At 66.5% G+C, this 113410-nt stretch carries 99 protein-coding genes, 2 tRNA genes, 1 pseudogene and 2 riboswitches; of the genes and pseudogenes, 38 read left to right on the forward strand and 64 right to left on the reverse strand.

The window, feature by feature from the left end:
- A partial coding sequence (locus C7401_RS21545) for an aromatic amino acid lyase (RefSeq protein WP_181565649.1) occupies positions 1 to 720 on the reverse strand: 720 nt, incomplete at its 3' end.
- A gap of 270 nt (positions 721 to 990) precedes the next feature.
- Between C7401_RS21545 and C7401_RS21550 the strand changes: the two genes are divergently transcribed.
- The 7 genes from C7401_RS21550 (at position 991) to C7401_RS21580 (ending at position 6814) form a co-directional block, all read left to right on the forward strand.
- Entirely contained in the window at positions 991 to 1749 is a 759-nt protein-coding gene (locus C7401_RS21550; RefSeq protein ID WP_112173434.1) for an ABC transporter substrate-binding protein, read from the forward strand.
- Between the two features lie 39 nt (positions 1750 to 1788).
- Positions 1789 to 2478 carry an ABC transporter permease gene (locus tag C7401_RS21555; RefSeq protein ID WP_112173435.1) on the forward strand — a complete coding sequence of 230 codons (690 nt, stop codon included), beginning with the start codon at positions 1789 to 1791 and terminating at the stop codon, positions 2476 to 2478.
- Positions 2475 to 3188 carry an ABC transporter permease gene (locus tag C7401_RS21560; protein ID WP_112173436.1) on the forward strand — a complete coding sequence of 238 codons (714 nt, stop codon included), beginning with the start codon at positions 2475 to 2477 and terminating at the stop codon, positions 3186 to 3188. Before C7401_RS21555 ends, C7401_RS21560 begins: the two co-directional genes overlap by 4 nt.
- A gap of 32 nt (positions 3189 to 3220) precedes the next feature.
- Positions 3221 to 3988 (forward strand): ABC transporter ATP-binding protein, encoded by a 768-nt coding sequence (locus tag C7401_RS21565; RefSeq protein WP_112173437.1) that lies wholly within the window; start codon positions 3221 to 3223, stop codon positions 3986 to 3988.
- Between the two features lie 202 nt (positions 3989 to 4190).
- Positions 4191 to 5774: a methyl-accepting chemotaxis protein gene (locus tag C7401_RS21570; RefSeq protein ID WP_112173438.1), complete on the forward strand. Its 1584-nt coding sequence runs from the start codon at positions 4191 to 4193 to the stop codon at positions 5772 to 5774.
- Between the two features lie 204 nt (positions 5775 to 5978).
- Complete coding sequence (locus C7401_RS21575) at positions 5979 to 6404, forward strand: helix-turn-helix transcriptional regulator (protein ID WP_258397193.1); 426 nt, start codon at positions 5979 to 5981, stop codon at positions 6402 to 6404.
- A complete protein-coding gene (locus C7401_RS21580; protein WP_112173440.1) occupies positions 6401 to 6814 on the forward strand; it encodes a VOC family protein in 414 nt (137 codons plus the stop codon). The genes C7401_RS21575 and C7401_RS21580 overlap by 4 nt, the downstream gene beginning before the upstream one ends.
- Positions 6815 to 6906: 92 nt before the next feature.
- Here C7401_RS21580 and C7401_RS21585 read toward each other — a convergent pair whose 3' ends face one another.
- Positions 6907 to 10287 (reverse strand): ESPR-type extended signal peptide-containing protein, encoded by a 3381-nt coding sequence (locus C7401_RS21585; RefSeq protein ID WP_112173441.1) that lies wholly within the window; start codon positions 10285 to 10287, stop codon positions 6907 to 6909.
- A 269-nt stretch (positions 10288 to 10556) separates the two neighbouring features.
- Between C7401_RS21585 and C7401_RS21590 the strand changes: the two genes are divergently transcribed.
- Positions 10557 to 12311, forward strand: a complete 1755-nt coding sequence (locus tag C7401_RS21590; RefSeq protein ID WP_181565646.1) for a response regulator — start codon at positions 10557 to 10559, stop codon at positions 12309 to 12311.
- A 47-nt stretch (positions 12312 to 12358) separates the two neighbouring features.
- On the opposite strand, the gene C7401_RS44440 is transcribed toward C7401_RS21590, so the two are convergent.
- Entirely contained in the window at positions 12359 to 12544 is a 186-nt protein-coding gene (locus C7401_RS44440) for a hypothetical protein (RefSeq protein ID WP_146757966.1), read from the reverse strand.
- A 301-nt stretch (positions 12545 to 12845) separates the two neighbouring features.
- The gene (locus C7401_RS21600; protein ID WP_112173444.1) at positions 12846 to 13301 is read right to left on the reverse strand and encodes a MarR family winged helix-turn-helix transcriptional regulator; all 456 of its coding nucleotides are present in this window, start codon (positions 13299 to 13301) and stop codon (positions 12846 to 12848) included.
- Positions 13302 to 13482: 181 nt separating this feature from the next.
- Here C7401_RS21600 and C7401_RS21605 point away from each other — a divergent pair.
- Positions 13483 to 13914 (forward strand): annotated as a pseudogene (locus C7401_RS21605) (SET domain-containing protein); the annotation flags it as partial.
- A gap of 154 nt (positions 13915 to 14068) precedes the next feature.
- On the opposite strand, the gene C7401_RS21610 reads toward C7401_RS21605, so the two are convergent.
- Complete coding sequence (locus C7401_RS21610; RefSeq protein ID WP_112173445.1) at positions 14069 to 15421, reverse strand: polyhydroxyalkanoate depolymerase; 1353 nt, start codon at positions 15419 to 15421, stop codon at positions 14069 to 14071.
- Between the two features lie 387 nt (positions 15422 to 15808).
- Between C7401_RS21610 and C7401_RS21620 the strand changes: the two genes are divergently transcribed.
- The gene (locus tag C7401_RS21620; RefSeq protein ID WP_112173447.1) at positions 15809 to 16480 is read left to right on the forward strand and encodes a glutathione S-transferase family protein; all 672 of its coding nucleotides are present in this window, start codon (positions 15809 to 15811) and stop codon (positions 16478 to 16480) included.
- Positions 16481 to 16505: 25 nt separating this feature from the next.
- Here C7401_RS21620 and C7401_RS21625 read toward each other — a convergent pair whose 3' ends face one another.
- From C7401_RS21625 to C7401_RS21640, 4 genes are all read right to left on the reverse strand, one after another.
- Positions 16506 to 17645 (reverse strand): porin, encoded by a 1140-nt coding sequence (locus C7401_RS21625; RefSeq protein ID WP_112173448.1) that lies wholly within the window; start codon positions 17643 to 17645, stop codon positions 16506 to 16508.
- Positions 17646 to 17762: 117 nt separating this feature from the next.
- Positions 17763 to 18578 carry an ABC transporter ATP-binding protein gene (locus C7401_RS21630; protein ID WP_112173449.1) on the reverse strand — a complete coding sequence of 272 codons (816 nt, stop codon included), beginning with the start codon at positions 18576 to 18578 and terminating at the stop codon, positions 17763 to 17765.
- A complete protein-coding gene (locus C7401_RS21635) occupies positions 18575 to 19603 on the reverse strand; it encodes a FecCD family ABC transporter permease (RefSeq protein WP_244314978.1) in 1029 nt (342 codons plus the stop codon). The genes C7401_RS21630 and C7401_RS21635 overlap by 4 nt, the downstream gene beginning before the upstream one ends.
- Positions 19604 to 19677: 74 nt before the next feature.
- The gene (locus tag C7401_RS21640; protein ID WP_373864452.1) at positions 19678 to 20853 is read right to left on the reverse strand and encodes an ABC transporter substrate-binding protein; all 1176 of its coding nucleotides are present in this window, start codon (positions 20851 to 20853) and stop codon (positions 19678 to 19680) included.
- 227 nt (positions 20854 to 21080) lie between these two features.
- On the opposite strand from C7401_RS21640, the gene C7401_RS21645 reads away from it, so the two are divergent.
- Positions 21081 to 21794 (forward strand): response regulator, encoded by a 714-nt coding sequence (locus C7401_RS21645; RefSeq protein ID WP_112173628.1) that lies wholly within the window; start codon positions 21081 to 21083, stop codon positions 21792 to 21794.
- Positions 21791 to 23230 (forward strand): ATP-binding protein, encoded by a 1440-nt coding sequence (locus tag C7401_RS21650; RefSeq protein ID WP_258397181.1) that lies wholly within the window; start codon positions 21791 to 21793, stop codon positions 23228 to 23230. The genes C7401_RS21645 and C7401_RS21650 overlap by 4 nt, the downstream gene beginning before the upstream one ends.
- A 15-nt stretch (positions 23231 to 23245) precedes the next feature.
- Here C7401_RS21650 and C7401_RS21655 read toward each other — a convergent pair whose 3' ends face one another.
- The 3 genes from C7401_RS21655 to C7401_RS21665 form a co-directional block, all read right to left on the reverse strand.
- Positions 23246 to 23962 carry an SDR family oxidoreductase gene (locus tag C7401_RS21655; protein ID WP_112173451.1) on the reverse strand — a complete coding sequence of 239 codons (717 nt, stop codon included), beginning with the start codon at positions 23960 to 23962 and terminating at the stop codon, positions 23246 to 23248.
- 41 nt (positions 23963 to 24003) lie between these two features.
- On the reverse strand, positions 24004 to 24885 hold the full coding sequence (locus C7401_RS21660) for an NmrA family NAD(P)-binding protein (RefSeq protein WP_112173452.1): 882 nt from the start codon (positions 24883 to 24885) through the stop codon (positions 24004 to 24006).
- Between the two features lie 95 nt (positions 24886 to 24980).
- Positions 24981 to 25571, reverse strand: a complete 591-nt coding sequence (locus tag C7401_RS21665) for a TetR/AcrR family transcriptional regulator (RefSeq protein WP_112173453.1) — start codon at positions 25569 to 25571, stop codon at positions 24981 to 24983.
- 334 nt (positions 25572 to 25905) lie between these two features.
- On the opposite strand from C7401_RS21665, the gene C7401_RS21670 reads away from it, so the two are divergent.
- From C7401_RS21670 to C7401_RS21680, 3 genes are read left to right on the forward strand one after another with little or no spacing between them, the layout of a single operon-like run.
- Complete coding sequence (locus C7401_RS21670) at positions 25906 to 26361, forward strand: (2Fe-2S)-binding protein (RefSeq protein WP_112173454.1); 456 nt, start codon at positions 25906 to 25908, stop codon at positions 26359 to 26361.
- 1 nt (position 26362) lies between these two features.
- The gene (locus C7401_RS21675) at positions 26363 to 28624 is read left to right on the forward strand and encodes a xanthine dehydrogenase family protein molybdopterin-binding subunit (RefSeq protein WP_112173455.1); all 2262 of its coding nucleotides are present in this window, start codon (positions 26363 to 26365) and stop codon (positions 28622 to 28624) included.
- 14 nt (positions 28625 to 28638) lie between these two features.
- Positions 28639 to 29973, forward strand: a complete 1335-nt coding sequence (locus tag C7401_RS21680) for a cytochrome c (protein WP_112173456.1) — start codon at positions 28639 to 28641, stop codon at positions 29971 to 29973.
- A gap of 53 nt (positions 29974 to 30026) precedes the next feature.
- Here the strand turns inward: C7401_RS21680 and C7401_RS21685 are convergent, their stop codons facing one another.
- Entirely contained in the window at positions 30027 to 31892 is a 1866-nt protein-coding gene (locus C7401_RS21685; protein ID WP_112173457.1) for a hypothetical protein, read from the reverse strand.
- A gap of 234 nt (positions 31893 to 32126) precedes the next feature.
- Positions 32127 to 32930 carry a transporter substrate-binding domain-containing protein gene (locus tag C7401_RS21690; RefSeq protein ID WP_112173458.1) on the reverse strand — a complete coding sequence of 268 codons (804 nt, stop codon included), beginning with the start codon at positions 32928 to 32930 and terminating at the stop codon, positions 32127 to 32129.
- 354 nt (positions 32931 to 33284) lie between these two features.
- On the opposite strand from C7401_RS21690, the gene C7401_RS21695 reads away from it, so the two are divergent.
- Positions 33285 to 35246, forward strand: coding sequence for an acid phosphatase (locus tag C7401_RS21695; protein WP_112173459.1), 1962 nt, complete (start codon positions 33285 to 33287; stop codon positions 35244 to 35246).
- Between the two features lie 36 nt (positions 35247 to 35282).
- Here the strand turns inward: C7401_RS21695 and C7401_RS21700 are convergent, their stop codons facing one another.
- Both C7401_RS21700 and C7401_RS21705 read right to left on the reverse strand, forming a co-directional pair.
- Complete coding sequence (locus C7401_RS21700; protein ID WP_146757967.1) at positions 35283 to 35594, reverse strand: hypothetical protein; 312 nt, start codon at positions 35592 to 35594, stop codon at positions 35283 to 35285.
- Positions 35595 to 35655: 61 nt separating this feature from the next.
- Entirely contained in the window at positions 35656 to 36759 is a 1104-nt protein-coding gene (locus C7401_RS21705) for a porin (protein WP_112173461.1), read from the reverse strand.
- Between the two features lie 251 nt (positions 36760 to 37010).
- Positions 37011 to 37103: riboswitch (adenosylcobalamin (AdoCbl) riboswitch) on the reverse strand.
- 146 nt (positions 37104 to 37249) lie between these two features.
- Positions 37250 to 37430: riboswitch (cobalamin riboswitch) on the forward strand.
- A gap of 107 nt (positions 37431 to 37537) precedes the next feature.
- Between C7401_RS21705 and C7401_RS21710 the strand changes: the two genes are divergently transcribed.
- Entirely contained in the window at positions 37538 to 39466 is a 1929-nt protein-coding gene (locus C7401_RS21710) for a TonB-dependent receptor domain-containing protein (protein ID WP_112173462.1), read from the forward strand.
- Between the two features lie 51 nt (positions 39467 to 39517).
- Here the strand turns inward: C7401_RS21710 and C7401_RS21715 are convergent, their stop codons facing one another.
- Together C7401_RS21715 and C7401_RS21720 are read right to left on the reverse strand one after the other, a co-directional pair.
- The gene (locus C7401_RS21715; protein WP_112173463.1) at positions 39518 to 40159 is read right to left on the reverse strand and encodes a Vgb family protein; all 642 of its coding nucleotides are present in this window, start codon (positions 40157 to 40159) and stop codon (positions 39518 to 39520) included.
- A gap of 51 nt (positions 40160 to 40210) precedes the next feature.
- Complete coding sequence (locus C7401_RS21720) at positions 40211 to 41431, reverse strand: helix-turn-helix domain-containing protein (RefSeq protein ID WP_112173630.1); 1221 nt, start codon at positions 41429 to 41431, stop codon at positions 40211 to 40213.
- A gap of 148 nt (positions 41432 to 41579) precedes the next feature.
- On the opposite strand from C7401_RS21720, the gene C7401_RS21725 reads away from it, so the two are divergent.
- Positions 41580 to 42344: a DUF899 domain-containing protein gene (locus tag C7401_RS21725; protein WP_112173464.1), complete on the forward strand. Its 765-nt coding sequence runs from the start codon at positions 41580 to 41582 to the stop codon at positions 42342 to 42344.
- A 38-nt stretch (positions 42345 to 42382) separates the two neighbouring features.
- Positions 42383 to 43159, forward strand: a complete 777-nt coding sequence (locus tag C7401_RS21730) for a DUF2182 domain-containing protein (RefSeq protein WP_258397182.1) — start codon at positions 42383 to 42385, stop codon at positions 43157 to 43159.
- A 230-nt stretch (positions 43160 to 43389) separates the two neighbouring features.
- On the opposite strand, the gene C7401_RS21735 is transcribed toward C7401_RS21730, so the two are convergent.
- The 10 genes from C7401_RS21735 to C7401_RS21780 all read right to left on the reverse strand — a co-directional run bounded on the left by C7401_RS21735 (position 43390) and on the right by C7401_RS21780 (position 52831).
- Positions 43390 to 43776, reverse strand: a complete 387-nt coding sequence (locus tag C7401_RS21735; protein ID WP_112173466.1) for a BON domain-containing protein — start codon at positions 43774 to 43776, stop codon at positions 43390 to 43392.
- Positions 43777 to 43809: 33 nt separating this feature from the next.
- Positions 43810 to 44961: a porin gene (locus tag C7401_RS21740; protein WP_112173467.1), complete on the reverse strand. Its 1152-nt coding sequence runs from the start codon at positions 44959 to 44961 to the stop codon at positions 43810 to 43812.
- Between the two features lie 107 nt (positions 44962 to 45068).
- Positions 45069 to 46700, reverse strand: a complete 1632-nt coding sequence (locus C7401_RS21745) for a 3-(methylthio)propionyl-CoA ligase (protein WP_112173468.1) — start codon at positions 46698 to 46700, stop codon at positions 45069 to 45071.
- Between the two features lie 55 nt (positions 46701 to 46755).
- Entirely contained in the window at positions 46756 to 47085 is a 330-nt protein-coding gene (locus C7401_RS21750; protein WP_112173469.1) for a Rieske (2Fe-2S) protein, read from the reverse strand.
- Between the two features lie 20 nt (positions 47086 to 47105).
- On the reverse strand, positions 47106 to 47816 hold the full coding sequence (locus C7401_RS21755; protein ID WP_112173470.1) for a DsbA family oxidoreductase: 711 nt from the start codon (positions 47814 to 47816) through the stop codon (positions 47106 to 47108).
- Positions 47803 to 48363: an RBBP9/YdeN family alpha/beta hydrolase gene (locus C7401_RS21760; RefSeq protein WP_112173471.1), complete on the reverse strand. Its 561-nt coding sequence runs from the start codon at positions 48361 to 48363 to the stop codon at positions 47803 to 47805. Before C7401_RS21760 ends, C7401_RS21755 begins: the two co-directional genes overlap by 14 nt.
- Positions 48364 to 48385: 22 nt before the next feature.
- Positions 48386 to 49234 (reverse strand): TauD/TfdA dioxygenase family protein, encoded by an 849-nt coding sequence (locus C7401_RS21765; RefSeq protein WP_112173472.1) that lies wholly within the window; start codon positions 49232 to 49234, stop codon positions 48386 to 48388.
- A 10-nt stretch (positions 49235 to 49244) separates the two neighbouring features.
- Positions 49245 to 50225, reverse strand: coding sequence for a quinone oxidoreductase family protein (locus tag C7401_RS21770; RefSeq protein ID WP_112173631.1), 981 nt, complete (start codon positions 50223 to 50225; stop codon positions 49245 to 49247).
- A gap of 104 nt (positions 50226 to 50329) precedes the next feature.
- Positions 50330 to 51649, reverse strand: a complete 1320-nt coding sequence (locus C7401_RS21775; RefSeq protein ID WP_112173473.1) for an MFS transporter — start codon at positions 51647 to 51649, stop codon at positions 50330 to 50332.
- Positions 51650 to 51775: 126 nt separating this feature from the next.
- On the reverse strand, positions 51776 to 52831 hold the full coding sequence (locus C7401_RS21780) for a beta-keto acid cleavage family enzyme (RefSeq protein WP_112173474.1): 1056 nt from the start codon (positions 52829 to 52831) through the stop codon (positions 51776 to 51778).
- Positions 52832 to 53022: 191 nt separating this feature from the next.
- Here C7401_RS21780 and C7401_RS21785 point away from each other — a divergent pair, with 191 nt between their 5' ends.
- Positions 53023 to 54024 carry an AraC family transcriptional regulator gene (locus C7401_RS21785; RefSeq protein WP_112173475.1) on the forward strand — a complete coding sequence of 334 codons (1002 nt, stop codon included), beginning with the start codon at positions 53023 to 53025 and terminating at the stop codon, positions 54022 to 54024.
- Between the two features lie 46 nt (positions 54025 to 54070).
- On the opposite strand, the gene C7401_RS21790 is transcribed toward C7401_RS21785, so the two are convergent.
- The 4 genes from C7401_RS21790 to C7401_RS21805 all read right to left on the reverse strand — a co-directional run bounded on the left by C7401_RS21790 (position 54071) and on the right by C7401_RS21805 (position 57431).
- Complete coding sequence (locus tag C7401_RS21790; protein WP_112173476.1) at positions 54071 to 54610, reverse strand: hypothetical protein; 540 nt, start codon at positions 54608 to 54610, stop codon at positions 54071 to 54073.
- A gap of 34 nt (positions 54611 to 54644) precedes the next feature.
- The gene (locus C7401_RS21795) at positions 54645 to 55322 is read right to left on the reverse strand and encodes a response regulator transcription factor (RefSeq protein WP_112173477.1); all 678 of its coding nucleotides are present in this window, start codon (positions 55320 to 55322) and stop codon (positions 54645 to 54647) included.
- Positions 55319 to 56626 (reverse strand): two-component system sensor histidine kinase NtrB, encoded by a 1308-nt coding sequence (locus C7401_RS21800; RefSeq protein ID WP_146757968.1) that lies wholly within the window; start codon positions 56624 to 56626, stop codon positions 55319 to 55321. The genes C7401_RS21795 and C7401_RS21800 overlap by 4 nt, the downstream gene beginning before the upstream one ends.
- A 559-nt stretch (positions 56627 to 57185) precedes the next feature.
- On the reverse strand, positions 57186 to 57431 hold the full coding sequence (locus C7401_RS21805; RefSeq protein ID WP_133254586.1) for a hypothetical protein: 246 nt from the start codon (positions 57429 to 57431) through the stop codon (positions 57186 to 57188).
- Between the two features lie 351 nt (positions 57432 to 57782).
- Here C7401_RS21805 and C7401_RS21810 point away from each other — a divergent pair, with 351 nt between their 5' ends.
- Together C7401_RS21810 and C7401_RS21815 are read left to right on the forward strand one after the other, a co-directional pair.
- Positions 57783 to 59333: a DUF3300 domain-containing protein gene (locus tag C7401_RS21810; protein ID WP_112173632.1), complete on the forward strand. Its 1551-nt coding sequence runs from the start codon at positions 57783 to 57785 to the stop codon at positions 59331 to 59333.
- An 11-nt stretch (positions 59334 to 59344) separates the two neighbouring features.
- Positions 59345 to 60262, forward strand: coding sequence for a DUF2950 domain-containing protein (locus tag C7401_RS21815; RefSeq protein WP_112173480.1), 918 nt, complete (start codon positions 59345 to 59347; stop codon positions 60260 to 60262).
- 30 nt (positions 60263 to 60292) lie between these two features.
- Here the strand turns inward: C7401_RS21815 and C7401_RS45040 are convergent, their stop codons facing one another.
- Complete coding sequence (locus C7401_RS45040; RefSeq protein WP_181565652.1) at positions 60293 to 61111, reverse strand: hypothetical protein; 819 nt, start codon at positions 61109 to 61111, stop codon at positions 60293 to 60295.
- Between the two features lie 129 nt (positions 61112 to 61240).
- Here C7401_RS45040 and C7401_RS45045 point away from each other — a divergent pair, with 129 nt between their 5' ends.
- Entirely contained in the window at positions 61241 to 62116 is an 876-nt protein-coding gene (locus C7401_RS45045; RefSeq protein ID WP_244314971.1) for a transporter, read from the forward strand.
- A gap of 11 nt (positions 62117 to 62127) precedes the next feature.
- Here C7401_RS45045 and C7401_RS21830 read toward each other — a convergent pair whose 3' ends face one another.
- From C7401_RS21830 to C7401_RS21860, 7 genes are all read right to left on the reverse strand, one after another.
- The gene (locus C7401_RS21830) at positions 62128 to 62751 is read right to left on the reverse strand and encodes a PqiC family protein (RefSeq protein WP_224044686.1); all 624 of its coding nucleotides are present in this window, start codon (positions 62749 to 62751) and stop codon (positions 62128 to 62130) included.
- Positions 62752 to 62759: 8 nt separating this feature from the next.
- The gene (locus C7401_RS21835; RefSeq protein WP_112173484.1) at positions 62760 to 64388 is read right to left on the reverse strand and encodes a PqiB family protein; all 1629 of its coding nucleotides are present in this window, start codon (positions 64386 to 64388) and stop codon (positions 62760 to 62762) included.
- Entirely contained in the window at positions 64381 to 65679 is a 1299-nt protein-coding gene (locus C7401_RS21840) for a paraquat-inducible protein A (protein ID WP_112173485.1), read from the reverse strand. The genes C7401_RS21835 and C7401_RS21840 overlap by 8 nt, the downstream gene beginning before the upstream one ends.
- Positions 65680 to 65950: 271 nt before the next feature.
- The gene (locus C7401_RS21845; RefSeq protein WP_112173486.1) at positions 65951 to 66337 is read right to left on the reverse strand and encodes a response regulator transcription factor; all 387 of its coding nucleotides are present in this window, start codon (positions 66335 to 66337) and stop codon (positions 65951 to 65953) included.
- 100 nt (positions 66338 to 66437) lie between these two features.
- Positions 66438 to 67028, reverse strand: a complete 591-nt coding sequence (locus C7401_RS21850; RefSeq protein WP_112173487.1) for a DUF1344 domain-containing protein — start codon at positions 67026 to 67028, stop codon at positions 66438 to 66440.
- Positions 67029 to 67146: 118 nt separating this feature from the next.
- Positions 67147 to 67725 (reverse strand): BPSL1445 family SYLF domain-containing lipoprotein, encoded by a 579-nt coding sequence (locus C7401_RS21855; protein ID WP_112173488.1) that lies wholly within the window; start codon positions 67723 to 67725, stop codon positions 67147 to 67149.
- Between the two features lie 185 nt (positions 67726 to 67910).
- A complete protein-coding gene (locus C7401_RS21860) occupies positions 67911 to 68384 on the reverse strand; it encodes a glycine zipper family protein (protein WP_112173489.1) in 474 nt (157 codons plus the stop codon).
- A gap of 386 nt (positions 68385 to 68770) precedes the next feature.
- Here C7401_RS21860 and C7401_RS21865 point away from each other — a divergent pair, with 386 nt between their 5' ends.
- Entirely contained in the window at positions 68771 to 70363 is a 1593-nt protein-coding gene (locus tag C7401_RS21865; RefSeq protein ID WP_112173490.1) for an EAL domain-containing protein, read from the forward strand.
- Between the two features lie 22 nt (positions 70364 to 70385).
- Here the strand turns inward: C7401_RS21865 and C7401_RS21870 are convergent, their stop codons facing one another.
- From C7401_RS21870 to C7401_RS21895, 6 genes are all read right to left on the reverse strand, one after another.
- Entirely contained in the window at positions 70386 to 70667 is a 282-nt protein-coding gene (locus C7401_RS21870) for a DUF3325 domain-containing protein (protein ID WP_112173491.1), read from the reverse strand.
- Positions 70667 to 72283 carry a PepSY-associated TM helix domain-containing protein gene (locus C7401_RS21875; RefSeq protein WP_220092833.1) on the reverse strand — a complete coding sequence of 539 codons (1617 nt, stop codon included), beginning with the start codon at positions 72281 to 72283 and terminating at the stop codon, positions 70667 to 70669. Before C7401_RS21875 ends, C7401_RS21870 begins: the two co-directional genes overlap by 1 nt.
- Positions 72280 to 72651: a DUF3649 domain-containing protein gene (locus C7401_RS21880; protein ID WP_112173492.1), complete on the reverse strand. Its 372-nt coding sequence runs from the start codon at positions 72649 to 72651 to the stop codon at positions 72280 to 72282. Before C7401_RS21880 ends, C7401_RS21875 begins: the two co-directional genes overlap by 4 nt.
- A gap of 331 nt (positions 72652 to 72982) precedes the next feature.
- Positions 72983 to 73753: an SDR family oxidoreductase gene (locus C7401_RS21885; protein ID WP_112173493.1), complete on the reverse strand. Its 771-nt coding sequence runs from the start codon at positions 73751 to 73753 to the stop codon at positions 72983 to 72985.
- Positions 73754 to 73788: 35 nt separating this feature from the next.
- Complete coding sequence (locus C7401_RS21890) at positions 73789 to 74640, reverse strand: alpha/beta fold hydrolase (protein WP_112173494.1); 852 nt, start codon at positions 74638 to 74640, stop codon at positions 73789 to 73791.
- A 42-nt stretch (positions 74641 to 74682) separates the two neighbouring features.
- A complete protein-coding gene (locus C7401_RS21895) occupies positions 74683 to 75378 on the reverse strand; it encodes an alpha/beta hydrolase (protein ID WP_112173495.1) in 696 nt (231 codons plus the stop codon).
- Positions 75379 to 75505: 127 nt separating this feature from the next.
- Between C7401_RS21895 and C7401_RS21900 the strand changes: the two genes are divergently transcribed.
- Positions 75506 to 76144: a CGNR zinc finger domain-containing protein gene (locus C7401_RS21900; protein WP_112173496.1), complete on the forward strand. Its 639-nt coding sequence runs from the start codon at positions 75506 to 75508 to the stop codon at positions 76142 to 76144.
- Positions 76145 to 76274: 130 nt separating this feature from the next.
- On the forward strand, positions 76275 to 77543 hold the full coding sequence (locus tag C7401_RS21905; RefSeq protein WP_258397183.1) for an eCIS core domain-containing protein: 1269 nt from the start codon (positions 76275 to 76277) through the stop codon (positions 77541 to 77543).
- Positions 77544 to 77584: 41 nt separating this feature from the next.
- Here the strand turns inward: C7401_RS21905 and C7401_RS21910 are convergent, their stop codons facing one another.
- Both C7401_RS21910 and C7401_RS21915 read right to left on the reverse strand, forming a co-directional pair.
- Entirely contained in the window at positions 77585 to 78244 is a 660-nt protein-coding gene (locus tag C7401_RS21910; RefSeq protein WP_112173498.1) for a glutathione S-transferase family protein, read from the reverse strand.
- Positions 78245 to 78555: 311 nt separating this feature from the next.
- Positions 78556 to 79572 carry a 1-aminocyclopropane-1-carboxylate deaminase gene (locus C7401_RS21915; protein WP_112173499.1) on the reverse strand — a complete coding sequence of 339 codons (1017 nt, stop codon included), beginning with the start codon at positions 79570 to 79572 and terminating at the stop codon, positions 78556 to 78558.
- A 197-nt stretch (positions 79573 to 79769) separates the two neighbouring features.
- On the opposite strand from C7401_RS21915, the gene C7401_RS21920 reads away from it, so the two are divergent.
- The gene (locus tag C7401_RS21920) at positions 79770 to 80270 is read left to right on the forward strand and encodes an Lrp/AsnC family transcriptional regulator (RefSeq protein ID WP_112173500.1); all 501 of its coding nucleotides are present in this window, start codon (positions 79770 to 79772) and stop codon (positions 80268 to 80270) included.
- 105 nt (positions 80271 to 80375) lie between these two features.
- Here C7401_RS21920 and C7401_RS21925 read toward each other — a convergent pair.
- Positions 80376 to 80451: transfer RNA gene (locus C7401_RS21925), tRNA-Ala, on the reverse strand.
- 471 nt (positions 80452 to 80922) lie between these two features.
- Here C7401_RS21925 and C7401_RS21930 point away from each other — a divergent pair.
- A complete protein-coding gene (locus tag C7401_RS21930; RefSeq protein ID WP_112173501.1) occupies positions 80923 to 84411 on the forward strand; it encodes a DUF4214 domain-containing protein in 3489 nt (1162 codons plus the stop codon).
- 214 nt (positions 84412 to 84625) lie between these two features.
- Here C7401_RS21930 and C7401_RS21935 read toward each other — a convergent pair whose 3' ends face one another.
- On the reverse strand, positions 84626 to 91198 hold the full coding sequence (locus C7401_RS21935; RefSeq protein ID WP_112173502.1) for a hypothetical protein: 6573 nt from the start codon (positions 91196 to 91198) through the stop codon (positions 84626 to 84628).
- A gap of 476 nt (positions 91199 to 91674) precedes the next feature.
- Between C7401_RS21935 and C7401_RS21940 the strand changes: the two genes are divergently transcribed.
- Together C7401_RS21940 and C7401_RS45335 are read left to right on the forward strand one after the other, a co-directional pair.
- A complete protein-coding gene (locus C7401_RS21940) occupies positions 91675 to 92133 on the forward strand; it encodes a hypothetical protein (protein ID WP_220092834.1) in 459 nt (152 codons plus the stop codon).
- Between the two features lie 114 nt (positions 92134 to 92247).
- Positions 92248 to 92568: a hypothetical protein gene (locus C7401_RS45335; RefSeq protein ID WP_220092835.1), complete on the forward strand. Its 321-nt coding sequence runs from the start codon at positions 92248 to 92250 to the stop codon at positions 92566 to 92568.
- A gap of 25 nt (positions 92569 to 92593) precedes the next feature.
- On the opposite strand, the gene C7401_RS21945 is transcribed toward C7401_RS45335, so the two are convergent.
- The 3 genes from C7401_RS21945 to C7401_RS21955 all read right to left on the reverse strand — a co-directional run bounded on the left by C7401_RS21945 (position 92594) and on the right by C7401_RS21955 (position 94206).
- Positions 92594 to 92678: transfer RNA gene (locus C7401_RS21945), tRNA-Leu, on the reverse strand.
- Between the two features lie 165 nt (positions 92679 to 92843).
- Positions 92844 to 93218: a TonB-dependent receptor domain-containing protein gene (locus C7401_RS21950; protein ID WP_258397184.1), complete on the reverse strand. Its 375-nt coding sequence runs from the start codon at positions 93216 to 93218 to the stop codon at positions 92844 to 92846.
- A gap of 7 nt (positions 93219 to 93225) precedes the next feature.
- Positions 93226 to 94206: a LysR family transcriptional regulator gene (locus C7401_RS21955; RefSeq protein ID WP_112173504.1), complete on the reverse strand. Its 981-nt coding sequence runs from the start codon at positions 94204 to 94206 to the stop codon at positions 93226 to 93228.
- Positions 94207 to 94305: 99 nt separating this feature from the next.
- Between C7401_RS21955 and C7401_RS21960 the strand changes: the two genes are divergently transcribed.
- Positions 94306 to 95727 carry an aldehyde dehydrogenase family protein gene (locus C7401_RS21960; RefSeq protein ID WP_112173505.1) on the forward strand — a complete coding sequence of 474 codons (1422 nt, stop codon included), beginning with the start codon at positions 94306 to 94308 and terminating at the stop codon, positions 95725 to 95727.
- A 72-nt stretch (positions 95728 to 95799) separates the two neighbouring features.
- Here the strand turns inward: C7401_RS21960 and C7401_RS21965 are convergent, their stop codons facing one another.
- Positions 95800 to 97545, reverse strand: coding sequence for a methyl-accepting chemotaxis protein (locus C7401_RS21965; RefSeq protein WP_112173506.1), 1746 nt, complete (start codon positions 97543 to 97545; stop codon positions 95800 to 95802).
- Between the two features lie 216 nt (positions 97546 to 97761).
- A complete protein-coding gene (gene bla / locus C7401_RS21970) occupies positions 97762 to 98646 on the reverse strand; it encodes a class A beta-lactamase (protein ID WP_112173507.1) in 885 nt (294 codons plus the stop codon).
- Between the two features lie 97 nt (positions 98647 to 98743).
- Between bla and C7401_RS21975 the strand changes: the two genes are divergently transcribed.
- Positions 98744 to 99622, forward strand: coding sequence for a LysR family transcriptional regulator (locus tag C7401_RS21975; protein ID WP_112173508.1), 879 nt, complete (start codon positions 98744 to 98746; stop codon positions 99620 to 99622).
- Between the two features lie 96 nt (positions 99623 to 99718).
- Entirely contained in the window at positions 99719 to 100426 is a 708-nt protein-coding gene (locus tag C7401_RS21980) for a carboxymuconolactone decarboxylase family protein (RefSeq protein WP_112173509.1), read from the forward strand.
- Here the strand turns inward: C7401_RS21980 and C7401_RS21985 are convergent.
- Both C7401_RS21985 and C7401_RS21990 read right to left on the reverse strand, forming a co-directional pair.
- The gene (locus tag C7401_RS21985) at positions 100389 to 100913 is read right to left on the reverse strand and encodes a 2-thiouracil desulfurase family protein (RefSeq protein WP_112173510.1); all 525 of its coding nucleotides are present in this window, start codon (positions 100911 to 100913) and stop codon (positions 100389 to 100391) included. The genes C7401_RS21980 and C7401_RS21985 overlap by 38 nt on opposite strands.
- A 62-nt stretch (positions 100914 to 100975) precedes the next feature.
- Positions 100976 to 102997 (reverse strand): FAD-dependent oxidoreductase, encoded by a 2022-nt coding sequence (locus C7401_RS21990; RefSeq protein WP_112173511.1) that lies wholly within the window; start codon positions 102995 to 102997, stop codon positions 100976 to 100978.
- A 212-nt stretch (positions 102998 to 103209) separates the two neighbouring features.
- On the opposite strand from C7401_RS21990, the gene C7401_RS21995 reads away from it, so the two are divergent.
- Entirely contained in the window at positions 103210 to 103701 is a 492-nt protein-coding gene (locus tag C7401_RS21995) for a MarR family winged helix-turn-helix transcriptional regulator (RefSeq protein ID WP_112173512.1), read from the forward strand.
- Positions 103702 to 103714: 13 nt separating this feature from the next.
- On the opposite strand, the gene C7401_RS22000 is transcribed toward C7401_RS21995, so the two are convergent.
- From C7401_RS22000 to C7401_RS22020, 5 genes are all read right to left on the reverse strand, one after another.
- A complete protein-coding gene (locus tag C7401_RS22000; RefSeq protein WP_112173513.1) occupies positions 103715 to 104002 on the reverse strand; it encodes a putative quinol monooxygenase in 288 nt (95 codons plus the stop codon).
- Positions 104003 to 104114: 112 nt separating this feature from the next.
- On the reverse strand, positions 104115 to 104429 hold the full coding sequence (locus tag C7401_RS22005; protein ID WP_181565647.1) for an antibiotic biosynthesis monooxygenase family protein: 315 nt from the start codon (positions 104427 to 104429) through the stop codon (positions 104115 to 104117).
- Positions 104430 to 104581: 152 nt separating this feature from the next.
- Entirely contained in the window at positions 104582 to 105481 is a 900-nt protein-coding gene (locus C7401_RS22010; RefSeq protein WP_112173515.1) for a LysR family transcriptional regulator, read from the reverse strand.
- Between the two features lie 141 nt (positions 105482 to 105622).
- Entirely contained in the window at positions 105623 to 106387 is a 765-nt protein-coding gene (gene loiP, locus C7401_RS22015) for a metalloprotease LoiP (protein ID WP_112173516.1), read from the reverse strand.
- Positions 106388 to 106886: 499 nt separating this feature from the next.
- Positions 106887 to 107324: a PRC-barrel domain-containing protein gene (locus C7401_RS22020; RefSeq protein ID WP_112173517.1), complete on the reverse strand. Its 438-nt coding sequence runs from the start codon at positions 107322 to 107324 to the stop codon at positions 106887 to 106889.
- A gap of 284 nt (positions 107325 to 107608) precedes the next feature.
- Here C7401_RS22020 and C7401_RS22025 point away from each other — a divergent pair, with 284 nt between their 5' ends.
- The gene (locus C7401_RS22025; RefSeq protein ID WP_112173518.1) at positions 107609 to 108418 is read left to right on the forward strand and encodes an HpcH/HpaI aldolase family protein; all 810 of its coding nucleotides are present in this window, start codon (positions 107609 to 107611) and stop codon (positions 108416 to 108418) included.
- A 43-nt stretch (positions 108419 to 108461) separates the two neighbouring features.
- Here the strand turns inward: C7401_RS22025 and C7401_RS22030 are convergent, their stop codons facing one another.
- Complete coding sequence (locus C7401_RS22030; protein ID WP_112173519.1) at positions 108462 to 109244, reverse strand: IclR family transcriptional regulator; 783 nt, start codon at positions 109242 to 109244, stop codon at positions 108462 to 108464.
- A gap of 241 nt (positions 109245 to 109485) precedes the next feature.
- Here C7401_RS22030 and C7401_RS22035 point away from each other — a divergent pair, with 241 nt between their 5' ends.
- Entirely contained in the window at positions 109486 to 110853 is a 1368-nt protein-coding gene (locus C7401_RS22035; RefSeq protein WP_112173520.1) for an MFS transporter, read from the forward strand.
- A gap of 24 nt (positions 110854 to 110877) precedes the next feature.
- The gene (locus C7401_RS22040) at positions 110878 to 111327 is read left to right on the forward strand and encodes a type II 3-dehydroquinate dehydratase (protein WP_112173521.1); all 450 of its coding nucleotides are present in this window, start codon (positions 110878 to 110880) and stop codon (positions 111325 to 111327) included.
- Positions 111328 to 111342: 15 nt separating this feature from the next.
- Here C7401_RS22040 and C7401_RS22045 read toward each other — a convergent pair whose 3' ends face one another.
- Complete coding sequence (locus C7401_RS22045) at positions 111343 to 111765, reverse strand: Fur family transcriptional regulator (RefSeq protein ID WP_112173634.1); 423 nt, start codon at positions 111763 to 111765, stop codon at positions 111343 to 111345.
- 248 nt (positions 111766 to 112013) lie between these two features.
- Here C7401_RS22045 and C7401_RS22050 point away from each other — a divergent pair, with 248 nt between their 5' ends.
- Positions 112014 to 113222, forward strand: a complete 1209-nt coding sequence (locus tag C7401_RS22050) for a polysaccharide pyruvyl transferase family protein (protein ID WP_112173522.1) — start codon at positions 112014 to 112016, stop codon at positions 113220 to 113222.
- The last annotated feature ends 188 nt before the right edge of the window (positions 113223 to 113410 follow it).

Genomic DNA, 113410 nt, shown 5'->3' on the forward strand with positions numbered 1-113410 from the left:
ATCGAACGGCTTCACGGAACCGGCCGCCGCGTCGACGCTCAGCGCGCCGGACACGAGCGCCGTGCGGTACAGGTCTTCGATCGCGAAGAGGTTGTTGATGGCAAGCGCCGTGGAGGCCTGCGTGCCGTTGAGCAGCGCGAGACCTTCCTTCGCTTGCAGCGCGAGCGGCTTGAGGCCGACGAGCCGCAGCCCTTCTTGCGCGCTCATGCGCTCGCCCTTCGCGAACACGTCGCCCACGCCGAGCAACACACACGACATATGCGCGAGCGGCGCGAGGTCGCCCGAAGCGCCCACCGAGCCCTTCACCGGAATCACCGGCAGCACGTCGGCGTTAAAGAGCGTGATGAGCGTGTCCATCACCTCACGGCGAATGCCCGAGTGGCCGCGACCGAGGCTGGAGAGCTTCAGCGCCATCAGGAGGCGCACGACCGGACGTTCCATCGGTTCGCCCACGCCCACGGCGTGCGAGAGCACGAGATTGCGCTGGAGCAGTTCGAGCTGGTCACGCGGAATATGCGTGCTGGCCAGACGCCCGAAGCCCGTATTGATGCCGTAGGCGGGTTCGCCCTTCGCCGTGATCTCGGCAACGGCGCGCGCGCCTGCGTCGATGGCGGCAAAGCTGGCCGGATCGAGTTCGAGCTTCACGCCGCCGTTTTCGGTGGAACGCGCGATCTGGCGCAGTTGGGGCAGGGTCAGATGGCCGGGGGTCAGTTTGATGATCATCGCAGTGTCAAAGTTGTCTGGACAAGGTGGAGTCAGATTACCGAAGCGAGCTTGTCTATACAAGTTCAATCTGCTCCACGTATACCCTCATCATCGCTTCCTGACGCCTGAATTACGCTGTCTTTCGTTTACGGCACAGTGAAATCCCCAGGTGATAACACCGATTGCCCGACTTTTCGACACATCGATAATTGTATAGACAACTTGCCGGACCGGACTCCGCTGCACGACCGGCCACAGGCGTCCTCTATTCCTATCGGAGACTTCATGAAGAAACTTGCCTTGTGTGTCGCCCTCGCCCTTGCCGCCGGTGGCGCGTATGCGAAAGACTGGACCACCATCCGTTTCGGCACCGACGCGAGCTATGCGCCGTTCGAGTCGAAGGCGCCCGACGGCAAGCTGGTCGGCTTCGACATCGACCTGGGCAACGAGATCTGCAAGCGGCTGAACGCGAAGTGCGTATGGGTCGAGCAGGACTTCGACGGCATGATTCCCGGCCTCAAGGCCAAGAAGTTCGACGGCGCGCTCTCCGCGCTCACGATCACCCCGCAGCGCGAGCAGCAGATCGCCTTCTCCGCGAAACTCTTCAACACGCCCACGCGTCTCGTCGCGAAGAAGGGCTCGCCGTTGCAGCCGACCATCGCGTCGCTGCAAGGCAAGACGGTGGGCGTCGAGCAGGGCTCGATTCAGGAAACCTACGCAAAAGAGAACTGGGCGCCCAAGGGCATCAACGTGATTCCCTACCAGAACCAGGACCAGGTGTATCTGGACCTCCAGTCGGGCCGCCTCGACGCGGCGCTGCAAGACGAAGTGCAGGCCAATCTGGGCTTCCTGAAAACGCCGCGCGGCGCGGGCTTCGCGTTCGCCGGCCAGGAGATTCCCACGGGCGCGGCCGCCATCGGCCTGCGCAAGGAAGACGCGGACCTCAAGGCGAAGATCGACAAGACGATCGCCGACATGATCCAGGACGGCACGTACAAGAAGATCGAGTCGAAGTATTTCGACTTCGACGTGTACGGCGGTTGAGCCGCGGTCTTTCCCCGCATCGATAGAGGACTTCCTGCCATGTTATTTCAAGGCTTCGGCCCGCTGCTGCTCGCGGGCACGTGGGAAACCATCAAGCTCGCGCTGCTCTCGCTCGCCGCGGCGTTTGTGCTGGGGCTCGCGGGCGCGGCCGCGAAGCTCTCGCCCAACCGCGTGCTCGCGCGCGTGGGCACCGCTTACACCACACTCATTCGCGCGGTGCCCGACCTCGTGCTCATGCTGCTGCTGTTCTACAGCATCCAGATCTGGCTCAACGACGCAACCGACATGCTGGGCATGGACCAGATCGACATCGACCCGTTCGTGGCCGGCGTCATCACGCTCGGCTTCATTTACGGCGCGTACTTCACCGAAACGTTTCGCGGCGCATTTCTCGCAGTGCCGCGCGGGCAGATCGAAGCCGGCTTCGCGTATGGCATGAGCTCCACACGCGTGTTCACGCGCATCCTGTTCCCGCAGATGATGCGCTTCGCCCTGCCAGGCATCGGCAATAACTGGCAGGTGCTCGTGAAAGCCACGGCGCTCGTGTCGATCATCGGTCTCGCCGACGTGGTGAAGGCCGCGCAGGACGCGGGCAAGGCCACCCAGGGGTTCTTCTTTTTCACGCTCGTGACCGGCGCGATCTATCTCGCCATCACCACGGTTTCCAATCTGGCATTGCACCGACTCGAAAAGCGCTATTCGACCGGTGTGCGGAGGGCAGCGCTGTGATCGAACTGATTCGTCAATACTGGCCGAACTATCTGTACAGCGACGGCTTCAATTCGAGCGGCCTCGTCATCACGCTCTGGCTGCTGGTCGTTTCGATCGTCGCGGGCTTCCTGCTTGCCGTGCCGCTCGCCATTGCGCGCGCTTCGCGCAATCCGTGGATCTCGCGGCCGGTCTGGGTCTATACCTATGTGTTTCGCGGCACGCCGCTCTATGTGCAACTGCTGCTCTGCTATACCGGCATCTACAGCCTGCACTTCGTGCATTCGAACGCGGTGCTGGGCGACTTCTTTCGCAGCGCCATGAACTGCACGCTGCTGGCGTTCGCGCTGAACGAGTGCGCCTACGCCACCGAGATTTTCGCGGGCGCGATTCGCGAGACTTCGTACGGCGAGATCGAGGCGGCCCAGGCCTATGGCATGTCGAAGACCAAGGTCTACACGCGCATCATCCTGCCCTCCGCATTGCGGCGCGCCTTGCCCTCGTACAGCAACGAAGTGATCCTCATGCTGCACGCCACGACGCTCGCGTTCACGGCCACCGTGCCCGACATCCTGAAGGTCGCGCGCGACGCGAACTCCGCCACTTACATGACGTTCCAGGCGTATGGCATTGCGGCGGCGCTCTACGCGTCGATCGTATTCGGCCTGATCTGGGCGTTCCGCCGCATGGAAACCCGCATGCTGGCTTACCTCAAGCCGCAAGGCCACTGAATTGCACGCAGTCCTGATGGAGTGTATCGAGAATGTACAAGCTGATTGTCGACGACCTGCACAAGAAGTTCGGCGAGAACGAAGTTTTGAAGGGCGTATCGCTCAAGGCAAAGGCTGGCGACGTGATCAGCCTGATTGGCTCAAGCGGCTCGGGAAAGAGCACGTTCCTGCGCTGCATTAACTTCCTCGAATCGCCCTGCTCGGGGCGCATCACGCTCAACGGCGAGGAAATCCGCACGAGCGCCGATCGCGGCGGCGCGCTGCGCGTGAGCGACCCGAAGCAGTTGCAGTCCATGCGCACGCGCCTTTCGATGGTCTTTCAGCATTTCAATCTCTGGGCGCACATGACCGTGCTCGAGAACATCGTCGAAGCGCCCGTGAGCGTGCTCGGCTTGAGCCGCAGCGAGGCCGAAGCGCGCGCGCGCAAGTACCTCGACAAGGTGGGGCTCGCGACCGGTGTCGAACACAAGTATCCGTCGCACCTCTCCGGCGGCCAGCAGCAGCGCGTGGCGATTGCCCGCGCGCTCGCCATGGAGCCCGAAGTGATGCTGTTCGACGAGCCCACGTCCGCGCTCGACCCCGAACTCGTGGGCGAAGTGCTCAAGGTCATGCAGAAGCTCGCGGAAGAAGGCCGCACGATGATCGTCGTCACGCATGAAATGGGCTTCGCGCGCAACGTGTCGAATCACGTGGTGTTTCTGCACAAGGGGAAGATCGAGGAGCAAGGCGATCCCAGGGAAGTGCTCAACGCGCCGCGCAGCGAGCGGCTTCAGCAATTCCTGGCAGGACGATTGAAGTAGGACGCCCGGCAAGATTACCCCGCGTGTGCCGGTGAAACATCGCTAAACGTTTGCGATTGCGGCGTATGGTCGCAATTGCATGCGCGCCGATGAGATCGGTATTGTCGCAGCGGATTTCTGAAATATCCTCGCGCTACGGTCACTATTGAGCCGGGCTTTCAGTGCGCTTTTCGCCACTGAGCCCGGACCCGAAAGGTACAACGTGCGCGAGAATCTACCCGTTACCCAGCAAGAATACGAAATAGCGGCGGACGCCACGCTCCTGTCCATGACGGACACGGCGGGCAAGATCATCTACGCCAACGCCGCGTTCAACAAGGCGTGCGGATTCTCCATCGACGAACTGCTCGGGCAGCCGCACAACCTCGTGCGTCACCCCGATATGCCGCCGCAAGCGTTTGCGGATTTGTGGGCCACGCTCAAAGCCGGTTTATCGTGGACCGCACTGGTCAAGAACCGCCGCAAGAATGGCGATCACTACTGGGTGCGCGCCAACGCGACGCCCGTGTTTCGCGACGGGCGGCTGGCGGGCTACCTCTCGGTGCGCACCCAACCCGGCCGCGAGGAAGTCGCCGCCACGGAAAAACTCTACCGCGACTTTCGCGAGAACCAGGCGGGCAGCCGCGCGTTCCACCAGGGACTCGTGGTGCGCAACGGCGCCTTCGCGTGGATGTCGCTCTTGCAGTTCATGCCGCTCAGGTGGCGCATTCGTTCCGCCATGCTGGCCTCGTTCGCGCTCATCGCCGCAAGCGGCCTGCTGTTCGGCTTGCGCGGCGCGATGATCGAAGGCTTCGCCGGCACGGTCGCGGCCGTCTCCCTGGTCGCGGCGCTCTGGCTCGAAGCGCAGATCGCCCGGCCGCTCTCGCGCGTGCTTGCGCAGTCGCTGGCCGTCGCGTCGGGCCAGTCGGCCGGCAATGCCCACGTGAATCGCGCGGACGAGATCGGCATGCTCCAGCGCGCCGTGTGTCAGGCGGGCCTGAACCTGCGCTCGCTCGCCGACGACGTGAGCGAGCAGCTTGGCGGCCTGCGCGACGCCAGCGCCGACATCGCCACGCGCAACAAGGAAGTGTCGCGGCGCAGCGAAGAAGCCGCCGCGAGCCTGGAGCAAACCGCGGCGTCGATGGAGCAGATGACGGCGACTGTCAAGAACAACGCCGGGACGGCCGCGCTCGCCAGTGAGCTTGCGGGCGCGACCCGCCACGCGGCGGCGGCGGGCAGCGAAGTCGTCGGCCAGGTCGTCGCGACGATGGGCGAAATCGCGGGGGCGAGCAAGCGCATCAGCGAGATCATCGGCATCATCGACGGCATCGCGTTCCAGACCAACATTCTCGCGCTCAATGCGGCCGTGGAGGCCGCGCGCGCCGGCCACCAGGGGCGGGGCTTCGCCGTGGTGGCCGCCGAAGTGCGCACGCTCGCGCAGCGCAGCGCCAACGCCGCCAAGGAAATCGCCACGCTCATCAACGACAGCGTGCGCAAGACGACGGCGGGCAGCGACCTCGCCAGCAAAGCCGGCGACGCGATGAAGGACATCATGGGCCAGGTCACGCGCGCGGCCGACCTGATCCACGAAATCAGCCTCGCGACGAAGGAGCAGTCGGAGGGCATCGGCCAGGTGAATCTCGCCATCGCGCACCTCGACCAGGTGACGCAGCAGAACGCCCGCATGGTGCACGAGTCCGCCGCCGCAGCCGGGGCGCTCGGCGCGCGCACGCAGCGGCTGGAGGACGCGGTGGCCGTGTTCGAGGGCAGCGGCACGTTGCCTCGACCGGTGGCGCGGCCCGTTTGAGCGACACGGCCGACGCTGCGGGGCGCGCTGCGCGGCAGGGCGTAAACTACCGGCATACCGCTCACTTCAGCCGAACGTATGCCCGCCCGCGCCGCCCGACATGCACAACACGCCCCGCCGACCGCCTTGCCGCCGGGGAAAGCCGATACCGAACCCTTGCAGGACCCGGCCCTGCTGCGCCGCCTGCTGCGCGCGAAAGACCGCATGGACGCCGCCTCGCACGAAGCCTGGCCCGTCAAGCGTCTCGCCGAGGTGAGCGGCGTTTCCGAGGCGCATTTCGCGCGCTCCTTCAAGCGCGCCTTCGGCCTGCCGCCGCATCGCTACCTGCTCACGCGGCGCATCGAGCAGGCCACCACGCTGCTGCGCGACACCGACCTGAGCATCACCGAAATCGCCTTCGCCACGGGCTGGGAGAGTCTCGGCACGTTCGGCCGCACGTTTCGCGACGTTACCGGCCTGTGCCCGAGCGCCGCGCGCAGCGCCGCCCAGGCGTCCCTGCCCGAGCTGGACCGCGTGCCCGCCTGCGTGCTGAAGGCCGCGCAACGCCCCGACCTCACCACAGCAGTTTTGGAGAAGCGCCGCCGCGCGGGCAACGCTACAGTGCGTCCATCTATCAAGGAGGTGACATGAACCAGGGAATCAATGTGGTGGGCCTGTATGTGGACGACCAGGACGAAGCGCTCAAGTTTTACGTCGACAAACTCGGATTCCGCGTGCATACCGACGTGCGCAACGGCGCGTACCGCTGGCTCACGGTGCAGCACCCGGAGCAGCCTTCGTTTCAGCTCGGGCTCTTTCTGCCGGGGCCGCCCGTTCACGACGAGGCCACCGCGCAAACCCTGCGCGCCATGGTGGCCAAAGGCGCCATGCCGCCCCTCGTTCTTGCCGTGGCCGACTGCCGCGCGAGCTACGAGCGCTACAAGGTGCTTGGCGTGGAGTTCACGCAGGAGCCCGTGGACCGCTACGGCAGCGTGGACGCCGGTTTTCGCGATCCGGCCGGCAACGGCTGGAAGATGATTCAGGCGCCGAAAAGCGTGTAACGCACCAGCCCTGGCCGTGAGCGCCCACCGGCGCTCATTGCGGTGCTCATTGCGGTGCTCGTTGTGGTGCTCATTGTGGTACTCACGGGCCCTCACCAATGCCGCCCCGCGCCGACCGAGAATCCGTAATAGCCGCGCGTGTTGGTCGAAGCCGATCCCTTGATCACCCACTTGCCCGTGCCCGACATGCGCGAGACACCCAGCGCGAGCGCGGCCTGGCCGTCGTAGGTCGAGCCCGCGAGCGCGGTCATGCCCCGGCCTTGCTGCGTGGCCTGCGGCAGTCCGGCCATCGCCATGGCGGCCGCCGTGCCCGCGCTCGCATCGCGCCGCACGCTGGCGATGCGGCGGTCCGTATAGCCATATGAATTCTGCAATGCCGAATTCACCTGCTGGTCCGTGTAGGCATTCGCTTGCGAGAGCGTGTCGCCAATGCTCTGCTGATGCAGCGAGACCGTGTCGTTCACCGTGCCGATCTGCTGCGCGAGCGCGTAGAGTTGAGCGCCGTTGATCGCATCCACGCTACCCGACGCAATTTCGCCGTCAGCGACACCCGTGACCGTGCGTACGCCTTGCGTGCCGCTCACGTCCACCGTGCTGCCCGCCGTGTTCGCGCCAACCGTGATCGCCCCCGTGGAGGCATCCTGTTGCACGAGGCCCGGCTCGCCCTTGCCGATCTGCGTGCTGATGTTGTTGACGGTGCTCTCGATGGTCGTGACGCGCCCGTCGATATTCTCGATCGCGCCGCCCACCGATTGATACGTATTGCCGCCCACCCGGTATGTGGGCGCAAAGAGCGTGCCGTCGTTCTTCACGTACGAGCCGCCGCCCAGCGCGTTGGCGACGGATTCGCTCACGCCGTGCAACTGGCTGCCGTTGATCGCCTGGAGGCTGGCCGCCGAAACAAGGCCGTCCGCCACGCCCGAGAGTTGCCGCGCGTCGCCGCCGCTCGCCGAAAAGTCCATCCGCGTCCCGCCGGTGTCCTTGCCCACCGTGATCGGTGCGCCGGCATCCGACTGTTGCACGAGCCCGAGCGTGCCATACGTGATGTTCTTCGTGAGGTTGGCGATCTCCGTCGTGTTCGTGGTTGTCCGCGCATCGACGTTTTCTATCGCGTCCGTCACGTTGTGATAGGTTGTGTTGTTGACGCGAATGGTCGGCGCGGTAACCGCGCCATTGCTGTCCACGCCGGAGCCGCCGCCAATGGCGTTCGCCACCGATTCGCTCGCGCCATACAACTGGCTGCCGTTGATCGCGTCGGTGCTGTCACGGGTCACGCGGCCGTCGCGCACGTTCGCCAAACGGACCGGGCCGGTTCGCCCCGCGCCTAGCGTCACCGAGTCGTGCTCCGGCGTGTCGTACAACACGGCGTCCTGCCCGGTCTTCTTCAGGTGGTCGATGTCCTGGCGGTTTTCGTCCACCTGCTCGCGCGTGCGATTCAACTGCGCGACGTTCACGGCGTCGGTTGCAGCCGTGCCCGCCGCAACGCCCGTAATCTGACGGCTGCCCGCCTGGCCTGCGGCGTCGACACTGCCAATGTTCAGTTCTCCGACGGAGTTCTGACCATGCAACTGCCCGGTTCCGTCGACATAGCCGGTCATCGCGCCGCGCGTGGCGCTCGCATGGTCGCCGAGCGCCACGCTGTTCTGCGCGGCCTGCGCATATGAGCCCAGCGCGACGCCGTTTTGCGCCGCCGATGCCGCGCGGCCTACCGCTACGGCGTCGTCTTTCGTGGCGTCCGCATCGGCGCCGAGCGCGACCGAGCGCTGCCCCGTTGCGCGCGCATGCGTGCCGATGGCGGTGCCCCAATTGCCCGAGGCGGCGCTTTCACCGAGCGCGATGCTGCCCGTGCCCGTGGCCGATGCGCCCGAGCCCACCGCCGTCGCCCAGTAGCCGCTCGCAACAGCGCCGCGGCCAAGCGCGACCGCGTCGGCCGAACCGGCGAGCGCCTGCGAGCCGAGCGCAACGGAACCCGCGCCCTGCGCCACCGAGCGTTCGCCCGCGGCGACGCTGTTCTCTCCCGCTGCCGTGGCGTCGTCCTGCTGACCGTTGCCGCGCGCCTTGAAGTAGCGCGTGCCGCTCGTATCGATCTGGTTCACGGTGTCGCCAAGCGTCGTCACCTGATTGGCGGTGGCCTGCAACTGCGCCACGTTCACCGCGTCGGTGGCCTTTGAGCCTGCGGCTACGCCGGTGATCTGCCGGTAAAGGCCATTCGACTCGTCGCCCACGCTCAGCGCGCCGGAGGTCGATCGCGTGGCCGCCACGGCGGTCTGATCCGCGCCGCCCGCGCCCGGCTGCACGTAGCCCGCGACGCCCGCGACGCGCGAAGCCTGGGAGCCCGCCCCGAGCGCCACGCCGCCTTTCACGGCGCTCGTTGCGCGCGAACCCACTGCGGTCGCCTCGGCGACATTGGCGGCGACCTGCGCGCCCGAGCCGATGGCGACGCCATATGACGCGCCCGTGCCCACCTGCGCGGCGGCGCGCTCGCTGTCGGCAATGCCGGTTGCGGACGTCATGCCGCCGCCCACGGCGACCGAATACGCGGCCCCTTCAGCAACACCGGCGTTCGCGCCGAGCGCCGTGCCGTATTTCGACCGGGCTTCCACTTTCGCGCCGTAGCCAAGCGCGCTCGATTTCACCGAAGCCGACGACGAGGCCGAGCCGAGCGCGAGCACACCGCTTTGCGCGGCGCTCGCCTGGTAGCCCACGGCAACCGAAACATCGGCGTCGGCAGTCGCGTTCGCGCCACGGCCAAGCGCAATGCTGTTCGCGGCGGCCGCATTCGAACCGTTGCCGATCGCCATGGCGTTATCGGCGGTCGCCGTGCTCTTGCCGCCAAACGCGATGGAGGCCGTATTCATGGCGCGCGCCTCGCTGCCGATCGCCAGCGCATAGTCCTTGTTCGCCACGCTCGTGGGACCGAGCGCGACCGCGTAGTTGTCGTACGTCTTCGCGTCGTAGCCGAGCGAGAGCGACTTGATCCCGTAAGCCAGCGCCGATTCGCCAAGCGCAACCGACTGGTCTCCGGCGGCCTGCGTGAAAGCGCCGAGCGCGAGCGCACCCACGGCGTTGGCCTTCGCGGACTGCCCGATCGCGATCGAGCGATCCCTGAGCGCCTGGCTAAACGCGCCGAGCGCAATCGCACTGTCACCCGTCGCCGTAGTCTTGCAGCCGATCGCGATCGGCGAATTGGTGCCGCTCGCATAGGTCGAACCCGTGCCCGACACGCACGTCGTCGTGCTGGAGTCCGAACCGTCTATGGCAATGCCCGTTTGCGTCGCGACGGTGCCGCCGCCCGCGGCAAAGCCGTTGGCCGCGTGCGCGGCGTCCAACGCGCCCACGCTCGACAGCACGAGCGCCGCGAGCACGACCGCGCCTTGCTTCGTTGCGCCTTTACCCCTGCCCCTCGCGGTTTCCGCAGCGGCAACCCAGGTGCCGGTGATCGCGTTCCAGACGTTGCGGTAGATCTTGTTCATGGCCTCGACTCCCAATCGTGTCCTGATTGAGGTCCATTATCGAAACCGCAGGGGCAGCCTTAAATCACCGGGGCGGGCAAACCGCTGTAGTGCGCGCACTACACAGGCAAGAGCCGGCCAGGCGTCGCGATTCGCGTGGCGACGCTATGATCGGAGCGCGTGCGGAGCGCGTCAGTCATGGGCTCCGGCATCGCACCGTAGGGGTCCCACGACAAGCGGGCATCCGGCCGACGCGGGCAAGCGCGCGGCGGCGCCCGGGGAGCGAGCCGATGCGCCGTATCATCATTGCCGACGAACAAGCCGTCACCCGGCATGCCGTCCGCATGCTGCTGGAAAAGGAAGGTTTCGAAGTCCTGCTCGAGAGCGGCGACGGTCTCGACACGCTGCGCGCCGCGCACGAACTGCACCCCGACCTGATCGTGGCCGGGCTCGGGCTTGCGCGGCTCGGCGGTCTGGAAGTCGTGCGGCGGCTGCACCAGCGCGAACCCGACCTCAAGACGCTCGTGCTGGCGTCGCAAGATAGCGAACATTTCGTTGGACTATGCATCGAGGCGGGAGCCTCGGGATTCGTGAGCAAGCGCGGCGACCTGGGCGAGTTGACGCTTGCCGTGCGCAGCCTGCTCCAGAACCGCACGTTCTTTCCGGCGCGCGCACCGGCTGCGGGCCCGGCCAACGCCGGTGATCTTGCGGAAGCCGACCGCTTGCGCAGCCTCTCCGCGCGCGAAATGAGCGTGCTCTACTATCTCGCGAGCGGCTACACCAACCGCGCGATCGCCGACGAACTGCTGCTAAGCGACCGCACGGTCAGCACCTACAAGCTGCGGCTCTTTCGCAAGCTCAAGCTCGACAACATGATGGAACTGGCCGAGCTGGCATGGCGCAACAACATCCTGGGGCCCGGGCACGTTGCGGGGGGCGAGCCGCCCAAGCCGTGGAAAACCGATGCCCAGGGGCGCGAGCTGCTGCGCACGATACTCGACGCCATACCCACCGGCATTTCCATCAACGATGTCGAAAGCCGCCTGCTCTTTGCCAACCAGTTCCTGCTCGGCCGTTTCGAACGCCGGCTCGACGACGTGATCGGCAAGCGCCTGAGCGAGCTGAACGTGTTGAGCGCCGACGAGGCGGTGGCGCTCGAAGACGTGTTCATCGACGCCGTGAGACAGGCAACTTCGTTTTCGCGCGAAGTGGTGCTGACCTACAAGGGCGAGTCGCTGGCCGGGCTGGTTTGGGGCGCGCCGATACGCAACCGGCAAGGTCTGACCGTGGCGATGATCTGCGGCGTGCAGAACATGGCCGAGCAGGAGCAGGCCTTTCTTTCGTTGCGCGAAGCGAAGGAGCGCGCGCAGAGCGCAAGCCGGGCGCGCAGCCGCCTGCTGGTCGAGGCCGTGGAGGCGTTGCGCCGGGAACTGGCCGGTCTCGAAGTCGCCTCGACGGTGACGGCAACGGTCACGACAACGCTCGCGAACGGAAACGGCGCCGACACCGCCGCGCAAGCGATCGCCGCCATCGAAGCGCGGCTCGACAATATCCAGGCGCTGATCGAGGCCGACGCGGCCAATGCCGGCATCGCGCCGGTACGTTGCGACATTGCGCAGATCACCGGGGAGGCGCTGCGCGCGGCGGCCCGCACCCACCCGCAAGCGCTGTTCACATTCGACGCGCCTGCGGGCGGCCCGCTCGACGTGTGGATCGACAAGCAGCGGTATCAGTTGCTCGTGCGCGGCCTCCTCGCGCGCGCAAGCGATGCCGTCCACCACGCGCCGCTCGATATCGCACTGCGCACGCGCGCCCAGAGCCGGGCGTTGGTCGAGATCGAGCTGGAGATGCGCGACACGCCGCGCGCCGGGTCAGGCGGCGCGGCGACGCGACGCCCGCCGCCACAAGCGCCCGCGCTGCTAGTGGACGCGGCGCTCGCCGCGAGTCTCGGCGCGGAACTCATCGCGAGCGGTGCCGACGACACGCTCAGCGTGCTGCTTCGCCTGACGGTCGCGAAGGCCGCGCCCTCGGGCGCGCCTTCGTGAACGGCCATACTGGTGGCCGTCGAGCAAACGTCATTTTATATGACATATCAACCAATGGACGGCTGATCGAGCGACGCGAACGGCGCGTGGCCGTCCATCCAGTCGTACTGGCTTGTCGGCGTCGCCCATGCCCAGTTGGATGACGAACGCGTTGCAGTGCCAAGGCTTGCGCGGTTCGCGCCGCTGCCCGGTTCGGTGCCCGTCTCGTGGCTTTCCGTGGTGATGTCGTTCATTTCGTCTCGCTCCAGATAGAAATTGACTCCGCACGCGGTTGCCGGCGATTCGCGCGGCGCGTGCGGCAGGCTAATCAATGTGAGCGAACGATACGGGAATTGCGCGCCGCGCATTTTGCTTCAAATGCCATTCTTTTATGCGTTGGCGCCACAGCGCGTGAGCCAGCCCGCCGTGGCGAAACGGCGCGGCGTTCCACACGGCATGTAGATGACAATTCAATGACTGAGCGCGCACCTGGAAGCCATGCGCGGAAAGTCACGCGGGGCACGCCGGTTCACGCGGCATGCCGCAACGAGGCAATCAGGGCGTGGCGTCCCAGCCGTGGGATGCGAGCACCTTGTCGAGCAGGAAGCGCAGCGCCAGGCGTTCCGCGTCATTGAGGCTCTGATAAAGGTCGCTATCGCGCTTGTCGAGCGTCGGGCCGATCTTCTTGAAGATCTTCCGCCCTTCGGCGCTGAGCGAAATGATCACGCTGCGCCCGTCCTTGTCGTTGCCCGCGCGCGTGAGAATCGCCTTCGCGAGCATGGCCTCGACCGTGCGGCTCGCCTGGCTTTTGTCGAGATTCGCGCGGCGCGAAATGTCCATGACCGTTTGCGGCCCGAACGTGCCGATCGCCGCGATAATGCTCGCCTCGGGATACGGCACGCCGAGCTTTTCGCGCGAGAGCTCGCTGCTCATGCGATCGGCAATCTTGGTCAATGCCTTCAGCCGGTAAGTCAACGAGGCGTCTGCGCCTGGCTCATTCGTACTCGCCATAGTCCCCACTCAAAGAAAATGTAACCGGAACGTCGCCAAATAAACCCAACTATGGTGCACTGAGCCGGGTCGCGAGGTCAACTGCCGGGTGTCGGGCGCGCCGCGCGCAGTGCGCGCAAATTTCCTGTTCGCTTTCACATTGGCCGCTTATACTGCACGCGTTCAACGCGTGAACATGGCCATGAGCAAACGAATGACTGTCCGGCGTTCGCCGGTGCACGGAAGAGGCGTCTATGCATTGCGCCCGCTGCGGGCCGGTGAACGCATCTTCGAATACAAAGGCAAGATCATGAGCTGGCGCAACGCCGCGCGGCGTTACCGCACGCGCGAAGACGACGCGCATACGTTCCTCTTCGGCCTTTCGGACGGGCGCGTGATCGACGGCGGCCAGGGCGGCAACTGGGCGCGCTGGCTCAATCACGCGTGCCAGGCGAACTGCGAGACGGTCGAGATCGACGGTCACGTGTTCATCGACGCGTGCCGCGACATTCTGCCGGGCGAGGAGCTGTTCATCGACTACGCGCTCGAATTGCCCGACGACGCGGACGAAGAAACCCAGCGCGACTATGTTTGCCGCTGCGGCTCGCCGGCATGCCGCGGCACGATGCTCGCGGGCGTCGTGGCCGCCGCGCTGAACGATGTAGGCGAAATTGCGGTTGAATGTGCAATCGAAAGCGCGCTTGACGACGCAATGGACGACACCATAAGCACCACGAATCCCGCGCCCCTCCCCGCCATCGGCCCCGGCGCGGGTGCCCCCCTCATCGCTATCTAGACGGTGCTTCCGCGGCCTTCGAAATCGCCGCGGCGGCATGCGTTTGCGCGTCGAGCAGCGCGCGCAGCGTGACCTGGTCCGCGCCACCCGCTGCCGCCGTGGAGGCAAAGCGCCGCGCGCGCGGCTCGTGATCGTGAATCGTGGCGCGCACGAGCGGGTAGATCTGCGTGTCCCAGCGCCGCCCATTGAATACGCCGTAATGCCCCACGCCCGTCTGCACGTGGTGGGTCTTCATGTAAGGACGCAACCCCGAGCATAGCGCCTGCGCGGCCACCGTCTGCCCTACCGCGCAAATATCGTCCTTTTCGCCTTCGATCGTGAGCAACGCCGTGCGGCGGATCGCGTGCGGCTCGACGAGCCGTTCGCCCACCTTGAGCTTGCCGAGCGGCAGCGCGTACTCCTGAAACACCGAGCGCACCGTTTCCAGATAGAACTCCGCCGTGAGATCGGTGGTGGCGAAATACTCGCGGTAGAACGCGCGGATCGAATCGGCTTTGGCGGGGTCGCCCTTCGCGCGCTCGCGGCGCATATCGGAAAACGACGCAAGATGGCGCTGGAGATTCATCTGCATGAACGCGCCCAGTTGCACGAACCCCGGATACACGCGCCGGTGCGCGCCCGCGAAGCCGCCCGGCACGGCGCTGATGAGATTGCGCTCGAACCACTCGATCGGCTTGCTGTTGGCCAGCGCGTTCACGGCCGTGGGATTCACGCGGCAATCGATCGGGCCGGCCATGAGCGTCATGCTCGCCGGCTGGGCCGGATCGTTGTCGGCGGCCATGAGCGAAACGGCCGCGAGCGAGGCGACCGTGGGCTGGCAGATCGCCATGAGGTGCGAGTCGGGGCCCACCGCGCGGATAAACGCCATGACGTGCTCGACATATTCGTCGAAGCCGAAGCGCCCCGCCATCAGCGGCACGTCGCGCGGATTGTGCCAGTCGGTGATGTAGACGTCGTGATCGGCGAGCATCGTGCGCACGGTGCCGCGCAGGAGCGTCGCGAAGTGCCCCGACATGGGCGCGACGAGCAGCACGCGCGGCTGCGGCGCCGCCGTGTCCTTGCGAAAGCGCAGGAGCGTGGCGAACGGCGTGCGCTTCACCACTTCCTCCGTCACGCGTACGCTCGCGCCGTTCACCTGCACGGCGTCGATGCCGAATGGCGGGCGCGCGTGCGTGAGGCCCGCCATCTCGATTAGTTCCCAGCCCGCGTCGATGGTGCGCGCGTCGAGACCGGCCGCGAGCGCGGGCCACGCGGCGAGGGTGTTGCGTGCGAGCGTGGCCGTGGCGCGCCAGGGTAGCGTCAGGTCAGCCATCGCCTGGTAGGCCGAATAGGCAAGCAGGTTCATGGGCGCGGGCTCTCGAATGGTGTGAACGCTCAAGAGGCAATACATATGCCAGCACATCGGCAAACGGCGGCTTGCGGCTCATTTCACTGGCACGGTGTTTGCACCCTTCGATTGCACGTCTTGCCGGTGGCCCGCGCGCGCGATGCCGTGTGCGCAGGCGCGCGGCGCGCCGGGCACGGGCGCGCTCGCCTCGCGGGCCCGTGCTTCCCCGTGCTTCGTTACGCCCGCGCATGCCGCAAAACAGTGCGCCGCCACGGCGTTCGTGGTGCAGCGCGCCCGTGCGGCGTGCGCGCCGCCGTCACGCGCGAAGACGCGAAGACACCATGGCGCGATGCCGCGACGACGAACGCACGCGCCACCCTGAATCTCACGCACCGGAGATGCCGCATGAGTCAGACGAATACGAGCATGCCCACGACCTTGACGATCAGCAGCCGCAACTATTCGTCGTGGTCCATGCGCGGCTGGTTGCTCGCGAAACTCGCGGGACTCGAATTCGAAACGCTCGCCGTCCCCATCGACGACGCCGCGGCGCGCGCCGAACTGCTGCTGCTCTCGCCCTCGATCCTCGTGCCCTGCCTGCGGCACGACGGCATCGAGATCTGGGACACGCTCGCGATCTGCGAATACCTCAACGAGATCCGCCCGCAGGCGCGGCTGCTCCCCGCGCAGCGCAACGCGCGCGCGCACTGCCGCTCCGTCTGCGGGGAAATGCACTCGGGCTTCAGCGCCCTGCGCTCCGCGCTGCCGATGAACCTGCGCGGCCACTTTCCGAACTTTCGCATCTGGTCGCGCGCGCAGGACGACATCGAGCGCATTCTCACGATCTGGCGCGATTGCCTCGCGCGCTACGGCGGCCCCTGGCTGTTCGGCGAGATCGGCGCGGCCGACGCGATGTATGCACCCGTCGTCACGCGCTTTCTGACCTACGAGGTGCCGCTCGACGCCGATATCGGCGAGTACTGCATGCGCGTGCTCAAGCAACCCTATGTGGCCGAATGGATCGCGGCCGCGCAATCGGAAACCGAGGATATCGACGAGCTCGACATGGAATTTTGAGCGAGCCCGCCGGCGCCACGGTTCGTTAGAACCGGTGCCGCATGCCGATCGCGACCACCGTCTGCTGATCGGTGGAGGAAGGCGACTGGCCGCTGATGTCGGCGCCGAGGCCCGAGCCGTCCGCGCCGATGTGCTGGTAGCTCGCTTGCGCGTACACGTCGGTGCGCTTCGACAGGAAGTAGTCGGCCTGAACCGAAACCTCGTGCCAGCGCGGATGATGCTCGCCGCCCTCCGTGGAAAGCGCACCCTGCGTGAAGGTGTACTCGCCGGTCACGGTGAATTGCGGCGTGAAGTCATAGCTCGCGTTCACTTCGTAGTTGCTGAAGCTCGCGCCCTGGCCGTTTTGCGTGAGGCCAAGGCTGTTCGCGCCGTTGATGGTGTCGAGGCCGCCCAGTTGCGTGCGGGTCCAGACGAAGCCCACGCGCGCGTGGCGCATGAGGTAGTTCACGCCTGCGCCATAGGTGCGCTGCTGGCTGGCGACGAAGGTGCGGTCGGTGAGCGTGAGCGCGCCGTTCGTGTTGGCGCTGCCGCCGTTGTTCGCTTGCAGGTAGCCCGCGCCGAACACGAGCGAGCCGAAGTCGTACGACGCGCCGAAGCTGTAAAGGCGGTTGTCGTCGAAGCCGCCCGCTTCGTTGGAGAAGCCATACAGCGCGCCGAATTTCACGCCGCCGTAGTTCGCGCTCGCGTACTTCACCGCGTTGTTCACGCGAAACGAATTGTTGAGGTTGTCGTTGTCGTACGGGTGCGCCGCGAGATTGTTGCCGCCCGGATGACGGCCCGTGAAGCTGAGCGGCGCGAGATAGTCCACCACGGAGTCGTACTGGCGGCCCAACGTGAGCGCGCCGTAGCGTGCGTTGTCGAGGCCCGCGTAAGCCTGGTAGCCGAACAGGCGGCCGCCCTGGCGCATCGAGCCGTTCGTCACGCTAAAGCCGCTCTCCAGCCGGAACACGGCGTGCGTGCCGCCGCCCAGGTCCTCGCTGCCGGTCACGCCCCAGTGGCTGCCCGTCACGTTGCCGCTGCCCGCGGCCCACAAGCTATGGCCGCCCGCGTTGCTGTTGTACGAGAGGCCGGCGTCGATCACGCCGTAGAGCGTCACACTGTTTTGCGCGTGGGCGCTGCAAGCATAGGCTGCGGCAAAAGCGGCGGCGATGAGGGTCTTTTTCATTGTTGTCCTTCGAGTTTTCATTGGGCGAGCGCCGCGCAGCGCACGACCCGGCCCCGCATGCGCCCATGCGGGGCCGGTGTGCTGAAGCGGCGGATTGAACGGGCTGGCTGGGCCGTGCTAGAGACGGCTGGCGATGCCCTGCTGACCGGCGAGACCGTCGATCAGAACCTGAAGCTGTCCGCGCGAGCATGGCTCGATGCGCGCGCGGACGCTGAACACTTCGGCGAGGCTATCGGCCGTGACCACGTCGGCCGGCGCGCCGAAGCGTGCGATGCGTCCCTGATGCAGCAGCATCGCGCGGTCGCAGCCGCGCACGGCGGCGTTGATGTCGTGCAGCACGACGACGGTGACGATCGCGCGCTCGCGCGTCACCTCGCGCACCACCTGCATCACCTGAAACTGGTGATTGAGGTCGAGCGCCGAGCACGGCTCGTCGAGCAGCAGTACCTGCGGATCGCGCACCAGCGCCTGGGCGATGCCCACGAGCTGACGCTGGCCGCCCGAAAGCGCGTCGAGCGAGCGGCCCGCGAGCGCGCCAATGCCGAGCCGCTCCAGCACCGCGTGGGCCTGTGCGATCTGCGTGGACGACGTGCCACGTTGCAGCACGGGCTCGCGCCCCGCGCGCGCCGCCACCACCACCGACTCCAGCACGCCGAGCCGCACGCCCGCGGGCAACGCCTGCGGCAGATACACCACGCTGTGCGAGCGCGCACCCGCGACCGACAGCTTGAGCGGCGCGCCATCGAGCGTGAGTGAACCGCCGCTCGGCGCGCTCAAGCCCGCCAGCGTGCGCAGCAAGGTGGATTTGCCGCTGCCGTTCGGCCCGAGCAGCGCCGTGATTTCGCCGCGCGCGAGCGGCCCGGCGCTCAACTCGCGCAACACCTCGCGCTTGCCGTAGCGCACCGAAAGCGCATGAATCGCGAGCCCCTTCATTGCGCGGCCCCCTGCGAGCGCACGACGATGCCGAGAAACAGCGGAATGCCCACGAGCGCCGTGACAATGCCGACGGGAATCAGCACGCCCGGCACGAGCAGCTTCGAGGCGATCGAAGCGAGCGAGAGCATCAGCGCGCCGAGCAGGAGACTGCCCGGCAGATAGAAGCGATGATCCTCGCCGAACAGCGTGCGCGCGATATGCGGCGCGATCAGCCCGACAAAGCCGATGGTCCCCACGAACGACACCGCCAGCGCCGAGAGCGCGGACACGCGCAACAGCGTGCCCAGGCGCAGCCGGCGCACGTCGATGCCGAAGCTCGCCGCGCGCTCCTCGCCCAGTCGCAGCGCGGTGAGCGTCCACGCGTTGCGCATCGAGAACGGCATGGCGAGCGCGAGCGCCGCGCCAAGCACGCCGATCTTCGGCCAGTCGGCGCGGGCGAGCGAGCCGAGCGTCCAGAACACGAGCCCTTGCAGCGCGTCGGCGGAGGCGATGAACTGCATCAGTTCGACGAGCGCATGAAACGAGAACACGAGCGCGATGCCCATCAGCACCACGCCGGAGGTGCTCATGCCGCGCCAGCGCGCGACGAAATCGAGCAGCAACGCCGAGGCAAAGGCGAACACGAACGCGTTGGCGGACACGATCCACGTTTGCGCGACGCCGGGAATCGCCACGTCGAGCACGATGGCAAGCGATGCGCCAAAGGCCGCCGCCGCCGACACGCCCAGCGTATAGGGGCTCGCGAGCGGATTGTTGAGGATGGTCTGCATCTCCGCGCCCGAAAGGCCGAGCGAGGCGCCCACGGCGAGCGCCATCACGGCATAAGGCAGGCGGATCTGCCAGACGATCACGCTGTTGGCCGGATCGGCGCCGGCGGGCAGGAAGATCGTGCGCAGCAACGTGGCGACGGGCAGGCCCGAGGGGCCGGAACTCAGATCGAACAGCAGCGACGCGACGATCAGCACCGCCACGCCCGCGAGACACAGCGCGCGACGGCGCGTGAGGCGCGCGTAGGCGCGCATCTGCGCATGGGCGTCGCTTGCGGCGTCCACGGGCTGTGCGGCGTCGGCGGCCTCGGCGGTGAAACGCACGCTGCTCATCGCGCGGCCTGTTGCGCCTGCGGCAACGGTGCGTCGACCCATTCCGTGCCCGTATCGGGAATCGCGAGGAAACGCTGGTACAACGCGTGTTCCGTTGCGTGCACATCGAGCGTGCGGAACTGCTGCGGATAGAACCACTTCGCGAACGCCTCGATCGCAACGATGTTGTACGGCGAGTCGTAATAGTTGTGCGAAATGCCGTGCACGCGGCCGTCGTGAATCGCCTTGATCGCGTCAAAGCCGGGGCGCGCGGCCAGTTGCGCGAGGCTCGCTTCGGCGTCGTGCGCGCTCGTGAGCGCGCCCACGCGCAGCGAGGCGAGACCCGGCTTCGTGCGGCTGCCCGTGGCGATATAGACGTCGGGGCGCGCCGCGATCACCTGCTCCATGCTGATGTCGCCAAGCACGCCGGGCAACAGGGCCGCCGCGATATTGTGCCCGCCCGCGGCGTCCACGAACTCGCCGAAGTTGCCCTTGCCCGCCGTGTGGCAGCAGCCCGCGTCCCAGACGCCCGCCAGCATGTCGACGAAGACCTTCGGCCGCTGCGACTCGGGAATCGCGTTCACCACGCGCTGCACGGCGGCGAGATGCTGCTGATAGAACGCGATATACGCATCGGCCTCCTTCTCGCGATGCAGGACCTCGCCAAGCAGCTTGATGCTCGGCAGCGTGTTCTGCATCGGGTGCACGCGGAAGTCGACGAACACCACAGTCGTGCCCGTGGCCTCCAGTTGCTTGACGAGCGCGTTGTAGCGGCTCGGCCCGTGCCCCGCAATGCTGAAGATCGCGACATCGGGCTTGAGCGCGAGCGCCTTCTCGTCGCTGATGCTGTCCTCCGTCGCTCGGCCGATGAGCGGAATCTGGCGGATCTCGGGGAAGCGCTGCGCGTAGGCGTCGTAGGTTTGCGGGTCCATCGCAGGCAGATCGCCCTGCCAGCCCACCACGCGCGCCAGCGGCTTCTGCCCTTCGAGCAACGCGAGCGCCGAGAGCAGGCGGCTTTCGCCAAGCAGAATGCGATGCGGCTCGGCGGGCACCTTGATCGTGCGGCCCGCGAGATCGGTCACCACGAGCGGCGCGCTTGTGGCGTTCGTGGCGCTCACAGCATTCGCGGCGCTCACGGCCTGCGCCGCCGCGGGCGTGGCGGCCTGTGCGGCATCGGTGGTCACGCCAATCATGAGCGCGGCGGTCGCCATCGCGGTTGCCGCCGCGCTCGCCACTGCCGCGGCCCGCTGCGCCCGTTGGATCAAACGAAAGGTCGTCATGATATATTCAGTAAATGCGAACGATTGCTATTTGCGAACGAAACTTTAACGGCCGTTTGTAATGGCGATGTGTTGAAACCGGCCGTTTTGTAATGGAATGTGTTGGCGCGGCTTGCGAGGCGCGCCGGCAAGAGAAAAAGATGGATCACATCCTGGTCGTCGACGACGACGCCAATATCCGCCACCTGTTGCGCGACTACCTGCGCGAGATGGGCTACCAGGCGAGCGCCGCCACCAACGGCGCGCAGATGAAGCAGATACTCGGCACCGCCCAGGTCGACCTGATCGTGCTCGACCTCATGCTCGACGGCGAGGACGGCCTCGACCTCACGCGCGAGCTGCGCCGGGCCCACGACATCCCCGTCATCATCCTGTCGGCGCGCGGCGGCTTGCTCGACCGCATCCTCGGCCTCGAAATGGGCGCGGACGACTATCTGCCCAAGCCGTTCGATCCGCGCGAGCTGGTCGCCAAGATCAAGGTGGTCCTGCGCCGCACGCGCGCCGTGCCGGGCGCGCGCGCGGCCGACGCGAACGCGTTCATCACCTTCGCGGGCTGGCGTCTCGACACGCGCATGAAGCAGATGCGCTCGCCCGAGGGCGTGGTCGTCTCGCTCGGCGGCTCCGACTACCGCACGCTGCGCACCCTGCTCGATCATCCGAACCGGCCGCTCTCGCGTGAGTTTCTGCTCGACCAGGTGTTCAGCAAGAGCCTCACGCCGCTCGACCGCGCCATCGACGTGTGCGTGAGCCGCCTGCGCCAGCACCTGGGGGACTCGGCGCGCGAGGCCATGCTCATCCGCACCGTGCGCAACGAGGGCTACATGCTCGTGGCGGACGTCGGGTACGAAACGTGAGGCGGCTCGCGCAAGACGCTTCGAGGCTGCGGCTGTGGCCCGACACCCTCTACGGCCGCCTCGTGCTGATTCTCGCGGCGGGCATGTTCGCAGGTCAGTTGCTGACCAGCACGATCTGGTTCGAGACGCACGACAACCGCACGCTGGAAATTCCGGCGCGCCTGTTCGGCAGCCGGCTTGCCGATACGGTGCGCCTCGTCGAACACGCGCCCGATGCCGCCACGCGCGAGGCGATCGTCGCCACGCTCGGCGACGACCGCTATCGCCTGCAATGGATCGAGGGCGCGCCGCAACCGGTTACGGCCACGCTGTCGCTCGCGCAGCGCGCCACCGCCGAACTGATCGCGGGCGTGATCCGCAAGCGCCTTGGCGAGCCCATCGGCGTGCATCTCATCAGCGCCCAGGTGCGCGACGACGAGCAGCGCCGCACCGGCGTGCTGAGCCTGTTCGATTCGCGCATGCCCACCGGCGTCTTCCACGTGCAGGTGGAAGTGCCCGGCCAGGGATGGCTCGACATCCGCGCGAACGAAGGGCAAGCAGGCATGCACACCGAGCGCGGCGCGCTCGTGCTCGACTACCTGCTGCGCATCTATCTGATTCGCTTCGCGGCGATCTGCCTGATCGCCTTCGTCGCGGTGCGTTTCGCGCTGGCGCCGCTGCGCCGTTTCGCGGCGGCCGCCGAATCGCTCGGGCGCAACATCTACCGCGCGCCCTTGCCGCAGGCGGGGCCGCGCGAAGTGCGCAACGCGGCGCAGTCGTTCAACGCCATGCAGCAGCAGTTGATCGAGAGCTTCGCCGCGCGCACGCGCTTTCTGAGCGCGGTTTCGCACGACTTGCGCTCGCCGCTCACGCGCCTGCGTTTGCGCACGGAAATGCTGCCGGACCCCGCATGGCGCGAGCGCCTGCGCGGCGACCTGGAAGAGATGGAGGGCATGGTGCGCGCCACGCTCGACGCCGTGCAGGGCGTAGAGATCACCGAGCCGCGCCAGCGCATCGACCTCGCCTCCATGCTCGAAGGACTCGCCGCGGACGCCTGCGAACAGGGCCATCGCGCGAGCGTCACCGGCAGCGTGCGCGCGCCCGTGCCGGGCTTCGCGCGCAACCTCAAGCGCTGCCTGCAAAACCTGTTCGACAACGCGATACGCTACGGCGGCGAAGCGGCGGTGAGCGTGAGCGACGAGGGGCGCGGCGTGCGCGTGGTGATCGGCGACCGCGGCCCCGGCATTGCCGATGACGCGATGCGGGAGCGCGTATTCGAGCCGTATTTCCGCATGGCGCCACGCGCAGCCGACGCGCCCGGCGGCACCGGCCTCGGCCTCACGATCGCGCGCAGCGTGGCGGCCGCGCACGGCGGCACGCTCGTGCTGCGCAATCGCGTGGTGGACGGGCGCATCGCCGGGCTCGACGCCGAGTTGTATCTGCCGAGGGACGACTAGCGCCTGTTCACGCGCCTATGCCCGCAGAACGTCGGGATCGATATAGCCCGCCACCGTCGCCGAAAGCGACGCCTTCAATTCGCGGCTGCCCGCATCGGCAAGCACTTCGCTCTCGCCCGCTTCGAGCGCGTCATACGCCTGACGAACGACATCCACGGGGTCGGCTTTCGGCACGTCGAAGTCTTTGGTCAGGTCGGTATCCACGAAGCCCACGTGCACGCCGACCACGCCGATCTGTCTCGCCTTCAAATGAAGCCGAAGATTGTTGGTGTAGCTCCACGCCGCCGCCTTCGAAGCCGAGTACGGCGCGAGGAACGGCACAGAGCGCCACGTCACGTCGGAAAGCACGTTGATGACGCCGCCGTTGCCATCGCCGGGAAGCTGCGCGGCGAAAGCGGCGCTCGTGCGCATCACGCCATAGAAGTTCGTCTCGAAGATGCGCCGCGCCTGTTCCTCCACGTTTTGCGCGAGGGGCGACTCGCTGACTTCCGCAATGCCGGCGTTGTTCACGAGCAGCGTGACATCGGAGGCGATTTGCGCGGCGGCGGCGACGGAAGCCGGGTCCGTCACGTCGAGCTTCACCGCAACGATGCCGGGCTCATGAAAGCCATCCGGGTTGCGCACGCCCGCATACACTTTCGCCGCGCCGCGCGCGAGCGCTTCACGCGCGAAAGCAAGGCCAAGGCCGCGGCTCGCGCCGGTCACGAACACAACGGAATTCCTGATCTTCATTTTGAATCTCCTGAACGAGTGGAGTGAAAGGCTGGACGGCTTCAAGCCTGAAAGAGATCGCGATTGGCGCGCACGAACGCTTCGACCGTTTGCGGCGCTTTTCCGGTAACGGATTCGATGATGGAGTCGGTGCCCTTGAATACGCCGTTCTGGTAATCGACGGCGACTTCGATGAAATGCTGGATCGCGAACTCCGGGAGATCGTATTGCTGCAAGTGCTCGCGATACGCTTCGAGCGTGGACGGGCGATACACGATCTTGCGGCCGATCACTTTGCCGATTTCGTCGGCAATGCCCTGGTGGTCGAGTTCGACCGGCCCGCAAAGCGTGTAGGTCTTGCCGATATGCGCGGACGGTTGCATGAGAACCGCCGCGATGAAGCGCGCCTGGTCCTCGGCGGCAATCGGCGCATGGCGGCCCGCGCCGTAAGGCAGCGTGATGGCGCCTTCCTTCACGATGGTGTCGAGCACCCACGGGAAAACGAGCCATTCGGAAAAGAACGTCGGGCGGATATGAACGGTCGGCACGCCCGACCAGTCGAGCACGCGTTCCGCGATCCAGTGATCGCGCGCCGCGTGGCTCTTCGCGTCTTCGCGGGCGGAAATCTGCGACATTTCCACGACGACTTCGAGACCGGCGCGGCGCGCGGCGTCGGCGAAATACGCCGTGCCCTGAATGAAGCCGGGACGCACCGGATAGCAGAGATACGCGCCGTCCATGCCCGACGTGGCGCGGATCAGGTCGTCGTGATCGAGCAGGTCGCCCACCACCACCTCGGCGCCGGCCGCGCGCAGCGCCGCGCTGCGCTCGTCTTCCTTGTGGACCATCGCGCGCACCGCATGGCCGGCTTCGAGAAGGATGTTGACCGTATGCACGCCGGTCTTGCCGGTGGCGCCGGTGATCAGAAACTTACGCTGTTGCATGATGAATCCCTCCAGTCGGGTTAGATGAACACTCACAAGTGCATATGCACATTTCTAGGTAAAGCGAATCGCCAGGTGTTGGCGACTTTCGTCAATCAAATCGTTTCGATGTGCTGCTTCACGTCCGCAAGCAACGACGCAGACGCTTCGGGGTCCGCAATGATGCGCGACATCGTGAGCGCGCCGACCATGGCCGCCACGGCGAACGCCGCGCGTGAGCGGTCCAGCGGCACTTCCGATGCATCTGATGCATCCGGTGCGGCCGTACGCTTCGCCAGCATCTCGACCAGTTCGTCGAACCCGCGCGACGCCACCGCCCGCGTGGCGTCGTCCGAGCGCGCCAGTTCGCTGCCCATGCTCGCAAACGGGCAACCGTTCGCCGGTGCATCGCGATGGGCCGTGGACAGATAGGCGTCAACCAGGGCGTTGAAGCCCTCCTCGCCCTCACGGCCATGCGCGGCCGCTTCGAGCAACTCGACAATACCCGCCAGCCCCGCTTCGCAAGCTTCGGCCACCAGTTGCTCCTTCGACTCGAAGTGCCGGTAGAAGCCGCCATGCGAAAGACCGGCGGCGGCCATCACGTCGGCGAGCCCCGTGGCGTGGATGCCGTTGGCCCGGAATGCATCGGCTGCGACTTCCACGATGCGGCGGCGCGTTTCGGCGGTTTCGGCCCTCGATTTCCTCATGATGTGCAGCGCTCCGTGTAGTGCGTGTTGCCCGTGTTGCGATTGATTTAGATGCTAGTCATCATCTAAATGGAAGTCAAGGCGAATTTTCAGGAACAGCCAGCGGCGCATGTCGTTAGCAAACCGGCGCGCGTCGAGGCGCGGAGTCAGGCGAGCGCACCCGCGCACGGCCGGTCTTCTGCACGTATTTAAAGGCGGCGCTACACTCAGCCGGTTATTGCAGGACGGCGCGCACACGGCGATTTCCATTAGCTTTCATGGCGGAACAGCCGGCGCGCGCGGCCTGCGATTAGCCACTCAAAACGACAAATCCCCACTTTCGGAGAGCCGTTCCATGACAACGCTAACCATCAACGGCGAAACGCATACAGTCGATGCGCCGCCCGACATGCCGCTGCTCTGGGTCCTGCGCGACATCGTCGGTCTGACCGGCACGAAGTTCGGCTGCGGCATCGCGCAGTGCGGCGCGTGCACGGTGCACCTGGACGGCGAGGCGGCGCGCTCGTGCGTGTTGCCCGTCGCAGCCGTCGCGGGCCGTAAGATCACGACCATCGAGGCCGTGGGCGCGACCCCGGCCGGGCAGAAGGTGCAGAAGGCCTGGCGCGAGGTCGACGTGGTGCAGTGCGGCTACTGCCAGTCGGGGCAGGTGATGTCGGCGGCGGCGCTCATTGCCGCGAACCCGAACCCGAGCGATGCCGACATCGACGCGGCCATGGCCGGCAACATCTGCCGCTGTGGCACCTACACCCGCATTCGCGCGGCCATCAAGCAAGCCGCGAAGGAGGCGTGAGATGTCACAAGGCCTCCTCGATGCACAGAATGGCGCGCCCCGGCGCAACGCACCCGGCGCGAGCGCAGCGCTCTCGCGCCGCGCCTTCATCAAGCTCGGCGCGGCGGCGGGCGGCGGCCTGCTGCTCGGCATCAGCTTCTCGGCCGGCGCGCAGGGCGATGCTCAGACGCGTCGATCCGTCGTCGGCGGCGACGGCAACGAAGCGCCCCAGGACGGCGTGTTCGAGCCGAACGCGTTCATCCAGATCGACCGTGCGGGCAAGGTCACGCTGATCGTCTCGAAGGTGGAGATGGGGCAAGGCGTGTACACGTCGATCCCCATGCTGATCGCGGAAGAACTGGAAGTGCCGCTCGACAGCGTGACCATCGATCACGCGCCGCCCAACGCGAAGCTCTTCACCGACCCGCTGCTCGGCGGCCAGCTCACGGGCGGCTCGACCTCGATCCGCTACGCCTGGCAGCCCATGCGCGAAGCGGGCGCGGCGGCGCGCACCGTGCTGATCCAGGCGGCCGCGCAGCAATGGCAGGTCGATCCGGCCACCTGCCACGCCAGGGCAGGCGAGGTGCTGCACGATGCGAGCGGCCGCCGCGCGGCCTATGGTCAGCTCGTGGATGCGGCCGCGCATCTGCCCGTGCCGCAGAAGGTCGCGCTCAAGGACCCGAAAAACTTCACGCTGGTCGGCAAGCCAACGGGGCGGCTCGACTCGCCCGAGAAGGTGGACGGCACGGCGCTGTTCGGTCTCGACGTGCGCCTGCCCGGCATGGTCTACGCGGCCATCGTGAACTGCCCCGTGTTCGGCGGCACGCTCGCGAAGGTCGACGACACGCATGCGAAGCAGATTCCCGGCGTCACGCGCATCGTGAAGATCGACAACGCCGTGGCCGTGATCGGAGCGCACACGTGGGCCGCCAAACGCGGCGCGGCGGCGCTCGTCGTGGAGTGGAACGAAGGCGCGGGCGCGAACGTGTCGATGCAGCAGATCGTGGGCGATCTCGCGAGCGCCTCGCAGCGCGAAGGCGCGGTTGCGCGCAAGGAAGGCGACGTGCAACAGGCTTTGGGCACGGCGAAGACGCACATCGAAGCCGTCTACCAGCAGCCGTTCCTTGCGCACGCAACGATGGAGCCGATCAACTGCACGGTTCACGTGCGCCCCGACGCCTGCGAAATCTGGGTGGGCACCCAGGTGCCCACGCGCGCCGTGGATGCGGCCGTGGCCGTCACGGGCCTCAAGCCCGAGCAGGTCACGCTGCACAACCATCTGCTCGGCGGCGGTTTCGGGCGGCGGCTCGAAGTCGATGCGATCACCCAGGCGCTGAAGATCGCCAAACAGCTCGACGTGCCGGTCAAGGTGTTCTACACGCGCGAAGAGGACATTCAGCACGACATGTACCGGCCGTACTACTACGACCGCATTTCGGCCGGGCTCGACGCGAACGGCAAGCCCGTAGCCTGGCAGCACCGCATCGCGGGCTCGTCGATCATGGCGCGCTTCGCGCCGCCCGCCTTCCAGCACGGCGTGGACCCCGACGCCGTGGAGGTCGCGGCGGACCTGCCCTACGACCTGCCGAACCAGTTGATCGAATACGTGCGCCAGGAACCGCGCGCCGTGCCCACGGCGTTCTGGCGCGGCGTGGGGCCGACGCGCGGCACCTTCGTCGTGGAAAGCTTCATCGACGAACTGGCCGTGGCCGCGAAAACCGATCCCGTCACCTACCGGCGCAACCTGCTCGGCAAGTCGCCGCGCGCGCTCAACGTGCTCGACGTGGCCACGCGCGAGGCGAACTGGGGACCGCCGTCACCGAAGGGCCAGGGGCGCGGCGTGGCGGTCATGCATGCGTTCGGCAGCTTCCTCGCGATGGTCGTGGACGTGAGCGTGGACGACGGCGAGGTGCGCGTGAACCGCGTGGTGTGCGCCGTGGATTGCGGCATGACCGTCAACCCCAAAACCATCGAGGCGCAGATCGAAGGCGGCGTCATCTTCGGCATCACGGCAACGCTGTGGGGGGAGATCACGATCGAGCGCGGACGCGTCGCGCAGACCAACTTCACCGACTACCGGATCATGCGTATCGACCAGGCACCGCAAATCGACGTGCATATCGTGAAGAGCGCCGAAGCCCCCGGAGGCATTGGCGAGCCCGGCACCTCGGCGGTCATCCCGGCCGTGGCGAACGCGATTTACGCGGCCACGGGCAAGCGTCTGCGGCATTTGCCCGTGGGCCGGCAACTCATCAACGCGGGCGCGACCGCGAAGTCGGCTTGAGGGAGCGAACCACGATGAAAACGATCAACGCCTCCCAAAGCCGCCCCCAACGCAGCCGCGGCTTGCGCCGCTTGCTCTCGCGCGGCGCAGGCGGTGCGCTCGCCCTCGCGGCGCTCGCCTGCGTGAGCGCACGCCCCGCGCTCGCTGCCGACGCCGCCACGATCCAGCGCGGCGCCTATCTCGCCGCCGTGGGCGACTGCGCGGCCTGCCACACCGCGCCGCACGGCAAGCCGTTCGCGGGCGGCCTGCCGATGACCACGCCGCTTGGCCGCATCTACACGACCAACATCACGCCGGACCCGGACACGGGCATCGGCGGCTACACGCAAGCGGACTTCGCGCGCGCCATGCGCGAAGGCGTGGCGAAGGACGGCCACAATCTCTACCCGGCCATGCCCTATCCCTCGTATGCGAAGGTGCGCGACGAAGACGTGGCCGCGCTCTACGCTTACTTCATGCAGGGCGTGCAGCCGGTCAAGCAGACCAACCGCGACGCCGACATCAAGTGGCCGATGAACATGCGCTGGCCGCTCAAGATCTGGAATGCGTTCTTCCTCGACAAGGCGGTGTATCGCGACAAGCCGGGCAAGGATGTGGCGTGGAATCGCGGCGCGTATCTCGTGCAGGGTCTCGGCCACTGCGGCTCGTGCCATACGCCGCGCGGCGTGGGGTTCAACGAGAAGGCGCTCGACGAAAGCGGCGGCGCGTGGCTCACGGGCGCGCTGCTCGACGGCTGGTACGCCTCGAACCTCACCGGCGAGCACAACACGGGCCTCGGGCGCTGGAGCGAGGCGGATCTCGCGCAGTTCCTCAAGACCGGCGCGAACCAGCACGCCTCGGCATTCGGCGCGATGACCGACGTCATCAACAAGAGCACGCAGGCCATGAACGATACGGACGTCAACGCCATCGCGCTGTACCTGAAGTCGCTGCCGGCGGCGGGCGGCGACGGCGGGCCGGCCTACGCCTACGATGCGCAGACCACCAGGGTCTCGCTCTCGCGCCCGGCCAACGATGCGGGCGCGCGCGTGTACACGGCGTACTGCATGCATTGCCACGGCGCCGACGGGCGCGGCTTCGCACCGATGTTCGCGCCGCTCGCGGGCAATCCGAACGTGCTGGAGAAAGACGCGTCGTCGCTCATCAACGTCACACTCAACGGCACCCGCGACCTCGTGATCCAGGGCGTGCCCGCCCCCTACCCCATGCCCGCCTATGCCGATGTCCTGAGCGACAAGCAGATCGCCGATGTGCTCACGTTCGTGCGCGCGGGCTGGAACAACAAGGCGGGCGCGGTGGGCGTGGCCGAAGTCGCGAAACTGCGCACGCGCACGCAGGCGGCGCGGTAGTCGGGTAGTGAGGTGAGTCGGGGCAAGGCTGTCGCCGCGCGGGCATCACGCCGTCACTGGGCACCGCGCAGCGACAGCCGGCACCACTGGTACACGAGCACGCCCTTGCCGATGCCCGCGCGGTACGGCGCACAGCCTGGCGCGTCGAGCGTGAAGCCGTGGCGCTCGAACATCGCCGCCGCCGCTTCGCGATCGGCGCGATTCTCGGCGTCGGTGTCGCGCACGTCATCGGCGCGCAGGCCCAGCGCGCACTGCTCGCCCGGCTGCGTTCCCGGCACGACCGAGGCGTGCAGCCGCAAGCGCGTCACGGCCCAGCGCATTGCCGCGCACCCGCGCTCGCTGCGCGTGAGCCCGAGATTGCCGGCCGTGGCGTTCAGCCCCGCCAGCGTATCGACGCGCCAGTTGTGCTCGCCGTCGATGAGCGCATAGATCGGGCCGCCGCGCGTGCGCGCCAGTTCGCGCATGCGCGCGTCGAAGGCGGGCGTCGCCGGAAAGCTGCTGTCGATCTGCGTGAACGCCACGTCGGTCGGGAACAGCGCGGCGATCCAGCCCCAGGCGCGCGCACGCGTCGTGGCGATCACCACCGTCGTTTGCGCCGGTTGCGCGATGGCGGGTCGCTCGGCGTGCCATAGCGGGTCCGCCCAGCCTTCGTGGCCCCACGTTCCCGCGCCGCCCGCCACCACCACGACCGTTGCGAGCGCAATCAACCCGCCCGCCACGCGCGAAGCCGCGCGAGCGCTCAGCAACTGATGCAGCAGGATCCACACCACCAGCGGCGTGAGCACCTCGATCGCGACGATATAGCGGTAGATGCTGAACAACTGCATCCACACGAGATAGCCAATCGCGACGAACACGACCACGAAGCGCGCGCGCGTGCGCAGCGGGTTGCCTTCGCGGCGCGGCGCGACCCATCGCACGACGCTCACGATCAGCCACAGCCAGAACAGCACGTACACGATCGGCCAGATGATTTGCCGGATCGACGCTTCGCCCACGCGCTTCGAGTCGTGCGCAAAGACGAACGGCCAGAGCGCGGTTTCGATCCAGTCGTGCGGCCGCCAGCGCGTGTCCGCGATCGCGTCGGCGCGCACGAGCGGGTCCGAAAACAGCGCACCGAACTGCGGATACAGCGGATTGCCGAAGGTCTCCCACATATGGGACATCCAGTAACCGCCCGTCACGGCAAAACCCACCAGCACGCCGACGCCAAACAGGAAAGCGAGCCGGATGCGCAGGAACACGCCGCCCGGATAGAACAGCAGCGCCGCGCACATCGCCACCGCGAAGACGGCATTCGTCAGCTTGAGCCCGACGCCAAAACCCGCGAGCAAGCCGCTGCATGCCACGAGCGCCACGGCGTACACGCTGCGCTGGTGCAGGCTGCCCCAGTTCGCCACGAGCATCGAGAGCGCCGCGAGGACGAACAGCGCGGTCGTATCGTCGCCCATCGAATTGCCGAGCACCGAGAGAAAATTCGCCGTGAGGCAACCGGCCAGCGCGAGCAGCAGCGGCACGCGGTAGCGCTGGTTTTGCGGCAGGTCCGGCAACGCGGCTCGCGCGATGCTCAAGAGGAATACGAAGCTCAGGCCATGCAGCGCGCCCATGGCAAAGCCGACGACACGCGACGGCAGATACAGGTTAGCGAGGTAGTACGTGACGTCGAGCAGCGGATTGAAGTACGACTGCATGCCCGCGGGCGCGAGATCGGTTTGCAGCTTGCCGTTGAGCCAGGCGAACGGGTTATACAGGTGATAGTTGTAGAGGTCCCAGTTCGCATCAGCGCCGAGCCACAGCGAATAGAGCCCGAAGAGGCAGGGCACGAGCACGCGGGCGAGCGCCAGCGCTTGCGGCGTATTGAGGTCGAATGCGCGCGAACGCGGCAAACTGGCGGTGGCGGGCGGGTCGAATCGCGGCATGGAAATGGCGTTGGCAGTCGATGAAGGAGAACCCGCCGGCGAATGCATGCTTTCAGCGCGGCGGCAAGCTCCGGTCTTGCGGTGGCTGAAGTGTAAACCACGGGGATAGCGCCGGGCGCATGCGCATGTCGACCGGCTGCGCGCGAACCACGGAGGGCGTTCGGAAGGGATTGTGCCGAGGCGCGCCGGCCGTCGATGCGGCCGGCGCGCGTGGCGAGAATGCGGATGAAGACGTTAATGTGCGAGCGGTTGCGTCACGTCCTGGCCGAACCACTGCATGGAGATCTTCTTGAGCGTGCCGTCCTGCTTGAGCGAGGTGAGCGCGTCGTTGATCGCCTTCTCGAACTTCGGATTGCCCTTGCGGAACGGAATGGCCATTTCCTGATCGGCGCCCGGCAACACGGCGCCCGGACGCAGCGGCAGGTTCGAGGTCTTGATGATATACGGCAGCATCAGGCGGTCGTCCATCGTCGCGTCGATGCGCTTCGCGGCCAGGTCACGCAGTTTCTCGGGCGCGCCGGGATAGGTTTGCACGTTGATGCCGGGCACGGCGCGCGCCATCTGGTCGTAGTTGGTGCCGAGCGTCACGCCGAGCTTCTTGTCGCCCTTGAACGCGTCGAGCGTCTTGAATTCGCGCTTGTCGTCGGCGCGCTGGATAAGCTGGGCCGCCGAGTACGTATACGGCTGGCTGAAGTCGAGCGCCTGCTGGCGCTGCGGCGTGACGGTCACCTGGTTGACGATCACGTCGAACTTGCCCGCCTGCAACGCCGCGATAATGCCGCTCCACTCGGTGGGAATGAACTCGGGCTTCACACCGAGCTTGGCCGCCACGGCCTTCGCGACATCCACGTCGAAGCCGACGAGTTCGCCCTTGCTGTCACGCGAATCGAATGGAGGATAGGTGCCTTCCAGACCGATCTTGAGCACCCCGGCCTGTTTGACGGAATCCAGCAGATCTTCGGCATGCGCGGCGACCGCGGTGAATCCAAGCGCCGATGCGGCAAGCGCGCTGGTAAGCAGGAGCTTCGACAACTTCATTCAACCTCTCCTCTTTATCGGGGTACTGGATCGCGTGACCCTCCCTGTAGCCCGTCGTACGTGCCGCGGGTCCGCGTCGCTAGAGAATACTACGATCGGCAGGGCGATCGTAGTCCGCGAACCTGAGTACTTTCCCGCGCTTGCGGCACACCTGTTCGGACTCCGCATGATTGCGCGCAGCGGCCATGAGGGTGACAAATCCGGCCATCCCGAAGCAAGGCATGCGCAGGCGCAACCACGGCAATTCAGCCGCCGCTTAACCGTAGCGTAATAAATCAGTAATTAGGGAGTAATCAAACGTAATCATAATCCGCCGCCATCGAAATCGATTCACCACGACGACGGAGCCCCAGCATGTCCGCATCACGCCCCCGTATTCCGCTGCCGCTGCGCCTCGCAGTGCTCTCCAGCATTGCCGCGCTGGCCGCCTGCGGAGGCGGCAACGGCGACCCCGCCGCCAGCGCCGCCATTCCGGCGCCGCCCGCCGACCCCGGCTTCGCCGACAATGCGCCGATTCCCGACGTGCCCGCTTTCGTCGATACCATCGCGACCAACCAGCGCGGCGACGCCCGTTACGCCACGCTCGCGACCAACGGCGGCGTGCGCGTGGTGGCGCGCTTTCTCGACCTCTGGCAGCCGCTCACGCTGCTCGTGGACGCCGGCGTGTCCGCGCCCGCGAACGGTGCGTTCCCCGCGGTCGTGCAATCGACGTGGACCGGCGTGCCAACCGACGGCACGCCCAACGGCACGATCCTCAACAGCACGGTGCTCAACGCGAACGTCCAGTACGTTGTGAGCGCAACGACCCAGCGCACCCAGGCGCAAGCCGACGCGGCCTACTACGACGACCGCCGCGGCAAGGGCTACAGCGTGACCGACGGCATGGGCCCGCTCACCGCCGCCTGGCGCGCCGCCGCGCAGCAAACCACGAGCATCACCTCGATTCCCGCGAACGCGACTTCGGTGCTCTACAACGACTCGGGCAACAACATCGGCGTGGGCAGCACGAGCAACGCGACCTTCGGCAAGGTGGTCGACCTGCTCAACACGATGGGCAACAACGCCTCCACCGAGCCCGCCAAGCGCTTCTACAAGTACGCGCGGCCGTTCCGCTGGAGCACGAGCGTCGTGGTCGATCCCACGCTCGTACCGGCCATTAGCACGACGCCTTCGACGGACGGCGGCTTTATCAGCGGCCACGAGGCCGAAGCCATGCGCGACGCGATGACGATGGCGTATCTCGTGCCCGAGCGTTATCAGGAAATGGCGAGCCGCGGTCTCGAACTCGGCGAGAACCGCATTCTCGCGGGCATGCATTCGCCGCTCGACGTGATCGGCGGGCGCATGTTCGCGCTCGCCGCCACCGCCGCGAATCTCTACGATCCCGCGAACGCCACGCTCAAGAGCGCGGCCTACGCGCAGGCGCACAGCGCGCTCATGCAGGCCACCAGCACGGACGCGACGAGCTTCGCGAGCTACGCGCATTCGGGCACGGCGACGACGGACCGCTTTGCCGACTACGCGACCAACAAGTCGGCGTTTGCGCGCCGCATGACCTTCGGCTTCGGCCAGATCGAATCGACCGAAGCGCCGCCCGTGGTGCCCAAGGGCGCGGAAGTGCTGCTCGAAACGCGCTTTCCCTACCTGAGCGCCGACCAGCGCCGCGTCGTGCTCAAGACCACGGAAATCGCCTCGGGCTACCCGGTGATGGACGACGCCGAAGGCTGGGGCCGCCTGAACATGTTCGGCGCCGCCGACGGCTATGGCGCATTCAACGGCAACGTGGCCGTTTCGATGGATGCCTCGCAGGGCGGTTTCAACGCCGCGGACACCTGGCGCAACGACATCGGCGGCTCGGGCAAGCTCACGCTCGCAGGCAGCGGCACGCTCACGCTCGCGGGCAACAACAGCTATACGGGCGGCTCGCAGGTGGGCGGCGGCGTGCTCGCGGCCACATCGGCCACGGCCTTCGGCAAGGGTGACGTGTACGTGGGCAGCGGCGGCAGCGTGAGCGTGGCGACGAGCGCGCCGTTGACGGTCACGGGCAAATACACGCAGCTCGACAACACGACGCTCGAACTCGACCTCGACGGCAACGGCGGCGGACGCCTGCGCGTGGGCGGCCAGCTTACGGTGGCGGGCGGCACGCTGCACGTGAAGTTCGTCAACGGCTACACGCCGAAGGCCGGCGACACGATCGACGTGATCGACGGCAGCGGCGCGTCGGTGAAGTTCGCAACGGTCACGGTGGACGGCTTCAAGGCGACGCCCGTGTATTCCTCGACCGGCGTTGCCATCAAGCTCTCGACATCGTAAAGCCTTGAGCGACGAGTGACCGGATGGCGCGCCGCCTCAATGCCGCACGGGCGGCGCGCCGAACACCGCGCTCACGATCACCGAGCACAGCACCGCGTCGGCGTCGTTCGCGCGCGCCTCGTTCGTCTCGTAGTCGCGCGAAGCGGGCGGCGTGTCGGCAAGCCGCCCCTGCTCGGCGGCGCTCGCCATCCATGCCTGCGCGATGTCCTGAAGCGCGCGCCAGTCGCTCTCGACGAGCCGCGCCACCACGATGCGCCCCACTTCCTCATACACGTCCCAGCAGTCGTCGCTGCCGGCTTCGAGTTCGCCCAGCAGCCGCGTCACGGCTTCGTTGTCCACGGTTCTCATGTCATGCACCCATGCGGTTCGCGCGGCGGACCGGCGCGGCAGGTTGGCTGATCGCGCCGCATCAGAAGTGGTGCCGCACACCGGCCGCCACGAGCAGCTGGTTGCGCCCGCCCGACGCGTCGCAGGTGTTGATCATCGCGAGCGCCCCTGACGACGCGCGCTGATACACCGCCTCGCTATACACGTCGGTGCGCTTCGAAAGCTGATAGACGGCCTGCACCGCGCCTTGATGCCAGTGCGCCGCATTGGCCGAGGAAGCCCCGGTGTACGCGTACATGCCCGCCAGCGAAAGCGCGGGCGTGGCCTGCCACACAGCGTTGACTTCGTAGTTGCTGAACGCGATGGACGGCAGCGGCGCGCCGCCTTCGGCCTCGCTCATGCCCGAGTGGATCGAGCGCGACCACGCCGCGCCCAGCGTGACATCGCCGAGCACGTAGCTCATGCCCGCGCCGATCATGTCTTCGCGCTGCACCGCGACTTCGGTCGGCACGAGCCCCGCGCCCGGCAGCACCGACGTGTCGTACGCGCCCAGCGACGACTCGCCGCGCCCGTCGAGATGCATCCACGCCACACCCGCATTGAACGGCCCGCCGTCGAAATGGGCGCCGAAGCCGTAGGCGCGGTTTTGCGCAAAGCGCCCCGCCGTGTTCGAGAACGCATACATCGCCCCGGCGCTGAAGCCGCCATAGGTTGCGCTCGCAACCTTCACGGCGTTCGAGGCGAGCCACGAGTTGTTGGCGTTGTCGTTGTCGAACGGATGCGCGAAGGCGGTGCCGCCCGTGCCGCCGGTGAGCACGTAGGGCGCGAAATAGTCGTGCATCGTGTCGTACTGGCGGCCGAGCGTGAGCGCGCCGAAGCGCTCCGACGCGAGGCCCACGTAGAACGGGTGGTCGTCGACGGACTCGCCGCTCGTGACCGAGAAGCCGCGTTCGAGGCGAAAGACCGCGGCATTGCCGCCGCCCAGGTCTTCCTTGCCTTGCAGGCCCCAGAAACTGCCGTCGATCAGGCCCGAGCCCGCGCGATATTGCGCGCGGCCGCCCACGTCGCTCACGTAGGCGACGCTCGCGTCGATCTCGCCATACAGCGTCATTTCCTGCGCCGACGCGCCGGTGCTTGCGAATGCCAGTACCGTCCCGCCGAGGACGGTGAAGGGAGTTTTATTCATGGCGGAGTCCGCTTTTTTTCGTTGTGGGGAGGGGTACGGACGAGCGTTGTCAGCCCTCGCTCTGCGCGGCGAGGTGTCTGAAACGTCGTAATCCGGCTCGCTATGACAGGGCGGACCCGCGCCCCGCAGCGTGCGGTCTTTGGCCGCGTGCGGCGTCAGGCGGTCGCGGCCGGACTGCCCGGTCGCGCGGTGAGATGGGGGTGTGCATGAACGGCTCCTCGGGTTACGCGCCCTGGTTTGCGTCGTGGAAAGAACGTAGCGAGGTCTGACTTCTGGCGCGTTGCCGCTTGCCAGTCACAGTGGCGCGACCGTGCCGGATTCCCACCGGCTTCCCTGCTGCGTTCCGCTCGTATTGCACTTTCCGCGACCGGGACGAGGCCCGCCGCGCGAAAAGCAATTGAAAGCATAGCGGAAGTCGTGGCGCAGGCCAAACCGGGCATTTTCGCCACACCCCGCGCACGAATGGTTGACGCGCCGAATACGCGGCCATTACCCTTGCGCGCTGATGGTTCCCGGCGACGGGATCAAAAGGGAACGCAGTGTGAGACTGCGGCTGCCCCCGCAACTGTGAACGGCGAGTCCATGCCAGAGCAGGCCACTGGGAAACCGGGAAGGCCGGCAGCGGACGTCGACCCGCAAGCCAGGAGACCTGCCATCAACCGAGTCCAGCAGCCGCAGCGGGCGGGGTGCCCCAATGCGCAAGCGCCGCCCATCCAGGTGGGCGGTCGCCCGTTGCACGGACAGCCCGTATTCAGGAGCTGTTTCCAGCCACCGCCTCATGAAGTTCCGCCATCTCGTTCTCACGTCCGCCGTGCTGGCCTGCGCATGGCAAGCCGCGCATGCGGACGGCGCGCCGTCCGCGCCAACCCGGCAGCCCGACGACGACGCCACGCTGCCCAACATTCTCGTGACGGGCGACACGCAGCATTTGCCGCAGTCGTTCGACCAGCGTTACGCGAGCACCCAGGTCCTCACGCGCGAAGACCTGGAGCGCGTCTCCCCCATCGACCCGAGCATCGCGCAGGCGCTCACCGCGCTGCCGGGCGTGAGCGTCTCGCAAAGCGGCGGCCCGGGCGCTTACTCGGCCGTGAGCATTCGCGGCTCGTCGGCAAGCCAGGTGGCCGTGTTCATCGACGGCATCCGCGTGGGCTCCTCCACCACGGGCACGGCCGAGTGGGCCGACCTGCCGACCAGCGCGTTCGACCGCGTGGAAGTGATCTCCGGCCCCGCCGCCGCCTCGTTCGGCGCGGACGCCGTGGGCGGCGTCGTGCAGCTTTTCACGCGCCACGCGTCGAATCAGCCGAACCAGACCACGGTGTCGTTCGGCGGCGGCTCGAACAAGACCTTCGACACGCAGTTGCGCACCTCCGGCACGATCCCCTCCACCGGCCCGCTTGCGGCGCTCAGCGGCCTTACCTACTCGCTAGGCCTGCACGACTACAACACGGCCGGGATCGACGCGACACAGCCGTGGGCCTACGGCCACGAAAACGGCCGCAACCCGTATCACGCGCAGAACCTGGACGCGCGCCTCGGCTACGCGCACGACAACTGGTCGATTTCGACCTTCGCGCTGTACCACCGCTCCGATCTCTCCTACGACAACCTCGGCGGCAACGACCGGCAGCGCGACAACCAGCTCACGACGGGCCTGGCGTTCCACCTCGACATCACGCCGACCACGCAGTTCGACCAGTCCGTGGGCTACGCGACCGATCGTCAGTTCCTCTATTCGAACGACCCGACGATTCCCACCGACGAGATCGACTCGACGCGCTTTTCCACCTCCACGTCGATCACGCACCAGGAAACCGGGCACACGCTGTTCGGCCAGCCGCTCAGCGGCGAGACCAAGCTCGCCTACGACTACACGCGCGAACTGGCGTTCCTGCCCGTGGACATTCCGAACGGCGTGCCCGCGCGCAACGACTCCGCCGTCTCGCTGCATCAGTCGACCACGCTCGGGCCGCTCACGCTGTTTCTCGCGGGCCGCCACGAGGTCGTGCAGGGACAGTCGGTCAACACGGGCAACGTCGCGCTCGCATGGGCGATCACGCCGGTCTACACGGCGCGCGTGTCGTACGGCAACGCGTTCCGCCTGCCGACGTTCAACGACCTGTATTACCCCGGCTACTCGAACCCGAACCTGCAACCCGAGCGCAGCGACTCGGTCGAGGCCGCGCTCGACGCCGCCACGTCGTACGGCACGTTCACGGCGGCCGTGTACGACACGCGCGTGCACGACCTCATCACCTACGACTCGCAGACCTTCCTGCCCGTGAACGTGGGCCGCGCGCATATTCAGGGCATCGACCTCTCGTACAAAGGCACGCTCGGCCAGTACACGCCGGTGAGCCTCTCGGTCGGCATCCTGAATCCGCAGGACGTGAGCGATCAGACCTGGCTCAATCGCCGCCCGCGCCAAACGGCGAGCCTGAGCGTGGACCACACGTGGGACGAGTTCCACCTGCACGCGCTGAGCACCGGCTTTTCGCTGCTGTACAACGGCTCGACCTTCGACGACCAGCAGAACACGATCTATCTGCCGTCGTGGACGACGCTCAGCCTGCGCGCGTCGTACCAGGTCAACGCGCATCTCTCGCTCTCGGCCACGCTCGCCAACGTGTTCAACCGGCAGTATGTGACCGCGTACGGCTATAGCACGCTCGGGCGCACCGCGTTCGGCAAGCTCAGCTATACGTTCTGACGCCTGGCCTGCGAGCGGGTCAAAGGGCCTCGACGGCCCGCCCGCTCGGCTCTAGCCTTCGCGCTTGGGCCGCCGCACCGCGCGAATCTTCCCGGTATTGCCGCCGCCGCAGAAAAACTGCTCGCCGCCATCGGACTCCAGCCCCGAAACGGCCGTGCCGGGCGGCATGTCGAGTTGCTCCAGCACTTCGCCCGTGTCGGGGTCGATGTGCCGCAAGTCGCTTTCGTCGCCCTCCCACGTGCCGTGCCACAACTCGCCGTCCACCCACGTCACGCCCGTGACGAAGCGGCTCGATTCGAGCGTGCGCAGAATCGCGCCCGTCTGCGGATCGATCTGATGGATCTTGCGCTCGCGGTACACGCCGACCCAGAGCGTGCCGTCCGCCCACGCGAGCCCCGAGTCGCCACCGCCGCCGGGCGCGGGAATCGTGGCGAGCACGCGGCCGGTTTCGGGTTCGATCTTGTGGATGCGGTCTTCGGAGATCTGGAACAGATGCCGGCCGTCGAAGGCCGTGCCTGCGTGCGCCGCGATCTCGATCGAGCCCAGTTGCCGCCCGCTCACGGGATTGAGCGAGGCGATCCGCTCGCCCACGGCGAACCACACCTGCTTGCCGTCGTAGGTGACGCCGCCCACCTGCTCGACGCCCGGATAAGGGCCGTACTCGCGAACAATCTCGGCCGTCGTTCGTTTCATGACTTCCTCCTTGCCGTCGGCACTGAAAAGTAGACAGAACAGGCGTTCATGCTAATCGCCCGGCAACGGCGCGGGGAGTAACAAGGTCGTCGCGAATCCGGGGACAGGCGGCGTGGTCCAGCGGCGCGCCCGGCCATAGCCGAACGACTGCACCTTCTGCGCCCCCGCGAGGGAGTCGAGTGCGCGCTGCACCGTGCGCTGGCTCGCGCCGAGCGCGAGCGCGAGCGCCGAGCTGGACCACGATTCGCCGTCGGCGAGAAACGCCAGCACGGCGGCGTGCTTTTCCTCGACCGGGCGCGCCAGCACGACCACCTCGCGCGCGTGGCGCGGCGCCAGCGCGAAGCCGTGTTGCGTCGCGCCGATTTCCGCCACCTCGCGCAGCAGCGTGCGCAAGCGCCCGATTTCGACGCGCAGCCGGGCGCGATGGGTCTCGTCGGCGTGCTTCGTGCGGAAGGCCCGCGCGATGAGCGCGTCGCGCGGCGCGTCGGCGGGCCATGCCTCGGCCAGCGCGCGGGCGAGCACGAACAGCACGGGGCGCCGCGCCAGTTCGATCAACGCGGCGCGCTCGCGTACGACGTAGCGGCACGCATCCACGACGAGCGCTGGCGAGGCGAGCAGCGCCTCGACCTCCTCCAGTAGCAGAACACGCGCCTCGCCTTGCGCGACGAGGCGCGCGGCAGGTGCGCGCAACAGCGTCTCCGCGCTCTCCACCTCCGCGCTCAGCGCCGCGATGCCGGCCTCGCGCGCGGCACGCCCGGCCTCGGCCAGCGCCCGGCGGGCCGGCTGCGTTTGAATGCGCCGCATCGCAATGCCGGCTGCGATCAGTTCATGGGCCGCGCGCAAGGACGGCGGCAAGGGTGCGGGATCGGCTTCGGCGAGCATGCGCGCAGCTTCGTCGAGACGGCCGATCAGGAGCAGGCGGCGAATTTCCAGGTAGCGCGCATGGGCAGCATTGAGGCGGTCGCCATGCGTTTCGAGCGTTTGCCGCGCCGCGGCGAGCGCGAGCGGCGGCCAGCCGAGATCGCGCGAAGCGAGCGCGATCTCGGCCTCGGCGACGATGCAGCGCGCGCGGGCCACGGCCTCGCGCGCACCGAAGGCGCGCGCCGCGCTGCGCAACAGCACCTTGGCGCGCGCGAGGTCGCCGAGCTGCGCCATGGCGATGCCGCGCAGCGCGAGCGCGGGCGCGTCGTCGCGCAACGCGACGCGATTGAGCGCCCCGAGCGGGTCACCGGCCGCGAGCGCGCGCGCCGCCGCCGTGATCAGCGAATCCATGCTCATGCGAATCCCGCCACACTTGTCACTCCCCTCGCGTTCCGGCCCGGACCTAATCTAACACGGCGATCAATCGAACCCTGATCGAACGGCGCGGCGGCGCAGACAACGCGCGGCCGCCACAGTCAATCCATAGGAGGACCAGGCGATGGCAACCCATGCAACAGGAACACGTGAAGAGTGGCTCGCGGCCCGCATCGAACTGCTGGCGACGGAGAAGGAACACACCCGGCGCTCGGACGCGCTCGCGCGGCAACGCCAGGCGCTGCCGTGGGTGCGGGTGGACAAGGCATACGGCTTCGAAACCGAAGACGGCGGCGCCTCGCTCGCCGATCTCTTCAAAGGGCGCTCGCAGTTGCTCGTGTATCACTTCATGTTCGGGCCGGACTACGCGGCGGGCTGCCCGTCGTGCTCCTCGATCGCGGACGGCTTCGACGGCATCGCCGTGCATCTGGCGAATCACGACGTGAGGCTCATGGCGGTGTCGCGCGCGCCGCTCGCAAAACTGCTGGCCTACCGCAAGCGCATGGGCTGGCATTTTCCGTGGGTGTCGTCGAGCGGCAATGACTTCAACTTCGATTTCAACGTGTCGTTTACCGAAGCGCAGCAGCGCGTGGGCGATGTCGAGTACAACTACGCGCGCAGCGGCCATGCGATGGACATGACGCCGCCGCCCGAACCCGTCGTGCAGTTCGCGGCGAGTTGCGGCACGGATGCGGCCACCTACACGCGCGACCGGCCCGGCCTGAGCGCCTTCGTGCTGGAGGACGGCGTGGTCTATCACACGTATTCGACCTACGCGCGCGGTCTGGACGGCATGTGGGGCATGTATCAATGGCTTGACCGTGCACCGAAGGGACGCAACGAGGCCGGCATCTGGTGGCGCCGGCATGATGAGTACTCCGAATCTTGAGGCTCGCCATGAAAAACGTCGGCAAAACGGTACGCAGCGTGGGCACGGCGCGCGCGATCTTCCTCGGCGTCTCGTCGCTGATTTTCGCGGCGAGTGCGGCGGCGACGCTCATCTGGTGCGCGTCGATGGACGCGATGGGCGGCACGCCCATGCCCGGCGGCTGGACGCTCTCGACGCTCTGGGCGCCGATGTGCGGACAGACGTGGCTCGACGCCGTCGTATCGTTTGCCGGCATGTGGAACGTGATGATGGTGGCGATGATGCTGCCATCGCTCGCCCCGGCATTGTGGCGCTATCTCGACGGCGCGGCGGGAAGCAGCGGCGCGCGGGCCGGTGCACTGACGGCGCTGGCGGGCGCGGGCTACTTCTTCGTGTGGCTCGTTGCGGGGCTGCTGGTGTTCGCGGCAGGCACGCAACTCGCGGCGCTCGCCGTCGCCGCGCCCGCACTGGCACATACGGCGCCTGCCGCGGCCGGAATCGTTGTTGCCATCGCGGGAGTGTTGCAGTTCACGGCGTGGAAGGGCCGGTGGATTGCGTGCTGTGCGGCAATGCCTTCGGGCGCGCATGCGCGGTTCGATGCGCGGGGGGCGTGGCGTCATGGCGCGCGGCTCGGACGGCATTGCGTGTGCTGCTGCGGGAATTTGATGGCGGCGCTGCTCGTTGCGGGGGTGATGGACCGACCGGCGATGGCTTTGGTTGCCGCGGCGATCACGGCGGAGAGGTTGATACCGGCGAGAGGAAAGGTTGCGCGCGGGGTTGGGCTGGTGGCTGTCTTGGTGGGGGTGGTGATGGTGGTGCGGGCGGTGGCCGCATAAAAAAATCGCCGCCCCGCACCCGCGAGACGGCGACAAAACGCTCCGACGCAAACGTCGAACTCACGCGTCCAGACTCGCGCCTGCACGCGAGCCCAGTCGGCATTCCGGGCTACGTTAAGCAGTCCGGATAAACAACGGGGAGCAACCCGAAAATCGCTCCATCGCTGCCCTATGAAGCACGGCAGGACTCAAACAAACGCCCTGCCGCGCCGCATTCTCACCTCGGCACGTCACATGCCGCCAAACGACTTCATCACCGTCAGCTTGTTGGTCACCGACGTCACGCCAGGCACGCCGCGCGCGATCTCCTCGACTTTGCCGATCTGCGCCGCATCGGCAACCGAGCCGTTCAACGTCACGGCGCCGCCTTTGGCGATCACGCTGATATTGCCTGCGTTGATCGACTTGTCCTTGCCGATGGCCGCATACACCTTGCGGCGCAGCGCGCGATTGGCCTGCCTGCTGGTGGGCGCCGCGGCGCCCGGCGCAGCCATGGCCGACGCCGCTTGCGCGCCGGCGGAATCGCTCGCGGCGGCTTGGGGCTGCGCCCAGGCGCTCATGGAAGCCATCGCGACCAGCGTCGCGAACACCAACCCAGCTACCCTGGAATTCATCATGGAATACTCCGTTTCTTGTTGAGGTTGTCGGGATCAGAACGCGTGACGAATGCCGACCATGGCCGCCGTCGTGGACTGGCCCGGCGCGACCGGCGAACCGTAAATGATCGTCTGGTTCATGGTCCCCTTGTTGTCGACATAACCGACTTGCGCGTAAGCCTTGGTCGCCTTCGAGATGTTGTATTCGGCGCCCACCGCAACCTCGCTCGAATGATTCGCCGAATTATTGCGATCCTTCAAGTAGTAGTAGCCCGACGTGATCTTGAACGCCGGATTGAACTGGTAGCCAAGGCCACCCGAAATCATTTCGAAGTTATACGAAGTATGGCTGAACGAGTTGTACGAGTTCGACGAGCTGAACGAGGCGGACACCGAGAATCCGCTGATCGTGTACATCGCGCCGACATAGTAGAAGTTGTTATTGTTCAGGCCCGTCGCCGGCACTGCCGGCGTGGTCGGATACGTACCCGGATACGGGTTCGTGTCGTGGCCGCTGTAGTACACGCCGGAAAGGTTCAGGCCGTAGTTCGAGTACTTGAGCACAGCCGACTCGCGCGTGCCGCCCTGGAACTGCCCCGGCACGCCGCCCGGCGCGAATTCGAGCGCGAGCGATGCCCCATAGAATTTCGGCGAGTTATAGACGATCGCGTTGCTGTCATAGAGCGCGCCGATCGGCGCGTTCGTGCTCGTGCCGGGCCAGCCCGCCGCCTGGTTCAGCCCCAGCCACGCCGTGAGAATACTGCCGAAGTACTGCGCGCCGCGCACGTCGGTGTCGGCCATCGCGTAGATCATCGGGATGATCTGGCGGCCGGCGTCGATCGTACCGAACGGGCCCGACGCGCCGATGGTCGTGATCTGGTTGAAAACCGCGGTCACGCCCGGCGTGTCGGACAGGCCCGTCTTGCCGTTATTGGAGGTGAACGACCCTTGCAGCTTGAAGTTGATCTTGTAGCCGCCGCCGATGTCCTCGCTGCCCTTCAAGCCCCAGATGCTCGAATAGATGCCGCCGTCCTTCAACTGCCAGGTGTGTCCCAGATTCTTGGCGGTCCCGGAAAAGTTTGCCGCCGATGTGCTTTGATAAAGCAAGCCACTGTCGAGCACGCCATACAGCGTAACCGACGATTGCGCATGCGCCGCGCTGGCGAACAAGGCCAACGCTGCCAGGCTGCCGAACTTCAATTTCATTGTCTCTCTCCGTGTGGTGCCTTCCGGTTGGCCCGGCGGCTTTTGGGTATTGCCTTGGGTTTTGCTTGGGTTTTGCGTAACTGAAATCGTGTGATTGCAATCTTGCCTTATCGCGCCTGCAAATAGTGATCGCCGTATTGCTCACGCAACTGGTTCTTGAGCACCTTGCCCGTCGCGCCAATCGGCACGGCATCGACGAACAGCACGGCGTCGGGTTTCCACCATTTCGCCACACGGCCGTCGAAGAAATTCAGCAGATCCTCCATACCGAGCGTGCTGCCCGCCCGCTTCACGACCAGCAGCAGCGGGCGCTCGTCCCACTTCGGGTGGCGCGCGGCGATGCAAACCGCCGTCGCGACATCGGGATGCAGGCACGCGACATTCTCGATGTCGGCCGAGCTGATCCATTCGCCGCCGGACTTGATCACGTCCTTGCTCCGGTCGACGATCTGCATGAAGCCGTCGGGGTCGATCTTCGACACATCGCCGGTCGGGAACCAGCCGTCGTGCAGCGGCGTGTCATGCTCGCCTCCAAAGTATTCGCTCGTGACCCAATGGCCGCGCACGTGCAGGTCGCCGCTCGCGTAGCCGTCCCACGGCAGTTCCTTGCCCGCCGCGTCGACGATCTTCATGTCGATGCCGAACACCGAGCGCCCTTGCCTGGCCTGCAACGCATAGCGCTGCGCCTCGGGCAGCGCGACCTGATGCGCCTTGAAGCTGCACACCGTGCCAACGGGGCTCAACTCCGTCATGCCCCATGCGTGCAGCACATCCACCTGATGACCTTTCTGGAATGCCGCCGTCATCGCCGTGGGGCACGGCGCGCCGCCGATGATCGTGCGACGCATCGAGGAGAACGAACTGTTCTGCGACCCGGCGTGCGCAAGCAGGCCCTGCCAGACCGTCGGCACGCCGGCCGAGAGCGTGACCTGTTCCTGCTCGATCAACTCGTAAAGCGACTTGCCGTCGAGCGCCGGTCCCGGAAACACGAGCTTCGCGCCCACCATGCAGGCGATGTACGGCAGCCCCCAGGCGTTCACATGGAACATGGGCACGACGGGCAGAATCGTGTCGCGCGCCGAGCAGTTCAGCGAATCGGGCAGCGCGGCCGCATAGGTGTGCAGGAGCGTCGAACGATGGCTGTAGAGCACGCCCTTCGGGTTGCCGGTCGTGCCGGACGTATAGCACAGCGACGAGGCGCTGTTTTCGTCCAGCAGCGGCCATTCGAAATCGGCGCGATGCCCTTCGATCAAATCTTCATAGCAAAGCAGCCGCGAGCCAAGGCCATGATTGCGCGGCATGTGCGCGCGGTCGGTCATCGCGACATAGAACTTCGGGCTCGTCACGCGCGACGCAACGCTTTCGATCAGCGGCAGGAACGTGAGGTCGAAGAAAATGACACGGTCCTGTGCGTGCTCGATGAGATACACGAGCTGGTCGGCATGCAGCCGCGGGTTGAGCGTATGCAGCACGGCGCCCGAGCCCGACACGGCGAAATACAGCTCCATGTGCCGGTAGCCGTTCCACGCCAGCGTGCCCACGCGCTCGCCAGGCGCGACGGCCAGGCTCGCGAGCGCATTGGCCATGCGGCGCGCGCGCTGCGCAAGATCCACATAGCGATAGCGATGGATGTCGCCTTCCACGCGGCGCGAAACGATTTCCTGCGTACCGTGGTGGCGCTCCGCATGCTTGAGCAGCGAAGCGACCAGCAGCGGCTGCTGCATCATGAGACCTTGCATGGTTTGCTATCCTAATTACCAGATGTTCGATTACGCCGCGATTCCGGATGCCGCGCTATCCGTGGTTCGAAGCGGAAGCTTCGAGGGTCACGACCAGTTTTCCGTCGACGGCGCGCACCGGGAAACACGTGAGGTTCAGCCCGCCCACACCCGGCATCGCGCCCGTGCGGACGTCGAAGCGCAGGCCGTGCGCCGGGCAACGCAGCACGCAACCCTCCAGCTGACCGCTGGCAAGCGATGCGCCGTTGTGCGGGCACGAATTGTCGATCGCGTGTATCGCGCCGTCGATATTGAACAGCACGATGCTGCGGCCATCGACGAAAGCCAGCTTGCGCTGACCCGGCGCGAGTTCGTCGACCTTGGCGACCGGTACTTCACGTGACATTGCGCTTTCCTCGCCTGTCTTCAATGGGGAACGGCCAACGCCATGGCGCTCGCCATCGCCACGGGCGAATACACGCCCGAGAGCGAATACCCCGTGTTGAACACGAAATACGGCACGCCGCTCACCTGCGGGTCGGCGTAGGCCACCCGGCGCCCGGCCGGGTCCGCGAGGCGTTGCGACGCGGCCAGGTGCGCCGCGAGGCTCTCGGGCTCCAGACCGCATTCGAGGCCGATGCGCCGGAGCACGTCGCGCTCGCCGATGTTCTCCCCTTCCAGGAAGTACGCCGTGAGCACGCGGTCGATCAGCGCCGTGGTCTGCGCGCCGTTGCCGCGGCTCGCGGCAAACGTCACGAGGTCGTGCGCGGCGGCGGTGTTCGGCAGCACCTCGATACGCTCGAAGGCGAACTCGATGCCCGCTGCGCGCCCGGCCTCGCGCACCTGCTCGCGCCGTGCGGCCACGGCTTGCGCGCTGCCCAGGCGGTCGCGATAGAACGCCTGGTACGGCATGCCTGCAAGCGGCGTCCACGGCAGCAGTTGATGCGAGCGCCACTTCACTTTCACCTGCACGTCGGGCCGATCGCTCGCGAAGCGGGCAACGGCCACATCCAGGTTGCGCTTGCCGATCAGGCACCACGGGCAGATGAAATCGAAGAACGCCTCGATCTTCACAACCGGACGCTCACCCGCCTCGCGCGTGGCCTGCGCGGCCCACTTTTGATCAGACAAGTTCATGAATCAACATCTCTGCCATGGGCCACTCGCCAAAACCCGCCGCCGGGTTCAGGTGGCCGACTTCGCCCAGATCGACGAGGGTGCTGCCCCAGTCCTTCGCCATGGCCGCCACGCGCTCGAAGCTCGCGAGCGGATCGTTGCGGCTCGCGCCCACGATGCTCGGGAACGGCAGCGGCTCGCGCGGAATCGCGTGCCAGCCGTTCTGCGCCAGCGAATCGATGTCGGGGTATCCCGCCGGCAGCGGCGTTTCGAGGTCGGCGGGCGCGGCGAGCAGCGCCCCGTGAATCTTGCGGCTGTGCTGCCGCGCCCAATGCACGGTGATCATCACGCCCGCGCTGTGCGCCACGAGTATCACCGGGCCGTCGATCTTCGCGAGCGCGGCGTCGAGCGCGGCGACACGGGCCGCGCAACTGAGCTTGTCGTGTTCCAGCGGCGGCACCGAGACCGCGTTGGGCAGCTTGCTTTCCAGCAGCGTTTGCCAGTGCTCCGCCACGTGGTCGCGCAACCCCGGGACCATCAGAATGGTCGGTGTGGTTATTGACGTCATTGACTCTGGTCTCCTGCGCGTATCAGTAGGGCTTGTCGCCGATAATGCCGGCGCGTTCCATCTTGCGGTGACACGGCGGGTAGTCCATCACGGCATAGTGCTGCGTGCTGCGGTTGTCCCAGATCGCGACGCTGTTGGGTTTCCAGCGCCAGCGTACCTGGTACTCCGGAATATAGGCCTGGCTCACGAGGTAGCGCAGCAGGTCGCCCGCGCCGGGGTTGGCGTCCTGGCCGAAGCGCACGCGCTCCGGCGTGTGATAGTTCGTGAAGTGCGTGGTGAACGCGCTCACGAACAGGATCTTCTCGCCGGTCTCCGGGTGCGTGCGCACCACCGGGTGCTCCGCGTCCGGGAACTGCGCCTTGAGCGCGAGACGCTTCTCGATCGGCATCGCCGCGCCAAAGCTCGCCTCGATGCTGTGGCGCGCGCGCAGGTCGGCGATTTGCGCCTTCACGTGCGCGGGCAGGTTCTCGTAGGCAAGCGCCATGTTCGCCCACATGGTGTCGCCGCCCACGGGCGGGCACTCCACGCAGCGCAGCACCGCGCCGAATTGGGGCGCCTCGCGCCAGGTGGCGTCGGCATGCCACGCGTTCTCGTAGCGGTCGTTGGGCTGGTCCGGGTTCTTGTAGATGCGCACGAGCCCCGGATGCTCCGGGTCGCTGCCCGCAACCGGGTGATCCTCCAGCTCGCCGAAGCGGCGCGCGAACGCCACGTGCTCCGAGCGCGTGATGTTCTGGTCGCGCAGGAACAGCACGCGGTGCTTGAGCAGCGCCGCGCGAATGTCGGCGAAGAGGCCGTCGTCATGAACGGCGTCGGCGAGATTCACGCCGGTCAGTTCGGCGCCGATGGTGTAGGTCAGTGGTTCGATTCGCATGCCGCACTCCTCAGATGACGAAGACCGACGAGCCCGTCGTCTTGCGCGATTCGAGGTCGCGATGGGCCTGCACGGCGTCTTCGAGCGCATAGCGCTGATTCAGTTCGATCTTGATGCGGCCCGCGGCGACATGCCCGAACAGCTCGCCCGCCAGCGCGTCTTTTTCCGCGGGGTCGGCGATATAGTCCGCCAGCGCCGGGCGCGTGAGATACAGCGAGCCCTTCATCGCAAGGATCTGCGGATTGAACGGCGGGATCGGTCCGGAAGCCGTGCCCACGCACACCATCAGGCCGCGGCGCTTGAGCGAATCGAGCGAGGCTTCGAAGGTGTCCTTGCCCACGCTGTCGAACACCACGTTCACGCCCACGCCGTTCGTGAGTTCGCGCACGCGCTTCGCGACGTCTTCGCGGTTGTAATAAACGATGTGGTCGCAACCATGGGCGCGGGCGATCTCGCCCTTCGCTTCGTTCGACACCGTGCCGATCACCGTGAGGCCCAGCAGCTTCGCCCACTGCGAGACGATCAGGCCCACGCCGCCGGCCGCCGCATGCAGAAGAATCGTGTCGCCGGCCTTGAAGTCGTGGATGCGGCGCATCAGGTACGACGAGGTCAGGCCGCGCATGGTCATGCCGGCGGCCGTTTCGCACGAAATCGCCTCGGGCAGCTTGATGAGCGGCGCGGCCGGAATCAGGCGCTCGGTGCTGTACGCGCCGAGCGTGTTGATGAAGCCGGTGTAGGTCACGCGGTCGCCCACGGCGACGTTGGTCACGCCGGCGCCCAGGGCCTCGACCACGCCCGCCGCCTCGACACCCATGCCCGCGGGCAGCGGCACCGGATACAGGCCGCTGCGGAAGTAGGTGTCGGCGAAATTCAGGCCCACGGCCTCATGGCGCAGGCGCACCTGACCGGGGCCGGGGTCGCCCACTTCCACGCTCTCGTAGCGCAAGACTTCGGGGCCGCCGGTTTCATGAAAGCGCACTGCTTTCGCCATGTTCATTCTCCTGTCCTTGAATCAAACTGCAAATTCGTTGCTTGCGCCTTGCGGCGCAAATGCACGTTCCGTTTCGCTGCGTGGTGCACCACCCGGTGCGTCATTCAGTGCGAGGCTTCTTCTCGCAGCGCGTTCACGCGGTCCAGATCGCCCGAGTAATGGCGCTTGCCGATCACGAACACGAGGGCGGCCACGAGCGGTGCGAACGGCACGAGCTGGAGCGCCCCGAGCAACCCGATGTGGTCCGCCACGACGCCCGTGAGCACGGCGGCGGGCGCAAGACCCAGCAGGTTGTTCGACAGCGTGAGCGTGGCGAACGCCGAAGCGTGGATCGAGGGCGGCGTGAGGTTCGCCACCATCGCGCCCGAGGGGCCCGCCGCGCCTGCGCAGAAGAACATGCCCGCGCCGATCAATACGAGTTGCGCCGTGCCCGGCGGCAGGCGCAGGCCGATCGTGAGCAGCACGAAGCAGATCACGCAGTACGCAATGGCGATGGTCCACTTTCTTTCGCCCGCTTCCTTGCTGAAGCGGTCCGCGAGGTTCCCGCATACCACCATGCCCACGCCCGTCACGAGCACGAACGCCGCCGCCGTCACGGCCGCCTTGCCCGTCTCCATGCCGTAGTAGCGGTTCAGGAAGCTCGGCAGCCAGCTCCACACCGCGGCCGGCACCAGCAGATGCACGCCGCTGCCCACATACGCGCACACCACGGAGCGCGTGGAAAAGAGGCCCTTGAGCAGCGCGCGCAGGCTCATGCGCATGCCGCCCGGCGCTTCGCGGTTGCCGATGGCGGGCTGCAACGAGGCGATACGCTTTTCCGTCACGACGATGCGATAGATCACGACCAGCACCATCCCCATGATCGCCATGGCGCCAAACGCCGCGCGCCAGCCCAGATGGGCCGCGACCGCCCCGCCGAGCGCCATGCCCAGCACCGAGCCGAACGCCCCGCCCGCCATGAACGCGCCCGTGATTGTGGCACGCAGCCGCGGCGGGAAAATACTCAGCACGACGGCAATGCCCACGCTGCCATAGGCCGCTTCGCCGATGCCGACGAAGGCGCGCGCAAGCAGCATCTCGCCGTAGTTGGTCGAGAGCGCGCAGCCGAGCGTGGCAAGGCTCCACATCGCCGCCATCAGCACGATGCTTTTAACGCGGCCCCAGCGGTCGGCGAGCACCGAAAGCGGGAACGTGAGCACGCCCACCATCAGCGCGACCACGCTGCTGAGCGAGCCGAGCCGCGTATCCGAAAGGCCCCAGGTGGTCTTGAGCAGCGGGAACACCGCGTTCAACACCTGGCGCGACATGTAGTCCGAAAGCAGCAGCCCGACAGTCAGGGCAAACACGACCCACGCGTACACGCGCACGTTACTCTGGGTCGTCGTCATTTCGCCCGCTGTGGGCTCGGCATGCGTGGTGAGCATGGGTTATCTCCTAGGCGTCCCGCTCGTCGTCGGGTTCTCGTTTCTCTCAGGTCCGACGGCAACATCCAGACGGCCGCTTCCCGGCCCGGCGGGCGCACACGCGCGCGCCGGGCTCCTGTTTCCTGCTTACGCCGCGCGCAGCGGCAGGTTCTTCACCCCTGCCGGGCGGTTCGGCGCCATGCCGTTCGCGGCAAGCGTCTCGTCGATCGTCTCGTACTGCACGCCGATGCGGTAGATCTCGCGCGCTTCCTTGCCGGTGGCGATCTCGCGGCCCAGTTCGTGGGCGACGCGCACGCACTGCTGGATCTGCTGCACCGAGGTCATGCGCTTGCCGTGCTGGTCGATGATCGTGTCCTCGATGCCGCAGCGCGGATGCAGACCCATCGCCATCGCCATCATGTTGAACGGCAGCACGTTCTTGAGCAGCGACTCGGCGGTGAGCGTGCAGCCATCGGGCGCGCGGTGCACGAAGTTGAAGAAGTTGAACGGGTTCGGGCCGTCGAAGCCGCCGCCAATGCCAATCCACGTGAGGTTCAGCGGGCCCTTGTACGCGCCCTTGCGCACGAGGCGTTCGAGCGTTTCGAGCGCATGCATGCCCGTGAGCTGGAAGTGGGGCTGAATGCCCGACGCTTGCAGGCGGCGCAGATGCTCCTCGACCCAGGCCGGACCCGCCGGCACCGTCATTTCACTATAGGCGGCCATGAACGCGGGGTTGGAAAGCGAGGTGCCCTCCAGATACTCCGGGTAGAGCAGCTCCATGATGTTCATCTGCGTGGTGTTGATCGCCACGGTCACCTGGTCCGGCTTCGGTTCGAGTTCGGCGAGCATGTGGCGCGTGTCGTCGGAGAGCCACTTCGCGGCTTCGCCGTCGCTTTCCGGCGCGAACGAGATCGAGCCGCCCACCTGGATGATCATGTCGGGCACGGCGGCGCGCACGCCCGCGATCAGCTCGTTGAACTTCGACAGGCGCTTGGAGCCCTTGCCGTCGAGTTCGCGCACATGCAGGTGCAGCACGGTCGCGCCTGCGTCGTAGCAGTCCACGGCTTTCTGGATCTGTTCTTCCATCGTCACCGGAATGTCTTCCGGGAAATCCTCAGGCATCCACTCCGGACCGTACGGCGCGGTGGTGATCACCACCTTGTCCTGGTTCTCGGGGTGCAGCGAGTCGTCGAGGAATTGCATCGTGTTCTCCCATGGAGTTGTCGGCGTTCCGGCGTTCGCGACGCGAGTCGTCGCTTCGAATGGCGCCGGGAACATGGCTGATCCGTTGAGATGCACGATACGGCAATCCTGCGATACACTTTTTCGATCAGGCGCCATCGTTTTAGCATTTCGCGCCACCAGGCGTTAACACCGATGGGGGAGACACCACTATGGAAACGATGCTGCGCGCGGTGTCCATGGGCGGCTATTTCGACGTGGCTCGCCGCGTCGGGCTGAACCCGGTCGAGCTCGCCCAGCAGGCGGGGGTCGACGCCGCCGCGCTCGCCAATCCCGACGCGCGCATTCCGGCCGCCGCCGCCTGCCTGCTGCTGGAGCGCTCGGCCGAAAAAGCCGCATGCCCGACTTTCGCGCTGCAAATGGCCGAAATGCGGCGCAAGTTCGGCACGGGCGTGGTCAACGTGCTGCTCGCGCACAAGCGTACGCTGCGCGAGGTGCTGCTCGCCACGGCCGAATACCGCCACCTGCTTAATGAAGCGCTCGCTGTGTACGTGGAGGACGCGGGCGAAACGGTCACCATCCGCGAGGAACTGGTGGTCGATCCCGGCATTCCCACGCATCAGGCGATCGAGCTCGCGGTGGGCGTGCTCGCGCGCCACTCCAGCGCCCTGCTCGGCGATCACTGGAAGCCGCGCGCCGTGCATTTCGTCCACCAGGGGCCGCCCAGCCTCGCGTTTCACCGGCGTTTTTTCGGCTGTCCGCTGGAGTTCGGCAGCGACTTCAACGGCTTCGTGTGCGCGGCCGCCGACCTCGACTACCCGAACCCCGCGGCGGACCCGGAACTGGTGCGCTATGCGGAAAGCCTCGCCGATTCGCTCAACGCCGCGGGCGTGGATTCCACCGCGCTCGAAGTGCGCAAGGCGATCTATCTGCTGCTGCCGCTCGAGCAGGCCACCGTCGATCTCGTGGCCGCGCATCTGCACGTGAGCGTGCGCACCATGCAGCGTCAGCTCGGGCTGGCAGAGACGAGCTTCACGCGCCTCGTGGAAGAAGTGCGGGGCGAACTCGCCGTGCGCTACATGAGCAACCCGCGCTACCCCATCGGGCGCGTATCCGCGCTGCTCGGCTACGCGCAGCAGGGCTCGTTCACGAACTGGTTCAGCGCGCGCTTCGGCATGACGCCGCGCGACTGGCGCAACAGTCGTCCGAAATGACACCATGACGCCGTGACCCCATGACGCAATCTCGCCCCCGCGCGGACTAGAACCCGCGCCTGAGGTTGCGGTCGCGCACCGGGTCGGGCGCTTTCTGCGTGCGGCGCAGGACGCCCTGCGTGTCGAAATAGAAGTGGAACATCATGTAGTCGATGTTGTTCTCGATGTACCGGTACGACCACACTTCCTGCTGCATGCGCGGAAAGAACGAGGTTTCCGCCGGGCGGCCGAAGTTGATGAGCACGTCGTTGCGCGTCCACTCGCCGACCTTCGCGCGATAGAACTCGGTGTCCTGCAACACCTGGCGCACGCTCACCACCTTGCCGCTGGAATCGAGGTCGGCAACGACCGTCGTGTAGCCCATGGGCTGGGTCGGCCACATGAGCCGTCTGCCGCCGCCCGGCAGGTCGTAGGTCTCGCGCGGGGGCCCGAGACGGGCGATCACCGTGGACGGGTCGGAGCCAGGCTCGACGCCCTGCCACGGCTGGGCGCAAGCGGCCAGCACCAGCACGGCGGCCAGCCATGCTCGTTTTGCGTTGAGCCTGAGCCTTGTCTTGCGCCTTGTCCTGGGCCTTATTAACCCCATTGGCGTTTCCCGTGGCAGGCGTAGGTGGATGTCGTCAACCGGTGTGCGCAACCGGCCGATGCTCGGCGTGCGTACGCGAGGGCTGCACGGCGAGCGCCTCGTCCGTGTCCAGCGCCGAAGCGCTCACGAGACGCACGAGATCGGCGAGCGAGTTCGCTTTCATCTTTTCCATCACGCGCGCCCGATGAATCTTGATGGTCTTTTCCGCCGCACCCAGCGCGTCGGCCACGAGCTTGTTCGGCCGGCCCGTGACGACCAATGCCATGACCTCGCGCTCGCGCGGGGTCAGCTTGTCGACGCGGCGCTGGATCTCGGCGCGCTGCTCGCGCTCCCCGAACAGCCGCCGCGCCAGTGCGAGCGCGCGCTCGGTGGCCTCGAACAGCACGAGCGCGTCGATCGGCTTGGTCAGGAAATCCGTCGCGCCCGCCTTCATCGCCTGCACCGCCGTGTTCAATTCGCCGTGCGCAGAAATGAACACGATGGGCACGACGCCGCCCAGGCGCCGTTGCAACTCGATCCCGCTCAGGTCGGGCAACTGGAGATCGAGCAGCAGGCAGGCAGGCGCGTTCTGGAGATCCGCGCTTTGAATGAAGGCGCTCGCGCTGGCGTAGGCCTGCGTGGTGTAGCCGTTCGATCGCAGCAGGCGGCACAGGGCGTTGCGGACGTGCTCGTCGTCGTCCACGACGAAGACGATGGGAGTGGGCTCGCTCATTTTGACAAGCGCGTACGGGTTTGCACGGCCGCGCTCTCCGCTGGAAGTTCGATGTGGAAGGTCAGCCCGCGATCGGCGTTGCGCTCGGCCCACAACTGGCCGCCGTGCGCCATGACGATGGTGCGGCTGATCGAGAGGCCGAGGCCGAGGCCCTGCGGCTTGGAGGTCACGAACGGCTTGAAGAGCGTCACGAACCGCTCGGCTTCCACGCCCGGCCCGTGGTCGCGAACGGCGATGCACACCTTGTCGCGGTCCACGCCCGCGTTCACGACGATGCAAACCCGGCGGTCCTGCACGCGGCATTCGTGCACGGCGTCGAGCGCATTGCGCAGCAGATTCACGAGCACCTGCTGAAGCTGAACGACATCGCCGCGCGGCTGCGGCAGACCGTCGTCGATGCGCGCCGCCACCGCCGCGCCGCACGCCTGGGTTTCGCGGCGCAGGAGGCGAATCACGTCGCGCACGAGGCTGCCTACGTCAACCGGGCTCGTTTCGGCCGGTTCGCATTTCGCGGACTGGCGCATGCGCCGGATGATCGCGTGGGCGCGCGCGCTATCGTCCACGACCTCGCCAAGCAGTTCGCGCAAGTCGCCGATGGCGGGCGGGTTCTGCGCGAGAAAGCGTTGCGCGGCCTGCGCATTGCTGAGAATGGCCGTGAGCGGCTGGTCGACTTCATGCGCGAGCGCCGCCGCCATGTCGCCGATTTCCGAGGCTCGCTCCCGGTGCAGCCGGCGCGACTCGTTGCCGGGCTCGGCCGCGAGCGCGCTCGCATCGGCTTCGGTGTCGGGTTCGATCACGACCACGATGCGCGCGGCGGGCCCGATCGCGAGCGAAGCCGAAGCGCTCACGTGCGCCTCGACGCACGCGCCGTTCTTCGCCCGCGCGACGGCCACGCGCGTAACGCTATGCGGCAGGCCCTCGGCGGTGTTGAGCGCGGCGAAGGAGAGCGGGCGCTCGTCCCAGCGCGAAGGCGCGAGCACGGCCTCGACCGGCATGCCGATCAACTCGCCCAGCGCGTAGCCGAGCAGGCGCGTCGCCCGCCCGTTCGCCCAGGCGATATGGCCCGTGCGGTCGAGCACCAGCGCCACTGCCGGCATCACTTCGAGAATGCTATGCAGACTTTGCAGGGCGCCTTGCGCCGCATGGCCCCACGCCCGACCGGGCTGCGGCGAGGTCAAGGTCTGCGCGTGCCGGGAATCGTGTGCGGTGAGGCTGTCGATCCACGCCGGCGGGTTCATCGCGGCTTGCGCCGCCGGCGGTCTCTCGCGCTCGAGATTGTCGTTCCCCATGTCTGCCCTGATCACGGTGTCCTCCGAATACGCTGCCACGCTCCGGCCTGAAGTCGTTTCGAACGCTCAAGCGCCGAACGGGGCGGATTAGACGAGCACGAGAATTTCGGCCACGTGTGGGACCAGGTTGCGCCCCGATACTGACTATCATTTGCAATCGGACGTTTGGCGGAGCCAACAAAAAAACAGATGTCTGCAATCCATGTTGGCGCGCAGGCACTTGTATTCCGTTCTTCCTGCGCGCTCACTCCGCGTTGAAATTATATGAAAGAATTTCCCGTTAAATGAATCAACGGGAATTAAATTCGATAATTTTTTCCGCCTCGCCGGCGCAACAATCGCGTGTGCTGTTTACATGATTGTGCACACGCCTCGCCAATAGCAACGGCTTGAGCAGGATATTTGCGAACGTGAATATCGCTCGCCCGAACTAATATGACGATTATATTTTTATGAAATTAACCGATCCGCATGAACCCGGAATTCAAACCATTTAAATAGTTATGCAATATCGGCCACGTTTCGCGCGCAACCGATACTCGGGAAAATACGAACCCGCGACGCCGCGCGCGTTTCAAGGCGCCGATGCGGGCGCGGCCTGGGCTGCCGGCGCGGTCGCAGCCGCCTCGCTCGCCTTGTGATGTTGCGAGGCCGTGTTGTTGTTCGATTGCTTGGTGCGCGCCTTCTGCTCCGCCTTGCGCTGCACGTCGCGCATCTGCTTCATGCCTGGCGTGCCCGCTTGCGCAAATGCCGCGGGTGCGCACAACGGCATGCAAAGCACGAGCGCAATCATGCATGGCGTAGTCACACGAATCTTCATAGTGGTCTCCCGGGTTCGACTTGGCCTGCCTGACGCACGATTGGACGACGCAAATGACAAGGTATCCTACTCATCATGCCAGCGCGAGCAGGTTCGCGCGGGCTTCGTTCACGCGTCTTCCAGTTGTCTCTCCGGTGTCGCACGAGTGTCAATAGGACTCTGGTCCGATTGCCAGCCAGGCGGCGCTAACCAGACCATATGCTTGGGCTTTCCCGCCTCGCGCAGGCGCGCCAGCAACGCGTCCGGCCGGGCGGCAAGCTCGCAACGCAGTGCGCGCGCACGCGCTCGCCCCTTCACGTTGTCGCTATGCGTCTCGCAACCAGGCTGAGCGAACGAATGGAAGGAACGACCATGAATCCATGGATCAAACAACGCATGTACCGGGTGTGCCTGCTCGTGCTCGCGTTGCTGTTTACAGGCGCTCAAGTGGTGCGCTCGCAAGATGCGGCGCAACCCGCTCCGTACAAACCCGAGGAGTTGGAGGCGCTCGTCGCGCCCATTGCGCTCTATCCCGACTCGGTGCTGGCACAGGTGCTCATGGCCTCGACCTACCCGCTGGAAATCGTGCACGCGGCGCGCTGGGTCAAGGAGCACCCCAAGGTCAAGGGCGATGACGCCGTGAAGGCGGTGCAGGACCAGACCTGGGACGCGAGCGTGAAGTCGCTCGTCGCGTTTCCGCAGGTGCTGGAGCCGATGAACGACAAGCTCGACTGGACGCAGAAACTGGGCGACGCGTTCCTCGCGCAGGAAAAAGACGTGCTCGCGGCCGTGCAGCGCTTGCGCACCCGCGCGCAGGATTCGGGCAACCTCAAGTCGAACGAGCAGCAAAAGGTCGTGGTCGAGCAACCGCCCGCGCAAGGCGGCCAGACCATCGTGAAGATCGAGCCCGCGAATCCCGAGGTCATTTACGTGCCCGCGTACAACCCCACGGTCGTCTATGGCGCGTGGAGCTACCCGGCCTACCCGCCGTACTACTGGCCGCCTTCGCCCGCGTACTATCCGGGCGGCGCGCTGATGACGGGCTTCGCCTGGGGCGTCGGTCTCGCGGCGGCGGGCGCCATCTTCGGCAACTGCAACTGGGGTGGCGGCGACGTCAACATCGACGTCAACAAGGTGAGGAACGTCGATCGCAACTTCGACCGCTCCAAGGTCGAAGGCGGCAAGTGGAAACACGACTCGAGCCACCGCCAGGGCGTGGCGTACCGCGACAACGCCACGCGCGAAAAATTCGGCAACAACACGCCGGGCGCCGACTCGCGCCGCGACTATCGCGGCCGCAACAACGGCCAGGGCGGCGCCAATGTCGCCGACCGCGGGGGCAACCGGGGCAACGGTGTGGGCGGCGGCCAGGGCCTCGGCGGCGGAGACCGCGGCAACCAGGGCGGCCTCGGCAACAACCGGGGCGGCGTGGGCAATAACGCGAGCGTCGGCAATCGCGCGGACATCGGCAACAACGGCGGCGTGGGCGGCAATCGCGGGAACGCGGGCAACGGCGTGGGCAACAACGCGGGCGCGGGCAACCGCGCGAACGCAGGCAACAATGCGGGTGCAGGCAACCGCGCGAACGTGGGCAACAATGCGGGTGCAGGCAATCGCGCGAACGTGGGCAACAACGCGGGTGCAAGCAATCGCGCGAACGTAGGGAACAACGGCGCGGCAGGCAATCGCGTGAGCACCGGCGCGGGCGGCGGATATGGCGGCGGCGGCGGTGGCGGGTACGGCGGCGGCGGCGGGCGCGACAGCGCCTTCCAGGGCGTCGGCAGCGGTGCGGCCACTCAGCGCGACGCGAGCCGCGGGCGCTCCAGCGTGCAGTCGTCCGGGTTCAATCGTCCGAGCGGCGGTGGCGGCGGCATGCGCGGCGGCGGCGGCGGCGGCGGCGGACGCGGCGGCGGCAGGCGCTAGGGAGAACAGCCATGAGACGACGTTTGCATTTTCATCCGGTTGCATCGGCGGCGCTCACGGCGGCGATCGCGCTCGTGCTCGCCATGATGGCGCCCCGGCCGTGCGCGGCCGCCGCGCAGAGCAGTTTCCCGTCTCCGGACGCGGCGATGAACGCGTTCGGCAACGCCGTCGCGGGCAACGACGAGCCCGAGTTGCGCAGTCTGCTGGGCGCGGACTTCCGCCAGCTCGTGCCGCCCGTGGACGCCGATATCCGGCAGCAGTTCCTGAGCGAATGGCATGTGTCCCACGCCGTCCAGCCAAGCGGCGAAAACCGCGCGGTGATCGCCGTGGGCGACGACGGCTGGACCTTCCCGATCCCGCTCGTCAAGACCGCGCAGGGCTGGCATTTCGACACGCCTGCGGGCGTCGAGGAAATGCGCGTGCGCCGCATCGGGCGCAACGAGCTCGCCGTGATGCAGACCATGCTCGCGATCTACGACGCGCAACGCGACTATGCGCAGGAGCATCACGATGGCAACCCCATGCTCGTCTACGCAAGCAAGCTCGCCAGCTCGCCGGGCAAGCAGGACGGCCTGTACTGGCCGACCGGCCCCGACGACGCGCCCAGCCCGCTCGGCGTCGCGTTCGCCACGGCCGGCGCGCGCAACACGGAAAACGCGGGCTACCACGGCTACCACTACAAGCTGCTGACGAAGCAAGGCCCGCATGCGCCGGGCGGCGCGTTCGACTATATGGTGCGCGGCAAGCTGTTCGGCGGCTTCGGCGTGCTCGCCTGGCCGGTGCGCTATGGCGACACGGGCATCAAGAGCTTCATGGTGAGCCATGACGGCCAGGTCTACGAGCGCGACCTGGGCCCGGAAGGCGCGGCGAAGGCCGAAGCCATGTCGTCCTTCGATCCGGGGCCCGGATGGTCGAAGTCCTCGCCTTGACGGTGAGCACGGCCGCGCGCGCGGCCGGCGTCAACGCGTGCGGGCTGGCCGCGCCGGCACGGCGTCGTCCACGTCCAGCATGTAGAGCAGCAAGGCGTCGCGGTCCGGGCCGCTCATCGCGGCCACCACATGCATGAGGAGCGCGCTCGCCCAGCAGAAGTCGGCCATCGTCGCGCCTGGCGCGCCACGCGTGATGCCCTCCATGCGCGCCACCGCTTGAGCGTCGCCCGCAAGCTCGGCATCGACCGCCTCGTCCAGATGACGCAACGCGCTCTCGAATGTCGCGGACGCGGGCAGCGTGAGCGGCGCGGCGAGCACGGAACGGATCACGATGCGGTAAAGCACCGCAAAGTATTCGGCGGCGTCGGCATCGCTCATGCTGTCGACCGAAATGCGATCGACGATGTCCTGCATGCTCGTCGCGCCGTGGCAACCGCCGGCCGCCGCCTGGCCGATGTATTTGGTGAGCAGCATGAAGTACACCAGCCGGTCTTGCGGCGCGAGGCGAGCAACGCCGCGCCGGAACAGACGCTCGCGCGTGGCGTCGTCGCGCAGCTTCGCTTCGAGGCCCGCCGCGCCGCCGGGCACGGCGATCGCCACGGCCGGGTCGGTGCGCAGACGCGCGAACCACGCATCGACGATGCGCGCCTTGATCGAATCCGCCGCGACTCCTCCTTGCGAGACATCGCCGGTGTCGCCCGCCGCGGGCGCGATCACGAACGTAAGGATGCCGAACAACCTGTGCGGCGTCTCTTCGTTGACCGGCACGTTGCTCCACGCATCGCGGCCGCTCGCGACCAGCACGACGATCAGCGCGAGCCACGCCCACAGCGGCGCACGGGTTTTCATGGCATCGGCAAGCAAGGTGAAGGGAACGCCGCCTTCGCCGGGCGGCAACCGGAACCGGACGCGAACACGGGCAAGGCGCGCCGGCGCTCGCTGCGCGCCCTCTGCGCGCAGTGGCTCTGCGCCTTCGCCGTGCTGCTCCTGCACGCGGGCGCGCCGCATGCGCAGGAACTCGAGCCGCGCACCTACTCGCCCTCCCCCATCGGCACGAACTTTCTCCTTGCGGGTTATGCGCACCTGAGCGGCGACGTGCTCACCGACCCTTCGCTGCCAGTCAGCGGCGTCAACGCGCGCATCAACAACTTCGTGCTCGGCTACGTGCACACGTTCGCGCTGGCCGGGCGTACGGCGTCGCTGGGCCTTGCCGTGCCGTTCATGAGCGGCGACCTGAGCGGACTCGTCATCGGCGCGCCGACCGAGGTGCATCGCGCGGGACTCGGCGACATGCAGTTACGCTTCGCGCTGAATCTGATCGGCAATCCCGCGCTGTCCCCCGAGGCGTTCGCGCAAGCGCCGGCTGTCACTTCGCTCGGCGCGAGCCTCACGGTCCAGGCCCCCACCGGCCAGTACATCCCGACGCGGCTTGTGAACGTGGGCAACAACCGCTGGGCGTTCAAGCCCGAAATCGGCGTGTCGCAACCGTGGGGCAACTGGTTCTTCGAGGCCTCGCTCGGCGTCTGGTTATTCACCAGCAACACGGACTTTTTCAACGGTCAAAACAGGAGCCAGGCGCCGCTCGCGATTACGCAACTGCATGGCGGCTACAGCTTCCGGCCGGGACTCTGGCTCGCTTTCGATATCGGCTACGCGTCAGGCGGCGCGACTTCGGTGAACGACGGCGCGCGCGGCCCGAGCCAGGGCAACGCGCGCGGCGGGCTCACGCTCGCGATGCCGCTCGGGCATGGCTGGTCCGCGAAGCTCGCGTATTCGCGCGGATTCATCACGCGCGCGGCCGGCGATTATCAGATCGTCACGGTCGCGCTCCAGTATCGCTGGTTCGATCGTTGAGGCGCGACGCCTCAGTTCGTCGCGCCGGTCACCGCCGCCCGATCCGCCTGAATGGCGGCGGCAATATCGGCGCTGATGGCGGCGAGCGCGCGGTCGTGCGCGTCGACGAGCGCGCCGTAATCGTGGCTCGCCACGCTCTCGTGTGCCACGGTGCGCCCGAGCGCCGACGCGCGATGACCCGGCGGGCGCACGGCCCACTGCGCTTCGATGGTCACCGAGTCGCCCGGCAAACTGTCAAAGCGCACGATATCCACGCGCACGCGCCACACGGGCGGCGTGGCCACGCCGAGATCGACCGTCGAAACGCGCGCCGTGCCAAGACGCTGCGCGAGGTCCGCGGCAATGACGCGGCCGATGTCCGACTTCAGCGGCGCGGCCCAGCGCGCGAACTCGTTCATCTGGATCGTGTTGTCGGCATTGCGCGTGACGATCTGCGGCCGGTCGACCATCTCGGGCACGGTCACGGGGCCGACCACGACGTCCATCGTGACGCCGGTCGCCGCCGGCTGCACCGCAGCCGCCGCGTCGTCCGCGCGCAGCGCATAGAACGTGGGCGACGGCGACGAACACCCGGCGAGTCCCGCGACGGCGCACGCGAGCGCCATCGCCACGAAGCAACCTCTGCGCGTTATCACGATCCGGCTCACTGCTTGCCTCCCGGTTTGCCCTGTACCACGGCTTCTGGATGGCGCTCCAGATAATCGGCGAGTATGCGCACGGACGCCGCCGTGCGCGCCAGTTCCTTCATCGCATCGCTCGTGTTCTGCTGAAGCTCCGAGTCTGGCTTGAGCGCGTCGTTGGCGGAGTCGAGCGCCGACTGCGCGGCCGACAGCGTGTCGTGCGCCTGCGGCACGACGTCGTTGCCAAGCCGCGACATCACGTCGTTTGCGCCCTCCAGCGTACGTTGCGCGCTCTTGCCGATCGCATCGAACGGAATGCCGTTGAGCTTGGCGAGCAGACGCGTGAGCGACTCCTGCAACGACTGCAACGTGCGCGGCACCGTGGGCAATTCGGGCGGCGTTCTCGCCCAGTCGACCTTGGCCTTGGGCGCGTCCGGGAAAATATCGAACGCGACATAGAGCTGGCCCGTCAGCGGATTGCCCGAGCGCAACTGGAACCGGAAGCCGTTGGCCACGAGGAAATCGGCAAGCTCGTGCGGCGTGGCGCTGATGCGGCCCGGCGGCTTGCCGTTGGGCTCCCGTTGATACCGCGACGTGAAGCGCTCGGGATACAGGTTGATTTCCACAGGAATGCTGAACTGTTTCTTCACCGGATCGAAGCGCGTGTAGATCTTCGTCACTTCGCCCACCACGACGCCGCGGAAATCGACCGGCGCGCCCACGGTCAGGCCGCGCACCGAATCGAAGAAAGTCACGACGTAGGTGTCGACAATGCGGTCGTGCTCCTTCAGGGAGTCGGCGCGCGTGGCGTACAGCTCGAACTTCGTGTTGGCGTCGGCCTCGGCCACCTCGGTGTCGCTGTCGGGCGTTTCGAACGCCACGCCGCCAATCAGCAAGGAAACCACCGACTGCGTATTGATCTGCACGCCGTCGGGGCTGAGCGAGACGTCAAGGCCGCTCGCGTGCCAGAAGCGCGTGTCGCTGCGCACGAACTGATCGTAGGGCGCGTTCACGAACACGTGGAGCGTCACGCCCTTGCCGTCCGGGTCCAGATCGTACGACGCGATCTGGCCCACTCGCAGGCGGCGGAAGAACACCGGCGAGCCAACGTCGAGCGAGCCCATGTTCATGCTCTTGAGCACGAACTCGCGCCCCGGAATGTCGCTCGGGAATACAGGCGGCACTTCGAGGCCCACGAAGTCGCGCCGCCCCTTGTTCGAGTTGCCTTCGTCCATGCCCACATAGGACCCGGAAAGCAGCGTGCTCAGGCCCGAAACGGTGCCGCCGGAAATGCGCGGGCGCACCACCCAGAAGCGCGTATTGTCGACCAGCATGCTCGACGCGTCCTTCACGAGTTCGCCCGTCGCGATCACGCGCTTGTGGTCGGGCGAGAGCGTCACCGACTTCACCACGCCGATATCGACGTCCTTGTACTTGATCTTCGTCTTGCCGGCTTCGAGGCCGTCGCCGGTCTTGAAGCTGATGGTCACGGTCGGCCCTTCCTCCAGCACCGCCTTCGCCGCGAGCCAGCCGCCGATCAGCACCGCGACGATCGGCACGAGCCAGACGATCTGCATGCGCCAGCGCGAACCCGGCACGGGCTTCGCCTCCGGCAGTTGCGGCAAGCCGCTGTCGTTACCCGGATCAGCCATCTTCGTGCTCCAGGGCGTCCCAGATGAGACGCGGATCGAACATGTTCGCGGCGAACATCGTGAGGATCACCACGGCGCCGAACGCAATCGCGGCGGGACCCGCCTTGATGGTCGCGAGCGCATTGAACTGCACGAGCGCGACGAGCATCGTGATCACATAAATGTCGAGCATCGACCAGCGCCCGACCAGCTCGATGAGCCGGTAGATGCGGGTGCGTTGCTCGGGCAGCCATTTCCAGCGGCGCTGCGTCGTCCAGGCCAGGTACGACAGCCCGAGGATCTTGACCATGGGCACCGCCACGCTCGCGATGAACACGAGCAGCGCGAGCGGCCACGACCCGGACACCCACAGGTACACAACGCCGCTCATGATCGTGTCCTTCTGCGAGCCGAACAGCGAACTCGTGTCCATGACCGGCAGCACGTTGGCGGGCACGTACAGCACAACCGCGGCTGCAAGGAACGCCCAGGTGCGCGAGAGGCTTGCGACCTTGCGCAGATGCATCGCGCTGCCGCAGCGCGGACACGTCACCGCATGCGCGGCCGCAGGCATGCGCGCGAGCAGCCCGCACGCGTGACAGCGCGCGATACCGCATGCGGCGCCGGTGAGCGCGCCCGCGTGGCCGCTTCGGCGCGCGCGAAGTGATCCGGACTCCTCAGGTAGCTCGGGCGCACCCGCGAGCAGCGGCTCACCGGCTACGCGCGACCAGAACTGCCGCGCGTCGAACGCCGCACTCGCACCGGCGAGCACCAGCATGAGCGCGCCGAACGACCACAGCGCCACGCCCGGCACGACCGTCGCAATATGCGACAGCTTCACCAGCGCGACCAGCAGCCCGAGTATCAGCACCTCGGTCATGCCCCAGGGGCGCGCGGCGTACATGGTGCGAAACAGCAGCGGTGCGGGCCACGGCTTGCGGTTCGTCGCGAGCGGCACGAGGAGCGCGAGCAGGCACACGATCTGCATGGCCGGCATGAAGATCGTGGTGGCGAACACGAGCGCCGCGATGGGCCACATGCCGTCGAGATAGAGGATCTCGACCGAATGCCAGAGCGTCGTGCGCACGACATTGCCGTTGACCGCGAGCCCGACGATCGGATAGAGATTGGAGATCATGAACAGCACGAGCGCGCCGAGCGCGAAGGCGAGCGCACGCGCAAGGCTTTCCGGGAGATCGCGTTCCAGTTCGGCGCCGCAGCGCAGGCAACGCAGCACGCCGCCGGGCGGGCACGATGCGCCGCGCTGCATGAGGTCGCAGTCGTGGCACACGAGCAGTTCCGGGCGCTTCATTGCGGCACCTCCACGGCGGCGCATGAGAGGGCGCCGTCACACCGCGGCGGCGAAGCCGCGGCGTGTACATCGAAGCCTGGGCGAATGGCATCCATGGGCGGGACTCACATCGCTTGAACCTGCACTGAAACCCAGTATGACCACGCGTGTTGCGGCGAACAATCGGACTTTGGTCCGATCCATTCGCTTGCACACGCCTTCGCGCCGGCGCATAGGCGTGCATTCGCGTTTGTCTTCGCGTTCGCATTCAGGTTCGGGCAACAGCGAAGGTTCACGGTACGGGCGGCACGCCAAGAACCCCGTGCACGGCGCCGATAAGCGCGGAGTCGTCGAACGGCTTGCGCAGATACGCCACCGCGCCCGCCGCCTGCGCCTGCGAGCGCACGCGCGCGTCGTCGTGGGCCGTGATCACGATGCACGGCAAGCCGCTGCCGCCCAGGCGGTGCTGCACCTCGAGACCGTTCAGACCAGGCATCTGGATGTCGAGCACGACGCAGGCGGGCGCGTAAGGCGGCGTGGCCGCCAGGGCATCGAGAAACGCCTCGCCGCTCGTGAACACCTCCGAATCGATGCCGACCGATCGCAGGAGGCGCTGGATCGCTCGACCGACCGATACTTCGTCGTCGACGACCGCCACGGATCGCGTCACGTTGTTCATTGGCTGTGCGTCCCGTTACCGATGAAAACAGGCAGACCGGCTTCGCGGTACGCGAAGACCGGCGTGCCCGATGCGCGTCGCAAACGCCCCCCATGCGCGGCTACTTGTGCTGTGCGGGTTTGACGGATACGGCGAACGCTTCCGTATACACGGCCTCGACCTGATCGCCAACCTGTACGTTTGCAAGCTGCTCGGGATCCTCGACCTTCAGGTCCATTTTCCCGCCCTCGGGGCCTTGCAAGGTGACGGTTTTCGTTTTCTGATTGACGGCCACGACGTTCGCCGTGACCTTCACCTCGCGCCCCACCGTACCGCCGGGTTTCGCGCCGCTTGCCGCGCGCTCCATCGACGGGGTCTCCTGCATCGATGTCTCGCCCCCGCCGCCCTTCTTCAGGCTCAGCGTGAGCGCCTCCTTGTAGGTCATGTTCACAACGTCGCCAACTTTCAGTTGATCGAAGTTCCGGACCTCGGGTCCGAGCTGCACTTCGACCAGCTTGCCGTCATGCCGCTTGAGCGTGACGGTGCGTGTGTCGGCATCGATCTTGTCGATGGTGGCCGTGACCTTGTGCATGCCGGACACAGTGGCCTTGCCCGGCTCATGCGTCACATTCGCGGTGGTCTGCCCCTGGGCCACGGCGAGTTGCGCCGCGGCGAGAATCGCTGCTGAAACTACCCACTTGACGTACGACATCACGCTCTCCATTCAGACATCGACGCCTCGCAGGTGCGCAGCGGCCGCGCGATGCGCGCCCGGGCGTCGCATGGCGCGGCATCGGGCGATGCCGCGGTTGCGCTTCACAGGCCACGCTTCACAGGTTGAGCTTCGTGACCTTCGTGCCGGCGAGCGAGGCGTCCGCCATCAGGCCGGTATTGGTCATCACGATCACTTCGACCGGCGCGGTCGCCGTTCTCGTGTCGATCGAGCCGTTCGCCCCGACCTTCACGATCGAGACGGCGACGTCGCCGCCAACCGACCAGCCCGCGGAACTGCGGAAATTGTTCAGCGAGTCCTGAGTCATGAAGAGGAAGATCACTGCGGTGGACTGCGCGCCGGCCTGAAAACCGAACGACGCCGCCGCCGTGCTGTAGTAGCCGACGGTCGCGCCGCCCACGCGCAGCGCGCCTTCCCCATATGCCGCGCCGGCAATGAAGGCCGCTTTCACCACGGACGGAAACACAAGCACGCCTTGCGCCTTGGAAACCAGTTCCTGCGAACCGCCGACCATGCCGAACAGTCGCTTCAACGTGCCGTCCACCGCCGCGTCGATCTCCTGGCGTTTGGACGCGTCGGTCTCGCTGCTCTTGCCGCTGCCCGTGGTCATGCTGCAACCCGCGGCGGTCAGCCCCGCCGCCGCGGCCGTCGTAAGCACAAAAATCCGTCGCTTCATTATCGTCCTCCGTTGATTTTCCAGGCCCGGACCCGGCACGCTTGCAAGCGGGTCAAACGTCACGTACTACGAAACGTTTCACACTCATCCAACGACGTCGGCGTGAGCCGCGCTGCTTACCTTACGGCATCATGGTGTCAGACGGGCCGCACGGGACAAATCGGACCTTGGTCTTACGCCCGGCGCTATTTGATGGTGTAGCCGCGACCTTCCATGCATGCGGAGAACGCGCGGTTGAACGTGTCCATCGCCCCCTGCGTCTGAGCCTGGCTGTTGGCCTGGTTCGCGCGCCGGTTCTGCCGCGCCCGCGAGCCGCCCACCATCGTTCCGGCCGCCGCGCCGACTGCCGCGCCCTTGCCCGCATCGCCCGTAATCGCGCCGATCACGGCGCCGCCCGCCGCGCCGCGCGCCGCACCCTGCACGCGCTCGCCACCGCCCACGGCCGGCCCCGAAGGCGGCGGCGGCGTCGATGCGACCTTCGCCGGGTCGATGCCGGTGTTGTTCTTCGCCCACGAGTAACACGCCGATTCGTCCGAATGCTGTTGCTGCGCGCTTTGTCCCTTTGCGGGATACGCTATCGGCGTTGCCTGCACGACGGTGGCGAACAGCAAGGCGGCGGCGCACAATGCGCCGGTGCGTCTATTTATATAGGCATCCATATCAACTCCTTGTCCGCATGCTCGTGCACGCCGATCCTGCCTGCGGCTGTCGACGGGAAGTTGGGAAACGACACGCGCCGCCGGGCAACCGCATGAGGCCGGGCAAGCGCCCAACCGGCGGCTGTCCGCGAGGGTGTCTGCGACGTTGTCCATTCAATCATGGGCGGTGCTCGCAACGATGGCTATCGGACTATGGTCCTACCGCTCGCCGCGCTCATACGTTTGCAAATGCCCGCGCGCGCCGCGCCTCACCTGGCGTTTTCCCCGTTCGTCGCGGGCAGCGCTTTCAGGAGGCCTATACTGCGAGTCGGACACCCGACTCACCTTGCGCGAGCGCGGTGTCATGTGGTGCCTCCGTCGACGTCACACGCCTTCGGGTTCGCGAGATGATTACCAGACTCACCCTCGTTTCGGCCTCGATCGCGTTGGGCTGTCTCGCGACGATCGCGCCCGTGCTGACCAGCATCTATGTCGCCGACGAAGACGCCGAGCGTCGCGACGAGGCCGAGCTGCGCGAGTTCGCGGGGAAGGCGGTCATGCGCGCGGACCTCGTCACGTACCAGGCGTTTGGCGCGTTGGCCGATCTGGAACGCGCGCCGGGCGCGGCCTGCTCGCCAGGCAACCTGGCGGAGGCGGCGCGGGTCATTTTCAACTACCGCTACGTACAGGACGCCGGCAATTACGGCAACGGCCAATACCTCTGCTCACCGCTGCTTGGCGACGTGCGCTCGCAAGACCTCACGCTGCCGCCGCCGGACTTCCGCAGCAACGACGGCTACTTCGTGTGGTTCCATCAAAGGAATCCGCTGAGCGATATTCGCGAGGATGTGCAGATCGGCCGCAACGGACACTACGTGTCGATCGATCCCGGCTCCTACGTCGACCTGATCGACCCGGCAAGGCGCCCCATTGGCGTGCTGAACATCGACACGAACACCGTGATCGCCGTGTCGCCAGGCACCGACCCCGACGAAATGCTCAATGCCTGGAAACAGGGCGGCAAGGTGCAGAGCGACCAGTGGCACTACGCGGTGGCCCGCTCCGCCACGCGCCCCCTCGGTGTCGTGGTCAAATCTCCGCGCAGCAGTCTCGTGAACAACTGGCCGAAGCTGCTCTTTATGTGGCTGTCTATCGGTGTGATCAGCGGCGCGGCCGTGGGCTGGCTGATGTTCAAACGCATTTCGCGGCAACTCTCTTTTCCCGCCACGCTCGAATGGGCCATTGCACGAAAAAAGATCGACGTGGCCTTTCAGCCCATCGTCCGGCTTGCCGACAACGAGTGCACCGGCGTCGAGGCGCTGGTGCGCTGGACCCTGAACGGGCGCGTCATATCACCGGAAGTCTTCGTGACCGTCGCCGAAGAAAATCGCCTGATCCAGCCGCTCACCGATCTCGTCCTCGAAAAGACCCTGGCGCAACTGGGCGGCTGGCTGCATTCGAACCCGGCGTTTTATGTCTCGATCAACTTGAGCAGCGAGGACTTGCGCAGCGACCGCTTTCTCAACAAGCTCACCGCCGCCCTCAAAGGCACGGGCATCGCGCCCTCGCAAGTGCGCATCGAAGCCACCGAGCGCAGCTTCATGCATGCGGACGCGACGCGCGGCATTATCGCGTCGTTCCGGGCAGCCGGGCACCCGGTGTATATCGACGACTTCGGCACCGGCTATTCGAGCCTTTCGTATCTGCAAAGCTTCCGCATCGACGTGCTGAAGATCGACAAGTCATTCGTCGACACGATCGCGCAGGACACGGCGTCCAGCGTCGTCGCGCCGCATATCATCGCGATGGCGCACGAGCTGGGTCTGGAGGTCGTTGCTGAAGGCGTGGAGTCTGCCTCACAGGTCGCGTGGCTCATCGACAAAGACGTGCAATACGGGCAAGGCTGGTTCTTCGCGAAGGCCATGCCCGCCCACGAGCTTTTCACGTGGCTGCGCACGCGGCACGCGCCGAAGGCGGCGGCCGGTGTGCCCTTGCTTTAGCGGCAGCGCCGCCTGCCGTACTTCACCCCGCGGGGAAGCGCCGCGCGCACATGATCAGGAGTCCATAGACGATGCCGGCGGCCAGGCTCGTGCAGCCGCTGTACCAGACCAGACCGAGCGCCCACCCCTTTGCGCTCACCGCCAGCCACAAGGCGGCCAGCAAGCCGCACCAGCCGAAGCCGCGTAGCGCGCGTGTCGCCGCCGCGGAAAGCGGGGCGTCGAACAGCGTTTGCTGATGACGCTCCATGGCGAGCGCGAGGCACGCGAACGCGGGCACGCATAGCAACAGGGCAGCGAGCGCCATCACGCGTCCTCCCGTTGCGCCAGTGCAACCGCGCGGCGACTGCCGGGCGCCTTCACGCGCGGCCGGTGCCGCGCCGTGCGCACCGCGAGTATGGCGTGCAGCGCCGCCAGCGCCCACATCATCAGATCGAAGCCCGCATAAACCCAGTCGCCATTGGCAACGCTGAACCAGAGCGGCCGCTGCGTGGTCAATGCGTTCAGCACCGGCAGCAACGCCAGCAACGCGGCGGCAAGCCAGAGCAATTCGATCCACGCGCGCTTCGCGGGACGCACGAGCGCGTAAAGCAAGGTGGCCGCCCAGATCGCGAAAAACGCGTTGATTTCCGCGTCGGCGCGATGCGCGAGCGTGACCGGCAGCAGACGGTTGGCCCACAAATAACCCGTCATCGCAATGGAAAGCCCCGCAATGCTCGCGATATTGAGCCGCTCGACCAGGCGAAAGCCGAAATACGGGCGCTCGGGGTCGGGCAGTTTCTGGCGCCGCTTCACGGTCCACATCACGAGGCCGGTGCCGACCATCGCCGTGCCCGCGAGACTGACGATGAAATACAGCCAGCGCAGTTGCAGGTCGCTGAAGCGGCCCATGTGCAACGCGTACAGCACGCCGCGCGTTTCGGCCGCGCCGCCCACGCTGTCTTTCACGTCGAGCAGCTTGCCGCTCACGCCGTCGAACAGCAGGTATTGCGGGCTCATCGACACACGCGCCGCCTCGCCGCGCGAGACCGCCACGCGCGCGCTCGCGTCGCCGGGGTTCGTGACCGTCACGCGCAGCACGTTGTCGCGGCCCCAGCGCGATTGCGCCTCGCGCACCATCGCATCGATGGGCGCGAGCGGCGCTTGCACGCCCGCAGCCTTGCCGGGCTGAAGGTACGCGCTCAACTGCGTGACGAGCGCCTCGCGCTGCGCGGGCGTTTTCAGCGCGGTTTGCGCGCCCCATGGCATGTACATCGTCATCAACGTGACGAGGCCTGTATACGTGATCATGAGGTGAAACGGCAGGCCGAACACCGAAAGCGCGTTATGCGCGTCGAGCCAGGAGCGCTGGCCCTTGCCCCAGCGGAACGTGAAGAAGTCGACGAAGATCTTCTTGTGCGTGATCACGCCGCTGATGATCGCCACGAGCATGAACATCGCGCACAGGCCCGCGATCCAGCGCCCCCACATCACCGGCATGTAGTAGAACTGGAAATGGAAGCGATAGAAGAACTCGCCGCCGAGCGTCGCGCGCGCGCTCACCTTGCCGCCGGTGGCGGGATCGAACGTCGCGTCTTCGAAGCTGCGCTTGCCCGGCCCCGCGCCGCGCGTGCGCCAGAACGCGCTCACGATGTTGCTGCGCTCGGTGGGCAGTTGCATGCTCCACTGCGGGCTACCCGCCGCAAGCGTGGCGAGCGTGCCGGCCACGCGCTGCGCGACCGCCGCCGCGTCGGGCGTGACCTCCTGATGGGCAAGCTCGGGCCGCATCCACTGCGAAATCTCTTCCTTGAAGTAGCTGACCGTGCCGGTCAGGAACATCGCATAGAGCAACCAGCCCGCGACCAGGCCGGCCCATGTGTGCAGATCCGACATGCTCTGGCGCACGCCGCGGCCTTGTGGCCGGCTGAGGTCGAGGCGCTTCATTTCACCGTTCCTCCCGTGGCGGCCGCCTTCGGCGCATCGGATGTCGTTGCGCCCGCAATCAAATGAACGGGCGTTGCCGATGAAGCCCACCACGCCGCCAGCGCGAGCGGCAGCGCGACCAGCAGCAGCCCGGCCCAGGCGCGCCGGGCGCTGCGCGCGAGAAACATCCAGATCACCGCGCCCGCATAGAAGACGAAGCTCGCGAGCATGCCCGTGATCACGGCTTGCGGCGCGCTCATGGGCAACGCGAGCGCCGCCACGCTCGCCAGCGCGCCAAGCGCATAGCCGCCGAACACGGCGCCCACGATGCGGGCGACGAGCGGCCCTGCACGGCGCACGCCGCGCGGAGGGGGGAGCGCGGCGCTCATGCGATCGCAACCGCGATCGCGGCAACGTCCCCCGACAGTCGCGCAATGGGCGACGCCCCCGGTACCACTCGTTCCATGACCATTCCTGCAAGCTTGAGAAGTCGATCTGCGCCGGACGCAGCGGCGTGCGCGCGATGTTCTGGAATCGCGCGCGCCAATGCCCACCTGCGCCCGGGCGAGGTGTGCGGATCGTATTGGGGGGGTGTTGAATTATGCCGACGAGGTCGTGATGATACCTCGTGCGCGAAAACCCGGCAAAACCACCGGGCAAGCGGGGGCGCGCGTGAGTGGCCCGGCGGGAGGCGCGACGCCCTTGCCCACCGTATCGATATCAGATCGACTTGACCTCGCCGCCGTCCATCCTGAGCGTCGTGCCGGTCATCCAGTGCGCGCCCGGCGAAACGACGAACGCCATCAACTCGGCGATCTCCTCGGGCGCGCCGTAGCGCGCGATGCCCGCTTCGGCCGGAAACTTCGCCGTCGCTTCTTCCACGCTCATGTCGTGCAGCGGGGCCCAATGCGCCAGGTACGACTGGCGGCGGCCCGTCATCACCGGGCCTGGCAGCACGCTGTTGACCTGCACGCCATCGGCAATGCCCCGGTCCGAAAACGCCTTCGCGAGCGCGACGATGGCCGCGTTGATCGTGCCCACCGCCGCATAGGGCGCCTTCGGAAACAGCGCCGAATTGCCGGACATCAGCACGACCGAGCCCGCGCTTGCCTTGAGCGCGGGCCAAGCCTCGATGGTCAAACGTCGCGCACCGTGCAGTTTCAATGCGAGGCCGCCCTCCCATTGCTCGTCGGTCATTTCGAACAAGTCGATTTGCGGCACCGCGCCCGCGATGTTGAGCAGCGCGTCGATGCGGCCGAACGCGGCCAGCGTCGCTTCGACCACGCGAGGCGCGGCCTCGGGCAGCGCAAGGTCGATTTCGATCACGAGCGCCTGCGCGCCCGCTTCCCTCACGGCGGCCGCCGTCTGTTCCAGTTGTTCGCGGTTGCGCGCCACCACCGCGACGGCATCGAAATCCCGCGCGAGCCTCACGGCGGTCGCACGGCCGATGCCCTGGCTCGCGCCCGTTACGATTGCGACTTTGCCGGCCATGTTGCCACTCCTCATTCCATTAGCATTGCAAACCATTAACCGAGAAAATCGCGGATCGCGTCGGCGATCTCGCTCGCGTGCGTTTCCAGCGCGAAGTGCCCGGTGTCGAAGAGCCGCACTACCGCATCAGGCAGGTCGCGCGTAAAGGCCTGCGCGCCCGCAGGCAGAAAGAAGGGATCGTTCTTGCCCCAAACCGCGAGAAGCGGCGGCCGGTGCACGCGGAAATATTCCTGGAACGCGGGATAGAGGGCGACGTTGTTGCGATAGTCGCGAAAGAGGTCCAACTGGATGTCCTGCGCGCCGGGCCGGTTCATATAGTAGTCGTCGAGCGAATAGCCGTCCGGCGACACGGCGGACGCATCGGGCACGCCGTGCGTGTATTGCCAGATCGTCGTTTCGCGCGTGAGCAGTGCGCGCAGGGCCTCCCGATTGGCCGCCGACGCATCCTGCCAGTACGCGCGAATCGGATTCCAGCCGTCGCTCAGGCCCTCCTCGTAGGCGTTGCCGTTCTGTGAAACGATGGCCGTGATGCGCTCGGGATGCTTGAGCGCCAACCGGAAACCCGTGGGCGCGCCATAGTCGAACACGTACACCGCGAACCGGTCGAAGCCGATGCGCTCCGTGAAGCGCGCCATGACGTTCGCGATGTTCTCGAACGTGTACGCAAACTGGCTGCGCTCCGGCAGATCCGACTGGCCAAAGCCCGGCAGATCCGGCGCGACGATGTGAAAGCGATCGGCCAGCCTGGGAACGAGGTCGCGAAACATATGACCGGCGCTCGGAAAACCATGCAGCAGCAGCAGCTTTGGCGCACCGGCGCGACCGGCTTCGCGATAGAAAACGTTGTAGCCGTCCACATCGGCGCGGCGGTAAGCGATGGCTGTCATTTGGGTGTCTCCACGGATGAAGGGAGCGAGGGAGGGCCGCGCTTAGCGCGGTGAAACCGCGTGAACGGCTTCGAGAATGAGGTCGGCCACGACATCGGGCGCGCTCACGCCGGGCGTGTGATCGACGTCGTGCGCGCGGATCTGCGCATGCATGCGGTTTGCCATGAAGCGCTGCGTAGCCGGATCGATCATGCGGTCCTCGTTGGCGATCAGGAACCACGCCGGTCGATCGCGCCACAACGGCCGCCCCACCGCTTCACCGATGCACGCCGCGGCAATCGGGCGTTGAATCGCGGCGAGCACCGCGGCTTCTTGCGGCGAGGCATGCTGCGCGAACGCCGCCGCGAACGCCTCGTGCGGCAACCAGATCCAGCCGTGCCGGTCGGGCGCGAGTTGCGGCGCCTGCTCGTGCGTCTTCCCGCGATAGAACACGTCGGCCACCGTTTCGCCTTCGTCCAGCGCGAGCGCGGCCACGTACACAAGCGCCGCGACGTTCGCCGCGCGTGTCGCGCCGATCACGGCGCCCGCGTAGGCATGACCGGCCAGCACGACCGGCCCTTCGATGCGCTCCAGCGTGCGATCGAGCGCCGCCATATCGTCGGCGAGCGAAGTGAGCGGCAACGGCGCCGCCACGGCCTCGATGCCCTCGCGGTCCAGCCGCTCGATCACCTTGCGCCAGCTCGAACCATCGGCCCATGCGCCGTGCGCCAGCACCACCCGCGTCTTGTCCTGAGACATGCTTCGCTCCTTCGACTGAGTAACCGTCTAAATCATTGTTTAGAGGTTACAAACTACGCATGTAACTTGTCAAGGCCAATCTTGATGGTTACACTTTGCTGACATTGATCCCTATTCGGCACAACACATGGATTACCGCCCCACTCCCGCGCTGTTCGTGGCCGACGCGCCAGGGCTCGACTTCCTGAACTCGATCGCCACGCCCGTGGACGAACCCGTCGACTGGATCGGCGACGGCGAAGGTTTGCTCTCGTGGCTGGAACAGGCGGGCATGGCGTCCGCGCCAACGCTCGCCGCGATGCGCGCGCAATTCACCGCTGCCGAACTCGACACGGTGGCGGCGCAGGCGCGCGCGCTGCGCGAATGGTTCCGGGGCTTCGTGCAGGCCAGGAAGGGCCGCCCGCTGACCCGCGCCGGCGCCGACTTGCGCGAACTCGAACCGCTGAACCAGTTGCTCAAGCGCGACGACCGATATGGCGAACTCGTTGCGAGCGAAGACGGGAAGGCATCGGCGTTCGAATACCGCGTGACGCGGCGCTGGAACTCGCCGGAGTCGCTATTGATGCCGATTGCCGAAGCGTTGGCGCAACTGGTGTGCGAGGAGGACTTCACGCATGTGAAGGCCTGCGAAGGACCGCGCTGTACGCTGCTGTTCGCCGACCACACGCGCGGCCACGCGCGCCGCTGGTGCAGCATGGCCCTGTGCGGCAATCGTGCGAAAGTCGCCGCGCACCGCAAACGGCTCAAGGAGCGCGAGAACGCCTAAGGCTTGGGGCTGGCTGTACAAAGGCCGGCGCGTTACCTACGATGAAAGTCTCGTCAGCGTTGCGCGAAGGTCTGCGATGTTCGCCCTACCGAGCCAACGGCCCGCCCCAAAGTCGGCCGCTCCCGCCAGCATGCGCGCACCGCCTGAGCCCATCGCGCGCGCCGGGCAAAAAGCGCCGGCGCACGGCCAGCACGACGCAGGCCCGCAGGCCGCTCGCGCCGTCCCGAAGTCGTCCGGCTTCCCGCTTCCCGCCACGGCGCGCGCCTTTTTCGAGCCGCGCTTCGGCTTCGACCTTTCCCGCGTGCGCATTCATGCCGATGAAGACGCGGCGCGCTCCGCGCGGGCGCACGGCGCGGCGGCGTACGCGCTCGGCCAGCACATCGTGTTCGGCGCGGGCCGCTACGCGCCACACACGGCAAGCGGGCGCCAACTGCTCGCGCACGAACTGAGCCATACGATCCAGCAACGCGATGCGGGCGACGCCGCGCTCGAAACACGAGCGGGACTGCGCCGCAGCACGCGCGAGGAGGAACGCAACGCGCAAACCGCGGCGCAGTCGGCACTGGCGGGACACCGCTTCGGCGTGATGCGGCAGTCGCCCCGATCGCCGCTCGCGCTCGCCTGCTCGAACGCCGACCCCGCCGCCGCGAAGCTGCACGACACCGAGGAATTCGGCAACGCCGCCTATCAATTCGCGAAACACAACTCCAGCCTCGGCGAGAGCGTGCTCGCCAAAATCCGCTCGGGCATCGTCAAGCTCACGTGGCAGTCGGGCGGCTACGAAGTCGCCTATTCGTTCTTCGACTTCTATTCGAGCTTCGGCAACAGCGTGCGCCAGATGAGCGCCGACGAGGAGTCGAAAGCGAAGCTCGCCGATCGCATCGCCGAAACCGACACCACGCTGGGCTTCACGACCACGACACTGCGCGCGGAGGTGCTCGGCTGGGACGACACGCGCATCGCCATGCTCCTGCTGCACGAATTCACGCATACCGGGCATATCGCCGCGTCGTCCTCCGCAGTGGGCAGCGGCGCTTACCAGGAGGGCCAGTCGTATGGCGTCGAGTATTTCTACGCCGAGCTGGCAGGCGACTCCGCGCGCACGACGAAGATCCAGGGCATCGTGAGCGCGGGTGAAGTGCTCAGCTACCAGAAGGCCGCCGACCTCGGCCGGTTCCAGGAGGACTTCAAGGTCGCCTATGCGCTCATGACCGCGCTACGCGACGTGGTCAAGAAGGGCTCCTCGCCGTTGCTGCCGTTCCCGGAAATCACGTCCGCCGCCGCACAATTGCTTCAGCAAGAGGTGTTAAGACGTTTTCAGCGCCCCGACGCCGATCTCGCGAAATACATCGCCTACGTCAAGGCGAATCTCGCTTCGTTCAAGCTTCCGCCCATCTGATTTTCCACTGCGGCCGCGGCTTCATGCGACTTCAGACGGCGTCAATCGCGATCCGGCGCCCCGAGCGGAAACAACGGACGGTAGGGCCGCGCTTCTTCCACGGCTCGCGCGAACGAAGGCCGCGCAAGCAGGCGCGCGCGAAAGGCACGCAGCACGGGATACGCCTCGCCAATGCGATGCGTCCAGTCCGCGTAAAAGAGCGAAGGCGCGGCGGCGCAATCGGCCATCGTGAAGGCTTCGCCGGCCGCCCAGGTTCTGCCCGCGAGACGGCCTTCGAGCCAGGCGTAGGCCAGCTCCAGCTTCTGCGCCGCGTACTCGCCGCGCTCCGCGCGCCTTGCCGGATCGCCGCTCAGCGCCCCCTCCACCGCCTGCTGCACGGGCGTCATCACATGCAGATCGAAGAAGCGGTCGAGAAAGCGCACATCGAGCGCAGCCAAGGGATCGGCGGGCACGAGGCGCACCGGGCCGGGGTGCGTGAGTTGCAGATATTCGATGATGATGCTCGTTTCCGCCACGTTGCGCTCGCCGTCGACGAGCAGCGGGAATTTGCGCAGCGGCCAGCGCGCCAGCCACTGCGCGACGTGTTCGGGCGCATCGGGCCCGATGCTGCGGAACGTGAAGGGCGTGTCGTTCTCGTAGAGCGCGATGAGCACCTTCTGCGTGTACGAAGAAAACGGATGACCATAAAGCACGAGCGACATCGCGACACCTCCGGTGTGGGCCAGTTACGAGTTACCAGTTTCGGCAGGCAATTCGTGAACCATGCACCGGTTGGGTGGGCAATGCAAGCGCCTGCGCGAACGCAACAGCAAGCGTGTCCGCAACGAAAGCCGCGCATAAAAAAACGCCGGGCTAAAAGCCCGGCGCGGAGTTCGTGGGAGAGGCAAGAGCCCGGCACTCCCACGACGTGTAGGGCACCCATTGTCGTTAGCTTTCGGACCGCGCGCCGTGACTAAAGTCAAAGACTGTGACGCGCGCGAGTCAGCCCACGCTGGCTCCCTCGTGCCAGGCATCAACCGTCGCGGAAAATGAAGCTGTATGCGCTCAACGCCGGCACGCCGCCCAGATGGGCATACAGCACCTTCGAACCCGGCTCGAACTCGCCGAGGCGCACTTTGTCGATCATGCCGTGCATCGACTTGCCTTCGTACACCGGGTCGGTCAGCATGCCTTCCATCCGCGCGCACAGGCGAATCGCCTCCAGCGTGCCCTCGTTCGGCAGCCCATATTCGGGCCCGCCGTAGCGCGTGTCGAGAATCACGTCCTGCTCGCCGATATCGCGGCTGAGGTCGACCAGACCCGCCGTGTGACGCGCGATGCGTGTGATCTGTGCGTGCGTTTTTTCGGGCGTAGCGGAGGCGTCGATACCGATCACGCGATTCGCGCGGCCGTCGGCAGCGAAGCCCACCACCATCCCCGCCTGCGTGCTGCCCGTAACCGAGCACACGACGATGTAGTCGAACTTGAAGCCGAGTTCGGCTTCCTGCTGCCGCACTTCCTCGGCAAAGCCCACGAAGCCGAGGCCCCCGAGCGGATGCTCGGAGCACCCTGCCGGTATCGCGTACGGTTTGCCGCCCGCCTGGCGCACGCTTTCGAGCGCCTCCTCCCAGCTCGGGCGAATGCCGATATCGAAGCCGTCCGCCACGAGCCGCACGTCCGCGCCCATCATGCGTGACATCTGGATGTTGCCGACGCGGTCATAGACGGCGTCGGAGTAATTTACCCAGTTCTCCTGAACAAGTACGCACTTCATGCCGAGATGCGCGGCAACGGCCGCGACCTGGCGAGTCTGGTTCGACTGAATGCCGCCGATCGACACCAGCGTGTCGCAACCTTGCGCAAGTGCGTCGGGAATCAGGTATTCGAGCTTACGCGTCTTGTTGCCGCCGAACGCGAGCCCGCTGTTGCAGTCCTCGCGTTTCGCATAGAGCTCGACCTTGCCGCCGAGATGCTGGCTCAGGCGCTTGAGTGGCTGGATTGGCGTCGGCCCGAACGTGAGGGGGTAACGGGGGAAGCGCTGGAGGTTCATCGAATGTCTCCGGAGAGTCGGCTCGAGCAGGACATGGGCGTGGCTCGGGACGCGCCTGCCGCATCGCATCCCGATGCAAAAGATGGTAGGCGTCTTCGCACGAAATGAGCTTGCCAAATAAATAGCGGCGACCTACGTTAATAACGGAGTCTGCGAAAGCGGAACATTTTCAGATCGCCAAAGAGGGTATTCGCGCAATGAAATTAAGCAAGGGGTCGACCGTCACCCCGAACGGCCCGCCAGCGCTGGATCGCATCGACCGCGCGATCCTCAGGCATTTGCAGCAGGACGCGTCGATCTCGAACGTGAGCCTCGCCGCGAAAGTCCGGCTCAGCGCGCCCGCATGCCTGCGGCGCGTGGAACGACTGAAGGAGATGGGATTGATACGCGGCATCGTCGCGCTGCTGGAGCCCAAGGCGCTCGGCGCGGGCATGCTGGTCGTGATCGGCTTCGTGCTGGACCGCTCGACGCCCGAAGCGTTCGCGGCATTCGAGAAAGCGGCGCAGAAGGTGTCAGGCTGTGTGGAATGCCACGTCGTGACCGGCGAATTCGACTACTTCATGCTTGTGCGCACGCGCGACAACGAGAGCTTCAACCAGCTGCATGCGGAGCAGTTGTTGTATTTGCCGGGCGTGCGGCAGGTGCGCAGCTTCATGGTGCTCAAGGAGATCCTGTCGACGCATGCATTGCCGTTGTGAAGCAAGCCATGCCCGACGCTCGCAACACGAAGTGGAGTGACAGCGTGGGGGATTGAAGCAGGATGATGAAGCAAGCGGCGCGATCGACTCCCGCGCCCGTTCTGTTGGTGGAGGTAAGCGGGATCGAACCGCTGACCTCTTGCATGCCATGCAAGCGCTCTCCCAGCTGAGCTATACCCCCTTGCAGAACGGCTTCGTCATGAATCCACCGTTGCGGCGGATCGATGATGGTGTGGCCTGGTACCCGGAGCGGAACTCGCATTCCGCTTGGGAGGCCGGATTATACGGTATGAAAAGCAAAAGCTGGCAAAAAAATTTGATTCGATGATGAGCCCGGCACGTCGGGATACGTAGGGAGGCCTGGCAAGGTGTCCGCCTCGATGAAGCTTCATGCCTGCCGAATCATTACCGGTTTCGCAACAATCCCCATCTTCAAATTTCCTCTCAAAATGTGACGACGGTCACATGCTTTTTGTTCCGAAACTTCTTACACTCCTTTCGATTTCGCAAGCTGAACGTGACCAGACGCCCCATCGGCCGGGGCAGCGGTCGCGCAATCCGGCGGAGTCGCACGTTGTTCGCGCCCGGCTGATGCCAGGCCGTCGATCAATGCAGCCATCAGTCAATCCCGATTGCTAATAAGGACAACTACGTGTCAACACAGGCAACGCTGGACCAGATCCAGGAACTTTACATCGCGTACTATGGCCGTCCCGCGGACGCCGACGGCCTGACTTACTGGGCGGCACAGCTGGATGCCCAGAACGGCAATCTGACCAGCATGATCAACGCTTTCGCCACCTCGGCCGAATCCGTTGCGCTGTATGGCGCAAACGCATCGGCGGAAGATCTCGTCACGGCGATCTACCAGAACGTGCTGCATCGCGCGCCGGACGCGGCGGGTCTCGAGTTTTACGCCCAGGCGCTGAAGGCCGGCACGATCACGGCCGGCAGCCTTGCGCTGTCCGTGCTCAACGGCGTCCAGAACGACGACATCGCCACGGTCCAGAACGAGTTGGCCGCCGCGCACCAGTTCACGGCCGGTGCAACGAACTACGGCGGCGACACGGCAAGCGCCATCGGCCGCACCTTCCTCTCGCAGGTGTCGAGCGACAGCGCGGCGAACGAAGCCCTGCTCTCGCACCTCACGTCGTACATCAACGCGACCTCGGCGGCGACCAGCGATCCGTCGCAGTTCGACGGCAAGATTGCCGGCGGCGTGCTGACCGATCCGACGATCGTGGATCAATACGCTTCGGGCACGACGCCCTCCACGGGCGGCAACGGTGGTGACAACGGAGGTGACAACGGCGGCACGCCCGGCGGCGATCCGGTGACGGGCACTGTTGCGGAATTGACGGGCAATCCCCCGACCGGCGCGTATATCGTGGTCGACTCGGCGGCCAATATTCTGGCGGCGGCGACGGGCGCGATCGTTACGGGCGCAACGGCCGTCCAACTGTCGAGCGACGCTTCCGTCTCCGTGGCGGACGCCCAGGCGCTCGCCGCCACGCCCGCCTTCAGCGTGAACGGCCATGCGCTGACGCTGGTCGACAGCATCGAACACCTCACGGGCAATACGGACGTCGCGGGCGCCACGGCCTATGTCGTCGCCGATACCGCCGCGCACATCCTGAGCAACCTTGCCGGCGACCTCGTTGCGGGCGCGCAGGCTGTCGAACTCTCGGCCGATGCGACCGGTTCGGTGTCGGACGCGCTGGCTCTGGCATCGACGCACGGCTTCAGCCTGGGCGGCCACAGCCTGACGCTGGTCGACAGCATTGCCAACCTGACGGGTCACACCACGGAAGCGGGCGCATCGAGCTACATCATCCTCGACACCGCGGAAAACATCGCTGCGGGCGCTGAAAGCCCCGTCGTGGCAGGCGCGCAATCGGTCGAACTCCTGAGCGACGCGGTCGTGACGGTTGCCCAGGCGGACGCGCTCGCGAGCCTGTCGGCGTTCGACATGAACGGCCATGCGCTGACGCTTGCCGATACGATCGGCAACCTGGACGGTCATACGTCCACCGCTGGCGCAACGAGCTACGTGGTCGTCGATACGGCGGACAACATCATCGCGAACGCGACGAGCGACGTGGTGACGGGCGCTCAAGCCGTCGACCTGTCCGCCGACGCTTCGGTTTCGGTCGAGCAGGCGCAGACTCTCGCCGCGACGTCGAGCTTCAGCGTGAACGGCCACGTGCTCACCCTGGTCGACAGCATCGAAGCCCTCACGGACAACACGACGGTTGCGGGCGCAACGGCCTACACCGTCGTGGACACGGCGGCGAACATCGTCGCCGGCGCTTCGGGTGCCCTGGTGACGGATGCGCAGGCGGTTCAACTGTCGGCCGACGCTTCGGTTTCGGTCGCGCAAGCGCAGGCTCTCGCGGGCCTGGCGCATTTCGACGCGAACGGCCACACCCTGACGCTCGCCGACACCATCGACAACCTGACCGGCAACACGCAAGGCTTCGCAAGCTACGACGTGGTGGATACGGTGGCCAACATCCTGGCCGGCGCGGCGGGCGATGTGGTGACGAACGCGCATGCGGTCGAACTCTCGGCCGACGCGTCGGTTTCGGTCGAGCAAGCGCTGGCGCTGGCCAACGTGACGAACTTCGACGTGAACGGCCACACCCTGACGCTCGCCGACACCATCGACAACCTGACCGGCAACACGACCGCGGGCGGCGTGACGAGCTACGACGTGCAGGACACGCTGGCCAACATTCTCGCCAACGCGACGAGCGACATCGTGACCGGCGCGCATGCCGTGCAACTCTCGGCTGACGCATCGATCACCGTGGCGCAAGCGCAGGCTCTGGAGAGCGTGGCGAATTTCGACGTGCACGGCCACACGCTGACGCTGGTCGACACCATCGACAACCTCACCGGCGCAACGGTTGCGGGCTTCAGCAGCTACGACGTCCAGGACACGGCGGCGAACATCCTCGCGCATGTGTCGGCCGACGTGGTGACGAACGCGCACGCTGTCGAACTGTCGGCGGACGCCTCGGTTTCGGTCGCGCAAGCGGAAATTCTGAACGGGACCGCGAACTTCGGCCTCGGCGGTCATGCGCTGAACCTCGTCGACACCATCGGCAACCTCGACGGCCATACGACGGAAGCAGGCGCATCGAGCTACGACGTGGTGGACACGGCGGCGGCCATCGTCGCCGGCGCTTCGGGCAGCATCGTGTCCGGCGCACACTCGGTGGGCCTGTCGGAAGATGCAACCGTGTCGGTCGAGCAAGCGCATACGCGGGCATCGACGAACGGCTTCAATCTCGACGGTCATGCGCTGAGCCTGTCCGACACCATCGGCAACCTCGACGGTCACACGACGGAAGCGGGCGCCACGAGCTACGACGTGGTGGACACGGCGGCGGCCATCGTCGCCGGCGCTTCGGGCAGCATCGTGTCCGGCGCACACTCGGTGGGCCTGTCGGAAGATGCAACCGTCTCGGTCGAGCAAGCGCATACGCTGGGATCGACGAACGGCTTCAATCTCGACGGCCATTCGCTGAGCTTGTCCGACACCATCAGCAACCTCGACGGCCACACGACGGAAGCGGGCGCCACGAGCTACACGGTTCTGGACACGGCGAGCAACGTGCAGGGCGACCTCGCCGGCAGCTCGGGCGTGGTAGCCGGTGCGCAGTCGGTCACGGTCACGATGGACCAGGACAGCCTGGACCTGTCGGGCTTCACCGGCGCCACCACGGTGGTGGAAGGCAGCAGCAACGAAACCATCACGTTCGGCAGCCACGGCCTGAACGTCAGCGATGTCCTGTCGCTGAGCACGAACTCGGGCCAGCAAGACATCGTGACGAACTTCGGATCGATGGACGTGCTTCAGTCGCAAGGCGGCGCGCTCCATGCCGGCGGCGAGCTTGCCGCTGAAAACGGCATCGTTGCGACGCTGAGCTACAACACCTCCGCTGACTTCATCACTGCGGTGATGGGCGCGCAAGCCGCGGCGGCAGGCGACACCGTGGCCTGGAGCGATGGTCAGGACACCTACGTCGCCGTGTTCCACGGCACCGAGGCCGGCCAGGCTCACATCGTGGAACTGGTGGGTGTTGCCAGCGCGTCGGCCGTGACGCAAGCAGGCACAGGCGTTCACGTTGGCTGAGTGAGCGCGGCCGCACGATCGCATTGATGCGCGAGCGGCGGCAGTGAAGAGAGGGGAGCGCGTCTCCCCTCTCTTTTTTTGGCTTGCCGATGACGACGCGCCGGAACCCGGCAACGCGCGCAATCTTGCTCATGCCGACAAAAAACCCCGCGCTCCCTTGTAAGGGAGGCGGGGTTTTTCTACCGCCGGGAGACTCGCATTGAGCGTGCGTCGATCAGGGAGGCGGCGGCGCAATGAAGCCACCACCCACCGTCGCGCTCAATGTATGGCCGCTCATGCCTGCGAGCGACACCGTCGAGGTGCCGGTGAATTCCACGACCACGTCGTTGACGCCGAGCGCGGCATGCGCCGCCCCGGCGCTCTTGCTCGTGTTGACGGCTTCCACGACGTAAGTGTTGCCCGCGTATTCGAATGCGCTGATCAGGCCGGTGTCGGCGTTCAGTTCGATCACGCCGTTCACCACGCTCGTGTGCGCGCCCGCATCCCTCGTCTGGTCGAGCACGAGCGCCTGCTGAATGGCCAGGTCGAGTGCTTGCGACAGCGACGTTGCCGAAGCCACGTTCACCATCGAACCGGACAGACCAGAGCCGGTGCCGCCCGCCAGCGCTTCGGTCGTGGCGTTGCCGAACGTGATGTTCAGCGTCGCGTTGTTCGCGAGCACGGCGTTGACCGTCGTCTGGGCGTAGCCGCCGCTTGACGTTGCGCCCGTCACGTCGCCCTGGATGTTCAGATCCAGTTCGCCGTTGAACGTGTGGCCTGTCGCACCGATGTTCACGGTCGCCGCGCTGCCAAGCCACACGTGATCGACCGTCGACGCGTCGCCGTACACGTTGATCGTGTCGCCGTGGCCGAGCGCCGTCAGCGGCGTCGAGCCGTTGAACGCGCCCGCCACGGTATTGCTGCCGCCGTACAGGCTGATCGTGTCGCCCGCGCCGGCCGCCGCAATCGTGCTGACCACGCCGTCACCCGCGCCGAGCGTAATGGTGTCGCCTGCGCCGTTCGCGCTTAGCGTGACGCCAACGCTCGCCGCGTGGCCGGCGTCGCCAACCGAGATCGTGTCGGCCGCGCCGTTCGCGACGATCGTGTCGCCGGCCAGCGACCCCTTGATCGTCAAACCGTCTTGCGCGGCCGTCAGGGTCAGCATGCCGGTTGCCGCGCTCGCGTCGAAGGCCTTGAGCGCCGTGCCCGGGAGGCTCGTGACCGTGAGCGAACCGCTGCCGTCGACCGTGATGCTCGACACGGTGTTCGTGGCGTCGACAAGCGCGTCGATCGTCGCCGCCGCCGCATTGTGGATCGCGAGCGAGTGATCGCCGTTCACCGTCAGGCTCTTGAGCTCGGTGGCACCGGCCGCGAAGTCGATCGCCAGGGTGTTCGAACCCGAAGCGCCGGCCTGCGTCGTGATGACCGGGGCGTACGTGGCGCCTGCCGCAATGTCGAGCTCGGCCGAAGCGCTCAGGTTCGCGAACGTCGTGGACGTCGTACCCGCGCTCTGCACGCCCGAGCCAAGCAGCGCCAGGCTGTAGCCGGTTTCGTCGTAGACGGCGACCTTCGCGTCACCCGCGTTCGCCGACGTCGCCGCCGTGGTGACGAAATTGTCGACCACGATCGTGTTGGCCGCCGCCGACGAACCCAGGCCCGTCACCCCCGTCACGCCGATCAACTCCGTGACCGAAGCGTCCGCCAGCGCGCCGCCGGCGTGTGCCGACGCCACGACGTAGGTGTTGCCGCCCGCGACGAATGCCAGCACCGCGGCGACGGGCTGCGATTCGACGATGGCCTGCGCCGCCGCAATGAGTTGCGCGACCGAAAACTCCGAGACCTTGTGCGTGCCGGTCGCGCCGAACGTGAGCACGCCGTTGACCGACGTGAACGTGAGGTTCGCGAGCGTCGCGCCCTCGGCCGCCGCCTGACCGGTCAGGGTCGCGCCCACGAACGACGCGACGTTCTGCGCCGCCGACTGGTTCGCCAGTGCGCTCACCGCCGCGCCGTCGAAGGACAGGTGATCCGCGGTCGTTGCGTTCGCGCTGACCACGAAGCCCGTCACGCCGCCCGCGACGCCGTTGTACACGGCCACGGTGCCCTGGTTCGCGACGATCGTGTCCGAGACCGCACCCGACGCCGCGAGGTTGACCGTCTCGCTGCCCGCGCCGCCGTAGCTGCCGCCCTCGCCAATCGTGATGTCACCGCCGCCCGCGCCGGTCGTGATGACGTCCACGGCTGCGGTCCCCGCGTGGAGCGCCGCCGCCGTGCCCGCCGGGGAGTTGCCGACGAGCGAGTCGCTGTCCTCGAACGCGTCGCCTGCGGCGTCGCCGGTGATGACGACGCTGGTGCCGCTCTGGACGGTAGCCACGATGTGCTCGCCGGCCAGCACGCTGTTGGCGTTGATGGCATTGACAAGCGCCGTTGCCGCGTCGGCGGCGGCAGTCGTGGTGAGTGCCGCCGTCGTGATCGTCTGGCCCGCGATCGTGATGCTCAGCGTCTCGCCCGCCACATAGGTGCCCGCCGAAAGATCGAGATGGTCCTGCTGGACAACGGCAGCCGCACCGGCCGCACTGCCCGCAATCGTGAAGACGCTGCCCGAGACATTTCCATCCGAATCGGTATTCGGCACGATAACCAGCGCCGAACCGTCGGACGGTCCCTTGATGACCAGGTCTCCGTTGACATCGAAGTCAGAGGACAGGCCGAGCTGGGAAAGCGTCGGGTTACGGCTGATCTGCCCCTGCACGGTCACGAGCACCCAATTGGCCTGCACGGTATCGCCCGTCGGAATGTTGATCACGACGCCGTTGATCGAAAGGTACACCGTCCAGTCCGTGTCCGGCAGCGATGAAACGTGAAGCGTTGCCTGCGCCTGGATCGCATTCGCCGCCGCGATATCATTGACCGGGGTGGTCACGACCGCCGCGACCGACACATCGCTTGCGGCGATATCGGCGCCGTTGGCAGCGAGCGTGATGACGTTGGCATTGGCGCCCGTGCCCACGCTCGCGTTCACGAAAGGCGCAACCGCCGCACCGTTCAGGCCGATGCCGTTCACGATGGCGTCGAGCAGCCCCTGGGCCACCGAAGCCTGCGTCGTGGAGCCCGTGACGGTGTATGCGTACGTCACGCCGTTGATCGTTTCCGTCACGACCTCGTCGAGCTGGTACGCGCCGTTGAGCGTGAGCGATTCCATCGACGTGGAAACGCCCGAAGCGATCAGTTCGCCCGCGCCGCCCGTGATCGTCACGCCGCCCGCCGACACGGCGATATGCGAGACGTCCACCGTGCCGGTCGCCGCCGAGGCATCGACCTGGGTCACGCTGCTCGAACTCAGGAGCGTGCCCGCATCCGATTGAAGCTGGAGCGAGACGTTCTCGTCGCCGGTGACCGTGAGGGTCGCGGCGGCGCTGTCGTTGATCGTGATCGCGTTGACGTTGCCGGTCGCGACGTAGCCTTCACTGTTGATCGTGACGTGCTCGACGCCCGTTGCGCTCACGGAAGCCGACTGCGAATACGTGCCCGTGCTGGCCGTGCCGTCCGCGCCGATCGTGATCGTGACCTTGTCGTTCGCGCCGCTCGAATTCCTCAACTGGTAGTCGACGCTTGCGCCGTCGAGCACGGTCAACGTCGTGCCGGCCGCCACTTTCTCGAACGTCACCGCCGAATCGACAGCCGTGAGATTGCCCGTGAAGGCGCTCGCATCGTAGAAGCCGCTTTCGCCAACGAGCGTCAGATTCGCGAAGTTCGCCGCGATCGTGCCGAGGTTGACCGGTACCGCGAGCGTGCCTTGCGCGCCGAGCGCGGTTTCGAGCACCAGCGTGTTCACGCCCGAGCCGCCAACGATCTTGCTGGCCGCCGTGAGGTCGTAGTTGTCGAGCACGACCGTGTCGTCGCCCGCGCCGCCGGTGAAGCCGGTCGTGCTCTGGTCGATCCCGATCACGATCGCGCCCGTCGAACCGCTTGCATCGACCTTCGCGAGATTGACGGCGTTTTGCGTGCCGAAAATTTCGATTGCGGCCGTGTTGTTCAGCGTGACGGCCGTGAGGGCGTCGCCCGCTTCGATGGCCAGATCCACGGCCGCCGTCGTGTTGACCGTCACGCTCGTCGCACTCGCGACGATCAGCGCGACTTCACCCGACGCCACGCCGTTGTCGGTGACGCTCACCGCGCCGGCGTTGTCGTCGCGAATCACGTCCACCGCGCCAGCGTATGCCGTCGCGTCGCCGCCCAGCGTGATCGCCAGATCGTGGCCCGCCGTGTTGTTGATGACGTGGTAGTTTTCGCCGGAGTCCCCGTTGAGAACCGTAAGCGACGTGAGCGCGTCCGACGTGATCGTGGTCGGGCCTTCGACGTGGTTCAGCGTCACGCTCGAAAGCGTGCTCGTACCCGGCTGCGCGAGCGTCGCCTGAATGTCCGTGATGTCGCCGCCGTCGCCGCCCGAGACCGAAACCGCCGTGGCGCCGTTGGTCGTCACGTTGATGTCGCCCGTGCCGTAGACGGTGGACGAACCGTTGGTCGTTGCGCTCACCACCGTCACGTTGCCCGTGGCGTAGTCCGCCGCGTTCGTGAGCTTGCCGGATGCATCGACACTCGCCGGGACCGAGCCGATATTGATGTCGCCCGAGGTCGCGGTCGTGTTGACCGAAACGGTCGTGCCGCCGACAACGGTAATGTCGTCAACGTTATTGCCGCCGTAAGTGTCGGTGACCGAAACGGCGCCCGCCGCGGCCGTGCCGTCCGCGCCGACCGTCACGCTGCCGCCGGTCGTGCTGACCGTGACATTGTTGCCGCCGAGCACGGTGACCGTCGAAGCGGAGTTCGCCACGCCGCCGGTTGCCACGGCGGATTGCGTGACCGTGACGTCGCCGCTCGGCGCGCCCTTCGCGCTGCCGATCGTGACGGTGCCGCCCGCCGCGCCAACCGTCACGTCGGTGCCGCCATAGACGTTCACGTCGCCGTTGGACGAATCCGTCACGCTGATCGTGCCGGTCGCCTCCGAGCCGGCCGCGCCGGTCGACGAGCCCACGCTCACGTAACCGGCGTTCGTCGCGACGTTGACGGTCGTGCCGCCAACGATGCTCACGCCCTCATTGACGTCGTTGATCCCACGGATGCCGTTATAGGCAACGGCGGCGGTGTTGTTGACGGTAACGGTGCCGCTCGGTGCAGCGCCGCTGACGAGGGCGCCGATGACCACCTGGTCGCCTGCCGCGGTGACCGACACGTCGGTGCCGCCCACGATGCCGACATATTCCGCTGCGGCCGAATCGATAACGGTGATCGTGCCCGTCGGGTTTTCGCCAGCGAGGAGTGCGCCGCTGCTGTCGGTGGCGGTGCTGCCGATGAGCACGTTGCCGCCGTTCGTCGTCACCGACACATTCGCGCCGCCGAGAATTTCGACCCCGGCGTCATTGCCCGAATGGGAATCCGTTGCGTAGCTGAACTGCACCGCCGCGGCCTGGTTCACGTTCACCGTGACGTTGCCGGTCGGCGCATAAACCGTATTGCCCTCGATACCGCCAATCTGCACGAGCGCGCTATGCGCGGCATTGCCGCCCGCGCTGTTCACGGTCACATCCGTGCCGCCATAGACGGCCACATCGATACCCGTACCCGTTGCGTTGACGCTCACCGCACCCGATGGCTGCGATGCGGAAACAGCCGAGCCGTTGGTGCCGACCTGGACCGTGCTGTTCTGACCGGCATCGTTGACGTTGACCGTCGTGCCGCCGAACACGGCGACCGTACCGGTATTCGCCGCGCTCACGTTGACTGCGCCCGCCGGGTTTGCACCAGCGATCGAGGTGTTGCCAACCTGGACGTCGCCACCCGACGTATTCACGGTGACGTTGTTGCCGCCCGCCGTCTGAACAGCGCCAGCCGTGTTCAGATGCGAAACGTTGATGTTCGTCGTGGCCGCCGCCTTGACGTTGTCTTCGCCGGTGCCCGCCGACCTCACCGTCAGGTTCGTCACGCCCGAGATGTTCGACGTGTCGAATGCGGCAGAACCGCCGGCGTTGCCCGCGGTTTGCAGCGCAACCGTCTGGATGTTCGAGATCGAAGCGCCGAGCGGAATGACATCGTTGGCCGACGCGTAGTCGTCGTTCAGCGTCAGCGTGTTGTTCGCGCCGCCGGTCGAACCCGTGATCACGTCGTTGTAGTTCAGCGTCGGGCCCCGGCCGTCTGTGCTGTATTGCGTGAGCGAGCCGACGATGTTCGAACCCGTCACGACATCGGCGCCGCTCGTCAGGTACGTCACCGCACCTGACCCGATATTCGCAATGGTCGTCGCGAGGTTGTTGAGCGCCGACTGTTCCGAAGCCGGGTCCGTCACGCCGGCCAAGGCCAGGCGCGCGCCGGCCGCGGCTGCGTTGCCCGCGTATGCCGCCGCGCTATTCGCGTCTTGCAGCAGCGCGCCGGTGAACGCGTTGGCGTAGTCAAGCTTGGCCTGAAGCGCTGTGGCGTCCGCGCCTTGCGCCCCGTTGTAGATGTCCAGCGCGATCGAGGCGAGCGTCATCTTGCCCGTCGCGATCTGCTCGACGTACCAGTTCGCACCCACGGTGTCGGCCGCGCGGCCGAACAGCGTTTGATAGATCTGGTTGACTTCGGCATAGAGGTTGCCGCCGCCGTACAGCGCGATCGATTCCTGCGAGTTACCGAACGCGTTGATGATCGAGTTCAGGTCGCCACCGGCCTGATCGAGCTGGTTCGCCCAGTAGACCAGGCCAGCGGGATCCGCGGGCCGGCCGTAGTAGGCGATATAGGCCTTTTGGACCTGATCGTAATATTGTGCTGCTGCCATGCGAGGCGCTCCAATAATCAGAAAATTTGAGAACTCACGAATCGTTGCAACGCTCGCAATGGACGCAGCGAGGCACGAATGGATTGTCTGATCAGCGGAGACTATGCGTTGTGATTGCGCGCACAAGTTTTGTAATATTCATTCTTTTGGAAAATCGTGCGCATGGAATCCGGGCGCGCAAACGTTGGCGCGCGGTGCCTTATATCGGCACCGCGCGTGCCAGGTCATATTGGCCGCCAGATTACTTCGAAATACTTAATATTGTGCAGCGCCGCCAGCACATTTACCCAGCAGCAGAAATCCCGCGCGGCCTGAAAGCCACGCGGGTTACTACACGCGGCGCTTAAGCCGTCGTGGAAATGAGGCCGCCCGTACTTTGTCCGCTCGCGAGCATCAGTTGAATCAACTCGCCCTGCGCCGTCTGGATTGCGGCTTCGATCTGGCTGGCCGCGGCAAGCGTCGAGTCCTGGCTGGACTTGCTGGCTCCTCCGGTGCTGGACGCCTCCGAAGCGCCGCTCGTCCCGCCCGCGGTGCTGCCATTCGCGTTGCCGTTTGCCCCTGCGTTCGCACTATTGCCGGTGCCGCTCGCGCCGGAAGCCGCTTGCGACGAACCGCCGCCCTTCGAAAGTGCAGCAAGTTGCGCTTCGAGCGCCTTGATCAGCGCCTTTAGCTTGTCGATGGCCGCGGTCGTGGTGGAACTCGACGACGATGAACCGCCCCCACCGCCGCCGCCACCACCACTGCGTTCGCTTTGGGAGGTTGAAGAACTCGAGGTCGTGCCCGAGGTGCCGCTCGAACCCGAGTTGCTCGTCGACGAAGCATCGCCCGTAGTCGTCGAAGTGGCGCTGTTGTTGGCGTTCGATGCGGCGGAACTGCTGCTGGCAGCGGTCCCGGCAGTCGTCGCGGCGACTGCCGTGGCAGAGGTGGTTGACTGAATTTGCATGGATACTTTCCCCGACTTTGAGCAATGCGGCGTAGGTGTCGGTTCGTCGTTCGCATAACGCAAACAACTCCCCCTACGTGGGGTAACGGCGAGTGCGGCGTCATTCTTGAGGGGGATTCCCCCTGATGCGCCTTACACGCCCTTACCCCGGCAGTCAGGTCAAATCCACAGGCAGGAAAAAACGGCGCACGAACGCATCGACCATGCTGTCGACCGGGAAGCAAACAATCTGGATTGCGAAACAGATGGGGCACTCAGAAACGACATCGATCCGACGCAACGAAGCGCGTTGGAACGCGAGATCAAATCCGGATGCAAGAGAGAAGGCCGCGCATTGTCTGCCTTCGAAAAGGCATGGCAACCATGCTGGCGAATTGATCGAAAAACCGGCAAAAACCCGCTAGATCCTTGCCATTTTCGTTTTTGAGTATCTTTGAAAACCCGATACTGATTGGTGCCGACGGCGAGACTCGAACTCGCACAGCTTTCGCCACTACCCCCTCAAGATAGCGTGTCTACCAATTTCACCACGTCGGCACTACCACTACGTACAACCCTTCAGCCCAGGCTCTGGAGGAGGGCACGCTGTCATCAGCGTCGCGTCCCAAGCTCGAAGGGTCGCCATTGTATCGAGTCCCCGCGCATTTTTGAAGACCCTGCGTGAAGATTTTTTGAAACGCTCAATCTCCACTCGATCGCCGCTCAAAATTCCAGCGTGGAACTCAGCTCCAGCGTGCGCCCGAGCCCCACGCCCAACTGGTTCGACCCCGCCGCGCTCCAGTAGCGCCGGTTGGCCGCATTCTCCAGATTCGCCTGCACGGAAACGCGCTTGCCATACACACGCGTCGAATAGCGCGCGCCCGCGCTCAGCAGCGTATAGCTGCCGATCTGCGCCTGATTCGCGTTGTTCACCTGGCGTGGCCCGACGTAATAAATCCCGCCATTCACCGAAAGGCCCGCGAGCACCGGCACGCGATATTCGGCGAACAGGCTCGCCGTGACGTGCGGCGTGTTCTCCGGCGTCTTGCCAACGAGCGTCGGGTCGGAAGAGTCGATCTGTTTCGCGTCGAGATACACGGCGGCGCTAGCCGCGACCTTCGCGCGCGCGAGCGTTGGGGGCGATCCGGGGATTTTTCGGGCGCGTGGGCCGTTTCGCGGGGGCCCGCTCGCGCACCGCATCGGCGTGCTCGCGTATCGTCTCGATCAACGCGCGCAAGCCCGCCGGCACATGACGCCGGCCGGGGTAGTAAAGGCAGAGACCGTCGAGCGGGGGCGTCCAGTCCTCCAGCACGCGCACGAGCGTGCCCGCTTCCAGATCGGCGTTCACGGTCCATTCGGTCAGGTACGTGAGGCCGAGACCGGCACGCGCCGCCGCGAGCATGAGGCCCGGTTCGTCGAGCGTGAGCGCGCCTTCGCCGTCCACGCGCACGGCCTGCCCGCGCCGCTCGAACTCCCATTGGTAGATCTGCCCGCTCGGCATGCGGCTGCGTATGCAGCGGTGCCGCTTCAGATCGGCGGGCGTGCGCGGCGGCTTGTGTTTCGCAAAATATTCGGGACTGCCAACCACGGCGAAACGCTGCCGGTCGCCGAACGGCACCGCGATCATGTCCTGCGGCACGGTATCGGCAAGACGGATGCCCGCGTCGTAGCCTTCCACCACGATGTCGATGAGCCGCCCTTCCGTGACGATGTCGAGCTTCATCTCGGGATAGCGCTGCAAGAAGGCGATGAGCACGGGCATGACCTGTTTCGCCGCGCCCGTCGACGAGTTGATGCGCAACGTGCCCGAAGGCGTGTCGCGAAAGTCGCCCGCCTGGTCGAGCGCGTCGCGGATGGTGGAGAGCGCGGGCGCAACGCTCGCGACGAACTGCGCGCCCGCCTCGGTCAGCGCCACGCTGCGCGTGGTGCGGTTGAATAGCCGCACGCCGATGCGCGCTTCGAGCGCCGCCACTGCGTGGCTGAGCGCCGAGGTCGAAACGCTCAACTCGTCGGCCGCCGCGCGAAAGCTGCGGCGGCGCGCCACCGCCAGCACGGCTTCGAGTTCCACCAGGCCCGATGTCTTCATTATCCGAAATCGCTCAACAGGTCATGCGCTATTGTACGGCTAGTCAACGCAATGCCAGCGGTCTATCTTGCGTCATCGGCCACGTTTTCTGGAGCAGCCATGCAGATCATCGACAAGATCTATATCGACGGCGCGTTCGTCACGCCGCACGGCGAGGCGTTTTTCGATCTCTACAACCCCGCAACCGAAGCGGTGATCGGCCGCGTGCGCCTCGCCGACGAAGCGGACGCGAACGCCGCCATCGCCGCCGCGAAGCGCGTGTTCCCGGCGTTCTCGCGCACCACGAAGGCCGAGCGCATCGACATGCTCATGCGGCTGCACGAGGCGGTCGCGGCGAGCGAGGATGCGCTTTTCGAGGCGATTGTCGAGGAGTACGGCGCACCGGTCTCGCGCGGGCGCTGGATGGCGCGGCACGCGTCCAGCGTGCTCAGCGACGCGGCGAAGGTGCTGGACGGCTACGCGTTCACGCGGCGCGCCGGCACGGCCGAGGTGAGCATGGAGCCGCTCGGCGTTGCAGGGCTCATCACGCCCTGGAACAGCGACGCGGGCTTCATTTGCGGCAAGCTGGCGGCCGCGCTCGCCGCGGGCTGCACGGCCGTCATCAAGCCGAGCGAGATGAGCGCGATCCAGACACGCATCGTGACCGAGGCGTTGCACTCGGCCGGTCTGCCGCCGGGCGTGTTCAATATCGTCACGGGGCGCGGCGACACGGTGGGCGCGCGCATCGCCGCGCATCCCGACGTGGCGAAGCTCTCATTCACGGGTTCGACGGCGGTGGGCAAGACGATCCTGCGCACGGCCGCCGAAACGCTCAAGCGCGTGACGCTGGAGCTTGGCGGCAAGTCGCCCGTGATCGTGCTCGACGACGCGAATTTCGAAGAGGCGGTGCCGCTCGCACTGCAAGCGGGCTTCATGAACAGCGGGCAGGCGTGCATTGCGGGCACGCGTATTCTCGTGCCGCAGGCGCGGCTCGCCGAGTTCGAAGCGGCCGTCGTGGCGGAAGTCGCAAAGATCCAGGCAGGCGACCCGCGCGATGCGCGCACGAGCGTTGGCCCGATGGTGAGCGCGAAGCAGTGGGAGCGCGTGCAGCGCTATATCCGCATCGGCACCGACGACGGCGCGCGGCTGATTGCGGGCGGCGCCGGGCGGCCCGAGGGCGTGGGTTCAGGCTGGTTCGTGCGCCCCACCGTCTTTAGCGGCGTGACGAACGACATGACCATCGCGCGCGAGGAAATCTTCGGGCCGGTGCTGTCGATCATCGCGTATCGCGACACCGAACACGCCATCGAGATCGCCAACGACACGAGCTACGGCCTGCAAGCCTATGTGCTCTCGGCCGATGTCGAGCGCGCGCGCCGCGTGGCCACGCGCATCGAAGCGGGCCGCGTGCTCGTCAACACGCTCGCGCATGAGCCCGCCGCGCCGTTTGGCGGTTTCAAGCAGTCGGGGATCGGACGCGAATACGGCACGTTCGGGCTCGAAGCGTTTCTCGAACCGAAGTCCGTGTTGGGCGTGCTCTGAAGCGCCGCTGACCCTGCAAAAACAAACGCCCCGGCTAAACCGGGGCGTTGAAGTCATTTCGAGCGCGCGACGTTAGAAGGTCTGCCAGTCGTCGTCGGACGTCGCTGCTGCAACGCTCTCGCGACGCTCCGCCTTCGGCGCGGGCGCGGCGGGCGCTGCCGAAGCACGCACGGGCGCGGGCCGCGAAGGCGCGGCGCGCTTGACCGTTGCGCTCGCAACGACCGGCTTCATCGACGCAACGCTTGCCGTTGCCGCCCGGGCCGCCGAGCCGATATTGAACACCGAAACGAGCTCGCGCAATGCCGACGCCTGCGAGGACATCGACTGCGCCGCCGCTGACGCTTCTTCCACGAGCGCCGCGTTCTGCTGCGTGACTTCGTCCATTTGCGTCACGGCCTGATTGACCTGCTCGATGCCGGTGCGCTGCTCGCCCGAAGCGGCCGAGATCTCGTTCATCAGGTCGGCAACCCGCTTCACCGACTGCACGATCTCGCCCATCGTGCGGCCCGCGTCGTCCACGAGCGCCGTGCCGTTGTTCACGCGCTCGACCGAAACGGTAATGAGCTCCTTGATCTCGCGCGCCGCCGTTGCGCTGCGCTGCGCGAGCGTGCGCACCTCGCCCGCCACCACGGCGAAGCCGCGGCCCTGCTCGCCCGCGCGCGCCGCTTCCACTGCGGCATTGAGCGCGAGAATGTTGGTCTGGAACGCAATGCCTTCGATCACCGAGATGATCTGCGCGACCTGTTCGGAGCTGCTTGCGATCTCGCGCATGGTGTCGACCACGCGGCCCACCACTTCGCCGCCGCGCGTGGCCGTCTGCGACGCCTGGCCGGCGAGCGTGTTGCCTTGCGTGGCGTTGTCGGCGTTCTGCTTGACGGTCGCCGTGAGCTGTTCCATGCTCGCCGCCGTTTCTTCGAGCGAGGCGGCCTGCTCTTCGGTACGCTGGCTCAGATCGGTATTGCCCGCCGCGATTTGCGAAGACGCCGTGGCGATGCCTTCGCTGCCCGTGCGCACGCGGCCCACGAGGTCGACGAGACGCTCGTTCATGTGGCGCAGCGCGCCGAGCAACTGGCCCGCTTCGTCGCTGCCGTCCACTTCGATGCGTGCGGTCAGGTCGCCGCGCGCCACCGTCTCGGCCACTTCGACCGCACGCGCGATCGGCCCCGTGATCGAGCGCGTGATGAACAGCGCAATCATGACGCCCAGACCGATGGCGACCACGATGAGGCCGACCGTCCACGCAAGCGCGCTCTGGTACGACACCTTCGCCGCAGCCACCTCGGCGGTCGAGCCGTTGTGATTCAGGGTCACGTCCTGATTGATGAGATCCATCACGGTCTGAAACGACTTAGCCGAAGCGCTCGAAATCGTTGCGCGCGCATCAGCCGAGCCGCCGTCGGCGGAAGAAACGAGAGCGTCGATCTTCTTGTCGTCGTCCAGATAGCGCGACCATGCCGCGCTGATCGAATCGAACAACTGGCGCTCTTGCGCCGAGGAAACGAGCTTCGAATAGCCGTCAAGCGTGGCACTGACCTGGTTAATCGTTTGCGCGTGCTGGTCGTGAAGAGCGCCCTTTTCGCTGGCGTCATTGGAGACCAGCATGCGCAGTGACGTGCGCCGCACATCCTGGGCGAGGTTGCGCAAGTTGCCGAGCGTCTCCACGCTTGGCAGCCAGTTTTCCCCTATCGCGCGCGTGCCGTCGAAAATGCGCGAGGCCTGAAGGAGTCCGATGCCGCCGATAGCGGCGAGCAGGAACAGCACGATGGCAAAGCCCGCGCCGAGGCGCGGGCCAATCTTGATACGGGTGAGCAGTGACATGGGTACGCCGTAGTGAGGGGTCGCCTGTATGACGACCACGGCGCGGAAAAATTAAGTCAATGTTGCAAAAATAACAAAGCGTAAGCAAGAAGCGGCGAGCCGTGCGGGCAACCGGAATGCGAACGATCGGTCAGATAATAGATCGCATACCTTATTAATATTCAGTAACCCCGCCTTTCAAATCCCGCAATACCCGGCAACTACGCCCAACTTGCCTCAAATTTTCGCGACCCACGCCCCGACTTTCGCAATCGCCGCGTCGCGTTGCGCCGGGCTCGCGTGCGTCGCGCCCGTGAGATAGGTCGTGACCAGAAGCGGCGCCCGCCCGGCCGGCCAGATGATCGCGATATCGTTCGCCGTGCCCCGGTCGCCCGTGCCCGTCTTGTCGCCCACGCGCCAGTCCTTCGGCAAGCCCGCGCGCAGGCGAGCGTCGCCGGTCTTGTTGGCCACGAGCCACGCAATGAGCTGCTCGCGCGAGCCCGCCGAAAGGCGCTCGCCAAGCAACAGCGCGCGCATGTCCGACAGCATCGCGGCAGGCGTGGTCGTATCGCGCGGGTCGCCCGGTATCGCTTCGTTGAGCGTGGTCTCGTTGCGATCGAGCCGCGTGAGCGGGTCGCCGATACCGCGCGCGAAAGCCGTGAGCGCCGGGGGCCCGCCAATGCTTTCGAGCAGCAGGTTCGCCGCCGTATTGTCGCTGCGCGTGAGCGCGGCTTCGCACAGCTCGGCGACCGTCATGCCTTCGCCACCCGCGCGCGGACCGCTCAAGGGCGAATACGACACCACCTGCGCCTGCGTATAGACGACCTTGCGAGCGAGGTCTTCCTTGCCGCGATCCTTGCGCGTCAGCACCGCCGAGGCCAGCAGCAGCTTGAACGTGCTGCACATCGGAAAGCGCTCGTGCATGCGCCAGCCTCGCGTCTGGCCGTTCGCCGTATCGAGCATCGCCACGCCAAGCCGGCCGCCCGCTTGCGCCTCGATGGCGGCAAGCTCGTTTTCGAGCGCGCCGGCGGGCGCCGCCGCCTGTGCGCCAAACGCCTGCGATGCAATGCCAGCTATGGCACCGCCGAACATCGTCATTGTGAATCTGCGCCGCGTGATCATGAATTCTCCTTGTAGAGGCGCCACTATCGCGTGTCCGCCGCCCGGCGACAAACGATGATAAATTGCCCTATCCCATAGAAAAACTTATACCTCTCACATGCGACCGTATCTGCCCCTCAATGCGTTGCGCGCCTTCGAGTCGTCCGCGCGCCACCTGAGCTTCACGCGCGCGGCGATCGAGCTCAACGTCACGCAGGCGGCGGTGAGCCAGCAGGTCCGCACGCTCGAGGAGCGCCTGGGCGCAACGCTGTTCAAGCGCCTGCCGCGCGGTCTCGCGATCACCGACGAAGGGCTCGCATTGCGCCCCGTGCTCACCGACGCGTTCGATCGCATCGAAGCCGTGCTGCGGCAGTTCGAGGGCGGTCACTTCCACGAGGTGCTGAGCGTGGGCGCCGTGGGCACTTTCGCGGTCGGTTGGCTCATGCCGCGCCTGAAGTCGTTTCACGACGCGCATCCGTTCGTGGAGTTGCGCATCATGACGAACAACAATCTCGTCGATCTCGCGGCGGAAGGGCTCGACTTCGCGGTCCGCTTCGGCGACGGCACGTGGCCGGGATCGCGCGCCACGAAGCTGTTCGATGCGCCGCTCTCGGCGCTCTGCGCGCCCGACATCGCCCAGCGACTGCGCACGCCCGCCGGTCTGGCCAACGAAAAGTTGCTGCGCTCTTATCGCGCCGATGACTGGACGCTCTGGTTCGAAGCCGCCGGGCTCGCGCCACGCCCCGTGCGCGGGCCCGTGTTCGATTCGTCGCGCCTGATGGTGGAGGCCGCGATGCAAGGCGCGGGTATCGCACTCGCGCCGGCTTCGATGTTCGAACGCGATCTCGCCGCCGGGCGGCTCGTGCGCCCGTTCGACATCGAGGTCGAGGCGGGCAGTTACTGGCTCACCGCGCAAAAGGGCAAAACGGCGACGCCGGCCATGCGCGCATTCAGCCAGTGGATCGTGAAGGAAACCGGCGCGGCAACGCACTCATGAATCCCGTCGATAAGGGTATGCGCGTTGAGCGGCTTAATTGCTGGAAAGCGCGGTGCTACGCTCGGCGTCTGTGACTACGTCCCAAGGACCTTGAACATGCAGCATGCCCCCTCGCTCGACGATCTGCGCGCCGTCGCCCCGGCCCTCGCACGCTACACGACGCAAACGGTGCTCGACGGTTTGTGGCAACGCGCGCAACTGTCGCCGCGCGATCGCAGCGTCGTCACCGTGGCGGCGCTGATCGCGCGCAATCAGACTGTCGATCTCGCGTTTTATCTGCGCCTCGCACTCGACAGCGGCGTCACACCCGGCGAGATTTCGGAAATCATCACGCATCTCGCCTTTTATGCGGGCTGGGCCAATGGCGCCTCGGCCGCGAGCGTCGCGAGGCCGGTGTTCGAGGAACGCAGCATTGGCCCCGACCAACTCGCGCCCGTGCAGGTCGACCTGCTGCCGCTGAACGAAGCCGCCGAAGCGGCACGCGCGAGCACCGTGGAACAGAACTTTGGCGCGGTTGCGCCCGGCGTCGTGCAGTACACCACTGACGTGCTGTTTCGCGACCTGTGGCTGCGCCCCGGCCTCGCGCCGCGCGAGCGCAGCCTCGTGACGGTCAGCGCGCTCGTGGCCAACGGCCAGGCCGCGCAGATTCCCTATCACCTGAATCGCGCGCTCGACAACGGCCTGACTATCGATCAGGCATCCGAAATACTCACGCAACTCGCGTTCCACGCAGGCTGGCCGAATGCGTTCTCGGCAATGCCGGTGTTCAAGGACGTGTTCGAGAAACGCGCGCCTGCGCGTTGAACCGCGCAAGCCGCGCCTCCAGCGCATCGATTTCCGTTTCCGCGAAAACCTCGATGCCATGCTGGCGCAGCAGCGCGGTCGTGACGCCCGCACCTGCATGCTTGCGGCCCGCAAAGCTGCCGTCGTAAATCGCGTGGCTGCCGCACGAAGGGCTGGCGTCGGTGAGCAACGCAAAGCGGCAATCATGGGCGAGCGCGAGTTCGAGCGCCGCCTGCGCGCCGTCGACGAAGTGCGAGGTCACATCCATGCCGCGCACGTCGATCACGCGCGCCGTGCCCGCCAGCACCGCGGCGCCGCAAGCCGCCGCGGCGATTTCCGCCGGTGGCCTCGGCACGCCGAAGCCGCCCGCGACCTCGGGGCAAACCGGCACGAGCCGCCCTTCACGCTGCCACTGGTCAAGCAATGCATGCGCAACGGTCTTCGCCGAGCCGTTGTAGCGAACCGGGCTGCCGAGCAGGCAAGCGCTGACGAGTATTTTGGGGAGCATGCGGGGTGAAGTCCTCTTGCGCGAATCCCCCGCATTTTACGCGGCGCGCGCACGCGGAAGATTCACAGGATCATCGCAAGGCGCGTGGCCTGGTCGATGGCGCGCAACGCGTCGAGCTCGGCGGCCACATCGGCGCCGCCTATCAGCCTGGGCTTCGCGCCGCGCGCGACCAGTTCGTCGTGGAGCGTGCGGTTCGAGTGCTGGCCCGCGCACAACACGACGTGATCGACCGCGAGCACATGCGGCTTGCCGTCGACGCGGTAGTGCAGGCCTTCATCGTCGATCGCGTCGTAGGTCGCGCCCGAGGTCATCATCACGCTCGCCTTGCGCAAGCGCGCCTTCAGGATCCAGCCCGTCGATTTGCCCAGGCCCCTGCCGAGCGGTTCCGCCTTACGCTGGAACATGTGGACGCTGCGGCGCGGCGCGCCCTCACCGTTGACTTGCGTGAGCCCGCCCGCGCTCGCATTGGACGGATCGACGCCCCATGCGTGGAAAAACACCCCGCGCTCCAGCGATTCCCGCGCGTCGCCGAGCAGATACTCGGCCACATCGAAGCCAATGCCGCCCGCGCCGATGATGGCCACGCGCTCGCCCGCCTCGGCCTTGCCCGAGAGCACGCCGACATACGACAGCACCTTGGGATGATCGACGCCCGCGAAGTCGGGCACGCGCGGCGTGACGCCCGTGGCGATGACGATCTCGTCGAACGCGCCGCCCGCGAGCGCATCGGCCGTCGCGTGCGCGCCAAGCCGCAACGTCACGCCGAGCTTCTTCAGCCGCACCTCGAAATAGCGCAGCATCTCGTGAAACTCGGCCTTGCCCGGCACGACCTTCGCGAGATTGAGCTGGCCGCCCAGGCGCGCGTCGGCTTCGAACAGCGTGACCGCATGGCCGCGCTCCGCGGCGTTGATCGCGCAAGCCATGCCCGCCGGGCCGCCGCCCACCACCGCCACGCGTTTTGCCAGCGGCGCGCTGCCCGCCGGGAACTCGATCTCGCGTCCCGCGCGCGGATTGACGAGGCAAGTGGCCGTGCGCTCCGTGAAAATGCGGTCGAGGCAGGCCTGATTGCAGCCGATGCAGGTGTTGATTTCATCGGTCGCGCCAAGCCGCGTCTTCTTCGCGAAGTCGGGGTCGGCCAGCAGCGGACGCGCCATCGAAACGAGGTCGGCCACGCCCGAGGCGATCAGTTCCTCCGCCACCTCGGGCGTGTTGATGCGGTTCGACGCCATCACCGGAATCGACACCGCCTCCTTGACGTTGCGGATCGCGTCGCGCCAGGCCGCGCGCGGCACGCAGGCCGCGATCGTCGGCACGGCCGATTCGTGCCAGCCCACCCCCGTGTTGATGAGATCCGCACCGGCCGCTTCGACCGCCTGCGCGAACGCCGCGATCTCCGCGCCGTTCATGCCGCCCTCCACGAGATCGATGGAAGAGATGCGGTAGATGAGCATCGGCTCGCGGCCAATGCGCGCGCGCACGGCACGCACGATATCGAGCGGAAATCGAATGCGCCCCTCGAAGCCGCCGCCGTATTCGTCGTCGCGCGCGTTGGTCACGGCGGCCGTGAACTCGTTGATGAGATAGCCCTCCGAGCCCATGATCTCGACGCCGTCGTATCCCGCCTGAACCGCGAGCGCGGCGGTGGCGGCGAAATCGGCCACGGTCGCGCGCACTTCCTCCGTGCTCAGCGCGCGCGGCGCGTAGGCGTTGATTCTTGCCTTGGCGGCACCTGGCCCCACGCATTCCGGCACCTTCGCGTAGCGGCCCGCATGCAGGATCTGTAGCACGATCTTCCCGCCCGCCGCATGAACGGCGCGCGTGACGGCGCGATGCTCGTCCAGTTGCTCCTCGCGGTTCAGGAGCGGCCCGCCCGGCTCCATCACGCCTTGCGGATTCGGCGCGAAGCCGCCGCTCAGGATCAGCCCGATCTCGCCCGCCGCGCGCGCCGCATAGAACGCGGCGAGCCGCTCGTGCGGGCGGTCGAGCGTTTCGAGCCGCGTGTGCATGGCGCCCATGACCATGCGGTTGGGCAGCACCGTCGCGCCGACGGTAAGCGGGGTCAAAAGCCGGTCGTGGGTCGCCATGGGGATGTCTCTGGATATTCTCGTGGGGTTTCCACACTCTAGGCGAGCGCTCAAATTACGTCAACATCATGATATATATGGGAGACGACAGGAGGGATATTGCCGGGGAGTATTGTCTGTCTGGACGCCGGATCGACTTCCGGTCAATATCTTCGTATCAGGTATTTGTCTCATTGCGCGCCGCGCGAGCGCGCGGACACCGAAAGCCGCCCATGACCCAGAACGACCCATCGTACGATCAATCCGTCTCGTCCATCCACAACCGGCTGTTCTTCCGCCTGTTCCAGGCGGGCAACACGCTCGACCGGCAGACGACGAAAGCGCTCGGCATCACCACCGTACAGTGGTCGGTGCTCGGCGCGCTCTCGCGCCCGCAGGTCGCGCAGGGCATGTCGTTTTCCGAACTGGCGGACTACCTCGTGGTGAGCCGCCAGAGCCTGGACGGCGTGCTCAAGCGGCTGGAGCGCGACGACCACGTGCTGCGCGTGGCCGACACCGTCGACCGCCGCGCGAAGAAAGTCGTGCTCACCGAAGGGGGCAAGCTGTTCTGGGACACCTTGCAGCCGAAGATCTACGAGTTTTATCGTCAGGCGCTCGCGAGCTTTCGCTTCGACGACAAGGTCTCGCTCGTTCACTTCCTCAATCAACTCAACAAGGGCATGGACGAGATCGATCTCGGGGAAACGCCCGGCGGCGGGGAGTGAAAGCGCCCGCGCCTCAGACGATGTGTTCGAGCGTCGTCACTTCCAGCTTCGCGCGCGACTCCAGCACGCCCGCAAGCTTTTTCAGCGCCGCTCCCCCGGCGTGCTGCCGCACCGCTTCCTCGTCGCGCCAACGCTCGAGCATGAAGAAGCGGTTCGGGTTCTTCACGTCGCGGTGCAGATCGTATTGCTCGCAGCCCGGCTCCTTGCGCACGGCATGCACGGCCTCTTCGAGGGCTTGCGCCACGACGGCTGCATGCTCGGGCATGGCGACGATTTCGGCGACGATGATCTGGGTGCTCATGTTCTTGACTCCACGGAAATGAGAAAGCGCGCGGCAACACGCGCCGCGCGCCCGGGTTTGAGGGCGTTCGACAGTCTGCCATCAAATGTCGATGCACACCCTCGGTACGCGCTCATCGTGAGCCACGCGGCGCGACGGCCTGACCGAGCGGCTCGAAATGGTAAAGATCGGGATCCGCCGAGAAATACGGCCATAGCGTGTGCAGAAATTGCGGAAAGTCGTCGTGCGTCATGAATGCGCTCTGCGCGTCGAGGCTGTCCCATTCGACCTCCAGCACGTAGCAGCCCGAGTCCTCGCACTGCGGGCCGAGGCGGTGTCCGCGATAGCCCGGCTTGTTCGTGAGCAGCGGGCACACGCGCCGCCAGGCAGCCTCGAAGTGCGAAATTCTGTCCGCGCGCAGGTAAAAGCGGCCAATTGCGACGATCATCAAAGCCTCCGTGCCGGCACGAGCCATTCGTGCTGCCACGGATGATCGGCCGGCGCGCCTGGCGCGCATAGCGGCAAACGGCAAAGACAGCTTCAAAGAGGCGTTGAAGATCGCGTCACACGCGAGCCCGGATCAAGCTGCATCAGGCCAGGTCACGCCAGATACGCCGCGATGCGTTCGCGCAGGAAGTCGCGCAGCGCGTTGACGGTGGGCGAGAGCATGGTGCGATGCGCGCACACGAGATGCAGCGGGGCGCCCTCGCCTTGTAGCGCGTCGAGCGCGGTTTCGAGGCGGCCCGCCTGGATGTCGGCCAGCACGTCGAGGCGCGACTTGTACGCGAGTCCGTGCCCCGCCACCGCCCAGCGGCGCACGAGTTCGCCGTCGTCACTGCTGCGGTCGCCGTGCACGGTCACGACGCTCGGTTCGTCGCCGCGATAGAAGGTCCAGCGGTCGTGCAGCATGTCGCTCAGCGCGAAGCGCAGGCAGTTGTGGCGCGAGAGATCGGCGGGCGCGGCGGGCCGCCCGTGGCGAGCGAAATAGCCCGGTGCGGCGCACAGCACGCGGCGGTTTTCGGGCGCGAGCGGCAACGCCACGAGCGACGAATCCTCGGGCACGCCATAGCGGATCGCCACGGCAATGGGGGAGCGGAACATGTCGGTCACATGGTCGCCGATACGCACCTGGAACGACACGGCCGGATGCCGCGCCTGGAATTCGTCGAGCCAGGGCGCGAGCACGTTGCGCCCGAGGTCGGAGGGCATCGACAGCGACACCACGCCGCCGATCATCTTGCGCCCGTGCGCCACGGCGTTCTGCCCGGCCTCCACCTGCTCCATGACGTTGCGCGCGTAGTCGAGGTAGCGCTCGCCGTCCGGCGTGAGGCGCAGGCTACGCGTGGAGCGTGCGAGCAGGCGTGTGCCGAGTTCGGTTTCGAGCCGCTTGAGCCCGACGCTCGCCACAGCAGGCGTGAGATCGAGCTGGCGGGCGGCGGCCGACAGGCTGCCGTTGTCCGCCGCGCTAATGAAGATGACGAGGTCTTCCAGTCTGATCATGTACTGTCGCGTCTCGTTGGGCGGCGGCCCTCGGGCGGGGAACGCCGACGGGCCGCAGGCATGAAGTAAGCGAACTGTACACGAAGCGCCGCCACGCACGGCGCGGCGCTCCCGGATCAACCCGGCGCGCGATTCACGCGGTCAGCCTCCGTCCTTGATGCGCTTTTCGATATGTGCGGCGCGGCTGGGCGACGAGGGGTGGGAGCTCAGCATCGAACTCTGGCCGCCGTCGACGGTCGCGAGCTTCTGGAACGCAGTGACCAGGCCTTTCTCATTCATGCCCTTCTTCTTGAGCAGATCGAACGAATAATCGTCGGCCGCGCGTTCCTGCGACTGCGAAAACTGCGCGTTGACGAACTGTTCCGTGAGGTCGCCGAGTTGCGAGGTGGTCAACGCCGTCACCGCCGCGTTGCCCGCCGCGCCAACGGCCGTTCTGGCCGCGCTCACGGTGTAGGCGGTTTGCATGGCCTTCTTCGTGTGGCCGAGCGCGACGTGCCCCATTTCGTGACCAATCACGCCGCGAAGTTCGTCGTCGTTCATTACGTCCATCAGGCCGCTATACACGCGCACGCAGCCATTGCCCATCGCCCAGGCGTTGACGTCCTTCGTCATATAAACCTTGTACGCGATGGGCTGGCCGTTGAGCGTCATGTCGCCGAAACCGCTCATCACGCGTGCAAGACGCTGCGCGTACGCGCTGCCGGGCGCCGCCACGGTCGACTGGGTGTCGCTTGCTTTACAAGCTTCGGTCGAGAGCGCCACGATGTCGCTATCTGAAAGTGTTGCGGCCTTGAGCAGGTTCGTGCCCGCCGACATCGCGGCGTTCGGATCGATGCTTTGCAGGCCGCCACAGGCCGCAAGCGCGACGGCCAAAGCGCAAACCAGGCTGGTTCTAACCGGTGTCATTCTCGTGCTCCCATGCATTGCTTTTCGAGCCGACCAATCTAGCACCGGGACATTCGAAGACAAGTGGCGGAGCGTGTTGCATCGCTTTGCCGCGACGCGTGTCATGGTTGCCCGCATCGCCGTGATCGACGGAAAGCGCGCTGGCACGGGCCGTCGCCGCGCATGAGCGACGCCTGCCGGCTCAGTCGCGGGCGCGAGCGCAACTGTTGAAGAACGTGACATTTCTTACGGAACCGTTAGCCGGGTGAACCCGGCATTGCGTACGGTTGCACGCCTCCTATACGGCTCCGTGCATCCCGGCGGCGCGTCGTGCTCGCGACATTTGCGAAGGAGTCCGAGACAATACTGAACTACCCCGCTTGTTGGGCCTTGACGCCCAGGACCCGCTGGAATGATGCAGCGTCAGGCACGCGCAGGCCCCAAAACGCCGTCGGGCCACGCGCCCACGTCATGTGGTCGCATGGCCCGACGGTTTGCAGCCGTTTAGCGCTCTGAGCGCTTACTGCTGCTTTTCGACCTTCTTGGGCCTCGGCGGCGTTTCGACCTTCGCGTACTGGAACGCGGGCGTAGCCTTCAGCGCTTCCTTGGTTGCGCCGGGCAGATAGAGATTGCCCTGACGCACGTCGAGCGACGCGATGGGCACCGCGACGTCGTGCGAGCCGACGCCAAGGAAACCGCCAGCCGCGACGATTGCTGCCGACACCGAACCGTCCGGCGCCACGATCAGGTCGCGCACCGTGCCGATTTTCGCGTTGTCGTCGTTATAAACGGCCTTGCCGAGCACGCTCTTCTTCACGCTCCAGCCTTCGAGCAGCGCCTGCGATTGCTCCACCGTCACGCTCAGGGGCTGTGCGCCCGCGATCTGGGCATTCGCACTGGCACTGGCCACCACGGCGCTGAACGCGGCCACGGCCAACATCGTCTTGCGGAAAGACATTTTCTATTGCTCCTCTATCCAGGTTGATTCGCCGCGCAAATCACTGCAAGTGTGCTGGCGGCTTGCCATGGTAGCCGTTATGACGAAATTTTGCGTTTAAGGTGCTTGCGCTCGCGCAATGGCGAAGCGGATCGGCGGGAGCGATCGAATCAACCCGGCCGCCTCCTTTCGAAGGCGCAGGAGAAGCGCTGTTCGGGAAAATCGTTCTGCGTGCGCGGGCGCGTCGGTCCGTGCAATATAGCGAACACGCACTCACCGGTTTACGCCCTCGCCCGGAGATTGACATGTCCGCCCAATCAGGATCGTCCGCACCACCCGGGCACCACAATCGTGCCAAGGCCCGCCTCGCGGCGGGCGAAACCGTGACCGCCTTCATGGTCGAACTGCCCGGCGCAGGACTCGTGCAACTGCTTGCCGCGAGCGGCGTGGACGTGCTGATCTTCGACATGGAGCACGGCCCCATCGACATGAACAGTCTGCACGCCATGGTGGCCGCCACGCGCGGCACGCCGGTCACGCCTGTCGTGCGCGTTCCGTGGACCGAACCGTGGCTCGTCAAGACCGCGCTGGAAACGGGCGCCATGGGCATCAACTTTCCGATGATCTCCACACCTGAACTCGCGCGCCAGGCTGCCGAATCGCTGCGCTACCCGCCCAACGGTTCGCGCGGCTTCGCGCCTTCGCTCGCGGCAACGCGCTGGGGATTGAGCGGCCCGGACTATATTCGCGCCGCCGACTCCGAAATGCTCAACGTCATCACGGTCGAGGACGCGCAGGCCGTCGAGCGGCTCGACGAGATCCTGGCCGTGCCGGGCATCGATGTCGCGGCGATCGCGTCGTTCGATCTTTCGATGAGTCTTGGCGTGCCCGGGCAATTCGATCATCCCGACGTGCAGGCGCTCGTGCGCAAAGCCGAAGAGAAGATCCTTCGCGCGGGCGTGGCGCTCGGCGGTGTCGCGCTCGACGCGCAAACCGCGCAGCGCAAGCGCGCGGCGGGGTATCGCATGTTGCTGCTGGCCTTCGACGTGATGATGATCGGCCAGGCGGCACGGGGGATCGTGGAGGGCGCAACCATGCCTGCCGCACAACGCTAGATCGTCGCCACTCACCGGACCTTCCGGCGATACGCCGCGAGGTTCACCGCCCTCTGCCCAGCAAGGGCGAAGCCAGACTCGCCGCCGCAAGCTCACTGGCCGCCGCAACAAGCGTCGGCCCGAGCATGGCCATGCGCTGTTCCGTGAGCCGCACCGCGGGCCCGGCAATGCTGATCACGCCAATGGCCGCATAACCGCGCCGCTGCACGGGCGCGGCCATCGCCGTCATGCCGGGCGCGAACACTTCGTTGATCGTCGCATAGCCGCGCTCGCGGGCGGCGTGCACGAATTCGAGCAGCGCCTTGACGGTAGTGGGCGCGCGCGGCCCGTATTGCGCGGGCTTGCCGAAGCCCTGGCGCGTCACGAGTTCGAGCGCGCGTTCGTCAGTCATGCTCATCATCCATGCGTGGCCCGTGGCGCTGCATGAAAGTATCGTGTCCATGCCCATGTCCGGGTCGTAGCGCAGGCCCTTGAGGGCGCCCTGCGCTTTCGCCACCCACGTGAGCCGGTCGCCGTCCACGATCGCGAGACGCACGAGTTCGCCCGACTTCTCCGCGAGGCGGTCGAGCATGCTCTGTGCGACGTCCACGATGCCCGACGTCGCGAGATAGCTCAACCCGAGCCCCACGAGCTTGGTCGTGAGCACATAGTCGCCATGCTCGCGCAACTGGCGCACGTAGCCGCACTGCTTGAGATCGACGAGCAGCCGGTGGCACGCGCTGCGCGGAATGTCGAGCTGGTCCGAGATCATCGCGAGCGGCGTGCCTTCCATCTGCGTGGCGAGGAATTCCAGCACGGCCATCGTTCTTTCCGTCACGCCCGGCATGGCGTCTCCTCCGTTTCAATGCTTGGATGCCTGGATACTTCGATCGCGCCGATCATTGCACATTATGAGATGAAATTCCAGCCTGGAATGGCGTCCCACCAGCGCTGTTAATCTGTGCACCACTGACGGCGTCCGGAAGAAAAAGCCCCCGGCGTCAGAGGAGAAACGGCGAAACCACGCCGTCCATAAAGCGCGGCTCGCGCAAGGCGAACCGCCACCAGGTTTGGAAAAAGGAGACAACATGAACCAGCAGGCACACCCCGACGGCCACCAGGCGATGCGCACGCGCGCCGTCACCGCGGCCGCCGTCGGCACGGCGCTCGAATGGCTCGACTTCACGCTCTACGGCGCGCTGGCGGCCACCGTGCTGCCCAAACTGTTCTTCCCCGCGATGGATGCGACCTCGGCGCTGCTCGCCTCGCTCGCGACCTTCGGCGTAGGACTCGCCGCGCGCCCGCTCGGCGCGATCATCTGCGGCCATCTCGGCGACAAACTCGGCCGCCGCAATCTCATGCTCGCCACGGTCACGGTCATGGGCCTCTCGTCGATGCTCATGGGCCTGCTGCCCACCTATGCGAGCATCGGCGTCTGGGCGCCCATGCTGCTGGTCGCGCTGCGCATCCTGCAAGGCTTCGCGCTGGGCGGCGAATCCACCGGCGCGCAACTCATGGCGATCGAGCACGCGAGCCCCGAGCGCCGCGGCAAGTATTCAGGACTCCTTGGCCTGTGCTCGCCGCTCAGCCAGATCATGGCCAACGGGGTCCTGCTCGCGCTCTCCGCTTCGATGTCCGCGCAGGCGTTCGAATCGTGGGGCTGGCGCGTGCCGTTCGTGCTCAGCTTCGTGCTCGTGATCGTAGGCGTCTACATCCGCCTGCGCGTGAGCGAAACGCCCGCCTTCGTCGCGCTGAGCAAGACCGAAGTGGCGGAAGTGGGTAGCCCGCTGCGCGACGCGCTGCGCCTGCACTGGCGCACGGTCCTGCGCTGGATGCTGTTCTTCTGCGGCCCGGCCGCGATCTTCTATCTGATCGTGGTGTTCTCGCTCAGCTACGTCACGAAAACGCTGGCCATGCCGCGTCAAACCGGCTTCATGTTGCTGATGGGCGCGAATGTCTGCGCGATCGTCGGCGCACTGGCGGGCGGCATGCTGAGCGACCGCATCGGCCGCAAGAAGGCACTGGCCGTGGGCTCGATCGCGACGCTCGCCATGCTGTTCTTCTACTTCCAGATTCTCGACACGAAGAGCTTCCTGCCGATGCTCGCCGCGATGGGCTTCTTCCTCGGCTTCACGCAGTTTCAGAGCGGCATTCAGCCCGTGGCCTTCGCCGAGGCGTTCCCGACCAACGTGCGCTACTCCGGCTCGGCGCTCGCGTATACGGGCGCGAACCTCGTGGCGGGCGGCCCGATGCCGGTGCTCGCCGTCTGGCTGTTCGCGGTGTGCAACGGTTCGCCGTGGGGCGTCGTGGCGGTGTGCGTGGTCTTCAACGTGATCTCGCTCGTCATGATACTCACCGCGCCCGAAACGCGCGGCATCGACATGAATCGCGTGGATACCGCGGCAAACGTGCTCGGCGCGTCGGGCAACACGCCCATGCAATCGCATTCCCATTGAAACCCTGAAATCCGCAATCGCACGATGAAACCACTTGTCTATGTCCTGAACGGTTCGAATCTCAACATGCTCGGCAAGCGCGAGCCGCACCTGTACGGCACGACCACGCTCGCGCAGGTCGAAACGCGCACGCGCGCGTTAGCCGAGGAGCTCGGGCTGCAATGCGAGTTCAGGCAAACCAACCACGAAGGCGTGATGGTGGACTGGCTCCAGGAAGCCTTTGAAAAGGACGCCGCCGTCGTCATCAATCCGGCGGGCTTCTCGTTCGCGTCGATACCGGTGCTCGACGCGGCGAAGCTGATCCGCCAGCCGCTCGTCGAAGTGCACATCACGAACATTCATCAACGCGACGAGCAGTACCGCCACTCGCTGATCTCGCTCGCGGCGAAAGGCGTGATTTGCGGGCTGGGCGTGGAGGGGTATCTGCTGGCGCTCAGAGCCGTGGCGAGTGCGCTGAAGCACGCGCAAGCGTGAGGACCGCGCGCCGGCTCACGCGGCCGGCGCGCAAGCGGCGCAAAGCCCGAAGACGACGAGGCTCGAATGCGTGTAGCGAAAGCCTTTCGAGGCCGCGATGGAGGCGTGCTGGTGCTGCAACGCGGGCTCGTCGATATCGCACACGGTCTTGCAGCCTTCGCAGACGAGGTGCGCGTGCGGCGCCCCGCGGCCGAGCTCGTACACCACGCGCGTTTCGCCCACCCATGTGCTCGTGAGCAGTTGCGAATCCATTAGCTGCGCGAGCGCCCGATAGACGCTCGCGAGGCTGCATTGCTCGACATCGCTGGCGATGCGGCGAAACACCTGGTCGGCGCTCAAATGCTCAAGGGGCGCGTCGTGAAAGACCTTCAGCACGGCCACGCGGCTGGACGTCGGGCGCAGATGCGCTCTCTTCAGTTCGGAGTAGACCGTTCTCATTCGGGGCGAAACACTGTCGGCAAAGCCGACAGTGTCCGCGACCAATGCTTAAGACTTCCTTATGGCGCCAGAACGGCCCGCGCCGCGGCCTCGCGCGCCAACCCCGCATGGCCCCCACGGATCGGTTGAAAAGCCCATAGGACTGGCGGATATTGGCCGGAACGGCTTGATTTCCATTCGCAGACCAGGGCTTTCGATGAAGCGGGAAACGTTTTCGGCCACGGCGGGGCGCGCCGCCTGAGGCCGCCATGGCGCGCACGCCCACCGTATTGTTCGGCGCGTTCGACCGGCACAACTTCGGCGACCTGCTGATCGCACTGGTGGCGGCGCGCCTCCTGCCGGATCGCGAAGTGCTGTTCGCCGGCCTCGCCGCCCGCGCCCTGTGCGGCGATGGCGGACCGGCCACGGTCACGCTCGCCCAGGTCGAGGCATTCGCGCGCGGCCGCCCGGTTAACGTGATTCACGCGGGCGGCGAACTGCTGACCTGCGATGCCTGGCAAGCGGCCGTCATGCTCGCGCCGCCCTCACGCGTGCAAGCGCTCATTGGCGCCGAAGGAGACTGGCTGCGCGACAAGCGCGCCTGGGCGCGCGCCCGCTTCGGCACCGCATCGCTCGCGCCCTATGTGGTTTCGAAAGCCACCTTGCCTGGCGTGCCGGTGAAGCACCTCGCGTTCAACGCCGTGGGCGGCGTCGATCTCGACGCGCGCGACGCCGACCTGCGAGCGGACGTACTCCACGCGCTTCAATCCGCCGAAGCGGTAAGCGTGCGCGACCGGCAAACCCAGGTGGTGCTCGCTCAGCGAGGCGTGAATGCGCGCCTCATACCCGACCCGGCCGCAATGACCATGGCCTTGTTCGGCACGACGATACGGCGGCACACGGCAAAGAAAGCGCTGCGCGACGTTCTCGAAGCATTCCCCCGAGGCTACGCAGCCGTGCAGTTCAGCGCCGATTTCGGCGACGATGCGACGCTCGACGCACTTACCGTGCAGCTCGAACGCGTAGCGCTCGCGCACGACATCGGCATCGTGCTGTTTCGCGCGGGCGCCGCACCCTGGCACGACGACCTCGCGGTGTATAAGCGTCTCGCGGCGCGGCTGCCAGGCGCTGTGGCCCATGTGTTCGCTTCGCTGAACGTGTGGGATATCTGCGCGTTGATCGCCGGCAGCCGCTTGTATTGCGGCAGCAGCCTGCACGGGCGCATCGTGGCGATGTCCTGCGCACTGCCACGCTTGAATATCAGTCATCCTGATCAAATTGCGCCCTTGACCAAACACGCCGCCTACGCGGCAACCTGGGAGCCCGATGGCGTCCCCGGCACGGTGGCCATCTCGGACCTGGCCGAAGCGGTGGACCGTGCGCTGTCCGCCGAGCGCGAGGCATTGCGCGCCACGGCATCCGAGCTTGCGCGACGCTACCGGGCCGGGTTCGCCGCGCTCGTCGCCCGGCTGGACTGAGCCCGCACGGCCGAAGGCACCGGTGCGCCACCGAGGCCACTGAAGACACCAAACACGCCCGGCGCAGTGTGACGGCCATCACACTTCCCCGCACTTTCAGCCGCTAGACTGTCAAGCCACTTTGGGGAAGCGCCTCACCACGACGGCTCGCTCACATTCCGCACACAACGACCGAGAGCCCAGGAGAA

Origin of the sequence: Paraburkholderia unamae (assembly GCF_003268775.1) — a bacterium.
GTDB lineage: Bacteria > Pseudomonadota > Gammaproteobacteria > Burkholderiales > Burkholderiaceae > Paraburkholderia > Paraburkholderia unamae.

Excerpts from the sequence above, each read along its gene's own strand:
- C7401_RS21550 (WP_112173434.1), top strand. The coding sequence starts at position 991 with ATGAAGAAACTTGCCTTGTGTGTCGCCCTCGCCCTTGCCGCCGGTGGC.
- C7401_RS21555 (WP_112173435.1), top strand. The coding sequence starts at position 1,789 with ATGTTATTTCAAGGCTTCGGCCCGCTGCTGCTCGCGGGCACGTGGGAA.
- C7401_RS21565 (WP_112173437.1), top strand. The coding sequence starts at position 3,221 with ATGTACAAGCTGATTGTCGACGACCTGCACAAGAAGTTCGGCGAGAAC.
- C7401_RS21575 (WP_258397193.1), top strand. The coding sequence starts at position 5,979 with ATGGACGCCGCCTCGCACGAAGCCTGGCCCGTCAAGCGTCTCGCCGAG.
- C7401_RS21580 (WP_112173440.1), top strand. The coding sequence starts at position 6,401 with ATGAACCAGGGAATCAATGTGGTGGGCCTGTATGTGGACGACCAGGAC.
- C7401_RS21585 (WP_112173441.1), bottom strand. The coding sequence starts at position 10,287 with ATGAACAAGATCTACCGCAACGTCTGGAACGCGATCACCGGCACCTGG.
- C7401_RS21590 (WP_181565646.1), top strand. The coding sequence starts at position 10,557 with ATGCGCCGTATCATCATTGCCGACGAACAAGCCGTCACCCGGCATGCC.
- C7401_RS44440 (WP_146757966.1), bottom strand. The coding sequence starts at position 12,544 with ATGAACGACATCACCACGGAAAGCCACGAGACGGGCACCGAACCGGGC.
- C7401_RS21600 (WP_112173444.1), bottom strand. The coding sequence starts at position 13,301 with ATGGCGAGTACGAATGAGCCAGGCGCAGACGCCTCGTTGACTTACCGG.
- C7401_RS21610 (WP_112173445.1), bottom strand. The coding sequence starts at position 15,421 with ATGAACCTGCTTGCCTATTCGGCCTACCAGGCGATGGCTGACCTGACG.
- C7401_RS21620 (WP_112173447.1), top strand. The coding sequence starts at position 15,809 with ATGAGTCAGACGAATACGAGCATGCCCACGACCTTGACGATCAGCAGC.
- C7401_RS21625 (WP_112173448.1), bottom strand. The coding sequence starts at position 17,645 with ATGAAAAAGACCCTCATCGCCGCCGCTTTTGCCGCAGCCTATGCTTGC.
- C7401_RS21630 (WP_112173449.1), bottom strand. The coding sequence starts at position 18,578 with ATGAAGGGGCTCGCGATTCATGCGCTTTCGGTGCGCTACGGCAAGCGC.
- C7401_RS21635 (WP_244314978.1), bottom strand. The coding sequence starts at position 19,603 with ATGCGCGCCTACGCGCGCCTCACGCGCCGTCGCGCGCTGTGTCTCGCG.
- C7401_RS21640 (WP_373864452.1), bottom strand. The coding sequence starts at position 20,853 with ATGATTGGCGTGACCACCGATGCCGCACAGGCCGCCACGCCCGCGGCG.
- C7401_RS21645 (WP_112173628.1), top strand. The coding sequence starts at position 21,081 with ATGGATCACATCCTGGTCGTCGACGACGACGCCAATATCCGCCACCTG.
- C7401_RS21655 (WP_112173451.1), bottom strand. The coding sequence starts at position 23,962 with ATGAAGATCAGGAATTCCGTTGTGTTCGTGACCGGCGCGAGCCGCGGC.
- C7401_RS21660 (WP_112173452.1), bottom strand. The coding sequence starts at position 24,885 with ATGCAACAGCGTAAGTTTCTGATCACCGGCGCCACCGGCAAGACCGGC.
- C7401_RS21665 (WP_112173453.1), bottom strand. The coding sequence starts at position 25,571 with ATGAGGAAATCGAGGGCCGAAACCGCCGAAACGCGCCGCCGCATCGTG.
- C7401_RS21670 (WP_112173454.1), top strand. The coding sequence starts at position 25,906 with ATGACAACGCTAACCATCAACGGCGAAACGCATACAGTCGATGCGCCG.
- C7401_RS21675 (WP_112173455.1), top strand. The coding sequence starts at position 26,363 with ATGTCACAAGGCCTCCTCGATGCACAGAATGGCGCGCCCCGGCGCAAC.
- C7401_RS21680 (WP_112173456.1), top strand. The coding sequence starts at position 28,639 with ATGAAAACGATCAACGCCTCCCAAAGCCGCCCCCAACGCAGCCGCGGC.
- C7401_RS21685 (WP_112173457.1), bottom strand. The coding sequence starts at position 31,892 with ATGCCGCGATTCGACCCGCCCGCCACCGCCAGTTTGCCGCGTTCGCGC.
- C7401_RS21690 (WP_112173458.1), bottom strand. The coding sequence starts at position 32,930 with ATGAAGTTGTCGAAGCTCCTGCTTACCAGCGCGCTTGCCGCATCGGCG.
- C7401_RS21695 (WP_112173459.1), top strand. The coding sequence starts at position 33,285 with ATGTCCGCATCACGCCCCCGTATTCCGCTGCCGCTGCGCCTCGCAGTG.
- C7401_RS21700 (WP_146757967.1), bottom strand. The coding sequence starts at position 35,594 with ATGAGAACCGTGGACAACGAAGCCGTGACGCGGCTGCTGGGCGAACTC.
- C7401_RS21705 (WP_112173461.1), bottom strand. The coding sequence starts at position 36,759 with ATGAATAAAACTCCCTTCACCGTCCTCGGCGGGACGGTACTGGCATTC.
- C7401_RS21710 (WP_112173462.1), top strand. The coding sequence starts at position 37,538 with ATGAAGTTCCGCCATCTCGTTCTCACGTCCGCCGTGCTGGCCTGCGCA.
- C7401_RS21715 (WP_112173463.1), bottom strand. The coding sequence starts at position 40,159 with ATGAAACGAACGACGGCCGAGATTGTTCGCGAGTACGGCCCTTATCCG.
- C7401_RS21720 (WP_112173630.1), bottom strand. The coding sequence starts at position 41,431 with ATGGATTCGCTGATCACGGCGGCGGCGCGCGCGCTCGCGGCCGGTGAC.
- C7401_RS21725 (WP_112173464.1), top strand. The coding sequence starts at position 41,580 with ATGGCAACCCATGCAACAGGAACACGTGAAGAGTGGCTCGCGGCCCGC.
- C7401_RS21735 (WP_112173466.1), bottom strand. The coding sequence starts at position 43,776 with ATGATGAATTCCAGGGTAGCTGGGTTGGTGTTCGCGACGCTGGTCGCG.
- C7401_RS21740 (WP_112173467.1), bottom strand. The coding sequence starts at position 44,961 with ATGAAATTGAAGTTCGGCAGCCTGGCAGCGTTGGCCTTGTTCGCCAGC.
- C7401_RS21745 (WP_112173468.1), bottom strand. The coding sequence starts at position 46,700 with ATGCAAGGTCTCATGATGCAGCAGCCGCTGCTGGTCGCTTCGCTGCTC.
- C7401_RS21750 (WP_112173469.1), bottom strand. The coding sequence starts at position 47,085 with ATGTCACGTGAAGTACCGGTCGCCAAGGTCGACGAACTCGCGCCGGGT.
- C7401_RS21755 (WP_112173470.1), bottom strand. The coding sequence starts at position 47,816 with ATGAACTTGTCTGATCAAAAGTGGGCCGCGCAGGCCACGCGCGAGGCG.
- C7401_RS21760 (WP_112173471.1), bottom strand. The coding sequence starts at position 48,363 with ATGACGTCAATAACCACACCGACCATTCTGATGGTCCCGGGGTTGCGC.
- C7401_RS21765 (WP_112173472.1), bottom strand. The coding sequence starts at position 49,234 with ATGCGAATCGAACCACTGACCTACACCATCGGCGCCGAACTGACCGGC.
- C7401_RS21770 (WP_112173631.1), bottom strand. The coding sequence starts at position 50,225 with ATGGCGAAAGCAGTGCGCTTTCATGAAACCGGCGGCCCCGAAGTCTTG.
- C7401_RS21775 (WP_112173473.1), bottom strand. The coding sequence starts at position 51,649 with ATGCTCACCACGCATGCCGAGCCCACAGCGGGCGAAATGACGACGACC.
- C7401_RS21780 (WP_112173474.1), bottom strand. The coding sequence starts at position 52,831 with ATGCAATTCCTCGACGACTCGCTGCACCCCGAGAACCAGGACAAGGTG.
- C7401_RS21785 (WP_112173475.1), top strand. The coding sequence starts at position 53,023 with ATGGAAACGATGCTGCGCGCGGTGTCCATGGGCGGCTATTTCGACGTG.
- C7401_RS21790 (WP_112173476.1), bottom strand. The coding sequence starts at position 54,610 with ATGGGGTTAATAAGGCCCAGGACAAGGCGCAAGACAAGGCTCAGGCTC.
- C7401_RS21795 (WP_112173477.1), bottom strand. The coding sequence starts at position 55,322 with ATGAGCGAGCCCACTCCCATCGTCTTCGTCGTGGACGACGACGAGCAC.
- C7401_RS21805 (WP_133254586.1), bottom strand. The coding sequence starts at position 57,431 with ATGAAGATTCGTGTGACTACGCCATGCATGATTGCGCTCGTGCTTTGC.
- C7401_RS21810 (WP_112173632.1), top strand. The coding sequence starts at position 57,783 with ATGAATCCATGGATCAAACAACGCATGTACCGGGTGTGCCTGCTCGTG.
- C7401_RS21815 (WP_112173480.1), top strand. The coding sequence starts at position 59,345 with ATGAGACGACGTTTGCATTTTCATCCGGTTGCATCGGCGGCGCTCACG.
- C7401_RS45040 (WP_181565652.1), bottom strand. The coding sequence starts at position 61,111 with ATGAAAACCCGTGCGCCGCTGTGGGCGTGGCTCGCGCTGATCGTCGTG.
- C7401_RS21835 (WP_112173484.1), bottom strand. The coding sequence starts at position 64,388 with ATGGCTGATCCGGGTAACGACAGCGGCTTGCCGCAACTGCCGGAGGCG.
- C7401_RS21840 (WP_112173485.1), bottom strand. The coding sequence starts at position 65,679 with ATGAAGCGCCCGGAACTGCTCGTGTGCCACGACTGCGACCTCATGCAG.
- C7401_RS21845 (WP_112173486.1), bottom strand. The coding sequence starts at position 66,337 with ATGAACAACGTGACGCGATCCGTGGCGGTCGTCGACGACGAAGTATCG.
- C7401_RS21850 (WP_112173487.1), bottom strand. The coding sequence starts at position 67,028 with ATGTCGTACGTCAAGTGGGTAGTTTCAGCAGCGATTCTCGCCGCGGCG.
- C7401_RS21855 (WP_112173488.1), bottom strand. The coding sequence starts at position 67,725 with ATGAAGCGACGGATTTTTGTGCTTACGACGGCCGCGGCGGCGGGGCTG.
- C7401_RS21860 (WP_112173489.1), bottom strand. The coding sequence starts at position 68,384 with ATGGATGCCTATATAAATAGACGCACCGGCGCATTGTGCGCCGCCGCC.
- C7401_RS21865 (WP_112173490.1), top strand. The coding sequence starts at position 68,771 with ATGATTACCAGACTCACCCTCGTTTCGGCCTCGATCGCGTTGGGCTGT.
- C7401_RS21870 (WP_112173491.1), bottom strand. The coding sequence starts at position 70,667 with ATGGCGCTCGCTGCCCTGTTGCTATGCGTGCCCGCGTTCGCGTGCCTC.
- C7401_RS21875 (WP_220092833.1), bottom strand. The coding sequence starts at position 72,283 with ATGAAGCGCCTCGACCTCAGCCGGCCACAAGGCCGCGGCGTGCGCCAG.
- C7401_RS21880 (WP_112173492.1), bottom strand. The coding sequence starts at position 72,651 with ATGAGCGCCGCGCTCCCCCCTCCGCGCGGCGTGCGCCGTGCAGGGCCG.
- C7401_RS21885 (WP_112173493.1), bottom strand. The coding sequence starts at position 73,753 with ATGGCCGGCAAAGTCGCAATCGTAACGGGCGCGAGCCAGGGCATCGGC.
- C7401_RS21890 (WP_112173494.1), bottom strand. The coding sequence starts at position 74,640 with ATGACAGCCATCGCTTACCGCCGCGCCGATGTGGACGGCTACAACGTT.
- C7401_RS21895 (WP_112173495.1), bottom strand. The coding sequence starts at position 75,378 with ATGTCTCAGGACAAGACGCGGGTGGTGCTGGCGCACGGCGCATGGGCC.
- C7401_RS21900 (WP_112173496.1), top strand. The coding sequence starts at position 75,506 with ATGGATTACCGCCCCACTCCCGCGCTGTTCGTGGCCGACGCGCCAGGG.
- C7401_RS21905 (WP_258397183.1), top strand. The coding sequence starts at position 76,275 with ATGCGCGCACCGCCTGAGCCCATCGCGCGCGCCGGGCAAAAAGCGCCG.
- C7401_RS21910 (WP_112173498.1), bottom strand. The coding sequence starts at position 78,244 with ATGTCGCTCGTGCTTTATGGTCATCCGTTTTCTTCGTACACGCAGAAG.
- C7401_RS21915 (WP_112173499.1), bottom strand. The coding sequence starts at position 79,572 with ATGAACCTCCAGCGCTTCCCCCGTTACCCCCTCACGTTCGGGCCGACG.
- C7401_RS21920 (WP_112173500.1), top strand. The coding sequence starts at position 79,770 with ATGAAATTAAGCAAGGGGTCGACCGTCACCCCGAACGGCCCGCCAGCG.
- C7401_RS21935 (WP_112173502.1), bottom strand. The coding sequence starts at position 91,198 with ATGGCAGCAGCACAATATTACGATCAGGTCCAAAAGGCCTATATCGCC.
- C7401_RS21955 (WP_112173504.1), bottom strand. The coding sequence starts at position 94,206 with ATGAAGACATCGGGCCTGGTGGAACTCGAAGCCGTGCTGGCGGTGGCG.
- C7401_RS21960 (WP_112173505.1), top strand. The coding sequence starts at position 94,306 with ATGCAGATCATCGACAAGATCTATATCGACGGCGCGTTCGTCACGCCG.
- C7401_RS21965 (WP_112173506.1), bottom strand. The coding sequence starts at position 97,545 with ATGTCACTGCTCACCCGTATCAAGATTGGCCCGCGCCTCGGCGCGGGC.
- bla (WP_112173507.1), bottom strand. The coding sequence starts at position 98,646 with ATGATCACGCGGCGCAGATTCACAATGACGATGTTCGGCGGTGCCATA.
- C7401_RS21975 (WP_112173508.1), top strand. The coding sequence starts at position 98,744 with ATGCGACCGTATCTGCCCCTCAATGCGTTGCGCGCCTTCGAGTCGTCC.
- C7401_RS21980 (WP_112173509.1), top strand. The coding sequence starts at position 99,719 with ATGCAGCATGCCCCCTCGCTCGACGATCTGCGCGCCGTCGCCCCGGCC.
- C7401_RS21985 (WP_112173510.1), bottom strand. The coding sequence starts at position 100,913 with ATGCTCCCCAAAATACTCGTCAGCGCTTGCCTGCTCGGCAGCCCGGTT.
- C7401_RS21990 (WP_112173511.1), bottom strand. The coding sequence starts at position 102,997 with ATGGCGACCCACGACCGGCTTTTGACCCCGCTTACCGTCGGCGCGACG.
- C7401_RS21995 (WP_112173512.1), top strand. The coding sequence starts at position 103,210 with ATGACCCAGAACGACCCATCGTACGATCAATCCGTCTCGTCCATCCAC.
- C7401_RS22000 (WP_112173513.1), bottom strand. The coding sequence starts at position 104,002 with ATGAGCACCCAGATCATCGTCGCCGAAATCGTCGCCATGCCCGAGCAT.
- C7401_RS22005 (WP_181565647.1), bottom strand. The coding sequence starts at position 104,429 with ATGATCGTCGCAATTGGCCGCTTTTACCTGCGCGCGGACAGAATTTCG.
- C7401_RS22010 (WP_112173515.1), bottom strand. The coding sequence starts at position 105,481 with ATGATCAGACTGGAAGACCTCGTCATCTTCATTAGCGCGGCGGACAAC.
- loiP (WP_112173516.1), bottom strand. The coding sequence starts at position 106,387 with ATGACACCGGTTAGAACCAGCCTGGTTTGCGCTTTGGCCGTCGCGCTT.
- C7401_RS22020 (WP_112173517.1), bottom strand. The coding sequence starts at position 107,324 with ATGTCTTTCCGCAAGACGATGTTGGCCGTGGCCGCGTTCAGCGCCGTG.
- C7401_RS22025 (WP_112173518.1), top strand. The coding sequence starts at position 107,609 with ATGTCCGCCCAATCAGGATCGTCCGCACCACCCGGGCACCACAATCGT.
- C7401_RS22030 (WP_112173519.1), bottom strand. The coding sequence starts at position 109,244 with ATGCCGGGCGTGACGGAAAGAACGATGGCCGTGCTGGAATTCCTCGCC.
- C7401_RS22035 (WP_112173520.1), top strand. The coding sequence starts at position 109,486 with ATGAACCAGCAGGCACACCCCGACGGCCACCAGGCGATGCGCACGCGC.
- C7401_RS22040 (WP_112173521.1), top strand. The coding sequence starts at position 110,878 with ATGAAACCACTTGTCTATGTCCTGAACGGTTCGAATCTCAACATGCTC.
- C7401_RS22045 (WP_112173634.1), bottom strand. The coding sequence starts at position 111,765 with ATGAGAACGGTCTACTCCGAACTGAAGAGAGCGCATCTGCGCCCGACG.
- C7401_RS22050 (WP_112173522.1), top strand. The coding sequence starts at position 112,014 with ATGGCGCGCACGCCCACCGTATTGTTCGGCGCGTTCGACCGGCACAAC.